The organism is Variovorax sp. FG153 (assembly GCF_057809595.1).
Genome location: NZ_JBMDKG010000004.1, coordinates 112,492 through 222,959, shown reverse-complemented (window position 1 = coordinate 222,959; position 110,468 = coordinate 112,492). Strand labels below are relative to the sequence as shown.

Sequence of the window (110,468 nt, the reverse complement as noted above, 5' to 3'; positions counted from 1 at the left end):
CCCTGACGCCCGAGACCGAGACCAGCACCCACTACTTCTTCCAGCAGGCGCACCGGCCCTCGCTCGGCGGCGAGCAGCTCACGCGCACGCTCTACGACAGCCTGATCGTGGCCTTCAACGAGGACCGCGACATGATCACCGCGCAGGCCCGCAACATCGAGCACGCGCCCTTGCTGCCGATGCTGCCGCTGGCCATGGATTCGGCGCTGGTGCAGTTCCGCCGGCTGGTGGCGCAGGCGCTCGAGGACGAGCGGCGCAACGATGCGTCCCCGCAGCGCGCGCAGCCCGAGCGTGCCGCGAGCTGCTGACACGCGCCGCCAGACAACACAAGAACCCACGAGGAGACAAGACCATGTTCAAGCTGCTTTCGATCGCCTGCACCGCGCTGGCCTTCGCCGTTCCCGCCGCCGCCCAGGAGGCCTACCCGTCGCGGCCGATCCGCATCGTCGTGCCCTATCCGGCCGGCGGCGCCACCGACTACGTGGCGCGCACCGTCGGCGAACGCCTGTCGAAGGCGCTGGGCCAGCCGGTGGTGGTCGACAACAAGGCGGGTGCGGCCGGTGCCATCGGTGCCGCCGAGGTGGCGCGTGCCAAGGCCGACGGCTACACGCTGCTGATGACGATCACCGACTCGCAGATCAACAACACCGCGCTCTACCGCACGCTGGCCTACGACCCGCGCAAGGACTTCGCGCCGATCACGCAGATCGTGCGCAGCCCGGCGCTGATCTCGACCCACCCGGGCTCGGGCCTGCGCAGCCTCGCCGACCTCAAGGCCAAGGCCGGCTCCGGCGGCGCCAAGCTCAGCTATGCCTCCTGGGGCATCGGCGGCCTGGGCCACCTGGCCGGCGAGAGCCTCAACCGCGGCCTGGGCGGCGGCATGGTGCACGTGCCGCAGCGCGGCGAGGGGCTGGTGGTCACCGACCTGCTGTCGGGCACGGTCGACATCGGCCTGTCGTCGGTGGCGAGCGCGATGCAGCACGTGCCGGGCGGCAAGATCGTGCCGCTGGCCGTGCTCGGGCGCCAGCGCTCGAGCACGCTGCCGCAGGTGCCGACGATGCACGAGCTGGGCTTCGACGACCCGCTCTACGACAGCAACGTCTGGATCGGCCTGCTGGCGCCCGCGGCCACGCCGAAGCCCATCGTGGAGCGGCTCGCGAAGGAGGTGCGCGAGGTGGTGGGCGCGCCCGAGGTCGGCCAGCAGTTCGTGGCCCGCGGCTTCGAGATCATGAACAGCACGCCCGAGCAGTTCGCCAGCGCCTACCGCGCCGAGTTCGACGTCATCACGCGGCGCATGCGCGAACTGAGCATCGAGGCGCAGTGAGCGCAGGGGCCGCCGCGGCGCTCACGTGGAGGCATCCCGGCTTCGCGACGGCCCGGGTCCGGGCGCGGGCGTGGCCGCCTGCTGCCGGAAGTCCCTGGGCGCGAGTCCCGTCCATTGCAGGAAGGCGCGCGAGAAGCTCTTCTCGTTGCGGAAGCCCGCCGCCAGCGCGACCTGCTTGATCGGCCGGTGGGTGCGCCGCAGCAGGTCGACCGCGAGCTCGTGCCGCACCTCGTTCTTGAGCGCCTGCAGCGAGCTGCCTTCCTCCTGCAACTGGCGGTGCAGGGTGCGGCTCGACACGTTGAGCAGCGTGGCCAGCGCCTCGGCGGTGGTGGTCTCGGCGGCGCGCGAGCGCAGCAGCTCGCGCACGCGCTGGCCCAGCAGCCGGTCGCGCCGGTACTGCAGGATCGTGAGCGGCAGCGCGCGCTTGAGCATGGTGCGCAGCGCGCGCTCGTCGCGCTGCAGCGGCAGCGCGAGGTAGCGCTCGTCGAAGGCGATGCTCGCGCGCGCCGCGTCGAAGCGCACCTCGGGCGTGAACATCGCCGCGTAGGCGTCGCGGTGCGCCGGCGCGGGAAAGGGAAAGCCGGCCTGCCGCAGCGAGATGCGCGAATCGATGGCCCAGCACATGTAGCCGTGCATGAAGCGCAGGCTGGTCACGAGGCAGAACTCGCGGAAGGCAGGGTCGAGCGGCCGGTTCTCGGCGATGCGCAGCGTGGCCACGCCGCCCGCCACCTCGAGCGCGAGGCCGATGTCCTCGGTCAGCAGCCGGTGGTGGCGGCACCAGCGCTTGATCGCCACGCCGAGGTCGGGCGAGGTCAGCGAGGCGCGGCACAGCATGCCGTAGCTGCCCCAGGGCAGGCGGCGCGAGAACCAGCCCAGCGCCTCGTCGTCGAGCTCCTGCATCGCATGGCCCGACAGCGCCTCGAACTGCGCCGCCGTCACGCGCGCGCCGGGCCGCGCGAGCTCGCGCGGCGTGATCTGTGCCGCCTTCAGCGCCTCGGACGGGTCCTGGCCGTAGCGCTCGTAGCCCTTGACGATGGCTCGCACGAAGGCCATCGGCGTGACGGCGCGGGCAGGTCGGAGGAAGGAGGGGGAGGACATGGCGAGGCGGTGCCGGCGTGGCGCAAATTGCAACCATTGTGGCGCCAATTGCGGCGCGACGAGGCGTAAGCTGCGACCTTTCCAGCGCGTCGTGGCGCGGGCAGCCCCACGCGCCGGCCCCCTTCAGAGGAGACAACACCCATGCACGATCCCGGCCTGAACTTCGACCTGGGCGAGACCATCGACTCGCTGCGCAGCGCGATCCAGGACTTCGCCGCGAATGAAATCGCGCCCCGCGCCGCCGACATCGACCGCGAGAACCTGTTCCCGCACGACCTCTGGAAGAAGCTCGGCGACCTCGGCCTGCACGGCATGACCGTGAAGGAGGAGTACGGCGGCACCGAGCTCGGCTACCTCGCCCACATCGTGGCGATGGAAGAGGTGTCGCGCGCCTCGGCCTCGGTCGGCCTGTCGTACGGCGCGCACTCGAACCTGTGCGTGAACCAGATCCACCGCAACGGCAGCGAGGCGCAGAAGAAGAAGTACCTGCCCAAGCTGGTGAGCGGCGAGCACGTGGGCGCGCTGGCCATGAGCGAGCCCAATGCCGGCTCCGACGTGGTGAGCATGAAGCTCAAGGCCGAGAAGAAGGACGGCTACTACGTGCTCAACGGCGGCAAGATGTGGATCACCAACGGCGGCGACGCCGACACGCTGGTGATCTACGGCAAGACCGAGCCCGAGATGGGCGCGCGCGGCATGACCGCCTTCATCGTCGAGAAGGGCTTCAAGGGCTTCTCGGCCGGCACCAAGCTCGACAAGCTCGGCATGCGCGGCTCCAACACCTTCCCGCTGTTCTTCGACAACTGCGAGGTGCCCGAGGAGAACGTGCTCGGCGGCGAGGGCCAGGGCGCGAAGGTGCTGATGAGCGGCCTCGACTACGAGCGCGCCGTGCTCTCGGGCGGCCCGCTGGGCATCATGGCGGCCTGTATGGATGCGGTGCTGCCCTTCATCCACGAGCGCAAGCAGTTCGGCCAGAGCATCGGCGAGTTCCAGCTCATGCAGGGCAAGATCGCCGACATGTACTCGACCTGGCAGGCCACGCGCGCCTACGTCTACGCCGTGGGCAAGGCCTGCGACCGCAACGACCATGCGCGCACCTTCCGCAAGGACGCGGCCGGCGCGATCCTCTATTCGGCCGAGAAGGCGACCTGGATGGCCGGCGAGGCGATCCAGGCGCTCGGCGGCGTGGGCTACACCAAGGAATTCCCGGTCGAGCGGCTGTGGCGCGACGCCAAGCTCTACGAAATCGGCGCGGGCACCAGCGAGATCCGGCGCATGCTGATCGGGCGCGAGCTGTTCGCCGAGACCGCATAGTTCGGTTTTTCTCCCTCCCCCTCTGGGGGAGGGCAGGGGTGGGGGCTTGCGGCGGTCGATGAGCCCCTCCCTGAACAGCCGCCGCAGGCCCCCATCCCGGCCTTCCCCCAGAGGGGGAAGGAGCAAGGCAAGGAGACAAGGACATCAACATGACTGCAGCACTGACCGAGAGCTACGGCAAGGGCGCCACCGACGTCCCCCTCATCGAACAGACCATCGGCGACTTCTTCGACGACATGGTCGAGCGGCAACCCGATCGCGAGGCGCTCGTGAGCCGCCACGAAGGCCTGCGCTTCAGCTACCGCGAGCTGCAGGCCGAGTCGGACCGGCTCGCCAGCGCGCTGCTGAAGCTGGGGCTCGCGCCGGGCGACCGCGTGGGCATCTGGTCGCACAACAACGCGCCGTGGGTGCTGATGCAGATCGCCACCGCCAAGGTCGGCCTGATCCTCGTCAACATCAATCCCGCCTACCGCACCGCCGAGCTCGAGTACGCGCTCAACAAGGTCGGCTGCAAGGCGCTGGTGACGATGGCGCAGTTCAAGACCAGCGACTACCTCGGCATGCTGCAGGAGCTCGGCCCGAAGCGGCTGCCGCAGCTGGCCCACACCTTCTGGATCGACAAGGCCGGCGAGGGCGCCGAGGTGCCCGGCATGCGGCGCTTCTCGGCGCTGCTGACCAGCGGCGACGCGGCCGACCCGAAGGTGGCCGCGGTGCAGAAGACGCTGAAGGCCACCGACCCGATCAACATCCAGTTCACCAGCGGCACCACGGGCTTTCCCAAGGGCGCGACGCTGACGCACCGCAACATCCTCAACAACGGCTTCTTCATCGGCGAGTGCATGAAGCTCGGGCCGGACGACCGGCTGTGCATCCCGGTGCCGCTCTACCACTGCTTCGGCATGGTGCTCGGCAACCTGGCCTGCCTCACGCACGGCTCGGCCATCGTCTATCCGAACGACGGCTTCGATCCGCTGACCGTGCTCGAGACGGTGCAGGCCGAGAAATGCACCGGCCTGCATGGCGTGCCCACGATGTTCATCGCCGAGCTCGACCATCCGCGCTTCAAGGAGTTCGACCTCTCGACCCTGCGCACCGGCATCATGGCCGGCTCGCCGTGCCCGATCGAGGTGATGAAGCGCGTGGTCAGCGAGATGCACCTGGAGCAGATCACCATCGCCTACGGCATGACCGAGACCAGCCCCGTGAGCTGCCAGAGCAGCACCGACACGCCGCTCGACCGCCGCGTGTCGACCGTGGGCACGGTGCAGCCGCACCTCGAGGTGAAGATCGTCGACCCCGAGACCGGCCGGACCATGCCGCCGGGCCAGTCGGGCGAGCTCTGCACGCGCGGCTATTCGGTGATGCACGGCTACTGGGACGACGAGCCCAAGACGCGCGAGGCCATCGATGCCGAGCACTGGATGCACACCGGCGACCTCGCGACCATGGACGCCGAGGGCTACGTCAACATCGTGGGCCGCATCAAGGACATGGTGATCCGCGGCGGCGAGAACATCTATCCGCGCGAGATCGAGGAGTTCCTCTACCGCCACCCCAAGGTGCAGGATGTGCAGGTGGTGGGCCTGCCCGACCGCAAGTACGGCGAGGAGCTCTGCGCCTGGATCATCGCCAAGCCCGGCCAGAGCGTCACCGAGGAAGAGGTGCGCGACTTCTGCAAGGGCCAGATCGCGCACTACAAGGTGCCGAAGTACATCCGCTTCGTGCCGGCCTTCCCGATGACCGTGACCGGCAAGATCCAGAAGTTCAAGATCCGCGACGAGATGAAGGCCGAGCTCGGCCTGGACGAAGCGCGGACTGCATGAATACGGGGTCCGGACGCAGAGGACGCGAAGGTTTCGCGAAGGACGCAAAAGGACAGCCAAATCTTTTGATTGAATTCTTTCGCGCCTTTTGCGAAACCTTCGCGTCCTCTGCGTCCTGCCCCCGAATTTGATTTCACCATGACCCAACTCGAAACCAAACTCAACGCCCGCTCGGCCGACTTCCAGGCCAATGCCGCCGCCATGCGCGCGCTGGTCGACGACCTGCAGTCGCAGTTCGCCAGGGTGGAGCTAGGCGGCGGCGAGGCCGCGCGCGCCAAGCACACGGCGCGCGGCAAGCTGCTGCCGCGCGAACGCGTGGCCGAGCTGCTCGATCCGGGCACGCCCTTCCTCGAGCTGTCGCCGCTGGCCGCGCACGGCATGTACAAGGGCGACGCGCCCGGCGCCGGCATCATCGCGGGCATCGGCCGGGTCAACGGCGTCGACTGCATGGTGGTGTGCAACGACGCCACCGTGAAGGGCGGCACCTACTACCCGATGACGGTGAAGAAGCACCTGCGCGCGCAGGAGATCGCCGAGCAGAATCGGCTGCCCTGCATCTACCTGGTCGACTCGGGCGGCGCCAACCTGCCGAACCAGGACGAGGTGTTCCCCGATCGCGAGCACTTCGGCCGCATCTTCTACAACCAGGCCAACATGAGCGCCCAGGGCATCGGCCAGATCGCCGTGGTCATGGGCTCGTGCACCGCGGGCGGCGCCTACGTGCCGGCGATGAGCGACGAATCGATCATCGTGAAGAACCAGGGCACCATCTTCCTGGGCGGCCCGCCGCTGGTGAAGGCGGCCACCGGCGAGGTGGTGACGGCCGAGGACCTGGGCGGCGGCGACGTGCACACGCGGCTGTCGGGCGTGGCCGACCATCTGGCGCAGAACGACCTGCATGCGCTGGCGCTCGCGCGCTCGGCGGTGGCCAACCTCAACGCGAAGGCGGCCGAGGGCCCGGCCAAGGCCGCGGTGCGCGAGCCCGCGTTCCCGCGCGAGGAGCTCTACGGCGTGATCCCCACCGACACGCGCAAGCCCTTCGACGTGCGCGAGATCATCGCGCGCGTGGTCGACGGCAGCGAGTTCCACGAGTTCAAGGCCCGCTTCGGCGCCACCCTGGTCTGCGGCTTCGCCGAGATCGAGGGCATGCCGGTGGGCATCGTCGCCAACAACGGCATCCTGTTCTCCGAATCGGCGCAGAAGGGCGCGCACTTCATCGAGCTGTGCTGCCAGCGCAAGACACCGCTGGTGTTCCTGCAGAACATCACCGGCTTCATGGTGGGCCGCAAGTACGAGAACGAGGGCATCGCGCGCCACGGCGCCAAGATGGTGACGGCCGTGGCCACCGCCAACGTGCCGAAGTTCACCATCATCATCGGCGGCAGCTTCGGCGCCGGCAACTACGGCATGTGCGGCCGGGCCTACAGCCCGCGCTTCCTCTGGATGTGGCCCAACGCGCGCATCAGCGTGATGGGCGGCGAGCAGGCCGCGAGCGTGCTCGCGACCGTGCGGCGCGACGGCATCGAGGCCAAGGGCGGCCAGTGGAGCGCCGACGAGGAAGAGGCCTTCAAGGCGCCGATCCGCCAGCAGTACGAGGACCAGGGCCATCCCTACTACGCCACCGCGCGGCTGTGGGACGACGGCATCATCGATCCGGCCGACACGCGCCGCGTGCTCGCGCTGGGCCTGGCGGCCGCGCGCAACGCGCCGATCCCCGAGCCGAAGTTCGGCATCTTCCGCATGTGAGGAGGAACGCGGCATGAGCGACTTCACCAAGCTGCAACTCACGATCGACGGCACCGTCGCGCGCATCTGGCTCGACCAGCCCGAGGCACGCAACGCCTTCGACGACGTGGTCATCGCCGAGCTGACGCGGGCCTTCACCGAGGCCGGCGCGGCGGCGCAGGTCAAGGCCATCGTGCTGGGCGCCAACGGCCCGGCCTTCTGCGCCGGCGCCAACCTCAACTGGATGCGCCGCATGGCCGACTACAGCCGCGACGAGAACATCGCCGACGCCGGCAAGCTCGCCGCCATGCTGCGCACCATCGCCGAGTGCCCGAAGCCGACCATCGCGCGCGTGCAGGGCGACGTCTACGCGGGTGGCATGGGGCTGGTCGCGGCCTGCGACATGGCCGTGAGCGTGGACAGCGCCTGGTACTGCCTGAGCGAGGTCAAGATCGGCCTGGTGCCCGCCACCATCAGCCCCTACGTGCTGCGCGCCATGGGCACGCGCGCCTCGCAGCGCTACTTCCTCACGGCCGAGCGCTTCGGCGCCGCCGAGGCGCACCGCATCGGCTTTGTGCACGAGGTGGTGGCGGCCGATGCGCTCGATGCCAAGGTCGACGAGCTGCTGAAGGCGCTGACCGGCGCGAGCCCGGCCGCCGTGCGCGCCTGCAAGCAGCTGGTGGCCGACGTGGCGGGCCGCGAGATCGACGATGCGCTGATCGCGAAGACGGTCGAGGGCATCGCCGACATCCGCGCCAGCGACGAGGGCCGCGAGGGCGTGCAGGCCTTCCTGCAGAAGCGCAAGCCGTCCTGGCTCGCGGGCGCGTCGTCCTGACCGGCTCCTTCATCCCATGACCGCGCTCGACATGCCCCAGCTGCTCGCCCTGGCCGCCGCCATCGGCTGGGCCAGCGGCGTGCGGCTGTACCTGGTGGTGTTGCTCACGGGCCTGGTCGGCTACCTCGGCTGGGTGCCGCTGCCGGGCGGGCTGCAGCTGCTCGCGCATCCAGTGGTGATCGCGGCCAGCGGCTTCATGGTGTTCGTCGAGTTCTTCGCCGACAAGATCCCGGGGCTCGATTCGCTCTGGGACGTGGTCCACACCGCGATCCGCATCCCCGCGGGCGCGGCGCTCGCGGCCAGCGTGTTCGGCGTCGACCATGGCGCGATGGCGCTGGTGGCGGCGCTGCTCGGCGGCGGCTTCGCGGCCACCGCGCATGCGGCCAAGGCCACCACGCGCGCGGCCATCAACACCTCGCCCGAACCGTTCTCGAACGTGGGCGCCTCGCTGGTCGAGGACACCATGGTGCCCGCGGGCCTGTGGCTGGCCGTGGCGCATCCCTTCGTCTTCCTCGTGCTGTTCGTGCTCGTGCTGGTCGCGAGCGTGTGGCTGATCCGCAAGAGCTGGCGCTTCCTCAGGGCGCTGTTCTCCCGCGTCGCCCGCATCTTCAGCGGCCGGCCCGATCCGGGCGTCGTGCCCGCGTTTCAACTGAAAAAGAATCCTCCGGGAGACTCGTCCAATGTTTAAGAAGATCCTGATTGCGAACCGTGGCGAGATCGCCTGCCGCGTCGCCGCCACCGCGCGCCGCATGGCGATCCGCACGGTCGCCGTGTACTCCGATGCCGACGCGCATGCCAACCACGTGCGCGCCTGCGACGAGTCTGTGCACCTGGGCGGCAGCGCGCCGAAGGACAGCTACCTGCGCTGGGAGAAGATCCTCGAGGCCGCCAAGGCCACGGGCGCCGAGGCGGTGCATCCGGGCTACGGCTTCCTCAGCGAGAACGAGGAGTTCGCGCAGGCCTGCGCCGACGCCGGCCTGGTCTTCATCGGCCCGCCGCCCTCGGCGATCAAGGCCATGGGCCTGAAGGCCGAGTCGAAGCAGCTGATGGAGAAGGCCGGCGTGCCGCTGGTGCCCGGCTACCACGGCCACGACCAGGACCCGGCGCTGCTGCAGCGCGAGGCCGACCGCATCGGCTACCCGGTGCTGATCAAGGCCAGCGCGGGCGGTGGCGGCAAGGGCATGCGCGCGGTCGACAAGGCGGCCGACTTCGAGGCCGCGCTGGCCTCGTGCAAGCGCGAGGCCATCAACAGCTTCGGCGACGACGCGGTGCTGATCGAGAAGTACGTGCAGCGCCCGCGCCACATCGAGATCCAGGTCTTCGGCGACAGCCACGGCAACTACGTCTACCTGTTCGAGCGCGACTGCTCGGTGCAACGGCGTCACCAGAAGGTACTCGAGGAAGCGCCCGCGCCCGGCATGACCGAGGCGATGCGCCAGCAGATGGGCGAGGCCGCGGTGGCCGCGGCGCGCGCCGTGGACTACGTGGGCGCGGGCACGGTGGAATTCATCGTGGAGCAGCGCGACGGCGGCGAGATGAACTTCTTCTTCATGGAGATGAACACCCGCCTGCAGGTCGAACACCCGGTGACCGAAGCCATCACCGGCCTCGACCTCGTCGAATGGCAACTGCGCGTCGCCGCGGGCGGCACGCTGCCCGCGCAGCAGTCCGAGCTGCGGATCCACGGCCATGCGATCGAGGCGCGCATCTGCGCCGAGAACCCCGACAACAACTTCCTGCCCGCCACCGGCACCCTGCGCATCTACCGCAAGCCGCAGGCCACGGCCTTCCAGCGCAGCCGCGTGCGCATCGACGACGGCGTGCGCGAGGGCGGCGAGATCTCGCCCTTCTACGACTCGATGATCGCCAAGCTGATCGTGCACGGCGCCACGCGCGACGAGGCGCTCGCGCGGCTCGACGCGGCACTGGCGCAGACCCACATCGTGGGCGTGGCGACCAACGTGCAGTTCCTGCGCGGCGTGCTGGCCACCGAGTCGTTCTCGAAGGCCAACCTCGACACCGCGCTGATCGAGCGCGAGCGCGCCGTGCTGTTCGACCGCGAGACCCTGGGCCTGCCGCTGGCGGCGGCCGCGGCCGTGGCGCGCACCGCGCTCGCCGCGGCGCCGGCCGGCAGCATCGACCCCTTCGCGCGCCGCGACGGCTGGCGCGCGCTCGGCGAGTACACGCGCCGCTTCGACTTCGAATTCCGCGGCGCCGAGCAGAGCGCGCTGCTGACCTACAAGCGCGACGGCAGCCTGTGGCTCGAGGCCGGCGGCGTGGTCGGTCCGCTGGTCGTCGGCCGCCTGCCCACGGGCGAGATCGAGCTCGAGTTCGCGGGCCAGCGCCAGACGCTCGACGTCTATCTCGACGATGCCACGGCCCATGTCTTCGCCGCGGACGGCGCGACCCGCATCACCGCCATCGACCGCCTCGCCCATGCCGGCGACACGCAGGCCGAGGGCGGTCGCCTCACGGCACCGATGCCGGGCAAGGTCGTGTCCTTCGCGGTCAAGGCCGGCGACAAGGTCAGTCGCGGCCAGCCGCTGGCGGTGATGGAGGCGATGAAGATGGAGCACACCATCGCCGCGCCGGCCGACGGCACGGTCGAGGAGCTGCTGTTCGCGCCGGGCGAGCAGGTGGCCGAGGGGGACGAGCTGCTGCGCATGGCCAAGACGGCCTGAATCCGCGGCCCCGGTCACGGGGCTTGCAAGCTGTTACCAGATGGCGGCGCCGGTTTTAACCCCGGCGCCGCCCACAGGCCGTATCACCGCGATGCCCACTTCTCTTGAAGGATTCTTCATGACGCATCGCCAGCCGCAGCCTTCCTCGTTCTCTCCCTTCCAGCGCCTCGGCGCCCGCCCCCGCATGCTGCTGCTCGCGCTGGCCGCGGCCCTGACGCTCGGCGCCTGCGAGCGGCGCGACGGGGCCTCGGAGGTCGATGCCGCCGTGGCCCGGCCCACGGGCAACTACGCGGCCGGCGGCGCGATGGAGTCCAGGCGCATGCGCATGGCCGAGCCGGCACCGCCCGCGCCCGCCGCGATGTCGCTCGACCAGCAGGCCGGGAAGCAGGCGGGCGAGAGCGCGCCGCTGCAGCGCTACCTCGCGATCCGCCAGGACCTCAACGTCGAGGTCGCGCCCGACCAGCTCGCCGAATCCTGGGGCAAGGTGCGCGACCTCTGCGGCACCCTGCGCTGCGAGCTGCTGTCGTCCTCGCTGCTGCGCGAGACGCCGCAGCAGGCCGGCAATGCCACGCTCGAGATGCGCGTGGAGCCGGCCGACGTCGAGAAGCTGCTGGCTGGCCTCGCGGGCGTGGCGAAGGTGGTGGCGCACAACACCACCAGCGAGGACAAGACCGCCGAGGTGATCGACGTCGAGGCGCGCATCAAGAACCGCACCGAGTTCCGCGACAGCCTGCGCGTCATGCTGCGCGACACCACCACCAAGCGCACCATGGCCGACCTGCTGCAGATCCAGCGCACGCTGGCCGACACCCAGGCCGAGCTCGATGCCTCGGCGACGCAGCGCAAGGTGCTGCAGCAGCAGACCAGCAAGCAGCACATCCAGATCCAGTTCACGACAGTGCGCGCGCTGGTCGGCGGCGGCGAGAGCTACAACCCGATGACGCAGGCCCTGCGCAACGCGGGCCGCGTGCTGGCCGAGAGCGTGGGCAGCCTGATCACTTTCGTGGCGGCGGTGCTGCCGTGGCTGCTGTTGCTGGTGCCCGTGCTGTGGGGCGTGCGCCGGCTGTGGCTGCGCCGGCGCCAGGCCAGGGCCGCCTGAGGCGGCGGCACCGGCGCGAGGGAAGCGAGGGTGCGTGGGCGGCCGTTCAGCCGACCACCACCTCGCTGATCTGCATCACCGGCGCGATGTCGGTGTAGTTCCTCACATCGCCGAGGATCTCCTTGGCATGCGGGCCGAAGGCACCCTGGAAGGCCTCGACGGAATCGCAGAACACGTGGCACATGCCGACGTAGGTGGGCTTGGCGCCGGGCGCGCCGCCGGCCAGGCCCTTGTCGATGGTGTAGGACTTGCAGGCATCGCCCATGCGCGCCTTCAGCAGGGGCATGTGCTTGTCGCGGTAGTAGTCGTGGTCGAAGCGGGCGCCTTCGGTGTAGGGGTACATCACACTGACTTTGATCATGGGTAGGGTCTCCGGATTGAACGATCGAGCATAGGAGATGGCGCATGGGCACACAAGGCGTGGGCTGTCGCCATCGGTACGACCCCTGGACCCACCGAGTGACGCAACCATGACACCCGAACTGCAAGCCCTGAAGGACAAGACCCTCGCGAGCATGGTCGACTACATGCGCAACGACGAGGAGGACCCGGACCACGATCCCGAATTCGATCCCGGCTACACGCAGGCCGAGGTCGACCGCTGCGCCGAGATCGTCGACGAGTACCTCGCGACGCTGACGGCGATCGACGAGGCCTCGGAGGCGAAGCGCGACGCCGCGATCCTCGCGGCCGTCGAGCGCGTGGTGCTGCAGCTCAACCGCCTCAACGAGGACAGCGAGGGCAGCCTGATCGAGACCGACCAGCGCGAGGACCTGTGCGAGCTGATCATCGCGGCCGCGAGCCATGCGGGCCTGGAGACCGAGGGCGAGGACATCACAGAGGAATGGCGCGAGTGGTGACGCGGGCCGCCTCGGCGACGGCGACGTTCGCCGTGCGCGCCTAAGATTCGCTCCATGCGAATCACCGTCTACCTCACCGACAACCGTCCCGACCCCTGGATCGAAGGCCTGAAGGCCGAACTGCCCGACGCCGAGATCGAAGCCTGGCGCCCCGGCGCGCCGCAGGCCGACCATGCGGTCGTGTGGGCGCCGCCGCAGCAGTTCATCGACGAGCAGCCCGCGCTGCGCGGCATCTTCAACATCGGCGCCGGCGTCGACGCGCTGCTCAAGCTCCGCATTCCAACCGGCACGCGCATCGTGCGGCTCGACGACGCGGGCATGTCGGTGCAGATGGCCGAGTACGTGTGCCACACGCTGATCCGCCACTTCCGCGAGTTCGATGCCTACGAGGCCGATGCGCGCGAAGGCAAGTGGAGCTACCGCCGGCCCAAGGCGCGCAGCGACTTCCCGGTCGGCATCATGGGCCTGGGCGTGCTCGGCGAACGGGTCGCGAAGGCGGTCGCGCAGTTCGAGTTCCCGGTGCTGGGCTGGAGCCGCTCGCCCAAGCAGATCGAGGGCGTGCGCGTGTTCAGCGGCGAGGCGCAGTTCGACGAGTTCCTGTCGTCCACGCGCGTGCTGGTCAACCTGCTGCCGCTGACCGAGGCCACGCGCGGCATCCTCAACCGCGAGACGCTCGGCAAGCTGCGGCCCGAGGGCTACCTGATCAGCATCGCGCGCGGCGCGCACCTGGTCGAGGACGACCTCATTCCATTGATCGACGGCGGCCAGCTCGCGGGCGCCACGCTCGACGTGTTCCAGGTCGAGCCGCTGCCGGCCGACCATGCCTTCTGGCGCCATCCAAGAATCGTCGTGACGCCGCACGGCTCGGCGCGCACGCTGCGCGAGGAGTCGATCGCGCAGATCGCCGGGAAGATCCGCGCGATGGAGCAGGGGCTGCCGATCGCGGGCGTGGTCGATCCGGTGCGCGGCTACTGAGCCAGCGCCCCCTTCCGTCGCCCGCCGGAATGCACCGCGGGCAGGGGAAACCCTGGGGCAATAATTTTTCACAAGCATGAAAATATTTTCATGACTGTGAAAACTGCCTTCCGGGTGATCGAGATCGTCGAGCTCTTCGCTCGCGAGAAGCAGCCGCTCGCGCTCTCGGAGATGGCGCGCCTGCTCGACATGCCGGTGTCGAGCTGCCTGGGCCTGATCCGCACGCTCGAGGAGCAGGGCTACATGTACGAGACCGGCCGGCGCCAGGGCTACTACCCGACCGGCCGGCTGCTCGCGATGGCGCAGGTCATCGCGGCGCACGACCCGGTGCTCGACCGCGTGAAGGCCACGCTCGAGGAGCTGCGCGACGCGGCGCGCGAGACGGTGGTGTTCGGCAAGTTCCGCGACGCCGGCCAGGTGGTCTACCTCGAGGTGCTGAGCGCGCCGCAGAGCATCCGCTACACGGCCGAGTCGGGCGAGACGCGCCCGGCCTACGCCAACTCCATCGGCCGCGCGCTGCTGTCCACGCTGGCGCCCGACGCGCGCCGCCTGCTGCTCGAGGGCATGGTGCTGGCGCCGCTGACCGAGGCCACGCTGACCACGGTCGAGGCGATCGAGGCCGAGCTGCAGCGCTCGGCCACGCGCGGCTGGTACGGCAACCTCGGCGAGAGCATTCCCGACCTGATCGGCCTGGCCTGGCCGCTGCGCATCGGCGGCGAGGCCTATGCGATCTCGGTCGCCGGCCCGCGCTACCGCATGGAAGCACGCATCGAGGAGATCGCCGCGATGCTGCGCTCGGCCTGCCTCGCGATCGAACCCAAGACGGAGAACCCCCGATGACGACCGCCGCCGCCCCCCGCTATTTCGTGCGCGAAGCCGAGATCGAGGGCTACCACCCCGCCAACCACACGGGCACGCTCAACAAGCGGCTGATCGGCCCCGAGACCGTGGGCGCGAAGCAGCTCGAGGTGCTGGTGGGCCACATCCAGAAGGGCAAGGGCGCGCTGCCGCATGCGCACCCGGGCATCGAGCAGGTCTGCTACCTGCTCGAAGGCCGCGCGGTGGCCGAGGTCGGCGGGCAGCGGCAGGAGCTGCACCCGGGCGACAGCTGTTTCTTTCCGGCCGACGCGATGCACACCTTCACGGTGGTGAGCGACGAGCCGGTGCGCGTGCTGGTGATCTACAGCCCGCCCTACGAGGAATCGCCGGAGCGCGTGATCCGGCCCTGACCACAACCACCCGGAGACAACCACCATGCAGACGAAGAACGCGACAGAACCGGTCGCGGTGGCGCAGCGCCGCCGTTTCATTGCCATCGGCGCCGCCGCCGGCCTCGTGGGCGCCGCGCCCTGGGCCTTCGCGCAGGACGGCTATCCGAAGCAGCCGATCAAGATGATCGTGCCCTTCGCGGCCGGCAGCGGCACCGATGCGGTGGCGCGCATCACGGCGCAGATGCTCGGCGAGGCGCTCAAGGGCTCGGTGATCGTCGACAACCGCGCGGGCGCCAACGGCGTGATCGCGGCCGAGCTCGTGGCCAAGGCGCCGCCCGACGGCTACACGCTGTTCATGACCACCAACACCACGCACTCGGCCAACCCGAGCCTGATGAAGTCGCTGCCCTACGACCCGGTGAAGGACTTCGCGCCCGTGAGCCGCATGGGCAACCTGCCGTTCATGCTGGTGGTCAACAACGAGCTGCCCGTGAAGAACGTGGCCGAGCTGCTGGCCTGGGGCCGCGCGCATCCGGGCAAGCTCAGCTACGCGAGCGGCAACAGCACCGGCATCGTGAGCGGCGCCACGCTCTCGCGCATGAGCGGCGTGCCGATGCTGCACGTGCCCTACAAGAGCACGCCGCCGGCCATCGCCGACCTGATCGGCGGGCAGGTGTCGATGATGGTGGTCGACCTCGCGGCCGGCCTGGCGACGGTGAAGGCCGGCAAGATGCGCGCGATCGCGGTCACCACGCAGGAGCGCACCCAGCTCTTTCCCGAGCTGCCGCCGCTGGCCGACACGCCCGAGCTCAAGGGCTTCGACATCACCTCGTGGAACGGCGTGTTCGCGCCGGCCGGCACGCCGCGCGACGTGGTGCAGAAGCTCAACAAGGTGCTCGCGGCGATGGCCAACGGCGCGGCCTTCCGCGAGCGCGTGAGCAAGCTGGGCTTCGATGCCTTCGGCAGCACGCCCGAGGAACTGGGCGCGTTCACGGTGGCGGAACTCGCGAAGTGGAAGAAGCTGATCCAGGCCGCGGGGATCCAGCCCGAATGAGCGAGTCGCCCGCCGCCACCGGCCCGCTGCAGGGCATCCGCATCCTCGACCTCACGGCGGTGGTGATGGGGCCCTATGCCACGCAGACCCTCGGCGACCTCGGCGCCGACGTGATCAAGGTCGAGCCGCCCGGCGGCGACAACCTGCGCGCCGTCGGCCCGATGCGCCATGCGGGCATGGGCGCGATGGCGCTGCACCTCAACCGCAACAAGCGCTCGATCGTGCTCGACCTCAAGCAGCCCGAGGGCCGCGAGGCCTGCCTGCGGCTCGCGGCCGGCTGCGACGCGCTGATCTACAACACGCGGCCGCAGGCGATGGCGCGGCTCGGCCTGGGCTACGAGGCGGTGGCCGCGGTCAACCCGAAGATCGTCTACCTCGGCGCCTTCGGCTATGGAGAAGACGGCCCCTATGCCGGCAAGCCCGCCTACGACGACCTGATCCAGGGCGCGGCCGGCGTGGCCTCGCTGTTCGCGCAGCAAAGCGGCGGCGAGCCGCGCTACGCGCCCGTGACCCTGGCCGACCGCGCGGTGGGCCTGCAGGCCGCGATCGCGTTGCTCGCGGCCGTGCTGCATGCGCAGCGCACGGGGCGCGGCCAGGCGGTCGAGGTGCCGATGTTCGAGGCGCTGTCGCAGTTCGTGATGGGCGACCACCTCGGCGGCCACAGCTTCGAGCCGCCGCTGGGCCCCACCGGCTACGCGCGCCTGCTGGCCGCGCACCGCAAGCCCTACGCCACGGCCGACGGCCACCTCGGCGTGCTGATCTACAACGACAAGCACTGGCAGGCCTTCTTCGCATTGATCGGCCGGCCCGAGCTGCGCGACTCGCCGATGTTCGGCACCCACACCGCGCGCGCCGCGAACATCGGCGCGGTCTATGCGTTCGTGGCCGAGGTGATGGCCACGCGCGGCAGCGAGGAATGGATCGCGCTGCTCGAGGCGGCCGACATCCCGGTCGCGCGGCTGCACAGCACCGAGAGCCTGCTCGACGATCCGCACCTGCGCGCCGTCGGCTTCTTCCCCGAGCTCGACCATCCGAGCGAGGGCCGCATCCGCACGCTCGCGCCGGTCGGCCGCTACGGCGCCACGCCGGCCTCGATCCGCCGCCCGGCGCCGCGCATCGGCGAGCAGAGCGTGGAGCTGCTGCGCGAGGCCGGCTATGCCGAGGACGCGATCGCCGGGCTGCTCGCGCGCGGCGTCACCCTGCAACCGGATCCCGCGAAGGACAGCGAATGAATTTCTCCCTCAATGACGACCAGCGCTCGCTGGTCGCGGCCATCGAACGGCTGTGCGAAGACTTCCCCGCCGAGTACTGGCGCGAGCACGACGACCGCGCCGAGTTTCCGCACGAGTTCCACCGCGCCGTGGCCGCGAGCGGCTGGCTCGGCATCGCCATGCCCGAGGCGCAGGGCGGCGCGGGCCTGGGCATCGTCGAGGCGGCGCTGATGATGCGCGCCATCAGCGCCTCGGGCGCGGGCATGTCGGGCGCGTCGTCGGTGCACATGAACATCTTCGGCCTCAACCCGGTGGTGGTGTTCGGCAGCGAGGCGCAGCGCCAGCGCTTCCTGCCGCCGCTGATCGCGGGCCGCGAGAAGGCCTGCTTCGCCGTGACCGAGCCCGACGCGGGGCTCGACACCACGCGGCTGAAGACGCAGGCGTTGCGCCAGGCCGACGGCGGCTACCGGCTGCACGGCCGCAAGATCTGGATCTCGACCGCGCAGGTGGCCGACCGCATGCTGATCCTCGCGCGCACCACGCCGCTCGAGCAGGTGAAGAAGCCCACGCAGGGCCTCACGCTGTTCTACACCGCGCTCGACCGCGGCAAGGTCGAGGTGCGCGAGATCCACAAGCTGGGCCGCGCGGCGGTCGACTCGAACATGCTGTTCATCGACGGGCTCGAGGTGCCGGAGGAGGACCGCATCGGCGAGGAGGGCCGGGGCTTCGAATACATCCTGCACGGGCTCAATCCCGAGCGCATCCTGATCGCGGCGGAAGCCATCGGCATCGGCCGCGCGGCGCTGCGCATCGCCTCGCAGTACGCGCAGGAGCGCGTGGTGTTCGGCCGGCCGATCGGCCAGAACCAGGGCGTGGCGCATCCGCTCGCGCGCGCCTGGGCCAACCTCGAGGCGGCCGACCTGATGATGCTCAAGGCCGCCACGCTCTACGACGCGGGCGAGCCCTGCGGCATCGAGGCCAATGCCGCCAAGTACCTCGCGGCCGAGGCCGCGCACGACGCCTGCCAGAACGCGGTGCTCACGCTCGGCGGCATGGGCTATGCGAAGGAATACCACGTCGAGCGGCTGCTGCGCGAGAGCTACATCCCGCGCATCGCGCCCGTGAGCCCGCAGATGATCCTGAACTTCATCGCCGAGAAGGCGCTCGGGCTGCCGAAGTCCTACTGAGCGTCAGTCGACGCGGATGTTCTTCGCCTTCACGATGCGGCTGTAGATCTCCGCGTCGCGCCGCAGCGCCGCGGCCATCTCGGCCTGCGTGAGTCCCAGCGGCTCGCTGTTGAGCTCGCGGATGCGCTTCGCGAGATCGGGGTCCTTGCTGGCCTCGATCATCACGGCGTTGAAGCGCTGCTGGATCGCCGCCGGCGTCGCGGCCGGCGCCCAAAGGCCGTGCCACGAGGTCATCGTGAGGCCCGGCACCACCTCGGCGAGCGTGGGCACCTCGGGCATGGACGGATGCCGGCTCGGGCCCGAATAGGCCAGCGCCTGCACGCGGCCGCTGCTGATCAGCGGATAGCCGGTGGCGATCGGCTCCATCACCGTGTCGACCTGGCCGCCGATCACGTCGGCCACCGGGCTCGCTCGGTAGGGCACGTGCAGCATGTCGGTGCCGGTCTCGTCCTTGAGCCATTCCACGATCAGGTGCGAGGGACTGCCCGCGCCGTAGGAGGCATGCGAGATCGAGCCCGGCTTCGCCTTCGCGGCGGCCAGCAGTTCCTTGATCGACTTCGCGGGCAGCTTCGGGCTCGCGATCAGCACCAGTCCCTGCCGCATCGTGGTGGCGACCGGCACCAGGTCCTTCTGCGGATCGAAGGGCAGCCTGGCGTAGATGTAGGGGTTGATCGTGAACGCGGTCGAGAGGTTGTAGAGGAAGGTGTAGCCGTCGGGCGGCGCCTTGGCCACGGTGTCGGAGGCGAGGTTGCCGGCCGTGCCCGGCTTGTTGTCGATCACCACCGGCACGCCGAGCTGCTTGCCCATGTAGTCGCCGTAGAGCCGCGCGAAGATGTCCGGCGGCGTGCCGGGCGCGAAGCCCACCACGATGCGGATCGGCTTGCCGGGCCAGGCCGTGCCCTGGGCCAGGGCGAGACTGCAGGCCAGGGCGAGGAAGAGGCCGGCCAGCCATTGGAATCGGGTGCGCATGTCTGTCTCCTGTCGCGGGAGGTTCCGCTCTTTTTTTATCGAACCGATCAATCGACCTGCGCGCCCGAGCGCTGCACCGCCTCGCCCCACTTGGCGATCTCGGTGCGCGCGAAGGCGTCGAGCTGGTCGGCATTCATCTCGGCCTGCTCGATGCCCTGCTGCGCGAGCTTCTCGCGCACCTCGGGCTGGGCCAGCACCTGGCGCGTGGCCTCGCGCAGCCGGTCGCGCTGCGCGGCGGGCATGCCGGCGGGCGCGTACAACATGAACCAGGCGACGAGGTCGAAGTCCTTCACGCCCTGTTCCATCAGCGTGGGCACCTCGGGCGCGGCGGCGCTGCGCTTCGCGCCCGAGGCGCCGATCGCGCGCAGCTTGCCCGCGCGCACCTGCGGCAGCACCGCGGCCGGGTGATAGAACATGAACTGCACGTTGCCGGCCATCAGCTCGGTCATGGCCTGCGCGCCGTCGCGGTAGGGCACGTGCATGAAGCTCTTGCCGAGCCGCACGTTGAGCAGCTCGCCGGCCAGGTGGCCCGAGGTGCCGTTGCCGGCCGAGGCGAAGTTCACGTTGCCGCTCGCGTTGCCCAGGTCGGCCACGCGCTTCCACGGCGAGCCGGCGGGCACCACCAGCAGCGTGGGCGTGGCGCCGATGAAGCCCAGCGGCACGAAGTCGCGCAGCGGCTGGTAGCTCAGCCGCTTGTAGAGCGAGGGGTTGATGGCGTGCGTGCCGACCGTGCCCAGCAGCAGGGTCTGGCCGTCGGCGCCGGCGCGCGCGACCTGCTCGCTGCCGATGGCGCCGCCCGCGCCGGGCTTGTTCTCGACGATCGCGCCGGTGCCGAGCTGGCGGCCCAGCGCGTCGGCCAGGATGCGGCCGACGATGTCGGTCGAGGTGCCGGCACCGAAGGGCACGACGATCTTCAGCGGCCGTGCCGCGCCCGGCGCCTGCGCGAGCGCCGCGCCCGTGGCCAGCAGCGCGCCGGCCAGCAGCAGGCGGCGCTTCATGCCGCGCTCCCGAAGCCGGCGGGCAGCTCGCCCTCGTACTGCAGCTCGCGCGTGGCCTGGTAGGACAGCGCGAAGCCGCTCGGCGTCTCGGCCTCCTCGGCCAGGTGCGCGATCAGTCCCGCGGTGCGCGCGAGGATCGGCACGCCGCGCAGCGAGGCCACCGGGAAGCCCACGCCCAGCAGCACGGCCGGGATCGCGGCCGAGACGTTCATGCGCAGTTCGCGGCCCACGATGGCGGGGATGGCGCGTTCGAGCGCCTGCGCGATCTGCACGTAGCGCAGGTCGGCGCTGGCCTCGGTCGCGACCTCGATCAGCCGGTCCACGCGCGGATCGTTGGCCTTGTGCAGCGGATGGCCGTAGCCGGGGATGGCCTGGCGGCCTTCCTTCAGTGCGCGGATGGTGTCGGCCGCCACGGCGTCGAGCGCCTCGCCCGCGTCGACGCGCGCCGCCACGCCGGCGAACAGCCGGCCCGCGGTCTCCGAGGCGCCGAGGATCACCGAGCCGCAGCCCAGGATGCCCGCGGCCACCGCGCCCTGCAGCGCATCGGGCGCGGCCGCGAAGGTCATGCGGCTGGCTTGCACGCTGGGCACCAGGCCGTGCTCGGCGATCGCCACCAGCGTGGCGTCGAGCACCGCGCTGCAGGCGGCATCGGGACGGCGGCCGGTGAGCAGCAGGAAGAAGTAGTCCGAGAACGAGACGCGGCCGATCAGGTCGCGGCAGAGGTCCTGGCCGCGCACGACGATGGTGTGTTCGTCCGAGGTGCAGATGGCGGTGCGCGGGACGGTGGATTTGCCGATTTTCATGGGAGGGTGTTCGCGGTGGCGGGTTGCAGATGGAAGTCGTAGTGCGCGGACCAGTACGGCTGCTCGAGCGCGCGGCCGTCGGGCGCGCGGCCCGGCGCATGGGCCTCGAAGTCGACGACGAGGCTGGGCCGCACGCCGAACACCGCGTCGGAGTCGATGTAGGGGCTGCCCGCGACGAACAGGTGCGTGGTCACCGGCACGTGGCCCTCGGCCGCCACCTTCATGTGGATGTGGCCGGGCCGGTTCGGATGGCGGCCCATGCCGTCGAGCATGCGGCCGACCGGGCCGTCGACCGGCACCGGGTAGTACGAGGGCTTGATCGACCAGAACCAGTAGCGGCCCTCGGCATCGGTGCGGATGCGCGCGCGCGCCGCCATGCCCGCGCCCTCGACCTGCATGTCGTAGACGCCTTCGCCGTCGCCCGACCAGATGTCGAGCAGCGCGTTCGCGAGCGGCTCGCCGCGCGTGTCGCTGACGCGGCCGCTGTAGAAGGCCGGTTCGCCGCGCACGCCCGGCGCGATGTCGGCGCCCAGCGGCAGCTCGGGCGCGCCATCCCAGTAGTAGGGGCCCTGCACGGTGGCCTCGGTGGTCTCGGTCGCGGGCAGCGCCTCGCCGTTCCTGCCGGCGCGCGCGGCGGCGCGCAGCTGGTCGAGCATCACCACCATCATCGACGCGCCCAGCGTGTCCGACAGCAGGATGAACTCCTGGCGCTTGTCGTCGCAGGCCTGGCCGACGGCGGTCAGGAACTCGATGCCGGCCATCCATTCGTCGGGCTGCAGGTCGACCTCGCGGATGAAGGCATGCAGGTGCTCGATCAGCGACTGCATGATGCGCGCGAAGCGCGGGTCGGCCGCGCCGTCCAGGCGCTGCAGCGCGGCCCGGGTCAGTTCGTCGGCGTTCGATGGGGTCATGGGGCTTGTCTCCGTTCTTTTCTTCTGGGGTGGGAATGCGTCAGCGCTGCCGCAGGCGCCGGCGTATGGGTTCGACGATCGCCGCGTTGTCGGCGCCCAGCACCGGCGGCGCCGTGACCTCGAGCGCGCGCGCGCCGTCGAAGCTCACGGGCGAGCGGATGGTGCGCCAGTCGCCGCCCTCGGGATGGGGCGCGCTGACCTCGAGCTGCAGGTGGCGCGCCTGCGGGTCCTCCATGGCCTCGCGCGTGTCGTACATGGGCGCATGCGGCACGTCCTCGGCCTCGAGCCGCGCGCACCAGTCGGCGCGCGTGCGCGCGCGGAACAGGCCGTCGAGCAGCGCGATCAGGTCGTTCTGGTGCGCGATGCGGCCCTCGCGCGTGGCGAAGCGGGCGTCCTGGAACAGCTCGGGCCGCTCGATCGCGTTGGCCAGGCCCTGCCAGAACTTCTCGGGCGAGGACATGTGCAGCGCGATCCACAGGCCGTCGGCGCACTCGAGCACGTACGACTGCGAGACGCTGGGCCGGCTGAACGGACCCATGATCTCGTTCTCGGAGAAGTAGTGCGTGAAGGCGTCGAGGTTGAAGTGGCACATGGCCTCGAGCATCGAGACCTCGACCTTGCGGCCCTGGCCGGTGCGCCCGCGCTCGACCAGCGCGCCGAGCACGCCGTAGGCCGCGTAGAAGCCGGTCATCGCGTCGGCCACGGCCGGGCCCACCACGCGCGGATTGGCCGGGTTCACCAGCAGCTTGAGGAAGGCGCTGGCCGCCTGCGCCACCGTGTCGTAGGCCGGGCGCGCCGCGGCCGGGCCGGTCTGGCCGAAGCCGCTGATGGCGCAGTAGATCAGCCGCGGATTGAGTTCGCGCAGCCGCGTCTCGCCCGCGCCCAGCCGCTCGGCCGCGCCGGGGCGGAAGTTCTGGATGTAGACGTCCGAGTCCTTCACCAGCTCATCGAACACCGCCGCGTCCTCGGCCAGCTTGGGGTTGAGCGTGACGCTGCGCTTGTTGCGGTTGTAGGTCTGGAAGTGCGGGCTGTAGAGCCCGCCGCGGAACGAACGGAACGGATCGCCGCTGCCGGGCTGCTCCACCTTGACCACCTCGGCGCCGAGGTCGGCCAGGAACATGCCGGCCGCCGGCCCGGTGATGAACGTGCCTTGCTCCAGCACCTTGATGCCGCTGAGGACCTTGTGCACTCGTGTGTCTCCTGCTGTCGTGTCGTGTCATGCCCTCGCGGGATGGGAGCGAACTCTATGCAGGCGGCCCGTTTTTTAACAATGATGGTTTTGCATGGATACCATCGACGGCATCGATCGTTCGACGCAACGGAAGGCCTCCATGGAACTGCGGCACCTGCGCTACTTCAGCGCCCTGGCCGGCTCGCTCAACTTCACGCGCGCGGCCGAGCGGCTGCACGTCACGCAGTCCACGCTGTCGCACCAGATCAAGCAGCTCGAGGAGGAGCTGGGCCGGCCGCTGTTCGACCGCATCGGCAAGCGCGTGGCGCTGACCGAGGCCGGCGAGGCCTTCCTGCACCACGCCACGCGCGCGCTGCAGGAGATCGACCGCGGCCTCGGCGCGCTGCGCGAGGACCCGCAGGAGGCGGCCGGCGAGCTGCGCATCGGCTCCACCCACACCTTCAACCTCGGCTTCATTCCCGACTGCATCGCGGGCTTCCAGCAGCGCTATCCGCGCGTGCGCGTGAGGGTCGACGAGCTCGCGGCCGACCTGATCGGCCAGCGGCTGCAGCAGGGCACGCTCGACCTCGGCATCGCCTACCGCCCGGCCCAGCCCGGGCCGCTGCAGTTCGAGCCGCTCTACAACGAGGAGATGGTGCTGGTGGTGGCGCACGGCCATCCGCTGGCGCGGCGCAAGCGGCTGCGCATGGTCGAGCTGCACCGGCTGCCGATGGCGCTCTTGCCCGCGAGCTTCGCCACGCGGCAGATGCTCGACGAGTGCTTCCGCTCCTGCGGCGCCGAGCCGCAGGTGGTGGCCGAGATCAACACGCTGGCGCCGATCATGGGCCTGGTGGCGAAGACGCGGCTCGCGGCCATCGTCTCGGCCAATGCGGTGCTGCCGAACTCGGGGCTCGCGACCGTGCGGCTCGAGAGCCCGACGCCGGTGCGCACGCCCGGCATGCTGTGGGCACCGAAGGCGCGCGAGGCGGCGCCCACGCGCGCCTTCGCGGCCATCGTGCGCAAGATGGCGTTCCGCACCAGCATGCTCGAGCGCAGCGACGGCTAGCCAACGACTGGCACCATTTGCAACCGCTGTGGCGCGCATTGCTACCTTCCGCGCCTTGTGTACCAGGCAGGCCGGGCCCATCTGCCGGACAATGGATTTTGCTTTTCCATCCTCCCGCGACACCAGAGACAAGCCATGAAACTCCCCACCCGCGTCCAGATCGTCGACGTCGGCCCGCGCGACGGGCTGCAGAACGAGAAGCAGCCGGTTTCGGCCGAGACCAAGATCGGCCTGGTGCACCGGCTGCAGGACGCCGGCCTCGAGGAGATCGAGGTCACCAGCTTCGTGAGCCCGAAGTGGGTGCCGCAGATGGCCGACAACGCCGAGGTGATGCACGGCATAAAGCGCAAGCCCGGCGTGCGCTACTCGGTGCTCACGCCCAACCTGAAGGGCTTCGAGGCCGCCATCGCCGCGCCGCGCGAGGAATGGCCCGACGAGATCGTGGTGTTCGGCGCCGCCAGCGAGGCCTTCAGCCAGAAGAACATCAACTGCTCGATTGCCGAGAGCATCGAGCGCTTCGCGCCCGTGGTGGCCGCGGCGCTCGACAAGGGCATCCGCGTGCGCGGCGCGATGTCGTGCACGGTCGGCTGCCCCTACGAAGGCGAGATCGCCCCGGCCAAGGTCGGCTACCTCGCGCAGCTGATGAAGGGCATCGGCGTGCAGCGCGTCGACGTGGCCGACACCATCGGCGTGGGCACGCCGCGCAAGGTGCAGGCGGCGATGGAGGCCACGCTGGCCCACTTCGGCGTCGACGCCATCTCCGGCCACTTCCACGACACCTACGGGCAGGCGCTGGTCAACACGCTGGCGGCGCTCGAGCTGGGCGTGTGGAACTTCCAGTCCTCCTCGGCCGGCCTCGGCGGCTGCCCCTATGCCAAGGGCGCGACCGGCAACGTGGCGACCGAGGACGTGGTCTACATGCTGCACGGCATGGGCATCGAGACCGGCATCGATCTCGACAAGCTGATCGACGCCGGCGTCTACATCAGCGAGGCGCTGGGTCGCGAGCCGAACTCGCGCGCCTCGAAGGCGATCCGCACCAAGCGCGCGGGCTGAGCGCCGTCAGCGCCCGAAGGCGCGCAGACCGAGCAACACCACCACCGCCACGGCCAGCAGCACCGTGGTGCATTGCCAGAACAGCACCGGCCGGCGCTCGATCAGCGCCGGGATTCGCGCGCGCAGGAACTCGGCGCCCGGTGACCGCAGGTCGTGCGCGAACTCCGACACCGCCTGCTGCCGCTTCGCGGGCTGCGGATGCAGCGCCTTCTGCAGCACCGCGTCGACCCAGGCCGGCAGCTCGGGCCGGAACTGGCGCAGCGGCACGTAGCGCAGGCGATGGGCATCGGCCGCGCTGCGGATGCGCGAAGCCTGCAGCCCGTAGGGCAGTTGCCCGCTCAGCATGCGGTAGGCGATCACGGCCAGCGAGAACAGGTCGGAGCGCGCCGTGCCGCCCTGGCCCGTGAAGTACTCGGGCGCGGTGTACTGCAGCGTGCCCTCGATCGCGAGCGCGCGCGGCTCGCCGCCGCCGTCGTCGAGCCCGGCCACGTGGGTGGCGCCCAGGTCGATCAGCTTGACCGTGCCCGCGCGGTCGATCATCGCGTTCTCGGGCCGCAGGTCCTGGTGCAGCATCTCCTTGCCGTGCATCGCCTGCAGGCCGCGCGCGAGCTGCGCGACGATGGCGCGCACGCTGTCGAGCGAGGGCCGCGGATGGTCGACCATCCACTGTGCGAGCGTCTGGCCCTCCACGTATTCCATCGCCACGAACAGGTGGCCGCGCGTGCGTTCCAGCGGCCAGGCCTTGAGCACGTGCGGGCTGTCGATGCGCCGCGCCACCCATTCCTCGAGCACGAAGCGGTCGAGGTAGGCGGCGTCCTCGCGCAGGTCCACCGAGGGCAGCTTCAGCACCGCGGGGCGGCCGCTGGCGTCGTCGGTGGCGAGGTAGAGATGGCTGCGCGAACTCAGGTGGATCTCGCGCACCAGCGTGAAGCCCTCGAAGCGGTCGCGCGGCGCCAGCGCTGGCGGCAGCGCGAGCCCTTCGCGCTCGAGCGGCCGCGCCGGCGCATCGGGCGCGGGCAGCTCGTCGATGCGCAGCAACTGCACGGTGGCATCGTCCTGGCCGCCGCGCGCGCGGGCGATCTGCACCAGGCGCAGTGCGGCCGCGTCGAGGTCGCCGGCGCAGCGCGCCAGTGCGTCGTTGACGGCGGCGGCATCGAGGTGCGCATGCGCGCCGTCGGTGGCCAGCAGGTAGACCTCGCCGGCCTCGGCCTCCCAGCAGCGGTAGTCGATCTCGACGTTGGGGCCCGCGCCCAGCGCGCGGCCCAGGTACGACTCCACCGACGAGACATGCACGCGGTGGTCGTCGGTGAGCTGCTCGAGCGCGCTCGCGTGCACGCGGTAGATGCGCGCATCGCCCACGTGCAGCAGGTGCAGCTCACGGCCCTTGAGGATCAGCGCGCTGAAGGTGCAGACGTAGCCGCTGTCCTTGTCGAAGCGCGCGTCGCTGCGCATGGTCTGCGCATGCAGCCAGGAATTGGTGGCGCCCAGCACGCGCTGCGCCGCGCGGCGCACCGACCAGGCGTCGGAGGTGGCGTAGTAGTCCTCGAGGAAGCCGCGCACGGCGGCCGCACTCGCGACCTGGCTCACGCGGCTCGAGCCGATGCCGTCGGCCAGCGCGAGCGCGATGCCCTTGGCGGCGCGCAGCGACCCCTCGGGCAGCATCGCGCCATGGAAGTCCTGGTTGACCGCCGACCCGACGCCGGCCAGCGAGTGCTGGCCCAGCGTGACGCGCGGCGGGCGCCCGGCGGCCATGGGCGCGCGATCAGCCCGCGACGCGCTTGGGCGCCGTCTTGTAGTGCGTGGCGTAGAGCGTGAGGCCGACGAAGCTCAGGCCGCCGACCAGGTTGCCGATCACCGTGGGCAGCTCGTTCCAGATCAGGTAGTCCATCAGCGTGAACTTGCCGCCGAGCATCAGGCCGGTGGGGAACAGGAACATGTTGACGATGGAATGCTCGAAGCCCATGTAGAAGAAGATCATCACCGGCATCCACATGCCGATCGCCTTGCCCGAGACGGTGGTCGACATCATGGCCGCGACCACGCCGGTCGACACCATCCAGTTGCACATCACGCCGCGGATGAACAGCGTCAGCATGCCGGCCGCGCCGTGCGCGGAATAGCCGACCGTGCGGCCCTCGCCGATGTGGCCGAGCCGCTCGCCGATGGCGTTGGGCGCCTCGCTGAAGCCGAAGGTGAAGATGATCGCCATGAACACCGCGACCGTGAGCGCGCCCGCGAAGTTGCCGACGAACACCAGGCCCCAGTTGCGCATCACGCCGCCCCAGGTGGCGCCGGGGCGCTTGTCGAGCACGGCGAGCGGCGCCAGCGTGAAGACGCCGGTCAGCAGGTCGAAGCCCAGCAGGTACAGCATGATGAAGCCGACCGGGAACAGCATCGCGCCGACCAGCGCATTGCCGGTGTTGACCGTGATGCTGACCGCGAAGGCCGCGGCCAGCGCGAGGATGGCGCCGGCCATGAACGAACGGATCAGCGTGTCGCGCGTGGACATGAGCAGCTTGGATTCGCCGGCATCGACCATCTTGGTGACGAACTCGGCGGGGGCTAGATAGGCCATGGGGATCCTTGGGGAGAAATGAAATGCCGGGGAAGAAGGGGGATGAGGCTCAGGCCAGCGCGACCAGCACGCGGCCCTCGTGCTCGCGCACCGCATGCGCGCGCACCGAGTGCTCGGGCGCCTCGAGGCATTCGCCGCTGCGCAGGTCGAAGTGGTTCTTGTAGAGCGGCGAGGCGACCACGACGCGGTCGCCGAGGCTGCCGACCAGCCCGCGCGAGAGCACGCTGGCGCCGGCCTTCGGGTCGACGTTGTCGATGGCGTAGAGCGTGGCCTCCCGGCCGACGCGGAAGATCGCCACGTGCACGCCCTCGACCAGCGCGCACACGCCGGTGTCGGGCAGGATGTCGGTGGCCGCGCACACGGCGGTCCAGTGCAGGTCTTGCTGGGTCATGGGGCTTCCTCTTTCGTTGTGCTTCAGGCCATCGAGACGTCGGCCGCCTCGCTGCGCTCCTCGGCGCGTGCCGGCCGCTTCTGGCCGCGCTCGCTCACGAACACGATGTGCTCGTCGGGCTTGTCGCTGTTGACGAAGGAGCGGAAGCGCTGGCGCGTGGCCGGGTCGTTGACGGCGGTCTTCCACTCGCACTGGTAGGTGTCGACCACGGCCTGCATCTGGGCCTCGAGCTCGGCGTGCAGGCCCAGCGTGTCCTGCAGCAGCACGCCCTTGAGGTAGTCGAGGCCGCCCTCGAGACTCTCGCGCCAGGTGCTGGTGCGCTGCAGCCGGTCGGCGGTGCGCACGTAGAACATCAGGAAGCGGTCGATCAGGCGGATCAGCTCGGCCTTCGACAGGTCGCTCGCGAGCAGCTCGGCATGGCGCGGCTTCATGCCGCCGTTGCCGCAGACGTAGAGGTTCCAGCCCTTGTCGGTGGCGATCACGCCCACGTCCTTGCCCTGCGCCTCGGCGCATTCGCGCGTGCAGCCCGAGACGCCGAACTTGATCTTGTGCGGCGCGCGCAGGCCCTTGTAGCGGTTCTCGAGCTCGACCGCGAGGCCCACGCTGTCGTCCACGCCGTAGCGGCACCAGGTCGAGCCGACGCAGCTCTTCACCGTGCGCAGCGACTTGCCGTAGGCATGGCCCGACTCGAAGCCGGCCGCGATCAGTTCCTCCCAGATCGCGGGCAACTGCTCGACGCGCGCGCCGAACATGTCCACGCGCGCGCCGCCGGTGATCTTGGTGTAGAGGCCGTACTTCTTCGCCACCTGGCCGACCGCGATCAGCCCGTCGGGCGTGACCTCGCCGCCCGGCATGCGCGGCACCACCGAATAGGTGCCGTCCTTCTGGATGTTGCCGAGGAAGTAGTCGTTGCTGTCCTGCAGCGCGGCCAGGTCCTTCTTGAGCACGAACTCGTTCCAGCACGAGGCGAAGATGCTCGCGGCCACGGGCTTGCAGATGTCGCAGCCCAGGCCCTTGCCGTGCCTGGCGAGCAGGTCGGCGAAGCTGCGGATCTCGCCCACGCGGATCAGGTGGTAGAGCTCCTGGCGCGAATAGGGGAAGTGCTCGCAGAGGTGGTTGTCGACGGCCATGCCGCGCCTGGCCATCTCCATCTTCATGACCTGCGTGACCAGCGGCACGCAGCCGCCGCAGGTGGCGCCGGCCTTGGTGCAGGCCTTCATCGCGGCCGGGGTGCAGGCGCCCTGGCCCACGGCCTCGCAGATCCGGCCCTTGCTGACGTCGTTGCACGAGCAGATCTGTGCGCTGTCGGGCAGGGCCTCGACGCCCAGGCCCGGCTTGGCCTTGCCGTCGCTCGAGGGCAGGATCAGGAATTCGGGGTCCTCGGGCAGCGCGATGCCGTTGAGCGCCATCTGCAGCAGGGTGCCGTATTCGGCGGCATCGCCCACCAGCACCGCGCCGAGCAGCAGCTTGCCGTCCTCGCTGACGACGATCTTCTTGTAGACCTTCTTGCGCTCGTCGATGAACTGGTAGGCGCGCGACTTCGGCGTCCTGCCGTGCGCATCGCCGATGCTCGCCACGTCCACGCCCATCAGCTTGAGCTTGGTGCTCATGTCGGCGCCGGTGAAGGCGGCTTCCTGCTCGCCCGCGATGTGGCGCGCCGCCACGCGCGCCATGTCGTAGCCGGGCGCGACCAGGCCGAAGGTCTGCTCGTTCCACGAGGCGCATTCGCCGATCGCGTAGACGTTGCGGTCGCTGGTGCGGCAGTGGTCGTCGACCGCCACGCCGCCGCGCGGACCCACGGCCAGCAGGCACTGGCGCGCGAGCTCGTCGCGCGGGCGGATGCCGGCCGAGAACACGATCATGTCGGTCTCGAGGTAGCTGCCGTCGGCGAACACCATGCGGTGGCGCGCGGCGGCGCCGTCGACGATCTCCACCGTGTTGCGGCCGGTGTGCACGTGCAGGCCCAGCGCCTCGATGCTCTCGCGCAGCGCGCGGCCGCCGCCTTCGTCGACCTGCACCGCCATCAGCCGCGGCGCGAACTCCACCACGTGGGTCTCGAGGCCCATGTCGCGCAGTGCCTTCGCGCATTCGAGGCCGAGCAGGCCGCCGCCCACCACCACGCCGCTGCGCGAGCGCGCGCCGCATTCCTTCATCGCCTCGAGGTCCTCGATGGTGCGGTAGACGAAGCAGTTGGGCCGGTCGCGCCCGGGTACCGCGGGCACGAAGGGGAAGGAGCCGGTGGCCAGCACCAGCTTGTCGTAGCCCACGACCTCGCCGTCGGCCGTGGTGACGGTGTTGTTGCGGCGCTCGACCGTCACCGCGCGCGCGGCCAGGCGCAGCGTGAAGCCGCTGCGCTCGAAGAAGCCGGGCTCGACCAGCGAGAGGTCTTCGGCCGTCTTGCCCGCGAAGAATTCGGACAGGTGCACCCGGTCGTAGGCCGGCCGGGGCTCCTCGCACAGGACGGTGACTTCCGCGCCGGGAATGCCGAGCGCATGGAGCTGCTCGAGGAACTTGTGGCCGACCATGCCGTGGCCGATGACTGCGATTTTCATGCTGAGGTCCTGCGGGGGCAGCCGGTCCTCGAGGGCGGGCCACCAAGGCTGTCGGGCGACAGCGGCAGGAGGCCTCCGCGACGGAACGGATGCGAGTAATCGGATGGACAAACGAATCCGGCGGCTCATCGCCATCGGCTCGTTCGAACCCCGCCGTCGTTAGCGGAGGCACTGCGGACCCACCCAGGCCGGGAGGTCCGCGACGAGGTTCAGCAATATCCATGCCGCCCCAAAAGACCGGCCGCGGCCCGCGCGTGCACCGGAATCGCACCCGAATCGGCGCGGCGGCGGTGCCGCGTTCTCCGCATTGGTGCGGTGCCGCAGGCTTTTTCGTATGCTCGGGAGCCTGCAACGCGGGGCACGCGCCCCCACGAACCTCCGAAGACCCAAGCCATGTGCGGCTCCGAACTCCATTCCCTTCCCGACGGTGTCCAGCGCGTTGCGCGCGTGCTCCAGGACGCCGGCCATCCGCATGCGCCGCGCATGCTCGACGACGCCTGCCGCACCGCGCAGCAGGCGGCCGACGCGCTCGGCATCGCGGTCGGCCAGATCGCCAAGAGCATCATCTTCCGGCGCAAGAGCGACGAGGTCGCGGTGCTGGTCATCACCTCGGGCGACCGGCGCGTCGACGAGAAGAAGGTCGATGCGATCGTCGGCAAGACCGGCCGCGCCGACGCCGACTTCGTGAAGGCGCGCACCGGCTTCACCATCGGCGGCGTGTCGCCCGTGGGCCATGTGACCAAGCCGGTGGTGCTGATCGACCGCGAGCTGTTCCGCTTCGAGGAGATCTGGGCCGCCGCGGGCCATCCGCACGCGGTGTTCCAGCTGCGCCCGCACGACCTCGAGACGCTCACGGGCGCACCGGTGGCCGACGTGGTGGTGGCCGCGGCGTGAACGTCGCCGAAGCGCAGGCCCTGGCCGACCGCGCCGCCGACCTGCGCGAGCGGGCCGAGCCGGTGCCCTCGCCCTGCAGCTCGGTGTGCCGCATGGACCGGCTCAGCGGCTTCTGCGAGGGCTGCCTGCGCACCATCCCCGAGATCGCGGGCTGGAGCCGCATGGAGGACGACGAGCGGCGGCAGGTCTGGCGCGCGATAGAGTGGCGGGCCCGGGCCGGCATCTGGCGGGCGCCGGCCATCGGAGACATCGACGCATGAAGCACATCGACTTCTACCTGGACTTCATCTCGCCCTATGCCTACCTCGCGTTCGAGCAGCTGCCGCAGGCGCTCGAGGGCCTGAGCTGCAGCGTGGACTACCGGCCGGTGCTGCTGGGCGCGGTGCTCAAGGCGCACGGCCAGCTCGGGCCGGCCGAGATTCCCGCCAAGCGCGGCTGGACCTACCGCCACGTGCTGTGGCTGGGCCACCAGCACGGCATCGAGATCGCGATGCCGGCCTCGCACCCCTACAACCCGCTCGCGCACCTGCGGCTTGCGCTCTCCACCTCCGACGACGGCCGCGTGAGCCGGCTGGTGGCCGAGACCGTTTTCCGCCACGTCTGGCGTGGCGGCCTCGAGGCGGCCGACCCCGCGCGGCTGGCCGCGCTCACCGCGCAATTGCAACCGCGTCGCGATGCCGGCAGCGACGAGAGCAAGGCCCTGCTCCAGCGCAACACCGCGGACGCGATCGCGCTCGGCGTGTTCGGCACGCCGGCCTATGCGGTCGACGGCCGGCTGTTCTGGGGCTTCGACGGCCTCGCGATGCTGCGCGCCTATCTCGCGGGCGATGCCTGGTTCGACGGCCCGCAATGGGCCGAGGCCGACCAGCGTCCGGCCCTGCTGCGCAGCAGCAAAAACTGAGCATCTTCAGCAGCCACGCTGCATTTCTTACAGGCTGAAACGGGCGTCAAGGGTTTCACCTTAATCCGTAAGCGCCCGTTCAGTTTCGCGAAAGGCTCGGGTCAGTCGCGCCTCCAAGAATGCCCCACGGTCCCGAATTCGGGCGCCGCATGAACGCATACACAGGAGACGATCAATGGCAGCCACACTAGATTCACGGGGAGTGCCGCATCCGGCCCCCCGGCCCATGTCGGCGGAGGAGAAGAAGGTCATCTTCGCTTCTTCGCTGGGAACCGTGTTCGAGTGGTACGACTTCTACCTCTACGGTTCGCTCGCGGCGATCATCGCGAAGCAGTTCTTCAGCGGCCTCGATGCGGGCGCGGCCTTCATCTTCGCGCTGCTGGCCTTCGCGGCCGGCTTCCTGGTGCGTCCGTTCGGCGCCATCGTGTTCGGCCGGCTCGGCGACATGATCGGGCGCAAGTACACCTTCCTGGTCACGATCCTGATCATGGGCCTGTCGACCTTCATCGTCGGCCTGCTGCCCAGCTACGCGACCATCGGCGTCGCGGCGCCGGTGATCCTGATCGCGCTGCGCATGCTGCAGGGCCTCGCGCTCGGCGGCGAGTACGGCGGTGCCGCCACCTACGTGGCCGAGCACGCGCCGCACGGCAAGCGCGGTGCCTACACCTCGTGGATCCAGACCACGGCCACGCTCGGCCTGTTCCTGAGCCTGATCGTGATCCTGGGCGTGCGCGAAGGCCTGGGCGAAGCGGTGTTCAACGACTGGGGCTGGCGCATTCCGTTCCTGGTCTCGATCCTGCTGCTGGGCATCTCGGTGTGGATTCGCCTGTCGCTGTCGGAATCGCCGGCGTTCCAGCGCATGAAGGCCGAGGGCAAGACCTCGAAGGCGCCGCTGGCCGAATCCTTCGGCCAGTGGAAGAACCTGAAGATCGTGATCCTGGCGCTGGTGGGCCTGACGGCCGGCCAGGCCGTGGTCTGGTACTCGGGCCAGTTCTACGCGCTCTTCTTCCTGACCGCGCAACTCAAGGTCGATGCGACCACCGCCAACCTGATGATCGCCGCCGCGCTGCTGCTGGGCACCCCGTTCTTCGTGGTCTTCGGCACGCTGTCGGACAAGATCGGCCGCAAGCCGATCATCATGGCCGGCTGCCTGCTGGCCGTGGTGACCTACTTCCCGGTCTTCAAGATGCTGACCGAGGCCGCCAACCCCGACCTCGCCAAGGCCCAGGCCACCGCCGGCGTGACCGTGACCGCCGACCCCGCGACCTGCTCGTTCCAGGGCAACCCGGTGGCGCGCGAGATCGACTTCCGCAGCTCCTGCGACATCGCCAAGCGCTACCTGGTGCAGAACTCCGTGAGCTACGAGAACGTGGCCGGCGCGCCGGGCTCGAAGGCCGTCGTGAAGATCGGCGACAAGACGGTGGAAGCACCGATCGGCAACGTCGTGAACCTCAAGTTCGACGAGGCCTCGGCCAAGGAGATCGCCGCCTTCAAGAAGGGCGTGGCCGAGGACCTGAAGATCGCGGGCTACCCGGCCAAGGCCGACCCCGCGAAGATGAACAAGGTGCTGACGGTGCTGCTGCTGTTCTGGCTGGTGCTGCTGGTGACCATGGTCTACGGGCCGATCGCCGCGATGCTGGTCGAGCTGTTCCCCACGCGCATCCGCTACACCTCGATGAGCCTGCCGTACCACATCGGCAACGGCTGGTTCGGCGGCCTGCTGCCGACCACCGCCTTCGCCATCGTGGCCTCGACCGGCAACATGTACAACGGCCTCTGGTACCCGATCATCATCGCGGCCATCACGCTGGTGATCGGCACGCTGTTCATCCGCGAGACCAAGGACGTGGACATCTACGCCCACGACTGAGCGCCGCGGCGCCATCGAACAGAGAGGAGGGCGCCGCGCGCCCTCCGTTCAACAAAGAGGCTTCATGCCGACCCTCGGCATGAGGCCTTTTTCTTGAACCCCGCATTACCCATCTCAGGAGACAGAACCCATGTGGAAAATCGCAGTCGGCTTCGCCATCTTCGCGGCCATCGCGCTGTACGTGATCTCGAAGGCCGGCGACAAGGTCGACATGTCGGGCGAGAAGCACGGCGTGACGCACGAAACGGCGCCTGCGGCGCCCGCGGCTGCGGCGAGCGCGCCGAAGTAAATCTCCGAAGCGCTGCCTAGCGCTTGAAGCGGCCGTCGCTCACGATCGAGAGGTCGACGTACTCGATCCCCGTGTGATCGGTCGGTGAGTAGGAGATGTCCAGCCCGCCGCCCGGGTCGTACTGGAAGGCATTGAGCGTGGCCAGCAGCCGCGCGCGCGTGGGCTTGGGCCCGGTGCGGCGCAGCGCCTCCACCAGCACCTTGGTCGCGACGAAGCCTTCGAGCAGCGCGGGCGACAGCTCCTCCTGCCCCTTGGCCTTGGCGAGCGCCAGGGCCTCCTTGATCAGCGGATTGCCGAACGAGCGCTCGTAGGGGAACACCTGCGTGACGATCACGCCGCGGCTCGCGCTGCCGAGGTCCTTGATGAAGCCCGAGGCCGCGTTGTTCGACAGCGTGACCACCTGCGCGGCCGAGCCCGCGGCGCGCAGCGCCTTCACGCCATCGGACACCGAGGTGCCCGAGCCGATCCACAGCACGGCCTGCGCATTGGCCTCGACCAGCTTCGGCACGATGGCCGCGAAGTCGGGCTTGTTGCGGTCGGCCAGCGCGATCACCACCGGCTTGAGGTTGGCCTTCTCGAAGCCGCGGTTCGCGCCCTCGAGCCCGTCCTTGCCGAAGGAGTCGTCGGCCTGCACCACCGCGATGCGCTGGATGCCCGTGGTCTGCAGGTGCACCACCGCCTTCTCGGCCTCGCGCTGGTAGGTGGAGCGCACGTTGAAGATGTTCTTCTGCACCGGCTTGTGCAGCGCCATCGCGCCGGTCGAGGGGCCGACCAGCGGCACGCCGTGCTTGTCGAGCAGCGGGATCACCGCGAGCGTATTGGGCGTGCCGCGGTTGAGCAGCAGCGCGACCACCTTCCTGTCCTCGATCAGGATGCGCGAGTTCTCGAGCGAGCGCTTGGCGTCGAGGCCGTCGTCCATGCGGATGACCTCGATCTGCTCGCCGTTGATGCCGCCCTGGGCATTCACCTGGTCGATGACCAGCTGCGAGCCCATGATCGTTTCCTTCACGCTGGCCGCCACCGGTCCCGACAGGTCGGCCGACTGGCCGATCACGATCTGGGCCGAGGCGCCGGTCGCCGCGAGTGCGAGCAGCAAGGCGGCGGCGCGCAGGCGCGGGTTGCTTTTCTTCTTCTTCATCGACAAAACCTTTCCCGTCGGGATTCGTGTACATGTCAGCAAATGCAATTATGTGTAGCCAGACGTGACATGCAATTCCTCGTGCAAACCCTGTCAAACCGTTGTTTGCAAAAGCAAAAAGCCGGGCACGCGGCCCGGCTTGGTCAAGGGGGAAGGGCGGCGCTTCAGCGCTTGAAGCGGCCCTCGCTGATGATCGCGAGGTCGGCGAAATCGATGCCGCTGTGGTCCTGCGGCGAGTAGCTGACCTCGAGGCCGCCGAGGTCGTAGTCGCGCAGGCCGTCGAGCGCGGCCACCACGCGGGCGCGCGTGGGCTTGGGGCCGGCGCGGCGCAGCGCCTCCACCAGCACCTTGGCCGAGGCGAAGCCCTCGAGCGCCGCGGGCGAGAGCTCGTTCTGGCCCTTGGCCTTCGCGAGCGCGATCGCCTCCTTCACCATCGGGTAGCTGATCGAGCGCTCGCTCGGGAACACCTGCGTGACCACCACGCCGCGGCTGGCCTCGCCGAGCTGCTTGATGAAGCCCGAGGAAGCGTTGTTCGACAGCGTGACCACCTGCGCCGCCGAGCCGGCCGCGCGCAGCGCCTTGATGCCGTCGACCACCGCGCTGCCCGAGCCGATCCACAGCACCGCCTGCGCATTGGCCTGGACGATGGCGGGCACGATGGCCGCGTAGTCGGGCTTGTCGCGGTCGGCCGGCACGGTGGCCGCGGGCTGCGCCTTGGCCTTGCCGAAGCCGGTCATCGCGCCCTCGAGCGCATCGGCGCCGAAGGAGTCGGTCACGTGCACGACCGCGATGCGCACCATGCCGATGGTCAGCAGGTGCTGCACCGCCTTCTCGGCCTCGCGCTGGTAGGTGGCGCGCACGTTGAACACGTTCCGCTGCACCGGCTTGTGCAGCACCATCGCGCCGGTGGAAGGCCCGATCAGCGCCACGCCGTGCTTGTCGAGCCAGGGAATGATGGCCTGCGAATGCGGCGTGCCGCGGCTCATGAAGAGCGCGAGCACCTTCCGGTCCTCGATCAGCGCGCGGCCGTTCTCGCCCGCGCGCTTGACGTCGAAGCCGTCGTCGAGCCGGACCACCTCGATCTTCTCGCCGTGCACGCCGCCCTGCGCATTGGCGGCATCGATCACGAGCTGCGCGCCGCCGATGGTCTCGTTGACGCTGGCGGCCACCGGGCCGGTCATGCCGGCGGTCTGGCCGATCAGGAGCTGCGCCTGCGCAGGCAGCAACAGCAGCGCGCCGAGCGCGATCAGGGCCGCGCGCAGGCGGCCGTGCTTCTTCGTCATGTGGTCGTCCCCCGTTGTCGATGGCGTCGCCACCGTTGCAAACCAACGCCTTATTTGTTTCCAAAAGTATTCCGAAGGCCATTCGGACAAACCCCTGCGACCGCACCGACCTTGTGACGCAGTGCACGGGAGCGTCATGGACCACTCCCTAGAATGTTTGCCCCACCCCCAAGGCACTCATGACACAGGGCTCCATCCGCATCCGTGGCGCACGCCAGCACAACCTCCAGAATCTCGACCTCGACATCCGCACCGGCGAGATGACCGTGGTCACCGGGCCCAGCGGCTCGGGCAAGTCGAGCCTCGTGTTCGACACCCTGTACGCCGAGGGCCAGCGGCGCTACGTCGAAACCTTCTCCGCCTACGCCCGCCAGTTCCTCGACCGCATGGACAAGCCGGCGGTCGACAAGGTCGAGGGCGTGCCGCCCGCGATCGCCATCGACCAGACCAACCCGGTGCGCTCCTCGCGCTCCACGGTCGGCACGATGACCGAGCTCAACGACCACCTGAAGCTGCTCTACGCACGCGCGGCCGACCTGTTCGACCGCGAGACCGCGCTGCCGGTGCGCCACGACTCGCCCGACAGCATCTATGCGCAGATCGTCGAGCGCGCGGCGGCCGCGGGCGATCCGCGGCTGGTCGTGACCTTCCCGGTCGAGCTGCCCGCGAGCACCACGGCCGACGAGGTCACGCAGTGGCTGTCGGCCAGCGGCTTCACGCGCGTGCAGTCCGAGCGCGAGGTGGCCACGCCCACCGGTCCGCGCAAGGTGCTCGACGTGGTGGCCGACCGCTTCCGCGCCTCGAGCGCCGAGCGCTCGCGCGTGGTGGAGGCGATCGAGGTCGCGCTCAAGCGCGGCAGCGGGCGCGTGACGGTGCATGCCACGGGCGCAGAGGAGAACGCGCCGACCGATGTATGGAAGTTCTCGACCGGCCTGCATTGCCCCGAGAGCGACATCCGCTACGGCGACCCGATCCCCTCGATGTTCTCGTTCAACTCGGCCGTGGGCGCCTGCGACACCTGCCGCGGCTTCGGCCGCGTGATCGGCGTCGACCTCGGCCTCGTGATCCCGAACGACAAGCTCACCCTGCGCGCGGGCGCGATCAAGACCATCCAGACCCCGGCCTGGAAGGAGGCGCAGGACGACCTCATGCGCCACGCCGAGGCCGCCGGCATTCCGCGCGACACGCCGTGGAACAAGCTCACCGCCGAGCAGAAGCACTGGGTGATCGAGGGCACGCCCAACTACAAGGAGGGCAACTGGAACAAGCAGTGGTACGGCATCCGCCGCTTCTTCGGCTACCTCGAGAGCAAGGCCTACAAGATGCACATCCGCGTGCTCTTGTCGAAGTACCGGAGCTACACGCCGTGCCCCACCTGCGCGGGCGCGCGGCTCAAGCTCGAAAGCCTGCTGTGGCGCATCGGCAGCAAGGAAGACGCCGACGCGGTGCTGCCGCCCGAAAAGCGCTTCATGCCGGTCGGCGTGAAGTGGACGCGCGCGCAGCTCGAGGCGCTGCCGGGCCTGTGCCTGCATGACCTGATGCTGCTGCCGATCGAGCGGCTGCGCCAGCTGTTCGACCGCATGACGGCCGGCGGCGCCGCCGCGGCCGGCGAGACGCAGCGCCCGAGCGCGGCCGGCGAGGCCCAGGCGCTCAAGCTGCTGTTCGAGGAGATCACGACCCGGCTGCGCTACCTGCACGACGTCGGCATCGGCTACCTCACGCTCGACCGCCAGAGCCGCACGCTCAGCGGCGGTGAGGTGCAGCGCATCAACCTCACGACCGCGCTCGGCACCTCGCTGGTCAACACGCTGTTCGTGCTCGACGAGCCCAGCATCGGGCTGCATCCGCGCGACATGAACCGCATCACCGAGGCCATGCTGCGGCTGCGCGACGCGGGCAACACGCTGGTGGTGGTCGAGCACGACCCGGCCGTGATGCTGGCGGCCGACCGCGTGATCGACATGGGCCCGGGCCCCGGCGCGCGCGGCGGCCAGATCGTGTTCGACGGCAGCACCGACGCGCTGCGCGACGCCGACACGCTGACCGGCCAGTACCTGGGCGGGCGCAAGAAGATCGGCATGGGCTTCAAGCGGCTGGTCAGCGAGAACACGCACCGGCTCATCCTCGAGGGCGTGCGCGAGCACAACCTCAAGGACATCAGCGTGGAGTTCCCGCTCGCGCGCCTGGTCTGCGTGACCGGCGTCAGCGGCTCCGGCAAGTCGACGCTGGTGCAGGACGTGCTCGCGCCCGCGCTGATGCGCCACTTCGGCAAGGCCACCGAGACGCCCGGCGCGCACGACCGCCTGCTCGGCGCCGACCACCTCGGCGACGTGGTGTTCGTCGACCAGTCGCCGATCGGCAAGACCGCGCGTTCCAACCCCGCGAGCTACGTCGGCGCCTGGGACGCGATCCGCGAGATCTTCGCCACCGCGCCGATCTCGCGCCAGCGCGGCTACACCGCGAGCAAGTTCAGCTTCAACTCGGGCGACGGCCGCTGCCCCACCTGCGGCGGCTCGGGCTTCGAGCACGTCGAGATGCAGTTCCTCTCGGACGTCTACCTGCGCTGCCCCGACTGCGACGGCAAGCGCTACCGGCCCGAGATCCTCGAGGTGCGGATCGAGCGCCACGGCAGGAGCTACAACGTGGCCGACATCCTCGAGCTGACCGTGGCCGAGGCCGCGGCGCTGTTCGATGCCGACCGCGATGTTCTGCGCGTCTTGCAGCCGATCTCCGACGTGGGCCTCGACTACGTGAAGCTGGGCCAGCCCGTGCCCACGCTGTCGGGCGGCGAGGCGCAGCGCCTCAAGCTTGCGGGCTTCCTGGCCGAGGCCGCCAAGGGCGCGACCTCGAGCAAGCAGGCGGTGGCGCGCAAGGGCACGCTGTTCCTGTTCGACGAGCCCACCACCGGCCTGCACTTCGACGACATCGCGCGGCTCATGCGCGCGCTGCGCAAGCTGCTCGACGCCGGCCATTCGCTGATCGTGATCGAGCACAACCTCGACGTGATCCGCGCCAGCGACTGGTGCATCGACCTCGGCCCCGAAGGCGGTGAGGGCGGTGGCCAGGTGGTGGCCGAGGGCACGCCCGAGCAGCTGCGCGAGAACCGCGCCTCGCTCACGGGCGCCGCGCTGGCCGACTACGAGCTCGCGATCGGCCCGGGTGCCTACAAGGTGGCCGAGCGCGCGGCGCGCCGCTACATCGCGCAGGCCAAGAAGGCGCCGGGCGCCGACGCGGTCGAGATCGTGAACGCGCGCGAGCACAACCTCAAGAACCTCAGCGTCGACATCCCGCGCGGCAAGTTCAGCGTGGTCACGGGCGTGAGCGGTTCGGGCAAGTCCACACTGGCCTTCGACATCCTGTTCAACGAGGGCCAGCGCCGCTATCTCGAATCGCTCAACGCCTATGCGCGCAGCATCGTGCAGCCCGCGGGCCGGCCCGAGGTCGATGCCGTCTACGGCATTCCGCCCACGGTGGCGATCGAGCAGCGCCTGTCGCGCGGCGGCCGCAAGAGCACGGTGGGCACCACCACCGAGGTCTGGCACTTCCTGCGCCTGCTGTTCGTGAAGCTCGGCGTGCAGCACTGCGTGAAGGACGGCGCGGCCGTGCAGCCGCAGACGCCCGACAGCATCGCGGCGCAGCTGATGCGCAACTTCAAGGGCCAGCACATCGGCCTGCTCGCGCCGCTGGTGAGCAACCGCAAGGGCGTCTACACCGAGCTGGCCGACTGGGCGCGGCCGCGCGGCTTCACGCATCTGCGCGTCGATGGCGACTTCCTGCCGACCGCGGGCTTCCCGCGCATCGACCGCTTCAAGGAACACAGCATCGAGCTGCCGGTGGCCAGCCTCGACGTGCTGCCCACGAACGAGAACCAGCTGCGCGAGGCGCTCACGAAGGCGCTCGAGCACGGCAAGGGCGTGGTGCACGTGCTCAGCGAGATGGACGGCCTGCGCGCCGCCATGATGGCCGGCGTGACGGCCGCGGGCATCGGCCGCGTGAGCGTGTTCTCGACCCTGCGTGCCTGCCCGGTCTGCAGCACCAGCTATGCCGAGCTCGACCCGCGCCTGTTCAGCTACAACAGCAAGCACGGCTGGTGCCCCGACTGCGTGGGCACCGGCGTCAAGCTCAGCAAGGAGCAGCGCAAGATCTTCGACGACTCGGTGATGGCCGACGACCAGAAGGGACGCGAGCAGACCTTCGCCGAGCCCGACGCCGAGGACGTGGGCGACGTGGCCTGCCCGACCTGCAAGGGCACGCGGCTCAACCCCACCGCGCGCGCGGTGCTGTTCGGCGGCGGCGCGGTCCATGCGCATGCCGGCACGCCGGGCTGGGGCGAGGGCGGCATCGGCATCACCGAGCTCGCGCGCATGAGCGTGACCGACATCCGCACCTGGTTCGAGAACCTCTCGCTCTCGGGCCGCGAGGCCGAGATCGCGCGCGACCTGGTGCCCGAGATCAAGAGCCGGCTCGAGTTCCTCGAGGAGGTGGGCCTGGGCTACCTCACGCTCGACCGCGGCGCGCCCACGCTGTCCGGCGGCGAGGCGCAGCGCATCCGGCTCGCGGCGCAGCTCGGCAGCAACCTGCAGGGCGTGTGCTACGTGCTCGACGAGCCAACCATCGGCCTGCATGCGCGCGACAACCGCATCCTGCTCGACGCGCTGCACAAGCTCGGCGACAAGGGCAACACGCTGGTGGTGGTGGAGCACGACGAGGACACGATCCGCCGCGCCGACCACATCATCGACATCGGCCCGAGCGCCGGCAAGCGCGGCGGCCGCCTGGTGGCGCAGGGCGCGGTGGCCGACATCGAGCAGGCGGCCGAGTCGCAGACCGGCCGCTACCTGCGCGACGCGATCAAGCACCCGCTGCAGGCGCGCCGGCTCATTCCCTCGCCCGACCCGAAGGCGCCCGACAACGGCCAGTGGCTCACGGTGCGCGGCGCCGACATGCACAACCTGCAGGACGTGACGGTCACCGTGCCGCTGCAGCGGCTGGTGGTGGTCACGGGCGTGAGCGGCTCGGGCAAGTCCACGCTCGCGCGCGACGTGCTGCTGGCCAACGTGCAGGCGGTGGTGCAGCAACGCAGCACCAAGGCCGGCCGCGACGCCGATGCCGCGGGCAAGCGCCCGGCCTGGGCCGGCTGCAAGGGCGTCGAGGGCTACCAGAGCGTGGACCGCGTGCTCGAGGTCGACCAGACCCCGATCGGCAAGACCCCGCGCAGCTGCCCCGCGACCTACATCGGCTTCTGGGACACCATCCGCAAGCTGTTCGCCGACACGCTCGAAGCCAAGGCGCGCGGCTACGGCCCGGCGCGCTTCAGCTTCAACACCGGCGAGGGCCGCTGCCCGGCCTGCGACGGCGCGGGCGTGCGCACCATCGAGATGAGCTTCCTGCCCGACGTGAAGGTGCCCTGCGAGGTCTGCCACGGCGCGCGCTTCAACCCCGAGACGCTGGCCGTGAGCTGGCGCGGCAAGAGCATCGGCGACGTGCTGCAGATGGAGGTGGACGAGGCGGTCGAGTTCTTCGCGAGCATGCCCAACATCAGCCATCCGCTGCAGCTGCTCAAGGACGTGGGGCTCGGCTACCTGACGCTGGGCCAGCCCTCTCCCACGCTGTCGGGCGGCGAGGCGCAGCGCATCAAGCTGGTGACCGAACTGAGCAAGGTGCGCGACGACATCACGCGCCGCGGCCAGAAGGCGCCGCACACGCTCTACGTGCTCGACGAGCCGACCGTGGGCCTGCACATGGCCGACGTCGAGAAGCTGATCCACGTGCTGCACCGGCTGGTGAACGGCGGCCACAGCGTGGTGGTGATCGAGCACGACCTCGACTTGATCGCCGAGGCCGACTGGATCGTCGACCTCGGTCCCGAGGGCGGCAACGGCGGCGGCCGCGTGGTGGCGGCTGCTGCGCCCGAGGAAGTGGTGCGGCTGGGCACGCACACGGGCGTGGCGCTGGCGCCGGTGCTGGCGCGCTGAGGTTTTCTTCGGCCGGCACCAACGCCGGACGGTAGCCCCGAACCGTCGGGCGCGGGGGCTTGCCCCTGCGCTCGACGCGGTCGGGGCCCCAGGCCTCGCCGCGGCCGCGCGTGCGGCGCAGAATGGCCTCGAACCCTTGGCGCAGGCGCACATCCTGGACCCGCCATGGTGGAACGGATCGGGTGCGGCGCCGGCCGGGGCTCGCAAGGAGCCATGCCATGACCCGCTTCATCGATGTCCACAGCCTGGTCCGCCTGGTCGATGAGACCGGCGTGCCGCAATTCCTCACTGCCCTGGCCGACGCGCTGCGCGACGACTTCCTGCGCTGGCGCGAGTTCGACAAGAAGGCCCGCGTGGCCAGCCATTCGCACCTCGGCGTGATCGAGCTGATGCCGGTGGCCGACGACGGCGCCTATGCCTTCAAGTACGTCAACGGCCATCCGCACAACACCCAGGTCGGCCTGCCCACCGTCATGGCCTTCGGCGTGCTCGCCGAGGTCGACACCGGCTACCCGGTGCTGCTCTCGGAACTCACGCTCACCACCGCGCTGCGCACCGCCGCCACCTCCGCCATGGCGGCACGCGCGCTCGCGCGGCCGGGCTCGCGCAGCCTCGCGCTGATCGGCAACGGCTCGCAGAGCGAGTTCCAGGCGCTGGCCTTCCATGCGCTGCTGGGCATCGAGGAGGTGCGCGTGTTCGACATCGACCCGCATGCCACCGACAAGCTGGTGCGCCATCTCTCGGCCTGCTCGCCGATGGCGATCGTGCGCGCGCATTCGGTGGCCGAGGCGGTGCGCGGCGCCGACATCGTGACCACCGTCACCGCCTACCAGGGCCATGCGACGGTGCTCGAGCCCGGGATGATCGAGCCCGGCATGCACATCAACGCGGTGGGCGGCGATTCGCCCGGCAAGACCGAGCTCGACCCCGAGGTGCTGCGCGGCGCGCGCGTGTTCGTGGAGTACGAGCCGCAGACCCGCGTCGAGGGCGAGATCCAGCAGCTGGCGGCCGACTTTCCGGTGCACGAGCTCTGGAAGGTGCTGCTCGGCGAGGTGCCGGGCCGCGAGCGGCCGGACCAGGTCACGGTGTTCGATTCGGTCGGCTTCGCGCTCGAGGACTACACCGCGCTGCGCTACATCCACCAGCTCGCCATCGAGCGCGGCGTGGGCCGGCAGATCGCGCTGGTGCCCGAGCTCGACGATCCCAAGGACCTGTTCGGGCTCACGGCCGCGGGCCGGCGCCGGGCCGTGCTGCGGCGTGCGGCATGATGAGCGGCTGTCCAGCCACGGCGCCCGCCGCCGACCCCGTTCCATGCTCACCATCTACAACGACCGGCACGCACTGCACCAGGGCAAAGTCGAGATGTTCCGCGGCGAGCTCGTGCCGTGCTTCGAGGTGCCGGCACGCGCCGACCACGTGAAGGCCGAGGTCGAGCGCCGCGCGCTCGGCCCGCTGCTCGCACCCGATGCGTTGCCCGACGCACTGCTCGCCAAGGTGCATGCGCCGCGCTACCTCGACTTCATCGCCGGCGCCTGGGACGAATGGGTGGCGCTCGATCCCGCCAATGCCGGGCGCGACGCGCTGCCCTCGTACTGGCCCACGCGCGGCATGCGCACCGACGTGCTGCCCGCGAGCTTTCCCGCGCGCCTGGGCCTCTTCGGCTTCGATGCCGGCACGCCGCTGACGGCCGGCAGCTGGGCCGCCGCGCGCCATGGCGCGGCCTGCGCCTTCACGGCCGCGCAGCGCGTGCTCGGCGGCGAGCGCGCCGCCTTCGCGCTGACCCGGCCGCCGGGCCACCATGCGGGCGCCGACTTCTTCGGCGGCTACTGCTTCCTCAACAACGCCGCCGTGGCCGCGCAGGCGCTGCGCGACGCGGGCGTCGAGCGCGTGGCCGTGCTCGACGTCGACTACCACCACGGTAACGGCACCCAGGCCATCTTCTATGCGCGCGACGACGTGCATTTCGCGAGCCTGCATGCCGATCCGGTCACCGACTATCCCTACTACCTCGGCCATGCCGACGAGCGCGGCGCCGGCGCGGGGCTGGGCTTCAACCACAACCTGCCGTTGCCGCGCGGCACCGACTTCACTGGCTGGCGCGCGGCGCTGAAAAGCGCGCTCGCGCGCATCGCCGAGGTCAAGGCCGGCGCGCTCGTGGTCTCGCTCGGCGTCGACACCTTCGAAGGCGATCCGATCTCGGGCTTCAGGCTGCGCGGCGACGACTACCTGCGCATGGGCGAGGAGCTCGCGCGCGCGGGCCTGCCGACGGTGTTCGTGTTCGAGGGCGGCTATGCGGTGGCCGAGGTGGGCGTCAACGCGGTCAACGTGCTCGCGGGCTTCGAGCAGGCCTGAATGTCCTTGCGGCCTTGAGGAAATCAGGGCTGCCCCGGTTGCCTGGTGCCGATCGGCGGGGCCCAATCGCGCTCTTTCAAATCCAGCCGGGACCCCGCCGCCATGCTCCGCCGCCACACCTTCCTCCGCGCCGCCGCGCTCGCCGCCTGCGGTTTCGCCGCGCCTCTGGCCGCCTTCGCGCAGCAGGCCTTTCCGGCCAAGCCGGTCAAGCTGGTGATCGCCTTCCCCGCGGGCGGCCCCACCGACATCACCATGCGCCAGCTCGCCGACAACGCAAGCCGCATCCTCGGCCAGCCCGTGATCGTCGACAACAAGCCCGGCGCCGGCGGCACCCTGCCCGCGCAGGCGCTGCAGACCTCGCAGGCCGACGGCTACACCATCGCCCAGATCCCGCTCGGCGTGTTCCGCCTCGGCTACACCACCAAGATCAACTGGGATCCGCTCAAGGACATCAACTACGTCATCAACGTGACCGGCTATGCCTTCGGCATCGTCGTGCCCGCGAACAGCCCGTTCAAGACCTGGGCCGACTTCGTCGCCTACGCCAAGGCCAATCCCGGCAAGCTGACCTACGGCTCCACCGGCACCCTGACCAGCCCGCACCTGACCACCGAGCTGGTCGCGCAGAAGGCCGGCATCGAGCTGCAGCACGTGCCCTACAAGGGCAGCGCCGACCTGATGCTCGCCGTGGTGAGCGGCCAGCTCATGGCGGCGGCCGACAGCACCGGCTTCGCGCCGCAGGTCGAGGCCGGCAAGCTGCGCGTGCTCAACACCTGGGGCGAGAAGCGCCTGGCCAAGTTTCCCGACGCGCCCACGCTCAAGGAGCTGGGCTACGACATCGTGCAGAACTCGCCCTTCGGCATCGGTGCCCCCAAGGGCACGCCGCCCGAGGTGGTGAAGAAGCTGCACGACGCCTTCAAGCAGGCGATGGAGGAGCCGAGCTACGTCGCCGCGCTGGGTCGCTACGACATGCTGCCCGACTACATGAGCTCGGCGCAGTACACGAAGTTTGCGCAGGACACGGTGGCGCGGGAGAAGGTGCTGATCGAGAAGCTGGGGTTGGCGAAGGAGAAGTGAGGCGGGCGCCCTGCTTCTTTGTCAAACATGTTTAAAAGCTAGAGTTTTTTAAACATGACAAGGCGGACATGCATAAGAATCGGCGGTTTCCTGTACATGTCCGGCCTTCCGAATGGCATTCGATCGCCTGCAACCCTTCAATGCGCTGCCCTTGCTGCCGCCTGCGATCGAGCTCGAAAGCAAGGCGGTGCTCAAGCAGGCGATCTCCGCCAACCGTGTCCTTGCCAACCTTCGAGGGCTTGCCGCGCAGATTCCGAACCAGGACGTCCTGATCAGCAGCATCGTCCTGCAGGAGGCCCGGCTTTCGTCCGAGATCGAGAACATCGTCACCACCAACGATGAGCTGTATCGCGCGGACGCCGATGCCGATGGCAAGGCCGATGCGCACACCAAGGAAGTCCTGCGCTATCGCGAGGCGCTGTACCTGGGGCTCGAGGCCCTGAAGACACGCCCGCTGGCCACCAACCTCTTCATCGAGATCGCGCAGCGGATCAAGCAGATCGAGTTCGGCGTGCGTGCCGTTCCCGGCACCGCGTTGAAGAACAACGTAGGCGAGGTGATCTACACGCCGCCGGTCGGCGAAGCCTTGATCCGGGAAAAGCTCGCGAACCTGGAGGGCTTCATCCACGGCGACGACGATTTCGACCCCTTGCTGAAGATGGCGGTGATGCACTACCAGTTCGAGGCCATCCATCCCTTCGCGGACGGCAACGGCCGAACGGGGCGCATCCTGAACCTGCTGTTCCTGGTCGACAAGGGATTGCTGGACAGCCCGGTGCTCTTCCTGTCGCGCTACTTCATTGCGAACCGGGCCGGCTACTACGACGGCCTGCGCCGGGTGACCGAATCGCGGGACTGGGAGAACTGGCTGCTCTTCATGCTGCGGGCGGTGGAGAGCACGGCCCAGCAGACCTTCGATCAGGTGATGCGCATCCGGGCGCTGATGGAGCGGGTCCGGGAGCGGGTGCAGCGGGAGGCGCCGAACGTCTACAGCAAGGACCTGGTCGAGGTGATCTTTCGTCACCCGTACACCAAGATCCAGTTCGTGGTCGACGCCGGCATCGCCAAGCGGCAGACGGCATCGGGTTATCTCCAGGTGCTGGCCAAGCTGGGCGTGCTGCGCGAAAGCCGCCACGGCCGCGAAAAGTACTACGTCAACGACGCGCTTTTCGACGAACTCGTGGCGTGAGACATGTCGATGCCATCGACATATCGCGAAAACGTGTCGATTTTTGATGGATTTTTAAACATGATCGGCATGGGCACGGCGCTCACTGCCTGATCGCAAACAACTCCCCCACCAGCCGCTCCCCCAGCGCCACGCGCACCGGCTCCCCCCCGAACACCAGCCGGAACACGATCGGCGCGATCAGGTGATCGATCACCTGTTCGGCCGTCGGCGTGGCCTCGCCGCGCGCGCGCGCCTGTTCGACCAGGGCCAGGGCCTCGCGGCGGCGGTTGCGCAGGCAGTCGGTGTCCTCGTCGCCGTTGGCCAGCGCGGCCGCGGCCTTCAAGAGCGAGGTGTTGCACGGCTTGGCCAGGTGCTCGATGAGTTCGCGCGCCCAGGCCTCGAGGTCGGCGCGCAGCGTGCCGGTGTCCGGCAGCGGGCGGTCGGGGTCGAGGCGGTGGGTGGCGGTCTCGGCCAGCAGGCCGGAAAGATCGCCCCAGCGGCGGTAGATGCTGGAGGCGCTGACGCCCGCGCGTTCGGCCACGGCCGGCACGGTGACGCGCTCCCGGCCCTGTTCGGCGACCAGTGCCTCGAGCGCGGCCCGCACCTGCGCCTGCACCTGCGCGCTGCGCCCGCCCGGGCGCCTGGCGGAAGAAGAAGGAACGGCGGGCGTGACGGCGGTGTTCATGGTGAATCGACTTTAACGCAAAGATATTTGCTTTAACAGCGGAGGAGGCCTAGAATCGCAAACGCAAAGATTTGTGCGTTAAGAGCCGTTTCGCGCCAAGGAGTTCACCGTGTCCCAATGCCCCGACCTCGCAAGCCGTCCCGGTACCGCCGCCGCCCCTGTCCGCGCGGCGCCGCGGCGCATGCCCGCGGCCCTGGCCTTCCCGCTGCTGGCGGCGGTGCTGTTCGCCTTCTTCTTCGCGGCGGCCGCACCCTCGCCGCTGTTCGTGGTGTTCCAGCACGCCTGGGGCTTCTCGTCCTCGATGCTGACGGTGGCGTTCGCGATCTACGCCATCGCGCTCCTGATCTCGCTGCTGGTGGCCGGCTCGCTGTCCGACCACATCGGCCGCCGCCCGGTGGTGCTCGCGGCGCTGGTGCTGCAGGCGGTGGCGATGGGGTTGTTCCTGCTGGCGGGCGATATCGGCGGGCTGATCCTCGCGCGCGTGGTGCAGGGCGTGGCGACCGGCATCGCGAGCGGCGCATTGAGCGCGGCCGTGGTCGAGGCGGCGCCGGCCGCGAAGAAGCGGCTGGGGGCGTTGATCACCAGCGTGTCGCCGCTCGCGGGGCTGGCGCTGGGCGCGCTGCTCACGGGCATGGCGGTGCGCTGGACTGGGCAGCCGGTGACGTGGGTGTTCGGCGTGCTGGCGCTGGTGTTCGCGTTCGGCGCGGCGCTGGTGCTGTGGATGCCCGAGACGGTGACGCCGCGTGCCGGCGCGCTGGCCTCGCTGGTGCCGCGGGTGTCGATACCGGTGCGGGCACGCGCCGAGTTCGCGCGCGGGCTGCCGGTGTTCGTCGCGGTGTGGGCGCTCGGCGGCTTGTTCCTGTCGCTCGCGCCTTCGCTGATGCACCACGTGTTCGGCATCGACAGCGGCGTGGTCAACGGCCTCACGATCGCGGTGCTGTCGGGCGTGGGTGCCGCGGCGCCCACGCTGCTGGGCCGCTTCGCGGCGCCGCGCCCGGCGATCCTCGGCATGGCCAGCCTGGCGCTCGGGCTGGTGCTGCTGCTGGCGGCGCTCGCCACGCGTTCGCTGGCGCTGTTCTTCGTCGGCACGGCGGTGGCCGGCATCGGCTTCGGCGGCGCCTTCTCGGCGCTGGTGCAGACGCTTGCGCCGCTGGCCCAGTCGCACGAGCGCGGCGAGCTGTTCGCGGCGATCTTCGTGGTGAGCTACCTGGCCTTCAGCCTGCCGGCGATGCTCGCGGGCTTCCTGGTCGCGCCGCTGGGCCTGCTGGCGACGGTCGAGGGCTACGCGGGCGTGCTGCTGCTGGTCGCGGCCGTGGGCACCTGGAACCAATGGGCGCCGCTGCGCCGGCGTGCCGCGCCCTAGTTCGGTCGCGCCGCGAGGATCGCTGCCACCGCCTCGCCGAAACCCGCGCCACGCTCGCCGCGCGTCACGTAGTGCGGCAGGAACTCGAGCTGCGGCACGAAGCGCGCGACGTTCGCCACGCCGATGCTGTGCGCGAAGCTGCGGAACATCAGCTGGTCGTTGGTCGAATCGCCCACGTAGGCCCAGCGCGCCATCTCGTCGTCGAGCCGGCGGCCCCAGAGTTCGCGCACGATCCAGCGCGCGCCCTCGAGCTTGTCGTTGCCGCCGTACCAGCCGTTGACGTGGATGCTGCTCACGGTGGCATGCATGCCCTCGCCGCGCATCAGCGCCACCACGCGCGCGATGGTGGCCTCGTCGAGCCGTGCGAACTCGCTGTGGTCGATCGCGATGTCGGTCTCGCGGCCCGGCGAGTCGGTGGCGCGGCCGGCGCCTGGAATTTCCGCCTCGATGCGCGCGAGCACCGCCTGCATGCGTCGGTAGTTGGCGGCACGCGTGGGCGCGTCCTGCTGGTAGCGCCTGGCGATGCCGCCGCCGGACAGCGGCAGCAGCGCCACCGCGCCGTTCTCGGCCACGATCGCATCGACCGACCAGGCGTTGACGAAGGGCTCGCTCCAGCCCACGGGCCGGCCGGTGATCGCCACCACGTGCAGCCCGGCCGCGCGCAGCGCGCCGAGCGCGGCGAGTGCATCGGCGGTGATCGCGCCCTCGGTGGTCAGCGTGTCGTCGATGTCGGTGAACAAGCCCGCGAGCGTGGCGCGCGCGGTGGCGGGCCATTGGCCCAGCGGCAGCAGGCGGTCGGGCGAGGCGGGGAGGGAAGAAGACGCGGTGAAGGAGGACATGGCGGACGGCACGGCAGGAGCGCGGATCGTACCGGTGGCCGCGCGCGCCGCGCTTTCGTGTAGCATCCCGCCCCCGCCGGCCGGTCGCGCAGACCGCCCCGGCGCGGCCCGCCCATGTCCCAGATCGTCGTCGACCGCCTCCTCAAGACCTACCGCATCGCCGAGCGCGACCCCGGCGTGCTCGGTGCCGTGCGCGGCCTGCTGCATCGCCGCCATCGCACGGTCGAGGCGCTCGCGGGCGTGTCCTTCGCGCTCGAGCGCGGCGAGCTGCTGGGCTTCATCGGTCCCAACGGCGCGGGCAAGTCCACCACCATCAAGATCCTCTCGGGCATCCTGCGGCCCGATGGCGGCAGCGTGCGCATCGACGGGCGCGATCCCTTCGCCGACCGCGAGCGCCACGTGGGCCGCATCGGCGTGGTGTTCGGCCAGCGCACCCAGCTGTGGTGGGACCTGCCGGTGGGCGAGGGCTTCGACCTGCTGCGCGACATCTACCGCGTCGACCGCGAGCGCTACCGCCGCACGCGCGACGAGCTGGTCGCGCTGCTGAGCCTCGAGCGCGTGCTCGACCAGCCGGTGCGCCAGCTCTCGCTGGGCCAGCGCATGCGCGCCGAGATTGCGGCCGCGCTGCTGCACGAACCCGAGATCCTGTTCCTCGACGAGCCCACCATCGGCCTCGACGCGCCCTCGAAGCTCGCGGTGCGCGACTTCGTGCGCCGCGCCAACCGCGAGCGCGGCACCACGGTGCTCCTGACCACGCACGACATGCACGACATCGAGGCGCTCGCGCGGCGCGTGATCGTGATCGGCCATGGCCGCGTGCTGGCCGACAGCCCGGTCGAGGCGCTGCGCGCGCAGGTGCTGGCCGAGCGCCGGCTGGTGGTCGATTTCGCGCAGGAAGCGCAATTGCCCGACGACCTCGGCACCCACTGGCCCGGCGTGCGCGTGAACGCGCGCGACGGCCGCACGCTGGTGCTCGACTTCGATCCCGCAGCCGTCTCCGCGCCGGCCTTGATCGCGCGCATCGCGGCCGAGCATGCGGTGGAGGACATCCGGCTCGAGGGGCTGGCGATCGAGGCCGTGATCGCGCGCTTCTATGCGATGCATGGAGCGGCCGACGCATGAAGGCCGGATGGCGCGAGGTCGCGCGCCCCTACACCGCGGCCTTCGCCTCGCGCTTTCTGCAGATGCTGCAGTACCGCACCGCCGCGCTCGCGGGCTTCGGCACGCAGTGCTGGTGGGGCGGCATCAAGGTGATGGTGTTCGCGGCCTTCTACGGCGGTGCCTCGGCCGCCGCGCAGGCGCCGATGACGCTCGAGCACGCCATCACCTACACCTGGCTTGCGCAGGGCCTGCTGGTGCTGATGCCCTGGCTGGTCGATCCCGAGGTGGCGCAGTCGGTGCGCACAGGTTCGGTGGCCTACGACCGGCTGCGGCCGGTCGATGCCTATGCGCTCTGGTATGCGCGCTGCGCGGGCTGGATCGCCGCGCGCCTGCTGCCGCGCGCGGCGCTGATGCTGGGCTTCGCCGCCGTCGCGTTGCCGCTGCTGGGGCTCGGCGCCTGGGCCTGGCAGCCGCCGGTGGGCGTGGCGGCCGCGCTGGCCTTCGCGCTGTCGATGGGGCTGGGCCTGGCGCTGTCGACCGCGATGGTGATGCTGCTCAACGTCGCGACCTTGTCGGCGCTCAACGAGCGCGGCATCAACGCGCTGTCGGCGCCGCTGGTGATCGTGCTGTCGGGCAACCTGCTGCCGCTCGCGCTGCTGCCCGATGCCTGGCAGACCGCGCTGCTGGTGCAGCCGCTGGCCGGGCTGATGGACATTCCCGCGCGCCTGTACTTCGGCCAGCTGCGTGGCGCCGACGCGCTGCTCGGGCTGGCGCTGCAATGCTTCTGGATCGCGCTGCTGGTGGTCACCGGCCGCTGGCTGCTGGTGCGCACCATGCGCCGGCTGCAGGTGCAGGGCGGGTGAGCGCGACATGAGCAGGTCACCGGGATCGATCGCGCTGTTCCTGCGGCTGGTGAAGGCCTCGGTCGGCGCGCAGGCGCGCTACCCGGCCTCGGCGCTGATGCTCACGGTGGGCCAGTTCCTCGTCACCGGCATCGAGGTGGTCGCGGTCTGGGCCATGTTCCACCGCTTCGGCGAGGTGCGCGGCTGCACCCTCGGCGAGGTCGCGCTGTTCTACGGCCTGGTCAACTGCATGTTCGCGCTGGCCGATGCCCTGGGCCGCGGCTTCGACGTGCTGGGTACCGAGTTCCTGCGCAGCGGCGCCTTCGACCGCCTGCTGCTGCGCCCGCGCCCGCTCGCGCTGCAGCTCATGGGCCACGACTTCCGCATCAGCCGCATGGGCCGGCTGCTGCAGGGGCTGGCGGTGATCGGCTTCGCGACCGCGCAGGCCGGCATCGCCTGGACGCCCGAGGCCGTGGCCGTCGCGCTGTTCGCGCTGGCCGGCGGCGTGGCGCTGTTCCTCGGCATCCTGGTGCTGCAGGGCACGCTGGCCTTCTGGACCGTCGAGAGCCTGGAGATCGCCAACGTGCTGACCTACGGCGGCGTGCAGGCGGCGCAGTACCCGCTCGCGCTCTACGCGCGCTGGTTCCGGCGCCTGCTTACCTTCGCGGTGCCGCTGGCTTGCGTGGCCTATTACCCCGCGCTGCTGATCCTCGGGCGGCCCGATCCGCTCGGCGCGCCGCACTGGGTGGGCTGGGCGTCGCCGCTGGCGGGCTTCGTGTTCCTCGCGCTGGCGTTCCGCGTCTGGGGGCTCGGCTTGAGGCACTACGCCTCGACGGGCAGTTGAATTCGGACTTCCGGACGCGAAGAACGCGAAGGTTTCGCGAAGGGCGCGAAGAAAACCTACTTGTTTCTCTTTGGCGTCCTTCGCGAAACCTTCGCGTCCTCTGCGTCCGGCTGCCCGCTTCCGCGTTATCCCGCGCTCTGCAGCGCCAGCCCCGCGTGTTCGCGCAGCGGGTGGAAATGGATCTTCGGGAAGCGTTCCTGCGCCAGCCGCACGTCGTACGGCGAGGTGCACAGGAAGGCCAGCGTGTCGGCCGCGTCCTTGGCCATGCGCTGCGGATAGGCGTTGACGAACTCGCGCAGCTCGGCCGGCGTGTCGGCCGTGATCCAGCGCGCGCCGGTGTACTGGCAGCCCTCGAGCCGCACGTCGGCGTCGTACTCGGCCTTCAGCCGGTGCTGCACCACTTCGAACTGCAGCTGGCCGACCGCGCCCAGCAGCATCGGGCCGCCGATCTCGGGACGGAACACCTGGATCGCGCCCTCCTCGCCGAGCTGCGCCAGGCCCTGCTGCAGCTGCTTGGTGCGCAGCGGGTTCTTGAGGATCACGGTCATGAACAGCTCGGGCGCGAAGAAGGGCAGGCCGGTGAACTGCAGGCTCGCGCCGTCGGTGATGGTGTCGCCGAGCTGCACGCCGCCATGGGTGGTGAAGCCCACGATGTCGCCCGCGTAGGCTTCCTCGACCGCCTCGCGGCGCTGGCTCATGAAGGTCACGACGCTGGTGGGGCGCAGTTCCTTGGCGGTGCGCTGCACCTTGAGCTTCATGCCCGGCGTGTACTTGCCCGAGGCCATGCGCACGAAGGCGATGCGGTCGCGGTGGTTGGCGTCCATGTTGGCCTGCACCTTGAAGACCACGCCCGCGAAGTCCTTGTCCTCGGGCTGGATCTCCTTCGTCACCGGCTGGCGGTTGACCAGCGTGGTGCTGGTGCGCGACTGCGGCGAGGGCGCGAGGTCGACCAGCGCGTCGAGCACTTCCATCACGCCGAAGTTGTTCACGCCCGAGCCGAAGAACACCGGCGTCTGCTTGCCCGCGAGGAAGGCCTCGCGGTCCCAGGTGGGCGAGGCGCCGGTGGCGAGCTCCATGCTCTCCATCGCGGTCTCGAAGTCGGCGCCGAAGCGCTTGGCGAGGGTGTCGCGCTCGCTCAAGGGGATGGTCTCGAAGTCCTGCGGCAGGCGTTCGCTGCCCGACTCGAACACCGTCATGGCCTGCGTGCGCAGGTTCATGATCCCGCGGAAGCTCTTGCCCTGGCCCACGGGCCAGGTCATCGGCACGCAGGGCATGCCGAGCTCGCGCTCCACCTCGTCGAGGATGTCGAGCGGCTCGCGCACCTCGCGGTCCATCTTGTTGACGAAGGTGATGATCGGCGTGTCGCGCTGGCGGCAGACCTCGATCAGGCGCCGCGTCTGCGCTTCCACGCCGTTGGCCGCGTCGATCACCATCAGCGCCGAGTCGACCGCCGTGAGCACGCGGTAGGTGTCTTCCGAGAAGTCCTTGTGGCCGGGCGTGTCGAGCAGGTTGATCACGTGGTCGCGGTACAGCATCTGCATCACCGACGAGGCCACCGAGATGCCGCGCTGCTTCTCGATCTCCATCCAGTCGGAGGTCGCATGGCGCGAGGCCTTGCGCGCCTTCACCGAGCCGGCGATCTGGATCGCGCCGGAGAACAGCAGCAGCTTCTCGGTCAGCGTGGTCTTGCCGGCGTCGGGGTGGGAAATGATCGCGAAGGTGCGGCGGCGGCGGGTTTCGGAGGCGAAAGACACGGTAGGGCCAGGTAGAAGGGGTCGGTCGGGCGAACCGGCGATTGTCGCAGGTCACCCCGCGGACCGCACCCCTGCCTTTCAGTTGTGCCCCTGGGGCAGCGACAGCGCGTCGTCGGCCGCGACGAAGCGCCGCGAGGCCTTCGGATCGCGAAACACCAGCGGCTGCGCCGGCGGCTCGCCCGCGTCGGCGCGGCGCACGGCCTCCAGCACCTCGCCGTGCGCGGGGCTCTTGGCGCACACCGGGTCGGCCGCCGCGGCGTCGTGCGCCAGCATGTAGGCTTGGCAGCGGCAGCCGCCGAGGTCGCGCTCCTTGTGCTCGCAGCTGCTGCAGGGTTCCTTCATCCAGCCGGTGCCGCGGTAGCGGTTGAAGCCTTCCGAGTCGCGCCAGGCGCTGCGCACGCTGGTCTCGCGCAGGTTCGGGAACGCGAGGCCCGGCAGCATGCGCGCCGTGTGGCAGGGCAGCGCGGTGCCGTCGGGCGCGACGGTCATGAACATGCTGCCCCAGCCGTTCACGCATTTCTTGGGCGCGGCCTCGTGGTAGTCGGGCGCCACGAAGAAGATCCGCATGCGGCCGTCGAGCTTGCGGCGCCAGGCCTCGGTGGCGGCCTCGGCCTTGCGCATCTGCTCGCGCGTGGGCAGCAGGTGGGCGCGGTTCTCGCGCGCCCAGGCGTAGTACTGGGTGTTGGCGAGCTCGAGGTACTCGGCGCCCATGGCCTCGGCCATCTCCACGATGCGGTCGATGTGGTCGATGTTGAGCCGGTGGATCACCACGTTGAGCACCATCGGCCAGCCGTTGGCCTTGATCAGGCCGGCCACCTTCCGCTTGAGGTCGAAGGTCTTCGTGTGCGAGAGGAAGTCGTTCATCTCGCGCGTGGAGTCCTGGAACGAGAGCTGCACGTGGTCCAGGCCCGCGGCCTTGAGCGCCGCCGCGCGCGCCTCGCTCAGGCCCACGCCCGAGGTCAGCAGGTTGGTGTAGTAGCCCAGGCGCCGGGCCTCGGCCACCAGCACCTCGAGGTCGTCGCGCAGCAGCGGCTCGCCGCCCGAGAAGCCGCACTGCACCGCGCCCAGTTCGCGTGCCTCGCGCAGCACGCGCAGCCAGTCCTCGGTGGGCAGCTCGTCGGCATGGCCGGCGAAATCGACCGGGTTGTAGCAGAAGGCGCAGTGCAGCGGGCAGCGGTAGGTGAGCTCGGCCAGCAGCCACAGCGGCGGACCCGGCAGCGCCGCCGTCGCGCTCACTTCAGCACCACCCAGCGCTGCGCGAGCGCGATCTCGAGGAAGGCCAGCACCTCCTTGCCGAGGCCAGTGGTGTCGAAGCATTCCTCGAGGTCGAGCACGATCGCGCGCACGTCGCTTTGGCCGTCGCAGCGCTTGAGGATCTCGCCCGCGCTCTGGTTGAGCTTGACCATGCCCTCGGGGTAGAGCAGCACGTGGCAGTCCTGCGCGGGCTCCCACTGCAGCCTAAAGCCCTCGGCGATGCCGGGCCGGCTGTCGAGCGTGGGCGCGCTCATGCGGCACCTCCCCCGGTGGCCGGCGTCACGCCGTAGGCCAGCGCCATCGCATCGTTCATGGCCCAGAGGATGTCGAGCTTGAACTGCAGGATGTCGAGCGCGCGCTCCTGCTGCGCGCGCGTGGCGAAGTGCTCGAGCGTGAGCGCCAGGCCCTGCTCGACGTCGCGCCGCGCCTGGCTCACGCGGTTGCGGAAGTAGGCGAGGCCGCCGGGCTCGATCCACGGATAGTGCTCGGGCCAGCCGGCCAGCCGCTGCTTGTGGATCTCGGGCGCGAACAGCTCGGTCAGCGAGGAGCACACGGCCTCCTGCCAGGGCGCGCGGCGTGCGAAGTTCACGTAGGCATCGACCGCGAAGCGCATCGCGGGCGTCACGTGGCGCAGGTCGACGATCTCCTCGCGCGCGAGGCCGGTTGCGACGCCGAGGCCGATCCAGGCCTCGATGCCGCCCGGGTCATCGCCGCTGCCGTCGTGGTCCACGATGCGCTGCACCCAGCCGCGCCGCACCTCGCGCTCGGGGCAGTTGGAGAGGATCGCCGCGTCCTTCACCGGAATCGCGATCTGGTAGTAGAAGCGGTTCGCGGCCCAGCCGCGCACCTGTGCGGGCGTGGCGCGGCCCTCGTTGAGCATGCGGTTGAACGGATGGTGGATGTGATAGGCCTTGCCCCTGGCGCGCAGCTGCGCCTCGAACTCGGCGTGGCTCCAGGCTGGCTCGCCGCTGGGCGTGCGCGGCGGCGCGAGGGAGATGTCGATGAGGGCGATGATGGGCTCCTGGGTGCTGCGTGCTCAGAGCACGATCTCCATGCCGTCGAAGGCGACCTCGATGCCGCGCCGGTCGAGCTCGGCGCGCTCGGGCGAGTCCTCGTCGAGGATCGGGTTGGTGTTGTTGATGTGGATCAGCACCTTGCGCGTGCGCGCGGGCAGGTCGGCCAGCCATTCGAGCATGCCGCCCGGTCCCGACTGCGGCAGGTGGCCGATGCTGCGGCCGGTCTTGCGGCTGAAGCCCAGCGCGATCATCTCGTCGTCGCGCCAGAAGGTGCCGTCGACCATCACGCAGTCGGCCGCGCGCATCGCGGCATCGACCTCGGGGCTGTGCGCGCCGAGGCCCGGCGCATAGAAGGCGCTGCGGCCGCTCGCGGTGTCGGTCAGCGTGAGGCCGATGTTGTCGCCGGGCACGGGATGCTCGCGGTGCGGCGAGTAGGGCGCGGCCTTGCCGACCAGCGCGAGCGCGCGCAGCGCCAGGCCGCTCACGCCCGGCACCTCGAAGCCGCGGCCGTCGAGCGGCAGCTCGTGGTGCGCGACGCCGCAGAAATGCGAGAGCACGCGCAGGATCGGGTTGCCCTGCGTGAGGTCTTCGTACACCGGCCCGGTGCACCACAGCGGCAGCGGCGCGCCGCGCTCGCGCAGCATGTAGAGGCCGGTCGAATGGTCGACCTGCCCGTCGACCAGCACCACGCCCGCGATGCCGGTGTCGCGCGGGCCGCGTCCGGGCTGCAGCGCGGGCGTGGCCTTGATCTGTTCGAGGATGTCGGGCGAGGCGTTGACCAGCACCCAGTCGTCGCCCGTGTCGCCCTTGGCGCAGATCGAGGACTGCGTGCGCGCGCGGGCGCGCACGGTGCCCGCGCGCAGGCCGGCGCAGTTCGCGCAATTGCAGTTCCACTGCGGAAAGCCGCCACCGGCGGCGGCGCCCAGGACGCGGATGTGCATGCGGTGCGGCGCCGCGCGGCGGCGCGAGAGAAGGGGGAGGGGAAAGCGAAACCGGCACGGACCGCCGAAGCGGGCCGTGCCGGAAAGGGCGTGGCGCTCAGCGCGCCGCCACGTACATCGTGATCTCGAAGCCGAAGCGGAAGTCGGTGGCTTGAGGGGTGGTCCAGGTCATGAAGTCTCCTTGAGGAATTCCATTCGCAGGCGAAGGCCGATGGGTGCCTTCGGAAGCGGCGAAAGCGCGCTCCGCGGACAGCATACCCAGTTTGAGGGGGGCGCGCAGCGTGGTTGCAGTACCCGTCGCGGCGTGGGCGCGGTCCGACGGCGTAGCATCGGCCGCATGCTGGAGGCACTTGGTTCTACAGGCGATGGCACGGGCCGGCTCGACGTGGGCGAGGGCCATCGGCTGCACTGGGAGACCACCGGTGCCGTCGAGGGTCGCGCCGCGCTCGTGCTGCATGGCGGGCCCGGTTCGGGCGGCTCGCCGGCGCTCGCGCGCGGCTTCGATCCACAGCGCTATCGCGTGGTCGCCTTCGACCAGCGCGGCGCGGGACGCAGCACGCCGCGCGGCGAGACGCGCCACAACCGCACCGAGTTGCTGATCGCCGACATCGAGGCACTGCGGCACCACCTGGGCATCGAGCGCTGGCTGGTGGTCGGCGGTTCGTGGGGCGCGACGCTGGCGCTGGCCTATGCGGCGCGCCATCCCGAAGCGGTCGACGGGCTGCTGCTGCGCGGACTGTTCGTGCCGAGCGCATCGGAGTTGCATTGGAGCTTCGAGGGCGCGCGCGCGACCCATGCCGAAGCAGGGTCGCGGCTGGCCGGCGCGGTCTCGCTGGCCGGGGGCGCGCCGTTGCTGCCCGCGTTGTGCCGCGTGTTCGCGGGCGACGACCTCGCAACGCAATCGCGCGCGACGCTCGCCTGGCTGGCCTGGGAGCATGCGCAGGGCGGCCAGTCCGGCGCCGCGCCCGAGCCGCAAGGCGATGCGCTGCAACGCGCGATCGATCGCTACAAGGTGATGGCGCACTACCTCGCACACCGCTGCTGGCTCGCGGACGGCGACGCGGTGAGGTGGGGCGCGCTCGACGCGCTGCGCGACCACCCGGTGCTGTTCCTGCACGGTGAACTCGACCGGACCTGTCGCCCGGCCGCCGCTCGAGCCGTACAGCGCCTGCTGCCCGCGAGCCGCTTCGAAACCGTGCCCGGCGCGGGCCACGATCCCTTCCATCCCGCGATGGCGCAGCGCATGGCGCGCGCGCTCGATGCCTTCGCGGCACGAGGCCGTTTCGACCCACCCGTTCAGAACGCCTCGGTCACCCCGTAGGCCCGCATCTGCGCCTCGACCTGCGCGACGTCCTGGCACAGCACGACGAGATCGTGCGCGCGGCCCTCGCGGTCCTTCACGTGCTTGCTCAGCAGCGCCTCGGGCCGGAAGCCCAGCGCCTGGAACACCGCGATCGCGCCGCGCTGGTCCACGGTCATCTGCGCCACCACCTTCTCGTGGCCCTGTTCCATCGCGAGCGCGCAGCCCTCCTGCGCGAGCTGCTGGCCCAGGCCGCTGCCGCGCAGGGCAGGCTCGACCAGCACGCGCAGCTCGGCCACATGGCGCGACCACGAATGCGGATCGCGGATCACCGCCGCGCAGCCCAGCACCTTGTCGTCGCGCACCGCGAGCACGCTGTCGATGTCGCCGCGCGCGATGGCGCGCACCCAGGCGTCCATCACCTTGGGCTGCGTGATGTCGCGCGGCAGGAACAGCAGGTCGTGCGTGGGCAGCGCCTGCGCGAAGGCCAGCACCGCGCCGGCATCGGCGGCGTCCATGCGGCGCAGCGCGATCTCGCCGTCGGCATGCGGCAGCGTGCGCGGATAGAGCCGGGTCGAACCCGGGTTCGTCGGGGTGTCTGCGGCATTCGTCATGTGGATCGCACTCCCAGCCATTCGTCGAGCTTCGGCCACAGCCGGCGCACCGCGTTCGGTCCCGCGGCCAGGCTCACATGGCCGCCCTTGAGCACCACTTCCTCCTTGTCCGCCGATCCGATGCCCGCGATCAGCGGCGCGCCCGCCTCATAGGGAACGATGTGGTCGTGCTGCGCGAGCGCATGCAGCACCGGCACCTCGATGTCGGCGAGGCGCACCGGCCGCCCGCCGATCGAGAGCTCGCCTTTCAGCAGCTTGTTGCCCCACATCAGTTCCTTCACGGTCTGGCGGAAGTACTCGCCCGCCAGCGGCAGCATCTCGGCGCCCCAGCGGTCGAACATGCGGTAGGACTTGACGAACTCGTCGTTCGCCATGTTGTCCCACAGCTGCACCAGGCCCGCGCCGCGGCCCGCGGGGCGCAGCATGTCGAAGGAGGCGAACAGCATCTCGGGCGGCACGTTTCCCACGCTGTCGACCAGCCGGTCGACGTCGAAGTAGCGCTGGTCGGACCAGGCATGGAACATCGTCATGCGGCTGAAGTCGATCGGCGTGGTGAACAGCGCGAGGTTCTTCAGCGGCCCGCCGGGATGCAGCGCGGCATAGAGCGTGGAGAGCACGCCGCCCATGCAGTAGCCGACGATGCTCACGTCCTCCTCGCCCGAGCGTTGCTGCACGCGGCGGATCGAGTCGGGAATGAAGTCGAGCACGTAGTCCTCGATGCGCAGCCGCTTCTCCTGCAGCCGCGGCGCGTTCCAGTCCATCATGTAGACGTCGTAGCCCTGCTTGAGCAGGTGCTCGACCATGCTCTGGCCCGGCGCGAGGTCGAGGATGTAGCCCTTGTTGGTGGTGGCCATCACGATCAGCACCGGCACGCGGTAGATCTCGTCGACCATCGGCCGGTAGTGGTAGAGGCTCAGCGTGCCGCGGCGGTGGATCTCGTCCTTGGGCGTGAGTCCGACCGCGGGCGTGGCGCTGGTCAGGAACTCCAGGCCCTTGATGTTGCGCTGGATGGTGCGCTCGATCTCGGCGCGCAGGTCGGGCAGCACCGGCAGCTCGGCGGCGGGCGTGCTCATGGGCGCGGGCGGCGGGTGCGGGCCGGGGCCTTCTTCGCGGGTGCTGGCGGCGCGGCCGCCATCGAGGGTGGCTGTTTCGTGCGCCGCGGTGCCGCGGGCCGCGGTTGCGGCGCCGTACCGCCCTCCTCGAGCTGTCGCGCGATCCGCGCCAGATGGTCGTCGATGTGCTGCAGCTGCTCGGACAGCGCCTGCAGGTCGGCGCGCGTGGGCAGGTTCAGCATCGTGAGCAGCCGCGCCATCAGGTCGGCCAGCGCCTTCTGCGCGCCCAGCGAGGCATTCATGCCGCCGTGCATGCCCTGCCGGAACGGATCGGAGGCCATGGCCTCGTTGGCGAACGCGTTGGTGCTCTTTTCCCATTGCGCGCTGAGCTCGCGCCAGATCGCCATGGGGTCGAGGGGAGAGGAGGACTGGGTCATGGCCGCACACCGAGGTTCGTCGTCGGAAGGCCGCGCCGTGCGCCGGCGCGGCGCCTGGGCCGCGCGCTACTTGCGCTGCAGCATCTTCGTGACCTCGTCGACGTTCGACTGGATGCGCTGGCGCACCACCTCGAAGGCATCGGCCTGCGACTTGGCCGCGAGATTGGCGAGTTCCTTGATGTCGTCGACCGCGCGCTGGAACGACTGGCGGCCGAGCGCGTCGAGCTTGGCGAGGCTTTCCTTGGGGTCCTTGCCGGGGATGTCCTTGGCGGCCGCCTGCCAGTCGGTGATCGCGCTCTTGATCATCTCGGTCTGGCGCTGCACCACGGTCTGCAGGCCCTGGAACGACTTCTCGTTGGCCTGCATCAGCGCCTGCAGGTCCTTGCGGCCGCTGTCGAGCAGCTTGCTCGCGCCGTCGGTCATGTTGAGGTTCTGCAGCCGCTCGGCCATGCCCTTGAGCGGGTTGAGCATGTCGGCCGCGCTCGGGGTCGCCTTTTTCGCGGCGCTTCCGCTGCTGCTGGCAGTGGTCTTCTTGGCGGCGGCTTTCTTGGCAGTGGCCATGGTGCGGAATCTCCTGAGGACGTTGGACAAGATGGTGGCGGGACCGGCCGCGCACGCGCGCGGTCCGCCGCCACGATACGCCGCGGCGACCCTGCCGCGGCGGTCGCGGCCGCGGATTTGCCTGGGGGATTTCCCGAAGGGATGGTGTGCGCCGCGGCGCCGGCGATCGATGCGGTGTCGCCGGGTAGCGGCAACGGCTTACATCGGCGGCGTGAAGCCGTCGCGCCCGGCCACCACGCGCAGCGCGGTCGGCGTGCCGTTGCGCTCCTGCGCATTGACCAGCACCTTGGCGCCCGGCACCAGCAGCGCCTCGGTGCCGGGGCGGAAGGTCACGACCGGCACGTCGCGCGGCACGATCACGGTCTTCTCGCCGCCCTTGTAGGTCAGGCGCAGCTGCTGTCCGCCGCGCACCGAGCGTGGCGCGGCCGCGAGGTCGGCCACGGTCGCGTTGGTCATGGTGCTCCGCGGCTGCAGGTCCCACGGATAGTGGCCCTCGCCGCTGCCGCGCGCGGCCTCGGGGAACACCAGCACCTCGAGCGCCTTCTGGGTGCCGTCGGGCTGCGGCATCGCGGCGGTGCCGACGAAGCTGCCCTTCCTGATGTCGGACAGCTTGATGCGGTAGACCTCCGACAGCGGCATGTCCGCGGGCCGCGCAAGGCTCACGACCTCGCCGTCGCGGTCCTTGACGACGAGCTTCTTCGCGTCGGCGTAGACCAGCGTGCCGCGCACGCGCACCACCGGTTGCGTGGCCGAAGCCTGCTGTGCGAGGGACAGGCCCGGCAAGGTGGCGAGGCCGAGCAGGGCCGCCGTGCAGAGCGCACGGCGCGCGGTGGGGGACGGGGGCGCGGACAGGCGGGATGAGGGCATCGGAGGGCTTTCGCTGAAAAGGAAAAGAAGGCAAGCCGCGTTGTACGCCCCGACTCTGAGCCCTGCATGACGCGGGGTGTTGGCGCGTGCTCGCGTTCCGTGATGTGGGAAGCCCCGGCCGTTGGCGCCCGTGTCCGGCACGTCTACAATCCGCCGCTTCCGAGGAGCGTTGCAGCGCCGCCAGGCGTGAGGCTCGGACCCATCGCAACCACGCTCATCCGCTGTTCTCGCGGTGAGTCTTTTCCCCCGATCGCAGTGGCCTCGTTCAAACACAGTTCTGGAGTTCACTTCACATGAGCGCTGTTCTCAAGCCCACCCCTGTTTCGTCCGCCGACCAGGCGATCGCCGACCTCTCGCTCGCCGCCTGGGGCCGCAAGGAAATCCGCATCGCCGAAACCGAGATGCCCGGCCTGATGGCCATCCGCGAGGAATTCGCCAAGAGCCAGCCGCTCAAGGGCGCGCGCATCACCGGCTCGCTGCACATGACGATCCAGACCGCGGTGCTGATCGAGACGCTGCAGGCCCTGGGCGCGCAGGTGCGCTGGGCCTCGTGCAACATCTTCTCGACGCAGGACCACGCGGCCGCCGCGATCGCCGCGTCGGGCACGCCGGTGTTCGCGATCAAGGGCGAGTCGCTCAAGGACTACTGGGACTACACCCACGCCATCTTCGATTTCGGTCCCAAGGACTCGAAGGGCGAAGGCCCCAACATGATCCTCGACGACGGCGGCGATGCCACGCTGCTGATGCACCTGGGCCAGCGCGCCGAGAAGGACCTGGGCGTGATCGCCAACCCGGGCAGCGAGGAGGAGCGCATTCTCTTCGCCGCGATCAAGGCCAAGCTGGCCGTGGACGCGACCTGGTACACGCGCAAGTCGGCCGAGATCATCGGCGTGACCGAAGAGACGACCACCGGGGTGCACCGCCTCAACGAGATGAGCGCCAAGGGCACGCTGCTGTTCCGCGCCATCAACGTCAACGACTCGGTCACCAAGAGCAAGTTCGACAACCTCTACGGTTGCCGCGAATCGCTGGTCGACGGCATCAAGCGCGCGACCGACGTGATGGTCGCCGGCAAGGTGGCCTGCGTGGCCGGCTACGGCGACGTGGGCAAGGGCTCGGCCCAGGCGCTGCGCGCGCTGTCGGCGCAGGTGTGGGTCACCGAGATCGACCCGATCAACGCGCTGCAGGCCGCGATGGAAGGCTACAAGGTCGTGACGATGGAGTACGCGGCCGACAAGGCCGACATCTTCGTGACGACCACCGGCAACAAGGACGTGATCCGCCACGAGCACATGGCCGCCATGAAGGACCAGGCCATCGTCTGCAACATCGGCCACTTCGACAACGAGATCGACGTCGCGTCGATCGAGAAGTACGAATGGGAAGAGATCAAGCCGCAGGTCGACCACATCACCTTCCCCGACGGCAAGAAGATCATCCTGCTGGCCAAGGGCCGCCTGGTGAACCTGGGCTGCGGCACGGGTCACCCGAGCTTCGTGATGTCCTCGTCGTTCGCGAACCAGACCATCGCGCAGATCGAGCTGTTCACCAAGCCCGACGCCTACCAGGCCGGCAAGGTCTACGTGCTGCCCAAGCACCTCGACGAGAAGGTCGCGCGCCTGCACCTGAAGAAGGTCGGCGCCATGCTCACCGAGCTGACCGACGCCCAGGCCGCCTACATCGGCGTGAGCAAGAACGGCCCCTACAAGCCGGACACCTACCGCTACTGATCGCCGCGCATGCGAGCCGACCAGTTGCTGGTGGAACGCGGCCTCGCCGCCTCGCGCTCGCAGGCCGTGCGGCTCATTGCCGGCGGCATGCGCTGGCGCGATGCGGGCTCGACCGATGCGTGGCGTTCGGTCGCGAAGAACCGCGACGAGGTGCCCGAGTCGGCCGAGCTCGAGCTCGACGACGCGGCCGAGGCGCGCTATGTCTCGCGCGGCGGGCTCAAGCTCGAAGGCGCGCTCGAGGCCAGCGGCGTCGATGCCGCCGGCAAGCTGTGCCTCGACGTGGGCCAGTCGACCGGCGGCTTCACCGACTGCCTGCTGCAGCGCGGCGCCGCCCGGGTGGTGGGCGTCGATGTCGGCCACGGGCAGCTGCATGCGAAGCTGCGCGAGGACGCGCGCGTGCTCGCCATCGAAGGCGTCAATGCGCGCGCTCTCTCGGCCGACGACCTGCGGGAAGAGGGCGAGGAGCCCTTCGCCGAGCGCTTCGACCTGATCGTCGGCGACCTGTCCTTCATCTCGCTCACGCTGGTGTTGCCGGCCGTGGTGCAGTTCCTCGCGGACGACGGGCAACTGCTGATGCTGGTCAAGCCGCAGTTCGAACTGCAGCCGGGCCAGGTCGGCAAGGGCGGCATCGTGCGCGACGCGGCGATGTACGAGATCGTCGAGAAGCGCCTGCGCGATGCCTGCGCCGCGCTCGAGCTGCGCGTGCTGCGCTGGTTCGACAGCCCGATCGCCGGCGGCGACGGCAACCGCGAGTTTTTCATTCACGCCGTGCGCGCGACGGGCGCGGGCGGTTCCTAAGGAGACGCAGGTGCGCCTTCCGCTGAGTTTCGAATTCTTCCCGACCAAGACGCCCGAAGGCGCGGTCAAGCTGCGCGCGGCGCGCCAGCAGCTCTATGCGCGCAAGCCCGAGTTCTGCTCGGTCACCTACGGTGCGGGCGGCTCCACCCACCAGGGCACCTTCGGCGCGGTGCAGGAGATCCTGTCCGAGGGCGTGGACGCGGCCAGCCATTTCTCGTGCATCGGCGCCACGCGCGAGACGGTGCGCGCGCAGCTCGCCGAGCTCAAGGCCATGGGCGTGAAGCGCCTGGTGGCGCTGCGCGGCGACCTGCCCAGCGGCTACGGCGCGGGCGGCGAGTTCCAGTACGCGAGCGACCTCGTGGCCTTCATCCGCGCGGAGACCGGCCGCGACTTCCACATCGAGGTGGCCTGCTATCCCGAGGTGCATCCGCAGGCGCGTTCGCCCGAGGCCGACCTGCAGGCCTTCGCGGCCAAGGTGAAGGCCGGCGCCGATTCGGCGATCACGCAGTACTTCTTCAGCGCCGACGCCTACTTCCGCTTCGTCGACGAGGCGCGCGCGCTCGGCATCGACACGCCGATCGTGCCCGGCATCATGCCGATCACCAGCTCGACGCAGCTGATGCGTTTCTCGGACGCCTGCGGCGCCGAGATCCCGCGCTGGATCCGGCTGCGGCTGCAGGCCTTCGGCGACGACACGGCCTCGATCAAGGCCTTCGGCCTCGATGTCGTGACCGACCTGTGCGCGCGGCTGCGCGAGGGCGGCGTGCCGGCGCTGCACTTCTACACGATGAACCAGTCGGCGGCCACGCTGGCTGTCCTGGAGCGCCTGGATTGAGAGGGGCGGCGCGGGCGCCTGGCTCGCTGCGCGGGGCGCTTCGCGCCGCGCTCGTGGCCTGCACCTGCGCGCTCGCTGGCTGCGCCATGCCGCCGGCGACCGAGGGCGGCGCGGCGCCGGACACCGTGGCGCAGGAGAGCCTGTCGCCGATCCCGCGCCAGATGACCGTGCCACCCGGCGCCGAGCCGCGTTCGAACGTGCCCTCGGTGCGCTACGACCTCGCGGTGACCGGCCCCGATGAACTTCCCGCCGACGGCCTGCCGGGCGACGAGCCGCGCGGGGAGGTGTTCGAGCGCGGCGGCGCCTCCTGGTACGGCATCCAGTTCCACCAGCGCCGTACCGCCAGCGGCGAGCGCTTCGACATGGGCGCCCTGACGGCCGCGCACAAGACCCTGCCCTTCAACACGCGCGTGTGCGTGCGCAGCCTCGTCAACGGCAAGGAAGTGCTGGTGCGCGTGAACGACCGCGGCCCCTACACCCAGGGCCGCGTGATCGACCTGAGCCGCGCCGCGGCCGACCGCATCGGGCTCGCGAGCCTGGGCATCAAGCAGGTGGCGCTGACCGTCATCGACCGCGAGGGCATGCGTTGCGACGGCGAGCTCGCGGAGCCGGGCGAGGCCGACGCGCCGTCGCTCGAGGTGGCGCCGGTGCGGCCGCCGCAGGCCCGGCCTGCGGCAACGCGCAAGGCGCCGGTACGCCGCGCGCCGGCACGGCGGCGCTGAGCGGATCAGCCCGCGGCGTCGATCGTGAAGCCCGCGTTGCGGTCCTGCCCCAGCTTCTGCACCAGCTGCGGCAGCGCCGCTTCGAGCAGCGGCTTGAGCGTGTAGGGTGGATTGATCAGGAACATGCCGCTGGCCGGCAGGCCCGGGCGGCGCGTTTCGCCGCTGGGCGCGGTCGTGATCTTGCTCGACTTGACCGTCAGCGTGACGTTGAGCGAGGACTTGCCGGCCTTGGTGGCCATGGTCTTGAGCCGGCGCGGCAGGTCGTGCGCCTCGGGCCGCGGAATGATCGGATACCAGACCGCGTAGGTGCCGGTGGCGAAGCGCTTGAGCGCCTCGGCCATGAAGTCGAGCACCCGGCCGTAGTCGGTCTTGAGCTCGTAGCTCGGGTCCATCAGCACCAGCGCGCGCCGCGAGGGCGGCGGCAGGAACTTGGTGGCGCTGCCGAAGCCGTCCTCGTGCAGCACGGCGATCTGGCGGCCGGCCTCGAGCTGCGCGATGTTGGCCGTGAGCGTGCGGCTGTCGGTGGGATGCAGCTCGAACAGCTTGAGCCGGTCGTGGTCGCGCAGCAGGTGCTGCACGATGAACGGCGAGCCCGGGTAGACGCGGGCGCCGCCCTTGGCATTGAAGTCGTGGATCACCTCGAGGTAGCGTGCGAGCGCGTCGGCCAGCGGGGCCTCGGCTTCCTGGGCGGCCTTCTTGGCGGGGGCGCCCGCCGCGGGAGTCGGCGCGGGCGTGGCCTTGGGGTCGGCGACCAGGCGCAGCACGCCCTCGGCGGCCTCGCCGCTGGTGCCCGCGTAATCGCCATCGAGCCGGTACAGGCCCGCGCCCGCGTGGGTGTCGACCACCGTCAGCGCGGTCTCCTTTTCGAGCATGTGATCGAGCGTGGCGATCAGCACCAGGTGCTTGAGCACGTCGGCGTGATTGCCGGCATGGAAGGCGTGGCGGTAGCTGAACATGAGAAGAAATACCTAAAAGGTGGAGGCATGCATCCGGCGGGATCGCTAGACTCGCGCGCCGGAAACATTAATTAACAAGAGGGACGCCAATGCGTGGAGCAGGGTGGAGATTCTGGGGCCTGTGCGTGGGTGCGGGCGTTTTGTCCATTTTGACGGGGTGTGCGTCGGTGACGCACGGCACCCAGCAGAGCGTGAAGATCGAGACGCTGACGGAGGCCGGAAAGACCGTCGAGGGTGCCAAATGCACGCTCACGAACGACCGCAACGGTATCGTGATGCGCTCGGGCGAAAGCGTCTCGGTGCGCCGTTCGGGCGCGCTGCTGAACATCGAATGCACGCAGCCGGGCCTGGCGCCGGCCACGGGGCAGGCGATTTCGCGCGTCAACACGGGCATGGTGGGCAACATCCTGATCGGCGGCGTGCTGGGCGCGGCCATCGATTCGGGCACCGGCGCCGGCTTCAACTACCCGAGCTGGATGCAGCTGGTGTTCGGCGAGGTGCGCAGCTTCGACCGCGGCGGCCAGACCGGCGACCAGGCGCTGGCGGGCACCCGCATCGGCGAGACCAGGCTGGCGGCGCCCTCCGTCGTGCCGCCGCCGCCCACGGCCATCGCGGTGACGCCACCGCCCCAGGTCGCGCCCGCACCCGCGCCTGCACCGACACCGCCGGTGGCCGCCGTGCCGCCACCGGCGCCACGCGCCGTCGGCGCGCGCGTTTCGATGGACGATCTCGGCGCGCTGCTTCCCGCCAAGCCATGAGGACTCGCGTTCTCTGCCTGGCGGCACTGCTGGCCGCCGGCCCCGCCGCGGCGCTCGAGCCCGACGTGCTGTTCGCCAAGGTGTCGGGCAGCGTCTGGGCCATCCGCACCTTCGACGCCCAGTCCCGGCCGCTCAGCGCCGGCAGCGCGGTCGTGATCGCGCCCGGCCGGCTCGTGACCAACTGCCATGTGCTGGCCAAGGCCAGCAGCTTCGTCGTGCGCCAGGAGAACGTGGCCTACGGCGCCACTCTCGAGTACCCCGATCCGCAGCGCGACCTGTGCCAGGTCAAGGTGGCGAACTTCACCGCGCCGCCGGTGGCGCTGGCGCCCGCGGGCAGCGCGCGCGTGGGCCAGCGCGTCTATGCCATCGGCAATCCGCGCGGCCTCGAGAACACGCTCAGCGACGGCATCCTGTCGGGCCTGCGCGGCGAAGAGGGCGAGCGCCTGCTGCAGACCACCGCGGCCATCGCACCGGGCTCGAGCGGCGGCGGGCTGTTCGACAGCGAAGGCCGACTGCTGGGTATCACGACCTTTGCCGCCAAGGACGGCGGCAGCCTGAATTTCGCGGTGCCGGCGGAATGGCTGGCCGAGCTGCCGGCGCGCGCGAAGACCGCGCTGGAAGCACGCACCAGCGGCGCCGACGGCAACGGCCGCGGCGCGCCCGCGGCCGGCCGTCCGGGGGCGCCACGGCTCGGCGAGGTGTTCGAATACGTGCTGATCGACGGCCTCACGGGCGTGCGGACGCCGGTGCGCTATCGGGTCGACCGGATCGAGGGCGAGAACGTCTATTTCAACCAGGGCGGGCGGGTCGAGAAGGCCGATGGCCAACTGGTGTCGGCGACCTCGCCGGCCGGCGGGCTGTTCGACGCCGCCTCGCCGCCCGGAGGCTGGACTCGTCCCGCGATGACGCCGGGCATGCGCTGGCGCAGCGAGTACACCTCGGCCTCCAGCGGGGAGAAGGCACGCTACGAGCTCGATGCCACGGTGATCGGCACGAGCCGCATGACCGTCGACGGCGAGGCGCTGAACGTGCAGCAGATCGCCTACGAGGGCTGGATGTTCGCGCTGGTGGGCACCGGACCCGCGCAGGCGCTGCCCTTCAAGGCGACGGCCTCCTACGCGCCCGACATGGGCCGGGTGGTCCGTTTCGAGGCCGAATACCGCCGCGCCTACCTCGGCATGACGCGCGAGACGCTGGAGCTGGTGCGGGTCTGGCGCTGAGCCCGGAGCGGGCGTTTCGGGGGCTTGAGGCCGCGGCGATCCGGAAAATTGCCCGCCAACCTCGATTCTTCGTATAATCGCGGGCTTCGCAGCGTTTTTGTGGCCCCGCGGCGAAGACATTTCACCACCTAAGAGATTCCCACCAGAGGAAAACCGACCGTGGAAAAGGGCCCGCCAAACCCTCTTACGAAAAGAGAAATCTCATGACCACGTTCAGCGCAAAACCCGCTGACGTGAAGCACGAGTGGTTTGTGATTGACGCGACCGACAAGGTCCTCGGACGGGTAGCCAGCGAAGTTGCCCTCCGTCTGCGCGGCAAGCACAAGGCCATTTATACGCCTCACGTCGATACCGGTGACTTCATCGTCATCATCAATGCAGCCCAGCTGCGCGTCACCGGCGCCAAGTCCATCGACAAGGTGTACTACCGTCACTCGGGCTACCCGGGCGGCATCACGGCGACGAACTTCCGCGACATGCAGTCGAAGCACCCCGGCCGCGCGCTGGAGAAGGCCGTCAAGGGCATGCTGCCCAAGGGCCCGCTCGGCTACGCCATGATCAAGAAACTCAAGGTGTACGGCGGTGCAGAGCATCCGCACACCGCCCAACAGCCCAAAGTGCTGGAACTGTAAGGAGCCTTGAGAATGATTGGTGAATGGAACAACGGCACCGGCCGTCGCAAATCCAGCGTCGCTCGCGTGTTCCTGAAGAAGGGCACCGGCAAGATCACGGTCAACGGCAAGGACATCCAAGCGTTCTTCGGCCGCGAAACCTCGATCATGATCGCCAAGCAGCCGCTGGCGCTGACGAACAACCTCGAAACCTTCGACGTCATGGTGAACGTGCACGGCGGCGGCGAATCGGGCCAGGCCGGCGCGACCCGCCACGGCATCACCCGTGCGCTGATCGACTACGACGCGGCCCTGAAGCCGGTGCTGAGCCAGGCTGGCTTCGTCACCCGCGACGCGCGCGAAGTCGAGCGTAAGAAGGTCGGTCTGCACTCCGCACGCCGCCGCAAGCAGTTCTCGAAGCGCTGATCTCCAGCCTTCGCCTGCCGAGAAAACCGCCTTCGGGCGGTTTTTTCATGGGGCCTGCTTCCCGGCCCGGCCTTGCCCTCGTGTGGCTGCGACCCCACTTGCATTGGGTGCACCGCCCGCGGTCCCGGCCCCGAGGCCCGCATTGCAGTAGCATTCCCTCCCTTGGCCGCATGTTCCGGCCCCCTCTCCAGGAGTATTCCCTCATGAGCGCCGTTGCCGAAAACATCCAGACCCAGATGCCCGAACCGATCGTCTTCACCGACAGTGCGGCCGCCAAGGTGGCCGACCTGATCGCCGAAGAAGGCAATCCCGACCTCAAGCTGCGCGTGTTCGTCCAGGGCGGCGGCTGCTCGGGCTTCCAGTACGGCTTCACCTTCGACGAGATCACCAACGAAGACGACACGACGATGACCAAGAACGGCGTGTCGTTGCTGATCGATGCCATGAGCTACCAGTACCTGGTCGGCGCCGAGATCGACTACAAGGAAGACCTGCAGGGCGCCCAGTTCGTGATCAAGAACCCGAACGCCACCAGCACCTGCGGCTGCGGCTCCAGCTTCTCGGCCTGATCCTACCGATGGTGCCTGCCCGCAGCGCACCGTCCCCCCACCAAGCCGCCTCCGGGCGGCTTTTTGCTTTGCGCCTCCATTCCCGCCCATGCCGCCCGACACCGCCGTAGCCAACACCGCCGTCGCCCCCGCCCGCAAGAGCCTGCTGTGGCTCGTGGCGGTGGGCTTCTTCATGCAGACGCTGGACGCCACCATCATCAACACGGCGCTGCCGGCGATGGCGGCCAGCCTCGGCGAGAGTCCGCTGCGCATGCAGTCGGTGGTGGTGGCCTATGCGCTGACCATGGCGATGCTGATTCCCGCCTCGGGCTGGATCGCCGACCGCTTCGGCACGCGGCGCGTGTTCTTCGCGGCCATCGTGCTGTTCGCGCTGGGCTCGGTGCTGTGCGCGCTCTCGCACGGGCTGGGGCAACTGGTGGCCGCGCGCGTGGTGCAGGGGCTCGGCGGCGCCCTGCTGCTGCCGGTGGGACGGCTGGCGCTGCTGCGCACCGTGCCGCGCGGCGAATTCCTGCAGGCGATGAGCTTCGTGGCGATTCCGGGCCTGATCGGCCCGCTGCTCGGGCCCACGCTGGGCGGCTGGCTGGTGCAGTACGCCTCGTGGCACTGGATCTTCCTGATCAACGTGCCGGTGGGCCTGGCCGGCTGCATCGCCACCCTGCGCTTCATGCCCGACCTGCGCGGCGCCGCGCTGCGGCGCTTCGACGCCGTGGGCTACGGCCTGCTGGCCTTCGGCATGGTGACGATCTCGCTCTCGCTCGACGGCGTGGCCGAGCTGGGCCTGCGCCAGGGCGGGGTGATGGTGGTGCTGGTCTTCGGCTTCGCGAGCGTGGTGGCCTACTGGCTGCGCGCGGCGCGCACGCCCGAGCCGCTGTTCGCGCCCTCGCTGTTCAAGGTGCCGACCCTGAGCATCGGCCTGCTCGGCAACCTGTTCTCGCGCCTGGGCAGCAGCTGCATGCCCTTCCTGGTGCCGCTGCTGCTGCAGGTGTCGATGGGCTATTCGCCGCTGCGCGCGGGCCTGATGATGCTGCCGGTGGCGCTGGCCGGCATGGCGATGAAGCGCTTCGCCACGCCGTTGATCACGCGCCACGGCTACCGCAAGGTGCTGGTGGTCAACACGGTGCTGGTGGGGCTCGCGATGGCCAGCTTCGGCCTCACGGCGCCAGGCCAGCCCTTCGCGCTGCATGTGCTGCAGCTGCTGTTCTTCGGCGCGGTCAATTCGCTGCAGTTCACCGCGATGAACACCATCACCCTCAAGGACCTCGACGGCAGCATGGCCAGCAGCGGCAACAGCCTGCTGTCGATGGTGCAGATGCTCGCGATGAGCATGGGCGTGGCCGCCGCGGGCGCGGTGCTCGCGGGCTACAACGGCGTGTTCGGCACCGACACCGCGGTGCGCACGCTCGATGCCTTCCAGGCGACCTTCGCCAGCATGGGCCTGATCACGGTGGCTTCGGCGCTCATCTTCTGGCATCTGCCGGCGGAGGTGCGGGCATCGCGGCCCGCGCAGCCCGAAGTCTCGGGCCAGGGCTGAGTCAGGCCGGGTAGATCGCGCCCAGCACGCGGGCGCCGCGGGCGCCGGTCACGCTGGCGAGGTTGCCGCTCTCGCGCCGCACCGTGGCGCGCGCCAGCCAGGCGAAGGCGGCCGCCTCCACCTGTTGCGGCGGCAGGCCGCGTTCGTTCGAGGCCACCACGGCGATGCCCGGCAGCAGGGCGCGCAGCCGCGACAGCAGGTGGCCGTTGAGCGCACCGCCGCCGCAGACGATCAGCAGCTTGCTCTCTTTTCCGTAGCGCAGCAGGTCGGCGGCGCAGGTGCTGGCGGTCAGCTCTGCGAGCGTGGCCTGCACGTCGACCGGCGCATCGGCCGCGCCGGTGCCCACGTGCGCGGCCAGCCATTCGGGATTGAACAGGTCGCGCCCGGTGCTCTTGGGCGGGGCCTTGGCGAAGAAGGGCTCGCCCTGCAGCCGCGCGAGCAGCTCGGGCAGCACCTGGCCGCTCGCGGCCCACTGGCCGTCGAGGTCGAAGGGCTGGCCGTGGTAGCGCTGGCACCAGTGGTCCATCAGCGCGTTGCCCGGGCCGCAGTCGAAGCCCAGCACCACCGCGCCCTCGGGTGCATCGCTGGCCGGCAGCAGGCTCAGGTTCGAGATGCCGCCGAGGTTCAGCACCGCGATCGGCTCGCCGGGTCCGGCGAACAGCGCCCGGTGGAAGGCCGGCACCAGCGGGGCGCCCTGGCCGCCGGCCGCGAGGTCGCGGCTTCGGAAGTCGGCCACCACGTCGATGCCGCAGAGCTCGGCCAGCAGCGAAGGGTTGTTGAGCTGCAGCGTGTAGCCGACCTCGTCGAATTCGCCGGGCCGGTGGCGCACGGTCTGGCCATGCACGCCGACGGCGCGCACCGCGCCGGGCTCGAGGCCGGCATCGGCCAGCAGTTGCCGGACCACGCCCGCGTAGACGCGAGCCAGCCCGTTGCCGGCGAGCGCCGCGCGATGCAGTTCGTTGTCGCCCGGGGTGTTGAGGGCCATCAGCTCGCCGCGCAGGCCGACCGGGAAGGTGGCGCTGGCGTAGCCGGTGACCGCGATCCCGCCGTCGGAGAAGTCGGCGAGCACGCCGTCCACGCCATCGAGCGAGGTGCCCGACATCAGTCCGATGTAGAGGTCGCCGGTGGCCATGGGGCTGGGGAAACCGCCGGAATGGCTCCGGCGCTTCATCTGTCTATCTGGAAGCGCGGCGCTCAGTCCGCGCTGGCCTGGACCACCGAGAACGCGGCGGCCAGCTCGGTGCGCGCGCCGACGGCGATGCGTTCGAAGGCCGGGCGCATCGCCGCGGTGATCGGGGCGCCGCCTTCCTGCGCGATCGAGGTCGGGTTCTGGTAGACGCCGTTGACCCGGAATTCGAAGTGCAGGTGCGGACCGGTGGCCCAGCCCGTGGAGCCCACAGCGCCGACGGTCTGGCCCTGGCTCACGCTCTGGCCGGCCTTGACGTCGATGCGGCTCAGGTGCGCATAGGCCGTCTGCTGGTTGTTGCGGTGGTTGATGATGACGATGTTGCCGTAGCCGTTCTGCGTGCCGGCGAAGTCGACCGTGCCGTCGCCGACCGTGCGCACGGCGGTTCCGGTGGGCGCCGCGTAGTCGATGCCGTTGTGCTGGCGCCAGCTGTTGAGGATCGGATGCATGCGCATCGCGAAGCCGCTCGACACGCGCGTGAATTCCACCGGCGTCGCCAGGTAGGCCTTGCGCAGGCTGTCGCCGTTCGGGCGGTAGTAGCTGCCCTTCTGGCCCGCGCCCGGCGGCTGGAACCACACGGCCTGGTGCACCTTGCCGTTGTTCTCGAACTCGGCCGAGAGCACGCGGCCGCTGCGCAGCGCCTGGCCGTCGGCCTCGAAGGTCTCGTAGACCACGGCGAAGCGGTCGCCCTTGCGCAGCTGGCGCACGTCGACGTCGCCCGCGAAGATGTCGGCCAGCTGGCTGGCGACGGCATCGGGGATGCGCGCCTCGTCGGTGGCGGCGAACAGCGAGCTGCGGATGGTGCCGCTGGCCAGGCGGGCGCCCGGCGTGAGGGTGTCGCGCTCGGTCAGGGCCACGAAGCCCACGGGCGTGCGTTCGACCACGAAGCGCTTGAAGCCGCCGTCGCCGTCGGGAATCCAGCGCGCGCTGAGCTTCTTGAGCTGGTTGTCCTGCGTGGCCTCGGCGGTCACGGTGCGGCCGGCGCGCGCGAACAGCGCGGTGCGGGCCTCGCCGCTGCCGCGCACGAAGGCGCTGGCGGCCGGATCGGAGATGCCCAGGCGCTTGAGCAGCGCCTCGGCGGTGTCGCTCGAGCGGGTGACGTCGGTGCGGAACAGCGTGAAGCTGAAATCCTCGAGCGACGTCGCCTGTTCGGCGAACGACAGGGGGGCGGAGGTGGCTTCGAGCACCTGGTGGACCGGGAGGTCCGAGGCATCGGGTCCGAGCGAAGCCACGGCGAGGGTTCCGGCGCTCAGCAGCGCCGCCGCGATGACCGCGGTGATCTGCTTGGGGTAGGTCCGGAACGTATAGGCCACGCGAGAAGCGAGAAGCTCCTCGGCGGCAAGAATGCCGTTGATCAAACTATGAATTCCAGCTCAGGTTTCTGCAGATCCGTCTGCAAAGCCCAGAGCGGTCAGGGCGGCGGGACGGTGCGGAAAAAGCGCCGCTTAGAATCCGGCGCTTGAAAAAGTCGGGCGAGTATAGCTTCCGCACTCCAAAAGTCAGCCAAAAAAAGCCCATGAACGCCGAATCTGTTACATCCGTGGCCCTTTCAAATAGTGTAGGACGCGCGCTCGAAATTTCCCTCCGCGGGGCTGACGAGCTGCTCCCCCAGGACGAGTGGGTGCGCAAGCTGCAGCGCTCCGAAGCCACCGGAACGCCGCTGCGCATCAAGCTGGGCCTGGATCCGACGGCGCCCGACATCCACATCGGCCACACGGTGGTGCTCAACAAGATGCGCCAGCTCCAGGACCTGGGGCACCGCGTGATCTTCCTGATCGGCGACTTCACCACCACCATCGGCGACCCCTCGGGCCGCAACAGCACGCGCCCGCCGCTCACGCGCGAGCAGATCGAGGCCAACGCCCAGACCTACTACAAGCAGGCCAGCCTGGTGCTCGATCCCGAGAAGACCGAGATCCGCTACAACTCCGAGTGGAGCGACCCGCTGGGCGCGCGCGGCATGATCCAGCTGGCCGCCAAGTACACGGTGGCCCGCATGATGGAGCGCGACGACTTCAACAAGCGCTTCAAGGCCGGCCAGTCGATCTCGGTGCACGAGTTCCTCTACCCGCTGATGCAGGGCTACGACTCGGTGGCGCTCAAGAGCGATCTCGAGCTCGGCGGCACCGACCAGAAGTTCAACCTGCTCGTGGGCCGGCACCTGCAGCAGGAATACGGCCAGGAACCGCAGTGCATACTCACTATGCCGCTGCTGGAAGGGCTCGATGGCGTCGAGAAGATGTCCAAGAGCAAGAACAACTACATCGGCATCAGCGAAGACGCCAACACCATGTACGCCAAGGTGCTGTCGATCTCCGACGACCTGATGTGGCGCTGGTACACCCTGCTGAGCTTCCGCTCGCTCGAGGAGATCGCCGCGCTCAAGGCCGAGATCGAGGCCGGGCGCAACCCGAAGGACGCCAAGGTCGCGCTCGCCAAGGAGATCACGGCGCGCTTCCACAGCCCGGCGGCGGCCGACACGGCCGAGCAGGACTTCATCAACCGCAGCAAGGGCGGCGTGCCCGACGAGATCGCCGAAGTGGCGCTGGCGGGCGCCCCGCTGGGCATCGGCCAACTGCTCAAGCAAGCCAACCTCGCGGCGTCGTCCGGCGAGGGCAACCGCCTGATCGATGGCGGCGGCGTGCGCATCGATGGCGCGGTGGTCAGCGACAAGGGTCTCAAGCTGCCGGCCGGCAGCTACGTGGTGCAGGTCGGCAAGCGCAAGTTCGCGCGCGTGACCTTGTCCTGAGCCGGGCGCTCCCAAAGAAAAAGGCCGGGTCGATCCCGGCCTTTTTTGCTCGAGGGGCGTGCCTCAGCGCACTTCGATCGTCACGCGCCGGTTGCGCGGCTCGTCGACCTCGTCGGCCGTCGGCACCGCCAGTTCGCGTTCGCCGCGGCCCGCGGCCTCGATGCGGTTGGCCGGGAAGCGGCGCTCGATGAAGAGCTGGGCCACTTCCTGCGCGCGGCGCAGCGAGAGCGCGTCGTTGTTCTGCAGCGTGCCCTTGGTGTCGGTGTGGCCGACCACGACGATGTCGCCGCCGGGGCGCGCCTGGGCGGCCGCCAGCGCCTCTTCCATGATCTTCTGCGAGGCGGTCGTCAGCGTGATGGTGCCGAGCTCGAAGTACACGGTGTAGCGCTGCGACGGCGGCGGGCGCATCTCGAACAGCGGCTTGTTCTCGGCCTGCACCTTGGCCGGATCGGCGGCGTCGACCACCGGCGCGCCCGAGGCGCCCTGCTTGGCCGTGGCGCGCTGGTAGGGCCGCGAGAGCACCTCCTCGCCGTCCTTGGCGCGCACCACCACCGCCGAGGCGGTGCCGTCGGCCTGCGGCAGCAGCACTACGCGGGTGGCGGGCGAGGAACAGGCCGCGAGCAGCGCAACCAGCAGCGCGGCACCGAGGAAGCGCAGGCGGGAGAAAAAGAGGGGGCTGGAACCGGAACGCATCATGGCTGGCCGTCGGTCTGGACGATGAAGTCGGTGCCGCGGATGCCGATGGTCGCCGTCTGCGTCTCGACGCGCACCGCGTCGGGGTTGGTCTTGCCGATCAGGCCGGTGATCATGCGCATCGAGCCGCGCAGCAGCGAAACCAGCAGCCCGCCTTCATGGGTGGTGGCATCGAAGTGGAACTGCTTGAGGTCGAGCCGCGAGGAGGGGCCGACCACCAGCGTGGTGTCGTCGCGCAGCACGACCGCGGCCGAGGAGTCGGGGCCGGTCACGATCCGGTCGACCGAGGCCAGGGCGTCGCCGGGCACGGCATTGCGCGCGGCGGCGGCGGCGCTCAGCAGCTTGACGTCGCCGCGCACCGACTTCACGAAGCCGGCCTGGCGCTCGGGGGCCGCCGTGGCGGGAGCGGCGGCGGGGGCCGCGGGCGTGGACGGGGCGGTCTGCGCCTGCGAAATCGCCGCGGCGCCGAGCAGCGCGCAGCCCAGCAGGGGCAGGAGGAATTTCTTGTGCATCATCGGGTTTTCCGCGAACTGTTTCGGGGCGGACACAATTATTAATGCGAAGGCGTTACACCTGGACACGAACATGATAATTCGGCGGCTAACTGCGGCCTTTTACCGTTTTTCCTGTCGCCTGTCGCCGTCATCACCCTGCGCGTTCGCATGAATCTCACACCCAAGACCTTGTTGCGGGCCTCCATCGCGGTGGCGCTGGTCACGATCGTGCTCAAGAGCCTCGCGGGCTACATCACCCATTCGATGGGCTTGATCTCGGACGCGATGGAGTCCTTCGTCAACCTGGCGAGCGCCACCTTCGCGCTGGCCATGGTGACGATCGCGGAGCGCCCGGCCGACGAGGGCCATCCCTATGGCCACCACAAGGCCGAGTACTTCTCCTCGGGCTTCGAGGGCATCCTGATCGTGGGCGCGGCCGTCGCCATCTTCTGGGTCTCGGTGCAGCGGCTGCTGGCGCCGCAGCCGCTCGAGCAGCTCGGCTGGGGCCTCGCGCTGTCGATCGTCAGCTCGGGCCTGAACGCCGGGCTCGCGTGGCTGCTGTTCCGCGCCGCCCAGGCCCGCCGCTCGATCGCGCTGGAGGCCGACGCGCGCCACCTGATGGCCGACGTCTGGACCTCGGCCGCGGTGCTGGTGGGCATCGTCGCGGTGCATTTCACCGGCTGGCTCTGGCTCGATCCGCTCCTGGCCATCGGCGTGGCGCTGAACATCGCGCGCGAGGGCGCCAGGCTGGTCTGGCGCTCCTCGCAGGGCCTGATGGACCAGGCGCTCGAGCCCGAGACCCAGGCACTGCTGCGCGCCACGCTCGAGCGTTTCGCCGCCGGCGTGCCCGAGGGCGACCGGCTGCGCTTCGACGACATCTTCACGCGCAGCGCTGGCCAGCGCCGCTTCGCCGACCTGCACATGCACGTGCCCGGCGACTGGACCCTGGAGCGCGCCGCCGCCCTGCGCGATGCGCTCGAGCAGGCCCTGATGGACGCCGTGCCCGGCCTGCGCGTGACCATCCAGCTGCTGCCGCTGGGCATGGAAGCCCGCGCCACCCGGCTTCCGTCAGACACCCTCGAGGAATCCCATCCATGAAAGCAGTGCTCCAGCGCGTGGCGCAGGCACGCGTCGACATCGCGGGCCGCACCGTCGGCGAGATCGGCGCCGGGCTGCTCGTGCTGCTGTGCGCCGAGCGCGGCGACACCGATGCCGCGGCCGACCGCATGCTCGCCAAGATGCTCAAGCTGCGCATCTTTTCCGACGCGGCCGGCAAGATGAACCGCAGCGTGCAGGACATCGGCGGCGGCCTGCTGGTGGTGAGCCAGTTCACGCTCGCGGCCGACGTGAGCGGCGGCAATCGCCCGAGCTTCACGCTCGCGGCGCCGCCCGACGAGGGCCGCCGGCTCTACGACCACTTCGTCGCCCAGGCGCGCGCCGCGCATCCCGTGGTGGCCACGGGCGAGTTCGGCGCCGACATGCAGGTGCACCTGCTCAACGACGGGCCGGTCACGATTCCGCTGCAGATGAGCTGAGGGCCGCGCGGGCCTCGTTCAGTCGCGCCGCAGCAGCGCTTCCCACGCCACCTTCGGGTGCTCGTAGCGGTCGATGGTCAGTTCCTCGAGCTGCGCGATGCGCCAGCCGCGCGCGAACAGCCGCTGCACGGTGGCGCGCTCGAAGAAGCGCTTCGGCGCGCCATCGACGAGGTAGAGGTTGTCCTCGTCCGAGCGACCCGGGCCGCGCCCGCCGTAGTGCCGGTCGTTGACCGAGTTGAGCCGGCACAGCAGCACGCCGCCGGGCCGCAGCGCCGCGTGGATGCGCGCGACCAGCTCCAGCGTCTGCTCCCATTCGAAGTAGTGCAGCGACAGGCTCGCGAGCACGACGCCGATGCGCTGCCCCTCGGCCAGCGGAAAGGGCGCGCGGAAATCCTGGTTGTGCACGCGCACGCCCGCCAGGCGCCGCTCGCGCGCCGCGTCCGCCGCCCGTGGCGACAACTCGATCGCCTCCACGCGCAGCCCCGCGGCCGCCAGCGTGGCGCTGTCGCGGCCGTCGCCGCAGCCCAGCTCGAGCACCGGGTCGGCGCCCGCGCATTCGGCCAGCAGCGGCAGCCAGGGCCTGAGCCACGGATCGGTATCGGCGCCGGTCATCGGTGCGCGTTCCCTCAGCGGTTGTAGGGATCGCGGATGCCCAGCCCCGCGAGGATCTCGATCTCGCGCGCCTCCATCGCCTCGGCGTCTGCCTCGCCGGTCTCGTGGTCCCAGCCCTGCGCATGCAGCGTGCCGTGCACCAGCAGGTGCGCGTAGTGCGCGGCCAGCGTCTTGCGCTGCTCCTTCGCTTCGCGCGCCACCACCGGCGCGCACAGCACCAGGTCGGCCATGACGAGCGGCGCCTGCGCATAGTCGAAGGTCAGCACGTTGGTCGCGTAGTCCTTGCCGCGGAACTCGCGGTTGAGCTGCTGGCCTTCGTCGGCATCGACGATGCGCACCGTGATCTCGGCGTCGGCGTCGAGCGCATGGCGGATCCAGCGCGTCACGCCGTGGCGCGGCAGCGCGGCGCGGTGCCGTTCCACGCCCTTGAAGCGGCCGAACTGCAGCGACAGGGCGAGTGCGTGGAGCGCCATCTCAGCGCCCGCCCGCGGCCGTGCGCTTGCGCTGGCCGTCGTAGGCGTCGACGATGCGCGCCACCAGCGGATGGCGCACCACGTCGGCGCTCGTGAAGTGCGTGATCGCGATGCCGTTCACGCGCCGCAGCACGCGCTCGGCGTCGATCAGGCCGCTCAACTGTTGCTTGGGCAGGTCGATCTGGCTCACGTCGCCCGTCACCACCGCCTTGGCGCCGAAGCCGATGCGCGTGAGGAACATCTTCATCTGCTCGGGCGTGGTGTTCTGCGCCTCGTCGAGGATCACGAAGGCGTTGTTGAGCGTGCGCCCGCGCATGAAGGCCAGCGGCGCGATCTCCAGCGCGTTGCGCTCGAAGGCCTTCTGCACCTTCTCGAAGCCCATCAGGTCGTAGAGCGCGTCGTACAGCGGCCGCAGGTAGGGGTCGACCTTCTGCGTCAGGTCGCCGGGCAGGAAGCCCAGCCGTTCGCCGGCCTCGACCGCCGGGCGCGTGAGCACGATGCGCTGCACCGCGCTGCGCTCGAGCGCATCGACCGCGCAGGCCACCGCGAGGTAGGTCTTGCCGGTGCCGGCCGGGCCGATGCCGAAGGTGATGTCGTGCTTGGCGATGTTGTCGAGGTAGATGGCCTGGGTGGGCGTGCGCGCGCGCAGGTCGGCGCGCCGGGTGGCGAGCGCGATCGCGCCGTCGCCGTCCTCGTCCATCGAGCCGTCGCCGGCCAGCGTGAGCTGCACCACCGCCGCGTCGATCGGTCGCTGGGCGATCTCGTAGAGCGCCTGCAGCACGTCCATCGCGCGCTGGGCGTTGACCTTGGGGCCGTCGATCTTGAACTGCTCGTGGCGATGCGCGATCTTCACCGAGAGCGCCTCCTCGATGCGGCGCAGGTGGGCGTCGAGCGGGCCGCACAGGTGACCCAGGCGCGTGTTGTTGGGCGGGGCGAAGGTGTGTCGCAGAATCACGCGGTTTCCATTTCCATCTTTATTGGTAGCCCATGCAAGACCGGCCCTGCTCCAGAAAATGCAACCCAAGGCGGGAAGCGCCGCAAGCGTCGGGGGGGCGCCAATGATAGGCAAACTCACCGGGATTCTTGCCGAACGCAATCCGCCGCAGGTCGTGATCGACTGCAACGGCGTCGGCTACGAGGTCGACGTGCCGATGAGCACCTTCTACAACCTGCCCAACGTGGGCGCCAGGATCTCGCTGCTCACGCACTTCATCGTGCGCGAGGACGCGCAGATCCTCTACGGCTTCGGCAGCGCCGAGGAGCGCGCGGCCTTCCGCCAGCTCATCAAGATCTCGGGCGTGGGCCCGCGCACCGCGCTGGGCGTGCTCTCGGGCATGAGCGTGGGCGAGCTCTCGCAGGCCGTCACCCTGCAGGAGGCCGGCCGGCTGGTGAAGGTGCCCGGCATCGGCAAGAAGATCGCCGAGCGCCTGCTGCTCGAGCTCAAGGGCAAGCTCGGCGCCGACATCGGCCTGCCCGCGCACGCGGCCTCCGATGCCCAGGCCGACATCCTGCAGGCGCTGGTGGCGCTGGGCTACAGCGACAAGGAAGCGGCCGCCGCGCTCAAGGCACTGCCGAAGGACGCGAGCGTGAGCGACGGCATCAAGCTGGCGCTGAAGGCGCTGGCGAAGTAAGGCCTAGGCGCGCAGCGCTGCCACCAGCGCGCCCAGCAGCGCGTGCGTCTCGACCAGGCTCGGCCCGTGCACCGGTTGCGGCCAGGCGCTGTGGATCGCGACCACGAGCCGTTCCTTCGGGTGGATGTAGAGCTGCTGCCCGAAGATGCCGAGCGCGGCGAACAGGCCGCCATCGAGTTCGGGCAGCGCCTGCGCGCCGCTCGGGAAAGTCCACCACTGGTAGCCGTATCCCATCGGCTCGTAGCCCTCGAGCGTGCCGGGCGCGAGCCGCTGCGCGGGGTCGGCGCGCGTGGCCTCGCCCAGCCAGTCCTCGGGCAGCACGCGCTGTCCGCCGGCCATGCCCCCGCCGAGGATGAACAGGCCGAAGCGGCCGAAGTCGCGCAGGGTCGCGTTGACGCCGCTGCCCGCGAAGGCCTGGCCGCCCGGCGCGTCGAGCTGCCAGTAGGCATCGGCCTCCATGCCGAAGGGCGCCCAGATCTTGCGCGACAGGTAGTCGCCGATCGGCTCGCGCAGCGCGCTGGCCAGGATCCTGCCGACCAGGTAGGTCTCGCCGGTGCTGTAGTTGAAGCGCGTGCCGGCCGGTGCCGCGCGCGGCAGCGTCGCCATGAAGGCCAGCACCGCGCCCGCGTCCTGGTCGAGTTGCGCGCGCAGCATGCGGCGGCGGTCGGAGGCCGGGTCGAGGTAGTCCTCGTTCCAGGCCACGCCCGAGCTCATCTGCAGCACCTGCCGCAGCGTCACGCCCTCGTAGGCCGAGCCGGCCAGCACGGGCACGTAGCGCACGACCGGCTCGTCCAGGCTCGCGATCAGGCCGTCGTGCAGCGCCGCGCCCACGAGCGTGGAGGCGATCGACTTCGCGACCGAGAACGACATCCAGCGCGTGGCCGCGTCGTTGCCCATCGCGTAGCGCTCGAGCACCACCTGGCCGTCCTTGATCGCCAGCAGGCCTGCCGTGCGGTTGCGCGCCATGAACGCGTCGATGCCGAACTGCCCGTCGCCAGCGCGGTAGCGCACGTCGACCGCGGGGCCCGCGGGCAATGGATGGACCTGCGCGCCGCGCTGGATCGTGCGCGTCGCATAGAGCCGGTCCATGTGGCGGTAGGTGGGCGCCTGCAACTCGGGCGCCAGCGTCATCAGGTCCTCGAGCCGGCCGATGGCCTCGGTGTCCGTCATGCGGCAGCTCCCTACTTTGCCGGCTTCGCCGGCCGGTTCAGCCCCAGCGTCGGCGTCTCGTCGAAGAAGTTCCAGGGCTTGAGCAGCGCATGCACCCACTCGGTGGGCATGATCGGCCATTCCTCGGCGCGCGCGACATGCGTGGTGCCGGTGGTGAGCCAGACCACGTTGTCGGTGTTCACGATCGCCTGGTCGTCGGCGGTGAACTGGCCCAGGCCGGTGTCCTTGTTCGAGCGGTTCGGGTACTTGCCTTCGGGGAACTGCTCCTCGGGGTCGTAGCGCGTCACCCAGAGCTGGCGATCCATGAAGCTCAGGCGGTGGTTGATCCACTCGTCCTGCGCGAAGTTGGCGCCCTTGGCGATCGGGTGCGTGCCGCCCGCGTAGGGAATGAGCTGGTACGAGACCGGGTTGCCGACCTTGTTGCTCTTCGACGGGTTGCTCAGCAGCCGGATCGTCGAGGGATCGAACTTCTGCGCCGCCTGCCGCTCGGTCGCCACCGTGCGCTGCACCGTCTGCATGGTGCTGGTGCGCGGGCCGCCGCGGGTGTTGGGCAGCACCACCGGGTCGACCTCGGTCAGCGAGTTGTTCTCGCCGTCCACGTCGAGGTCGAGCCGGAAGTTGTAGATGTGCTGGTGCGTGGTGCCGACGATGTGGTGGTCGAGCAAGGTGCCGTAGCGCGTGTCCTCGGCGGCGGTCGCGTCCTGCATGGTGCGCGACTTCACGCCCTTCACGGCCTCGATGCCGGTGGCGCCCGCGTTGATGCCGATGGTGCCGTTCTCGGCGAACACCCAGTCGAACAGGTAGTCGTAGTTGCCCACCGTGCTGATCCAGCGCACCACCAGTTCGCGCCGCTCGGTACTCACGTTGGGTTTGCCCATCTCCTGGTGCTTGAACTCGGGATCGGCATAGCGCTCGAAGACCGCGATCGCGCGCGGCACCTTCACGGGCGCGCCGGTGTAGTCGGCCAGCGTGGCGTCGAGCAGCACCGCGTTCTGCGGCGCGTCCTTCTCGGGCTCGATCGGCGAGGTCAGCGTGCCCATGCCGTACTCGCCCGAGTCGAGGTAGGCCTTGAAGTACCAGCCGGTGTCGGGGTCGCCGTAGGGCACGATCATTCCGCCCAGCGAGCCCTCGTACATCACCTTGCGCCTGGTGCCCTTGTCGTTGTAGGTCACAGTCGAGAGCACCAGGCCCACGCGCGAGTCGAGCCGCAGGTGGAAGTCCCAGTTGCGCCAGTGCAGCATGTTGCCGGCGATGGTGTAGTTCTTGCCCTCGGGTTCGGTGATCTCCAGCGGCTTGGGCGCGGGCGTGCCGGCGCGGTCGCGGCCGTCGTAGGGCGTGGGCTTGAGCGGCACCGGCACCAGGCCGCCGTCCTCGATCTTCAGCACCTTCTTCTGCTCGAGGTCGACCACCGCCACCAGGCCCTCGATCGGGTGCGCCCAGTAGTTGCCGTCGCCCACGTCGAGGTAGCTCACCACCTTGAGCAGGCGGTCCTCCTGGCGCAGCGAGTCCTTGCCGTCGAAGTAGCCCACGGTCAGCGGCGTGGCCACCACCTTCTTCACGTCGTCGATGCCACGCGTGGCGAGCGCCTTCGCATAGTCGGCGCTGGCCTCGATCGCGCTCTGCACGGTGGCGAAGTCGTCGAGCAGCACCATGCCGTGCGCGCCTTCCACCGGCTTCCACTCGAGCAGCCTGCGTGCCGCGAGGTCGATGCTGCCCTCGATCACCTTCTTGCCGTCGAGCGCGACGAAGCTCGCCTGCCGCGCGGCGCGCACCGGCTGGCCCGAGAGCGCGAAGGCCCAGACCTGGTCCTTGGGCGGGCGCTTCAGGGTGATCTCGGTGAAGCGCAGGCCGGGCTTGTAGTTGCCCGAGGCCTTGATCGTCTCGAGCGCGGCCTGGATCTCCTCGGCCGACAGCGGATTGAGCGGATTCGGCGTGCGCTCGACCACGAAGGTGCGGTCCAGGCTGGACTGGAACACCTGGTTGATGAAGTCGTGCGGCACCCAGGCCGCGCCCTTGCGCAGCACCACCGGCACGTCGAGCTGCAGCGGCTGTCCGTTGATCAGCGCGGTCTTCGAGCCGGGCTTGATGCGCACCAGCGTGCCGTTGCGCGCCACCGTGTAGACGTTGGCGAAGCTGTCGAAGCGCACGGTGGCGCCGAAATCCTCGACCGTCTTCTTGAGCGGCACCATGTGGGCCGCGCCGCCATGGGCCTGGGCGCCGCCGGTCGCGAGCGGGCCGAGGGCCAGCGCGAGCGCGGTGGCAAGAAGGGTGCGGGTGGTGCCGCGGACCGGCGTTCGATGGTGGCTGCTGCGCATGGCCTGCTTTTCCCTTTTCTTCGCGTGTTGTCTGAAACGACGACGAAGTTAAGGGCGCGGCCCATACGGCGGTTAGCCGGATTCGGCAAGCCAGCGCGCGCGCGTGGCGGAAGGCAGCTCGCCGAACAGCCGGCTGTAGTCGGCCGCGAAGCGCGACAGGTGCCAGAAGCCCCAGCGCGCCGCCACGTCGCCGATGCTGTCGCGCCGGTGCGTCTGCAGCTCGCGCCGCACCCGGTTCAGGCGCATCACGCGCAGGTAGGTCACGGGGCTCAGGTGCACCACGTCCTCGAAGGCGTACTGCAGCGCGCGGCGCGACACGCCGGTGGCCGCGCAGAGGTCGGGCACGCTGATGGCCTCGTCGGCATGGGCCCGCATGTACTCGCGCGCCAGCGCCACGATGTGGCGCCGCGCCACCGTGCCGGGCGGCAGCCGGGTTTCGAAGGCGTCGCAGCCGATGCAGTGCAGCACCGCGTCGGCCAGCGACAGCGACAGCATGTGGCGCGCCGCCGGCTGCTCGAGCTGCGCGAGGTTGCCGCGCGCCAGCGACAGCGCGGCGCCCAGCAGCTTCGACAGCTCGCTCTCGTCGAAGCCCGGCTGGCGCACCGGCGCCGGCTCGGGCAGGCGCAGCTCGAAGTCGGCGCCGAACAGCGTGGCCGCGAGCTCGGCCAGCGGCGCGGTGTCGATGCACACCGCCATCAGGTCCATGCCGGCGCCGGCCAGCAGTTCGAATTCGCGCTGCGGCGACAGCGCGATCAGGCGCCGGCCCTCGATCTCGTGGCCGCAGTACCAGCTGCCGCTGCCCGCGACCTCGGTGACGGCGAACGAGACCGTGCCCGGGCGGCCCTGGCCGTTCTGCAGCAGGGTCTGGTTCGCATGCTCGTGGAAGACCTGGACGAAGCCCAGGTGCAGGTCCTCGGACAGGCCCTCGAAGCGGCCGTTCGACAGCTGCTCGTAGTGCTGGTCCCAGTGGTCCAGGCTCGAGGCCTGTGCCTGGGCCTCGGCGTTCAGGTGGCGGGAGAAGTGAAGCTCGGTCATGGTCGGCGCGGACGCTGGCACGGCGGCCGTCGTCGAGCCGACGAGCAGGAACCGTGCCGATCAGCGCGCAGTCTGCAAGAAGCGCGGGCGCTTGACCATCTTGCTTACCCTCGGTCCGGCCGCCGCCTCATTCGGGCTGGAGCCCGATGTCCTTGACCAGCGCGCCCCAGTCGCGCAGGTCCTGGCGCAGGGTCGCCGCGAACTGCTCGGGCGTGTTCTGCGGCAGGTCGGTGAAGTTGAGCTCGCGCAGGCGCTGCACCACGGCCGGGTCCCGCAGCGCGCGGTTCACCGCCTCGTTGAGCTTCTTCACGATCGCCGGCGGCGTCTTCGCGGGCGCCAGCACGCCGTACCAGGCATAGGTGGTGAGCGGGTAGCCGGACTCGGTCATCGTCGGCACCTCGGGCAGCATCGGGATGCGCGAGGGGCCGCTGTTGGCCAGCGCCCGGAGCCGGCCGGCGCGCACCAGTTCCACCGTCGAGGACATGTCGGCGAAGGCCGCCTCGACCTGGCCGCCCATCAGGTCCTGCACGCAGGGGCCGCTGCCCTTGTAGGGCACGTGCTCGATCACCAGGCCGGCCTGCTTCTTGAGGCTTTCCATCGCCAGGTGGCCGCCCGAGCCGTTGCCCCAGGAGCAGTAGCTGAGCTTGTCGGGGCGTGCCTTGGCATAGGCGACGAAGTCGGCCAGCGTCTTCACCGGCAGGTCGTTGCGCACCAGCAGCAGGTTGCCGCCGCGGCCGATCTGCGCCACCGGCGCGAAGTCCTTCACCGGGTCGTAGGGCAGCTTGCGGTAGAGGCTGGGGTTCACCACCATCGCGGCGGCGTAGGTGAACAGCAGCCGGTAGCCGTCGGGCGCCGCGCGCGCCACCTGCTCGGTGCCGAGGATGCCGTTGGCGCCGGGCCGGTTGTCGACCACGAAGGGCTGCTTGAGCGACTTGCCCAGCGCGTCGGCGACCAGCCGCGCGATGGTGTCGGTGCCGCCCGCGGCGGCCGTGGGCACGACCAGCGTGACGGGCTTGTCGGGATAGGCCTCGGCGCCCTGCGCGGCGGCCGTGGCCAGCAGGCCGGCGAGGCCGGCAAGGAACAGGCCGGTGCGGAGAAGGGATGCGGTCATGGGTATGCGGGTCCTCGGGAAGTCATTGGATACCGAAGCGCGCCTGCGTGCCCTGCTCGAGCATGTCGGCGCTCACGCGGTAGAGGTTGCGCGACACGTAGCTGGGCACCTGGCGCGCGCGCTCGCGCAGCCATTCGGCCTTGAGCGCGCGCGCCTCGGCGAGCTCGGGCGCGTCGCCGCGCGCGGTGGCCAGCAGGTCGATCACGTGCAGCGCGAGCTGCCATTGCCCTTGCTGCGCGAGCGCGCGCGCCCGCGCGATCAGGCCGGCCTTGTCGGTGATGGCCTCGGCCACGGCCTGGCCGATGGCCTCGGGCGGCTCGGGATGCAGGCTGGTCGGGTTGCGGTCCCACCAGCCGTTCTCCGAGCGGTAGATGTCGCGCACGATGTAGGCCGGGTCGCCGTAGGTGGGCTTCATCCAGTCGACCGCGAACAGTTCGTCGGGGCAGCGGATGCGCGCCAGCAGCTCGCGCTCGTTGAGGCCCTCGTTCATCAGCCGCACCACCTCGGCGCGCAGCCAGCGCAGCGCGCGCGCCGTGTGGGTGAGCACGTGCCGCACCTGGTCCTCGCCCTCGAGCGTGGCGCCGAACTCGCGCACCGCCTTGCGCGCGCCGAGCGCGGCCAGCGCATCGAGCGTGTCGGCCCAGCGCACCGTGTCGCGCAGGGTGCGAAAGGGCGTGCCGATGTTGGGGATCGAGTCGATCAGCGCCGCGCCGCCGTAGAGCACGCGCTGCGCGGGGCTCCACAGCGCGATCGCGTCGTCGGTCTCCGAGGGCGCCCAGCGCAGCTCGACGGCGCGCTCGCCGTGACCGATGACCAGCCGCTCGTCGAAGGTCTCGGTCGGCGCATGCATCGACAGCCGCTGCGCGAAGAAGCCCGCGGGCCGGTTGAACTGGATCTCTGCCATGCGGTGCTGCAGTGCCTCGGTCTCGCGGTAGCGCGCGAGGCGCCGCGGCACGTTGCGGTGCGCGATCACGCGCGGCGGCGCGTCGCCGCGCCGCGCCGCATGGGCGAGCCACATCGGCACGCCGGCGTTGTAGCCCACATGGCCGTGGCTGTAGCACAGCGCATGCAGCGGCGCGTCGCTGAGTTCGCGCACCGCGTCGATCATGCCCTGCGTCACCGAGCCGCCCGGGCCGGCGTCGATCACCACCAGGCCGACATCGGTCTCGGCCACGAAGGACTGTCCCTGCCCGCGCAGGATGTGCAGGCCCGGCGCCACCGTCTCGGTGCCGCTGCCGACGATGAGGAAGGGTTTCTCCTGTTCCTGTGTGCTGCTCATGCGTCGTCTCCCAGTCGTTGAAGCGGCGGCAGCGCATAGCGGCCGTCGAGCATCTCCGCGCGCGGCACGTAGGCGCGCAGGCAGAGGTAGAAGGCGCCCGCGGGCGCGGGCAGCCAGTTCGCGCGCGCGGCCTCGTCCGCGGGCGCCGCATGCTGGATGCGCAGCGTGAGGCCGCCGTCGGCGTCGTGGCGCAGCGCCGGCGTGCGGTCGCCGATGGCGTAGCGGTCGATCGGGTTGTCGACCAGCATGCAGTCGCGGCTGTCGTACATGGTGAGCGACCAGAAGGCCTCGACCGGCGGCAGCTCGCCGGGCCCGAAGCGCAGCGTGTAGCCGTGGCTGCCGTGCAGCGCGCGGCCCGCGGCGTCGTGCCAGGCGAGCGGGTAGGTGGCCTCGCGGCTCTCGAGCATGCCGATGTACTTGAGCGCGACCAGCGCGCGCAGCCGGTGGTCGTCGCCGAAGCTGGCCTCCACCAGCGGCATCGACACCCAGCCGCTGGCGGCCGCGCGGCCGGCTTCCGTGGCGCGCAGCCGTGGCAGCACGCGGGCGATCGCATCCTGCAGCCGGTCGCGCTGCGTGTCGTCGAGCGCGCCGGCCTCGGGGTGCAGGCCGAGCGCGGCGTAGCGCGCGAGCCGATCGGCATCGCGCGCGGGCGGCGGGTTCTCGCGCAGCGCGCGCTGCACCTGCGCCGCGAAATGCGCGGCATCCGGCGCCGCCTTCGGGTCGCAGGCCGGGTCGAAGGCCATCGGCCGGGGCGCCGCGCCGGCCTGCCAGTCGGCCAGCGTGCGCACCACGAAGCCGTCCTGCAGCGCATGCACCGCGGGCAGGTCGTGCGGCCCGTCGACCAGGATGCGGCCGATGACCCAGAGCCAGCGCGTGGGCGCCTCGATGCGCGCGCCGGGCGCGTCGAAGGCGGCCGGCAGCTCGCCGCGCCAGCCCGGCGGCACGAGCACGAAGGAACGCGCCGCCGTGCCCGTGAGCCGCTGGCCGATGTGGGCGAAGGGGTTGGTATGGAAGTCGAGCAGGCCCAGCACGTAGTAGCGCCCCGCGGTGTCGGGGACGTCGATCACCAGCGGGCCCGCGCCGAGGTCGAGCCAGGCGTTGGTGTAGAGCGTGTCGTTGTTCGGCGTCACGACGCGGCTCTTGCCCGGCCCCAGCAGCTTGCGCGCATGGGTGAACACGTTGCACCAGCGTTGCGGCGCCGGTGCCTCGCCGGCGGTTTCGCAGCGTTGCGGCGAGGTGGCCGCACGCATGCGGCACATCTCGTACAGCGGCCAGGCGTAGACCACGGCCTCCTCGGCCAGGGTGTCGATGTCGGCGTCGATCGTTGCGGCCATGGCGTCAGTCCTCCCGCGGCTGCAGGGCCGGGATGCGCCAGGCGCGCACGCCTTCGCGCGGGTGGTACATGCGCAGGATCAGGTAGAAGCGCCCGGCCGGCGCGGGCAGCCAGTTGGCGGCATCGGCGGGCCGTGCATGGCCCAGCACCAGTTCCAGGCTGCCATCGGCACCGCGCGCGAGGCCCTGCGTGCGGTCGCCGATCGCATGGCGGCCGATCGCGTTGGGATAGAGGAAGCGGTCGCTGTCGTAGAGCGTCACCGACCAGAAGGCGTCGGCCGGCGGCATGTCGTCGGCCTCGAAGCGCATCGCGTAGCGGTGCCGGCCATCGAGCGGCTCCAGCTTCGCGTCGTGGTGCGAGGCGGCGTACACGGCCTCGCTGGTGGCCAGCGCGCCCAGGCCCAGGTAGGCGGTGCGCGCGCGGCCGAGGAACTCGCTGCCGTAGCGGCCGGTGGCGGGCGTCATGGCCCAGGCCTTGGGCCGGTGGTGCCGGCCCACCGCGCCGACCGCGCGCACGCCCTCGGCGAAGCCTTCGACCAGGCCCTCGCGCAGCGGCGCATCGAGCACGTCCCACGCGAAGCCCGCGTCGGGCCGCAGCCCGGCCTGGCCGAACCAGGCCACCAGCGCGCGGTCCTCGACGCGGCCCGGCGCCTCGGCGAGCGCCTGGCAGAGGTTGGCGAAGAAGCGCGGCGCGACCTGCGCGGCCGGCTCGCCGTTCTCGAACGCGGCCGCCATGGCATCGACCGGTTCGCCGACCCAGCGTTCGATCGCCGCCGGGCGGCCGCGCGGCACCGTGCCGGGCGCGGGCGCGAGCCGGATCTCGGACTGCAGCGCGCGCGCCGCGGGCCAGTCGGCCTCGTCGCCGACCAGGATGCGGCCGATCAGCCACACCAGGTCGGTCGGGCAGCGCACCACGCGGTGCGCGGCCAGCGCCTCGGGCACCGTGCCGCCCGGGCCCACGAGCACCACGGTCTCGCCCGCGGGATCGCAGTTGCGCGGCCCGAGGTTCTCGAAGTTCTCGGTGTAGGCGTCGTACAGCGGCAGCACGAAATAGCGCCCCGGATGGCGCGCGGCCGCGGGCACGCTCAGCAGCATCGGGCCGTCGGCCAGGTGGATCCAGGCGATGGTGTAGAGCAGGTCGTTGGCCGGCGTCACCACGTCGCGGTCCTCGTGGGTCGAGGGGCGCGGCGCATGGTGCAGCGTGTTGATCGGCGCGCGCACGTCCGAGCCGGCCGAGGTGCCGATGCGGCGTTCGGCGCGCGGCGCGGTCTGCAGCGCGCAGGTGCGATAGGTCTCGGTCAGCGGATAGCCGTAGACGAAGGCGGCGAGGCCGATCGAGCGCGCGAGCGCCTGGCGCGCGGCGTCGACGGTGGCCTGGGAGGCGGGAGCATTCATGGGGACGAAACCTCTTGGCTGGTGGCGATGAAGGAAGGGGAAAGAAATCAATCGAGCTTCACGCCCGTGGCCTGCGTGAGCCGCAGCGTCACGGGCAGGAAGGCGCGGTAGGCGGCGCTGGCCTCGGCCGGCAGGTTGCCCACGGGCTCGGCGCCGAGTTCCTCGATGCGGCGCGCGACCTCGGGCTGGTGCACCACGGCGGCGACCTCGCGCCCGAGCCGCTCGACCACCGCGTCGGGCGTCTTCGCGGGCGCCATCAGCGAGGTCGGCCCGGTCAGCGCGTAGACCTCGTCGGCGAAGCCCTGCTCGGCGAAGGTCGGCACCTCGGGCAGCGCCTTGGCGCGGCGCGGCCCGGCGACCGCGAGCGCGCGCAGCTTGCCGGCCGCGATGTAGGGCTGCAGCGTGGCGATCGAGCCCACGGTCAGCTGGATCACGCCGCCGATCAGGTCGATCGCCATCGGGCTCTCGCCCTTGTAGGGCACGTGCAGCGTGCGCAGGCCGTAGGCGCGGTCCATGTAGACCTGGATCTGGTGCGGCTGCGTGCCCGGGCCCCAGGAGCCCATCGCGTACTTGCCGGGCGCGGCCTTCAGCACCGCGATCAGGCCGGCGACATCCTTGGCCGGCACCGAGGGATGCACCGCGAGCACGGTGCGCGTGGTGGCGATGTCCGAGACCATGCGCAGGTCGGTGCGCGGGTCGTAGGGCAGCTTGCCGTAGAGCACGATGTTGGCCGTGACCGGGCCCGGCACCGTCAGCAGCAGCGTGTGGCCGTCGGGCGCGCTCTTGGCGACGTAGTCGGTGCCGATGATCCCGCCCGCGCCGCTGCGGTTCTCGACCACCACGGGCTGGCCCAGCCGCTTCGACAGGCCCTCGGCGATCAGCCGCGCGAGGATGTCGGAGGAGCCGCCGGCCTGGTACTGCACGACGATGCGCAGCGGCTTCGACGGGAATTCGGCGCGGGCGCCGGCGGCCGCGAAGGCCGCGAGCGCGCACAGCAGCAGGCGTCGTTTCGAAAGCGTCATGCGATGCCTCCTTCCGCCGGCGACGGGTCGCGGCCCACGATCAGCGCATCGACCGCCACGCAGCCGCCCTCGGCCTGCGGCCGCGCGATCAGCGGATTGATCTCGGCGCTCGCCAGCGAGTCGCCGGCACGCAGCGCGAAGTCGGCGAGCGCGCACAGCGCATCGGCGATCGACGCGAGGTCGACCGGCGCCTTGCCGCGCGCGCCGTCGAGGATCGCGAAGGCGCGCAGCTCGCGCACCATCGCCAGCGTGTCCTCGCGCGTGACCGGCAGCACGCGCAGCGCCACGTCGCGCAGGGTCTCGACGTGGATGCCGCCGAGGCCGAACATCAGCACCGGCCCGAACACCGGGTCGCGGTGCACGCCCGCGATGCATTCGACGCCGCCGCTCGCCATGCGCGCCACCAGCGCGCCCTCGAGCCGCGCCTCGGGCCGCGCGCTCAGCGCATGGTCGCGCGTGCGCTCGAAGGCCGCGCGCGCCTGCGCCGCGCCGCGCAGGCCGAGCGCCACGCCGCCGACGTCCGACTTGTGCGGGATGTCCGCGCTCACGATCTTCAGCGCCACCGCACCGCCGAAGGCTTCGGCGGCCGCCGCGGCCTCGTCGGCGCTGTGCGCCACGCGGTGCGCGACCACCGGCACGCCGGCCGCGGCGAGCAGCGCGAGCGCCGCGGGCTCGGCCATCGCGCCGGGCGCGAACGCGATCGGATCGCCGGCCGGGCGCGTGTCGGTGGCATGCGGCGCATCCGTCTTCAATCCCGCGAGCGCGGCGATGGTGCGGATGCCGTCCGACGGATCGGCGAACACCAGGCAGCGCAGGCCTTCGAGCTCGGCGCGGCGCTCGGGCGAGAGCAGCGTGCTGATCGCGAGCAGCGTGTCGGGATAGGCCGCGCGCAGCGACGCCACCAGCGCGCGCAGCGTGGGCCAGAACGCATCCGACGCGCCCGCGGCCGCGAGGAAGCCCATCCACGAGGCGAAGCCGCGGTCGTCGAGCATCAGGCGCGCGCTGCGCTCGAGCAGGCTCATGTCGTTGGTCACCTGGCCCGTGATGTCGACCGGGTTGCGCGGCGCCGCGAACGGCACCCACTCGCGCAGCGTGGCCTGCGCGGCCTCGCCGAGCGGCTGCACGTCGAGGCCCTGCGCCGAGGCGTCGTCGGCCATCAGCGCGCCCACGCCGCCCGACAGCGTGAACAGCCCGATCGAGCGGTCGCGCGGCCGGCCGGCCACGGCGGCGCTGTGCGCCAGGTCGAAGAACTCGCCGAGGCTGCGCGCGCGCAGCACGCCGTAGCGGCGGAACACCGCGTCGTACACCGCGTCGTCGCCCGCGAGCGCCGCGGTGTGCGAGGCCGCCGCCTGCGCGCCCAGCGCGGTGCGGCCGACCTTGACCATCACCACCGGCTTGCCCGCGGCCTGCGCGAGCGCCAGCGCGGCGCGCAGCCGGGGGCCGTCGCGGCAGCCTTCCATGTAGCCCATGATCACGTCGGTGGCCGGGTCCTGCGCGAGCCAGGCCAGGCAGTCGGCGAACTGCAGGTCGGCCTCGTTGCCGGTGGTGGCCCACAGCGACAGGCCGACGCCGCGCTCGCGCGCCATCGCGTAGGCATAGGCACCGAAGGCGCCCGACTGGCTCACCAGCCCGATGCGCCCCGGCGCCACGCGGCCCACGCCGGGCGCGGGCGAGAAGGTGGCGTAGACCTTGTGCGCGATGTTCATGAAGCCCAGGCAGTTGGGCCCGATGAGCCGCAGGCCGGCCGCGCGGGCCTTGGCGCCGAGCCGCGCCTGCGCGGCCGTGCCTTCGGCGCCGGTCTCGGCGAAGCCCGAGGAGAACAGCACCACGCCCTTGACCTTCGCTTCGATCGCGTCGTCGAGCGCCGCATCGACCAGCGCGGCCGGCACCGAGAGGATCGCGAGGTCCACCGGCTCGCCGATGGCGCGCAGGCTGGGCCAGGCCCGCAGCTCCTGGATGCGTTCGGCGTTCGGGTTGACCGGGTAGAGCGCGCCGTCGAAGCCGAAGCGGCGCTGGTAGTCGACCGGGATGCCGCCGATCTTCTGCGGGTTGGAGGAGGCGCCGACCACCGCGATGGAACGCGGCGCGAACAGGGCCGACAGGGATTCGGTCTGGGAGCTGAAGAAATCCATGGAAGAGGCGACGAGGGGTTTCAGAAGTTGTGGCGGATGCCGGTCGCGAGCACGCGCACGCCGTTGCCACTGTCGGGCGCGACCGCGACCGTGGCGAGCGTGGCCGAGGCGCCATGCCGGTTGAGCAGCCGCAGCCAGCGCGCGTAGAGCACGGTGCGCTTGCTCAGGTAGTAGTCGTAGCCCAGGGTCCAGGCCAGCTGCGAACGCTCGCTCGCGTCCACCTTGCGCTGCATGGCCTCGAACATCAGGTTCGAGGCCGGCGTGATGTTGTAGGTGAGGCCGAGGCTCGCGAGCTTCGCGCTCGGCACGCCGGGCAGGCTCGAGCTGTTGCGCACGTAGTTGGCGTAGAGCTGCAGCCCGATCGCCTCCCAGTCGTAGGCCGCGCTCAGCGCCTGGTAGGTGCTGGTGCTCGGCTCGGCCACGGGCGCGGCGGCCGAACCAGAGCGCGCGCGCTGGAAGGCATAGCCCACGTAGTAGGGCTTGCGCGCCCAGCTCAGGCTGCCGCCGTAGAGCGTGCCGCTGTCGTGGCTCGCGGCGCTGGCCTCGCCGGGGGCATAGGCGAGGTCGGCGTAGAAGCCGGCGATGGCCGGCGTGCGGTAGCGCACCATGTTGCTGGCGCGCGCCGCGAAGGGCAGCAGGCCGGGCTGCGCGTCGGTGGCGGCCACCAGGTTGATCGGCGAGAACACCGAGTTCACGCCATAGGGATCGGCCTTGAACAGCGTATAGAACATCGGCGTGTACATGCGGCCCGCGTCGATCTGGCCCCAGGGCGTCGACAGGCCGACGAAGGACTGGCGCGTGAACGCGATCTCGGGACCGGCCAGCGTGCCCTTGCCGGTGTCGGGCGCGAAGCCGGCCTCGAGCGTGAAGTGGGCGTCGAAGCCGCCGCCCAGGTCCTCCGCGCCGCGAAAGCCGAGGCGCGACGCGGTCTGGCCGCCGTCCTCGAGCCGCGTCGAGGAGCTCGGGCCCGACTTCGCGTGGGCCAGGTAGAGGTCGGCGGTGCCGAAGATCGTCACGCTGCCCTGGGCGAGCGCGAGCGAGGAGGAGGCCGCGAGCGCGAGGCCCGCGGCGGCTGTCTTCTTCATGTCGTCTTGTCTCCGGTGAGGCTCGCCGCCCGTCGAGGGCGGCTGCCGCTTGTGTGCTTGTCGGTGTCCGGTGCTTACGATAGAAACGACCGCCCCCCGAATCTGTCAATGCGTTGACAGATTCCCGAACATCGCCGCAGGGAGAACCCGCTGACCCGACCGCGCAAGACCGCCGAACGAGATGCCGAGGAGAACGCCGCGCTGCTCGAGCGCGCGCTGCGCTGGAACGAGCTGTTCTCGCGCTGGCCCGACGCGCGCCGCGCCGAGCTCATGAAGTCGGCGCGCCTGGAGCGCTACGGCCGCCGCACGCAGGTGCTCGCGCACGACCGCCATCGGCGCGAGCTGCTGGTGGTGGTGTCGGGCTGCCTCGAGATCAGCAGCATGAGCCCGAACGGCCGCAAGTACGTGAACGCGCTGCTCGGCCCGGGCCAGGTGGCGCCGCTGGTGCGGCTGCTCGACGAGGTGCCGCTGGCCTACGACTACCACGCGCACGAGGATTCGGTGATCGTGCACCTGCCGAGCGACGCGGTGCTGGCCGTGCTCGATGCCGAGCCGCTGCTGTGGCGCGACGTGGCGCGGCTGGGCCTGCAGCGCCAGCGCCTGAGCATCGTGCTGCTGCAGAACCAGATGCTCAACTCGATCCACGGCCGGGTGGCCGCGGCGCTGATGAACCTGGTCCACTTCTACAACGGCCAGGGCGAGGACGGCGCGCCGCCGCTGGTGCGGCTGTCGCAGACCGACCTCGCGGCCATGCTCGGGCTGTCGCGCCAGACCGTCAACAAGGAGCTGGGCCGGCTGGTGGAGGAGGGTGCGATCGACATGCGCTACAAGCGCATCCGCATCGTCGACGCCGAGCGGCTCGCGCGCATCGCGGCCGGGACCTGAATCAGGGGTGGATCTTCTCGCCCCTGGCGAGCATCTCGACGAACTGCGCGATGCGCCGCGCGCGGGTCTCGGGCTTCTTCGCGCTCTGGGTGCGGAACAGCACCGCGAAGCGGTTGCGCGCATCGAGCGCGGCGAAGAACTTCGCGGCCTTCCTGTTGGCGTCGAGCGCGGCCCGCAGGTCGGGCGGCACGGTTGCCACGCTCGAGGCCTCGTAGGCGGCCTCCCAGCGGCCGTCGGCCTTGGCGCGTTCCACCTCGGCCAGGCCGCCGGGCTGCATGCGGCCTTCCTCGATCAGCCGCAGCGCCTTGGCGCGGTTGATCTGCGACCAGGTGCTGCGCTTCGTGCGCGGCGTGTAGCGCTGCAGGAAATGCGTGTCGCTCTCGCTCTTGCGCTGGCCGTCGATCCAGCCATGGCACAGTGCGAGATCGAGCGCCTGCGCGGTATCGACCGAGGCGATGCCGCTGGCCTTCTTCGCGAGCCGCAGCCAGACGCCGGCATGGCTCGCGTGGTGGCGCTCGTACCAGCGCGCGAGCGCGGCGGCGTCGGCGCATTCGACCGGCGTGTCGTCGACGATGCGCTCGGCCGCGGCGGCCGCCTTCTTCGCCGGGGCCTTCTTCGCCGCCGTCACGGCACCCACCAGTAGCGCAGCGCGTGGAAGAAGATCGGCGCCGCGAAGATCACCGAGTCGAGCCGGTCGAGCATGCCGCCGTGGCCCTCGATCATCGAACCCCAGTCCTTCACGCCGCGGTCGCGCTTGATGGCCGACATCACGAGGCCGCCGAAGAAGCCCATCAGGCAGATGGTCAGCGACATCAGCGCGGCCTGCCAGGGGTTGAAGGGCGTGGCCCACGACAGCGCGGCGCCGAGCGCGGTGGCGCTCGCGATGCCGCCGATCAGGCCCTCCCAGGTCTTCGAGGGCGAGAGCTCGGGCGCCACCTTGCGCTTGCCGAACAGCTTGCCCCAGATGTACTGCAGCACGTCGCTGCCCTGCACCACGATCACGAGGAAGGCGATCAAGAGCAGGTTGCGGCCCTCGAAGCCCGGGATCTGCAGGGTGAGCAGCGCCGGCACGTGGCTGATGCAGAACACGCAGACCATCAGGCCCCACTGGATCTTCGAGGTGCGCTCGAGGAAGCGCCGCGTGTCGCCGCCCACGGCCGCGAGGATCGGCAGCACCAGGAAGGCATAGACCGGGATGAAGATCGAATAGAGGCCGTACCAGTCGATCCAGACCAGGAAGTACTGCACCGGCAGGCCGATGTAGAAGGCGGCCGCGATCGCGTGGTGGTCGCCGCGCCGGGTGTAGGCCAGGCTGATGAACTCGCGCAGCGCGTAGAACGAGATCAGGTAGAACAGCACGATCACGCCGCCCTTGCCGAAGGCGAAGGCCAGGCCGATCGCGGCCACCATCACCCACCAGGCATTGACGCGCGCATTGAGGTTGTCGATCACCGAATGCGGTTGGCCGTGCGCCACGCGCCACTTGAGCACGGCGCCGATGCCCGAGGCCAGCAGCAGCACGCCGAGCACGCCGCCGAACAACTGCAGGGTGGTCTGCGCGAAGGGCGAGAGCTCGATCATGCGGCGCTCCCGGAGGCCGCCTTGGGCTTGTCGTCGAGGCGGTCGTATTCGGGCCGCAGGTCGAGCATGGCGGTGCGCGCACGCGCCAGGAAGCTCAGCTTGTCTTCGCCCTCGGCCAGCACGAGCGGCGTGCCGAAGCGCACCGTGCAGGCCAGCGGGATCGGCACCAGCGTGCCCTTGGGCAGCACGCGCTTGAGGTTCTCGATCCACACCGGCACCAGCCGCACGTTGGGGCAGGCGCGCGCGAGATGGAACAGCCCGCTCTTGAGCGGCAGCAGGATCTCGTCGCCGGTGTTGCGCGTGCCTTCGGGGAACATGATCAGCGAGTCGCCGGCCTCGAGCGCGGCCTTCATCTGCTCGACCGGGTTGTCGCCCTGGCCCGAGCCGTCGCGCCGGATCATCAGCGCGTTGAACACGTCGGCGCCGATGAACTGGCGCAGCTTCGAGGCCATCCAGTAGTCCAGCCCCGCCACCGGCCGCGTGAGCGCGCGCAGGTCGGGGGGCAGCGTGGCCCACAGCAGCACGAAGTCGCCATGGCTGGTGTGGTTGGCGAAGTAGAGCGTCTGCTCGGCCTTGGGGCTGGTGCCCGACCAGATGGCGCGCACGCCGGTCAGGAGGCCCGCGGCGCCGATGATCAGCTTGCCCGCGACCACGGCGAGCGCGCGGCGCACGATGCCGGACGAAGGTTCGGGGGAGGGAGCGTCGTTCAAGTGAGGTCCTGTGTCATGAGGGCGAGCAGGAACATCGCGCTCTGGCAGGCGACCACGATGGCGTGGCGCTGCAGCAGTTGGCGGGTGCCCTGCGCGCGGTCGGCCAGCGGCCGCGCGGCGGAAGAAGCGTCATTGGCGCGCAGCCCGAGCCGCGCCAGCGCCTGGTCGAGCGCCTCGAGCGTGGCGATGGTGCCGCGCGCGAGGTCGTCGAACAGTGCCTGGTCGAGTCGCAGCCGGAACGCGAAGTAGCGCTCGAGCACGCCGAGGATGGCGACGGCGCCGAAGGCCATGCTCGGCGTGGTGGGCAGCGAGCGCAAGGTGAGCGCGAGCACGAGTGCCGCGATCGCGCTGAGCGCGAAACCCCAGAGGGCCAGCACGCCGGCCGCGCGCAGCAGGCCGGCGAGCGCGGCGCAGGTGGCGCGGTCGGTGTCATTCATGGGGCGCTGCTCCGGTGGTGACGGTGGGAGCGCCGAGCGGCGCGAGCGCGGCGAACCAGGCCGGCCGCAGCACGATCTGCGGCCGCGCGCGGCGCACCGCGGCCTCGGCCTGCGCCAGGCCGCCCGTGGCGCCGAGCCAGGCGATGGTGGCGGCCGCGCTGCGCGAGAAGCCGAGCGCGCAGCAGACCCAGACCGGGCCGCCGCGCGCGGCGCGCCGCTGGCCCTCGATCGCCGCGGCCGCGCGCCGCAGCCGCTGCGAGGGCGGCACCACGAGGTCGAGCAGCGGCACGCAGCGCGCACCGGTGTTGCCGCCCGGCACCTGCAGCTCGGCGCACAGGCTCACCAGCCGCGGCCGGCCCGCGGCCTGCCATTCGGCCGGCGTGGGCAGGCGGCCGAGCCAGAGCCCGGGCACCACCTCGGCCGCGGGCGGCAGGCCGCGCGTCCACAGCCGCGCGTTGAGCGCCGCGCCGAGCCGGTAGGGCGCGAGCAGCCAGCGCGCGGCCCAGCCCATGCGGCCCTGGCCGTCCATCTGGAAGCCGCGCGCGCCGAAGCCCGCGTAGTTGAGCGCCACCAGCGCCAGCGAGGCCGCGGGCCAGGCCAGCCACAGCGCCCAGCCGCCGCCCCACAGCGCGAGCGCGAGGCAGGCCAGCGCGCCCAGCGCATAGCAGGCCGCGAGCTTCCAGCGTTGCGGATCGCGCGCGAGCCGCCAGGCGCGCGGCATCGAGACCGTGCGCCGCAGCGGCCACAGCCAGATGCAGAAAAGGCCCAGCAGCGCGCCGGTCGGGATGTCGATGAAATGGTGTTGCCAGGTGGTCAGCACCGAGGCGCAGATCGCGAAGGCCCACAGGTGCAGCACGGCGCGCGCCCAGCGCGGCCGGATGAACTGCCGATACCAGTCCCACAGGATCACCGCCAGCGCGATGTGCAGCGAGGGCGCCTGGTTGTAGGGCTGGTCGAAGCCGCGCAGCGCCGCGAACAGGAAGGCCGGCGGGCCCTCGACCGCGGGCTGGCCGAAGCTGAAGTGCAGCGGCCAGATCACGAAGCAGCTGCAGGCGATCAGCGTGGCGCTGACCAGCCGCGCGCCGTGGCGGTCGAGCGTGTGGCGGTCGCGCGCGAGGAACAGCGACAGCGCGTAGAAGACGTTGATGGTCCAGTAGGGAAAGATGGTCCAGGGCCAGAACGGCACCTGGCGTTCCCACGCGAAGGCCATCGAGGGCACCTGCGCGCGCGTGGTGGCCCACCAGTTGGCGAGGCCGTAGGTCAGGTAGAACAGCGGCCCCAGCACCGCCAGCCAGCCGGCGGCGCGCTTCCAGGGTCTCGCCGCGAACCAGGCGCGCATGGCGTCGCTCAGTGCTCGGTGCGCCGGGCCAGCGAGACGGTGAAGATGCCCCACTCGTCGCTGCGCTGGTCGATCTTGCGGAAGCCCGCCTCCTCCACCAGCTGGTCCATCTCGACCTGCGTGCGGCGGCGCATCACCCAGGCCTCGCCCTGGCGGTGGCTGGTGAGCGCGCGCGCGATCATCTCGAGCTGCGGATGCCAGGGCTGGCCGGTGTAGACCAGGTAGCCGCCGTCCTCCACCGCGTCGCCCACGCCCGCGAGCGAGCGCCGCACCATCTCGTTGTCGGGGAACAGCTCGTACAGCCCCGACACCACCGCCAGCGTGGGCCGCGGCGTGACGCTCGCGAGGCTCATGCGGTCGAAGGCGTCGGCCTGCACGAACTGGGCGACGTCCTCCAGGCCCTTCTCGGTGATCAGCGCGCGGCCGTCGCGCACGTTGATCTCGCTGTAGTCGCGCAGCAGGACCGAGCTGGCCTTGACCGGGCTCGCGAGCACCGCGTCGAGCACGTAGCGGCCATGGCCGGCCGCGATGTCCATCAGCCGCACCTCGCGGTGCATCTCGGCCAGCCGCTCCATCGCGATGCGCAGCAGCTCCTCGACGTGGATCTTGCGCTGCCGGATGCCGCGCCAGCCGATGGCATCGAGGTAGTTGCGGTCGATGGCGCGGCCCATGGCGCCCTTGCCCTGCGCGACGTTGCGGTAGACGTAGTCGAGCGTGCTGCCCGAGTCGAAGCCGGTGTCGTGGCCCAGCTTCACGCCCTCGGACAGGCGGCCGCCGAAGCGCAGCCCGGCGCGCGTGAGCGACCAGTAGAGGCCGCGCGGCGACAGCGCGGGCAGCGGCGCGGCCAGCGCGCGCGATTCCTCGGCGGTCTCGCCCTCGAGGTGGGCGCCGCGGCGGTCGACAGGCGCGGGCGCCTCGTCGAACAGGCGCAGCACGAATTCGCGGATGGCCTGCACCGCGGGTGCGCGGTCCTTCTCGCCCAGCGTGTCGTGGAAGAAGCCCGGCAGCACCGTCTTGGTCTTGACCGCGCTGCCCAGCCGTTCGAAGAACTGGTGCTGCGGCTTGTGGTGCACCACCCAGTCGGCGCCCGAGATCAGCAGCTGCACCGGCAGCGTGATCGCGTTGGCGTCGGCCACCACGCGCTCGGCCGCCTCGTACAGGCCCAGCAGGATGTTGACCGCGATCGGCCGCGTGATCAGCGGGTCGCTCTCGTAGCTCGCGATGCGCGCGGGGTCGTGCGTGAGGAACCTGGCCTTGACGTAGCTGTTGACGAAGAACAGGCCGCGCAGCTTGTGCATCAGCGCCAGGCCCGGCCGCGCGAAGGGCACGTAGAGCTTGACCTTGAAGGCCGGCGAGGCCAGCGTGAGGCCGCGCACCTTGGGCGCGTAGTCGTGGGCCCAGGTCGCGGCCAGCACCGCGCCCACGCTCTGCGCGATCACGTGGATGTCGTGCTCGGCCACGCCGTGCGCGCCGACGATGTGCTGCACGAAGGTCTGCACGTCGCGCACCGAGGTGCCGAAGCTGGGGCTGTAGCCGCGCTGGCCCGGCGAGCGGCCGTGGCCGCGCGCGTCCCAGGCGAAGAAGTCGAAGTCGGGCAGGTCGAGCTCGTCGACCAGGTGCGCCATGCGCGCGCCGTGCTCGTGGCCGCGGTGGAACAGCACGATGGCGCCGCGCCGCGCGGGGCCGGTGGCCGGCCAGTGGCGGTAGAACAGCGACTCGCCGTCGTGGGTGCGGAACTGGCGTTCCGCGAGCGGTCGCCGGGTGATGGAAGACGGCGAGGCGCCGGTGTCGAAATCGGTGGTGTTGTCGTTCATTGAATCCCTGTTGTTTCTTTTAGCGTGGCGGCGGTCGCGCCTTCGGCTTCGGCGAGCGCGCGGCGCACGCGGTTGACCACGGTCCAGGCCACGAGCAGCGCCACCAGCGGCATCAGCCAGGCGGTCCAGCCCGGCAGCGGGCCGCCGAGCGCCACGTAGAGGCCGAGCGCGCCGAACACGAAGGCACGGTCGCTCTTGCCGAGCGGGCCATCGTAGCGGCGCGAGGCACCGACCGTGGGGCCGAGCGCGCCGGCGAATTCGCTGAGCCCGGCCAGCACGATCACGGTGCCGACCCAGAACGGGCTGAAGGGCTGCACCAGCACGAAGGGCAGGTACAGCGCGGCGTCGGAGACCACGTCGGTGAGTTCGTTGAGGAAGGCGCCAAGCCGGCTTTGCTGGTGGTGCTCGCGCGCCAGCATGCCGTCGATGGCATTGAAGGCCATGCGCACGAACATCCAGGCCGGGATCAGCCCGAAGGCCGCGAGCGAGGGCGCGGCCAGGTAGAGCCACAGCCCGAGGGCCAGCGAGACCGCGCAGGCGCTCAGCGTGACCTGGTTGGCGGTGACGCCCCGTGCATGCAGGCCGACCACGAGCGGCCGAAGCAGGGCCTGGAAACGCGGCTTCAGTTCGTAGATCGACACCGTCGTGATCCCCTCTTCATTCTGGTCGGGGCATTCTGCCAGCGCAGGCGAGCGCTCCTGTAGGCGCAGGTCCCGCCTGCAAAAGCCCGCGAAAACCCGCGAAAGGCCCTCGTGGCGCCGTGGCCGCGGGCCGTCCGCGGCGGCGGGGCAGCCACTAAACTCGCCGCACCCCCCGCGCCCATGACCATCCAGACCGACGACTTCGCCCCCGCCCCGCAACGCGTGGTGTCCGCCGCGCCCGCCTCGCCCAACGAGGAGGCGATCGAGCGGGCCCTGCGCCCCAAGCTGCTCGACGAGTACGTCGGCCAGGCCAAGGTGCGCGAGCAGCTCGAGATCTTCATCGGCGCCGCGCGCAAGCGCCGCGAGGCGCTCGACCACGTGCTGCTGTTCGGCCCGCCGGGCCTGGGCAAGACCACGCTGTCGCACATCGTCGCGGCCGAGCTCGGCGTGAACCTGCGCCAGACCTCGGGCCCGGTTCTCGAGAAGCCCAAGGACCTGGCGGCGCTCTTGACCAACCTCGAGCCCAACGACGTGCTGTTCATCGACGAGATCCACCGGCTGAGCCCGGTCGTCGAGGAAATCCTCTACCCGGCGCTCGAGGACTACCAGATCGACATCATGATCGGCGAGGGCCCGGCCGCGCGCAGCATCAAGCTCGACCTGCAGCCCTTCACGCTGGTGGGCGCCACCACGCGCGCGGGCATGCTCACCAATCCGCTGCGCGACCGCTTCGGCATCGTCGCGCGGCTGGAGTTCTACACGCCCGAGGAGCTCGCCCTGATCGTGCGCCGCAGCGCCGGCCTGCTCAAGGTCGAGACCGACGAGGCCGGCGGCTTCGAGATCGCGCGCCGCTCGCGCGGCACGCCGCGCATCGCCAACCGGCTGCTGCGCCGCGTGCGCGACTATGCCGAGGTCAAGGGCGACGGCCGCATCACCGAGGAGATCGCGCACAAGGCGCTGGCCATGCTCGACGTCGACCCGCAGGGCTTCGACCTGATGGACCGCAAGCTGCTCGAGGCCGTGGTGCACCGCTTCGACGGCGGCCCGGTGGGGCTCGACAACGTCGCGGCCAGCATCGGCGAGGAGCGCGACACCATCGAGGACGTGATCGAGCCCTACCTGATCCAGCAGGGCTACCTGCAGCGCACGCCGCGCGGGCGCATCGCCACCCTGGCCGCCTACCGCCACCTCGGCGTGGCGCCGCCCTCGGGCCGCGCCGAGGGCCAGGACCTTTTCGGAACTTGAGAGACTTTTCAGCATGCACACCCATGACCTGAGCGCGTGGCAGCACGAGCACCACTTCGGCACCGACAACGAACGCGCGGAGCGCAGCACCCGGCTCGTGATGTGGATCACCGCCGCGATGATGGCGGTCGAGATCGGCGCCGGCTGGTGGTTCAACTCGATGGCGCTGCTGGCCGACGGCTGGCACATGAGCTCGCACGCGCTGGCCATCGGCCTCAGCGCCTTCGCCTATGCGGCCGCGCGGCGCTATGCGCGCGACCCGCGCTTCGCCTTCGGCACCTGGAAGATCGAGGTGCTCGGCGGCTTCGCGAGCGCGCTGATGCTGCTGGGCGTGGCGGCGCTGATGGTGGTGGGCTCGCTCGAGCGGCTGTGGTCGCCGGCGGCGATCCACTATCCCGAGGCGATCTCGGTGGCGGTGCTCGGGCTGCTGGTCAACCTGGTCTGCGCGCGGCTGCTGGGCGGGGCGCATCACCACCATGGGCATGACCACGGGCATGCGCACGACCATGATCATCACCACGCGCACGGCGAGCATGGCCACGACCTGAACCTGCGCTCGGCCTACATCCATGTGGTGGCCGATGCCGCCACCTCGGTGCTCGCGATCGCGGCGCTGCTCGGCGGCTGGTTCTACGGCTGGGCCTGGCTCGATCCCGCGATGGGCATCGTGGGCGCCGTGCTGGTCGCGGTCTGGGCCAAGAACCTGCTGAAGGAAACCGGCCGCGTGCTGCTTGACCGCGAGATGGACCACCCGGTGGCCGAGGAGATCCGCGAAGGCATCGAGACCGGCCTGGCCGATTCGCTCACGCGCGTGGCCGACCTGCACGTGTGGCGCGTGGGCCGCGAGGCCTATGCCTGCGCGCTCACGGTGGTGACCCATTCGGCCACGCTCACGGCCGACCAGGTGCGGGCCTGCTTCTCGATGCACGAGGAGATCCGGCACTCGACGGTCGAGATCCAGCGCTGCCACGACTGACGCGACCGCCGGCGCACGGCGTCAGCCCGGCGGCCGCGCGTGCCGCACGATCAGCGTCTGCGCCACGTAGTAGGTCGCGAGCACCCACAGCTGCGCCAGCGGCAGCGGCGCCACGAAGCGGTTGGTCGCGAGCAGCGAGTCGCTCAGCATGAAGAAGCAGGCGCCCGCCGCCACCCAGCCCGCGGCGGCGTCGCGCAGCACGAAGGCCCGGCCCAGCGCCTGGGCCGCCATGCAGGCGATCACCAGCACGTAGAGCGCGACCGGGATGCGCAGCGCGGCCGGCAATCCGCCCTGCCACAGGAAGGCGTACATCGCCGCGCCGATCGCCAGCGTGACCGCCAGCGCCGCCGGCCGCGGGAAGAAGCCCACGCCGAGGCGGAACACGCCGATGTAGGCCAGGTGCGCGAGCAGGAAGCACACGAGGCCGGGCACGAACAGCGAGGCCGGGCCCATCAGCAGCACGTCGCCCGCGAGCGAGCCGACCAGGCCCGCGACCAGCAGCGCGTCGAAGCGCGTCATGCCGCCGGGCCGCGCCAGCGCGCGCCGCGCGGCGATGAAGACCGCGATCGCGAGCGCCAGCGGCTTGGTCGCGTGGTGCAGCCAGGGCAGGCCGAGCGCGGCGCTTGCGGTGGCCAGCGCGGCGGCTTCCACCAGCAGCGCCTCGGCGATCGAGAGCCGCCCCTGCAGCACGCCGCCGATGGCCCACAGCGCTGCGGTGAGCGCGGCCAGCCACACGCTCGAGCGCGAGAGCGGCATGCCGTCGGAGAACCACAGGAACACCGCCACGGCCGCGAGCAGCAGCAGGAACTGCACGCCCGCGAACCACTGCGCGCCGCGGCCCACTTCGGGCTCGTAGCGCCGCACCTGCGCGATGTCGAAGGCCGGCTTGGGAAAGCGCGCCGCCACGTCGGCCGGCCGCCAGCCCGGCGGCTTGAGCCACACGCGCAGCTTGTCGGCCCAGCTGCGCGCATGCCATGAATCCCTGGCCAGGCCCCAGTAGACCTCGGCGTTGGCCCACAGCGGGTCCCAGCTCGCGAGCGGGCTGCGCGTGCCGTAGACGCAGCGCTCGTCCTCTTCCTTGAAGCTGCCGAACAGCCGGTCCCACACGATCAGGATGCCGCCGTAGTTGCGGTCGAGGTAGCGGTCGTTGACCGCGTGGTGCACCCGGTGGTTCGAGGGCGAGCAGAACCAGCGGTCGAACCAGCCTAGCTTGCCGACCTGCTCGGTGTGGACCCAGAACTGGTAGAGCAGGTCGACCAGCGAGACCACGGCGAACACCAGCGGCGGCACGCCCGTGGCCGCCATCGGCAGGTAGAAGATCCAGCCCAGCAGCGCGCCGCTCGAGGTCTGGCGCAGCGCGGTCGAGAGGTTGTAGTGCTGGCTCTGGTGGTGCACCACGTGCGCGGCCCACAGCACGGCCGACTCGTGGCCCATGCGGTGCAGCCAGTAGTAGCAGAAGTCGTAGAACACCAGCGCCAGCAGCCAGCCGTACCAGGTGGTCCAGAAGTCGGTGTCGGGGAACAGCGCCACGGCCGAGTACACCGCCGTGTAGATGCCGATGCGCAGCAGGCCGGTGAGCACCGCGCTGATCTGGCTCAGCATGCCCAGGCCGATGCTGTTGACCGCGTCGGCGAGGCGGTAGGTGTCCTGCCCCGTGCCGCGGCGCGCGCGCACGCGGCCGACCGCGAACTCGATCGCGATCAGCAGGAAGAAGACGGGGGTCGCGAGGACGATGATCTGGCCGGGGCGCATCGCGCGATTGTGGGCCGCGCCTGCGTGGGGACGTCATCGGGATGTCACGCACTTGCCATGGCCGGGTCATGCGGGACCGCCAATCTATCGGTCCATGCAACGCGACGATGCTTTTCTGCGCGCATGGCGCGACACTGCGGTCCAGCCCCCCGAGGCGGAGGACGAGGACGTTTCGCGTCCGGTTCAGCGTTTCAGGACGCTGTGGATCTCCGACCTGCACCTCGGAACGCCAGGCTGCCAGGCGCGGGCGTTGCTGGACTTCCTCAAGCACACCGAGTGCGAGACCCTGTTTCTCGTCGGCGACATCATCGACGGCTGGCAGCTCAAGCGGCACTGGTACTGGCCGCAGGCGCACAACGACGTGATCCAGAAGCTGCTGCGCAAGGCGCGCAAGGGCACGCGCGTGATCTTCATCCCGGGCAACCACGACGAGTTCGCGCGCAAGTACCTCAATCACAACTTCGGCGGCATCGACGTGGCCGAGGAATGGATCCACGAGACCGCCGACGGCCGCAAGCTCTGGATCATCCACGGCGACCTGTTCGACGGCGTGATCCAGTGCGCCAAGTGGCTGGCCTACGTGGGCGACTCGCTCTACGAATTCACGCTCAAGCTCAACCGCCACCTCAACTCGCTGCGCGCGCGCCTGGGGCTGCCGTACTGGTCGCTGTCGAAGTACCTCAAGGGCAAGGTCAAGCGCGCCGTGAGCTACGTCGGCGACTTCGAGAACGCCGTGGCGCGCGAGGCCCGCAACCGCGGCGCGCAGGGCGTGGTCTGCGGCCACATCCACCATGCCGAGATGCGCGACATCGACGGCATCCTCTACTGCAACGACGGCGACTGGGTCGAGAGCCTCACGGCGCTGGCCGAGCATGCCGATGGACAGCTCGAGATCATCGAATGGTCGGCGCACATGCCGGTGCCGTCGAAGGTCGCGCCGGCGCGCGAGGCCGTGGCGGCCTGAGACCCGTCCCGTTCAGGGATAGGCGGCTTCGCACAGCGCCAGCACCTCGCCGCGCAACCAGCGGTGCGAGGCATCCTGGTCGAGCCGCGGATGCCAGATCGCCGAGACGTTGAAGGGCGGTGTCGGCACGGGCAGCTCGAAATGCCGCAGGCCCAGGGCCGCGGCATGGCCGGGCGTGAACGGATTGCCGAGGCAGGAGTGCGGGACGACGGCCAGCAGGTCGGACTGCCGCGCGACCTGCATCGCGTGGGTGTAGGCCGGCACCACCATCGCCACCTGCCGCGACAGGCCGCGCGCGGCCAGCGCGTCGTCGACCGGATGGTCCATCTCGCCGGCGCGCGAGGCCACCACGTGGCCGCAGGCCGCATAGCGTTCGGCGGCGATCTCCGTCTCGTCGAGCAGCGGATGGCCGCTGCGGCACACGCCCACGTAGCGGTCGCGGAACAGCCGGCGCGTGCGCAGTTCGGGCGCCGTGGTTTTCACCGTGCCGAGCTCCAGGTCGATTCCGCCCTCGCGCAGCGGCCGGGCGTCCCAGTCGGGCTTGGGCGCGAAGCGAAGCCGCACCCGCGGCGCGGCCTGCCGGATCCGCGCCAGCAAGGGCGCGGCGAGCAGGTCGATGAAGCCCTCGCCGGCGCGCAGCGTGAAGCACTGGTCGAGCGTGGCGATCTGCAGCGCATGGTCGGCCGGGGCCAGCGCGGCCTGTGCCTCGCGCGCCAGCGCCGGGATGCGTTCGCGCAGCTGCATCGCGTAGGGCGTGAGCACGAGGCCGCGGCCGGCCTGCAGCAACAGCCGGTCGCCCGTGGCCTCGCGCAGGCGCGTGAGCGTGCGGCTCATGGCGGACACGCTGAGCTCGAGCCGCCGCGCGGCGCCGGTCACGCTGCCCTCGGTCAGCAGGGCATCGAGGGCGGGCAGCAGGTTGAGGTCGACGCGGGGCATGGCGCCAGCATAGGGCAGGAGCGGCCATGCGTGGCGTCTGGCGCAATCATTGGTTGCAGTCCAGGCGTCTGGTGCAAATGACAGGGCGTTCCCAGAATTCGAGGCATCGCAGCCAACAAGGAGCACGCCTCATGTCCCACCCACCACACAGCATCCTCGTCGTCGGCGCCTCGCGCGGCCTCGGTCATGCCATCGCGGCCGAATTCCTCAAGAAGGACTGGAAGGTCATGGGCACGGTCCGCGGAACGGCCCGCACCCTGCTGCACGATCTGGCCGACGCGCATCCCGGCCGCGTCGAGATCGAGTCGCTCGACATCACGGACCCCGGGCAGATCCAGGCCCTGCGCGAGCGGCTGGCCGGCGGCCGGTTCGACATCCTGTTCGTCAATGCCGGCACCACCAATCCCGATCCGACCCAGACCATCGGCGAGGTCTCGACCGAGGACTTCGTGAACCTCATGGTCGCCAATG

105 protein-coding genes and 1 riboswitch (2 of these 106 only partly in view) are annotated in these 110,468 nt (G+C 70.5%); of the genes, 52 read left to right on the top strand and 53 right to left on the bottom strand.

Going from position 1 to position 110,468, the window contains the following annotated elements; translation table 11 throughout:
* Both ACODT0_RS07670 and ACODT0_RS07665 read left to right on the top strand, forming a co-directional pair.
* On the top strand, window positions 1-308 hold the end of the coding sequence (locus tag ACODT0_RS07670; RefSeq protein ID WP_489040989.1) for an aromatic ring-hydroxylating dioxygenase subunit alpha. 763 nt of this gene lie to the left of the window's left edge; only the last 308 of its 1,071 coding nucleotides appear in the window; its start codon lies off the left edge, out of view; its stop codon occupies window positions 306-308.
* 44 nt (window positions 309-352) lie between these two features.
* Window positions 353-1,324: a tripartite tricarboxylate transporter substrate-binding protein gene (locus ACODT0_RS07665; protein ID WP_489040988.1), complete on the top strand. Its 972-nt coding sequence runs from the start codon at window positions 353-355 to the stop codon at window positions 1,322-1,324.
* Between the two features lie 21 nt (window positions 1,325-1,345).
* On the opposite strand, the gene ACODT0_RS07660 is transcribed toward ACODT0_RS07665, so the two are convergent.
* Entirely contained in the window at window positions 1,346-2,422 is a 1,077-nt protein-coding gene (locus ACODT0_RS07660) for an AraC family transcriptional regulator (protein WP_489040987.1), read from the bottom strand.
* Window positions 2,423-2,563: 141 nt separating this feature from the next.
* Here ACODT0_RS07660 and ACODT0_RS07655 point away from each other — a divergent pair, with 141 nt between their 5' ends.
* From ACODT0_RS07655 to ACODT0_RS07625, 7 genes are all read left to right on the top strand, one after another.
* Complete coding sequence (locus tag ACODT0_RS07655; protein ID WP_057590699.1) at window positions 2,564-3,736, top strand: isovaleryl-CoA dehydrogenase; 1,173 nt, start codon at window positions 2,564-2,566, stop codon at window positions 3,734-3,736.
* 149 nt (window positions 3,737-3,885) lie between these two features.
* Entirely contained in the window at window positions 3,886-5,559 is a 1,674-nt protein-coding gene (locus ACODT0_RS07650; protein ID WP_057590700.1) for an AMP-binding protein, read from the top strand.
* 138 nt (window positions 5,560-5,697) lie between these two features.
* Entirely contained in the window at window positions 5,698-7,305 is a 1,608-nt protein-coding gene (locus ACODT0_RS07645; protein WP_261211650.1) for a carboxyl transferase domain-containing protein, read from the top strand.
* Between the two features lie 13 nt (window positions 7,306-7,318).
* Complete coding sequence (locus tag ACODT0_RS07640) at window positions 7,319-8,119, top strand: enoyl-CoA hydratase/isomerase family protein (RefSeq protein WP_413762237.1); 801 nt, start codon at window positions 7,319-7,321, stop codon at window positions 8,117-8,119.
* A 16-nt stretch (window positions 8,120-8,135) separates the two neighbouring features.
* Window positions 8,136-8,807 (top strand): DUF4126 domain-containing protein, encoded by a 672-nt coding sequence (locus ACODT0_RS07635; RefSeq protein WP_208510927.1) that lies wholly within the window; start codon window positions 8,136-8,138, stop codon window positions 8,805-8,807.
* Window positions 8,800-10,800 carry an acetyl/propionyl/methylcrotonyl-CoA carboxylase subunit alpha gene (locus ACODT0_RS07630; RefSeq protein WP_489040986.1) on the top strand — a complete coding sequence of 667 codons (2,001 nt, stop codon included), beginning with the start codon at window positions 8,800-8,802 and terminating at the stop codon, window positions 10,798-10,800. Before ACODT0_RS07635 ends, ACODT0_RS07630 begins: the two co-directional genes overlap by 8 nt.
* 118 nt (window positions 10,801-10,918) lie before the next feature.
* Complete coding sequence (locus tag ACODT0_RS07625) at window positions 10,919-11,899, top strand: DUF4349 domain-containing protein (protein WP_489040985.1); 981 nt, start codon at window positions 10,919-10,921, stop codon at window positions 11,897-11,899.
* Between the two features lie 46 nt (window positions 11,900-11,945).
* Here the strand turns inward: ACODT0_RS07625 and ACODT0_RS07620 are convergent, their stop codons facing one another.
* Window positions 11,946-12,260, bottom strand: a complete 315-nt coding sequence (locus ACODT0_RS07620) for an EthD family reductase (RefSeq protein WP_057590706.1) — start codon at window positions 12,258-12,260, stop codon at window positions 11,946-11,948.
* 109 nt (window positions 12,261-12,369) lie between these two features.
* On the opposite strand from ACODT0_RS07620, the gene ACODT0_RS07615 reads away from it, so the two are divergent.
* The 7 genes from ACODT0_RS07615 to ACODT0_RS07585 all read left to right on the top strand — a co-directional run bounded on the left by ACODT0_RS07615 (window position 12,370) and on the right by ACODT0_RS07585 (window position 18,397).
* Entirely contained in the window at window positions 12,370-12,759 is a 390-nt protein-coding gene (locus ACODT0_RS07615; RefSeq protein ID WP_057590707.1) for a hypothetical protein, read from the top strand.
* A 54-nt stretch (window positions 12,760-12,813) separates the two neighbouring features.
* The gene (locus ACODT0_RS07610; protein WP_479670920.1) at window positions 12,814-13,734 is read left to right on the top strand and encodes a 2-hydroxyacid dehydrogenase; all 921 of its coding nucleotides are present in this window, start codon (window positions 12,814-12,816) and stop codon (window positions 13,732-13,734) included.
* A gap of 90 nt (window positions 13,735-13,824) precedes the next feature.
* On the top strand, window positions 13,825-14,574 hold the full coding sequence (locus tag ACODT0_RS07605; protein ID WP_057590709.1) for an IclR family transcriptional regulator: 750 nt from the start codon (window positions 13,825-13,827) through the stop codon (window positions 14,572-14,574).
* Window positions 14,571-14,963 carry a cupin domain-containing protein gene (locus ACODT0_RS07600; protein WP_057590710.1) on the top strand — a complete coding sequence of 131 codons (393 nt, stop codon included), beginning with the start codon at window positions 14,571-14,573 and terminating at the stop codon, window positions 14,961-14,963. Before ACODT0_RS07605 ends, ACODT0_RS07600 begins: the two co-directional genes overlap by 4 nt.
* A gap of 25 nt (window positions 14,964-14,988) precedes the next feature.
* On the top strand, window positions 14,989-15,999 hold the full coding sequence (locus tag ACODT0_RS07595) for a Bug family tripartite tricarboxylate transporter substrate binding protein (RefSeq protein WP_057590711.1): 1,011 nt from the start codon (window positions 14,989-14,991) through the stop codon (window positions 15,997-15,999).
* Window positions 15,996-17,231, top strand: a complete 1,236-nt coding sequence (locus ACODT0_RS07590; RefSeq protein WP_431510542.1) for a CaiB/BaiF CoA transferase family protein — start codon at window positions 15,996-15,998, stop codon at window positions 17,229-17,231. Before ACODT0_RS07595 ends, ACODT0_RS07590 begins: the two co-directional genes overlap by 4 nt.
* Complete coding sequence (locus ACODT0_RS07585; protein WP_489040984.1) at window positions 17,228-18,397, top strand: acyl-CoA dehydrogenase family protein; 1,170 nt, start codon at window positions 17,228-17,230, stop codon at window positions 18,395-18,397. The genes ACODT0_RS07590 and ACODT0_RS07585 overlap by 4 nt, the downstream gene beginning before the upstream one ends.
* 3 nt (window positions 18,398-18,400) lie before the next feature.
* On the opposite strand, the gene ACODT0_RS07580 is transcribed toward ACODT0_RS07585, so the two are convergent.
* Genes ACODT0_RS07580 through ACODT0_RS07560 form a run of 5 tightly spaced genes read right to left on the bottom strand, consistent with a single transcriptional unit; the run spans window position 18,401 to window position 23,267 of the window.
* Window positions 18,401-19,366 carry a Bug family tripartite tricarboxylate transporter substrate binding protein gene (locus ACODT0_RS07580; protein ID WP_489040983.1) on the bottom strand — a complete coding sequence of 322 codons (966 nt, stop codon included), beginning with the start codon at window positions 19,364-19,366 and terminating at the stop codon, window positions 18,401-18,403.
* 47 nt (window positions 19,367-19,413) lie between these two features.
* Window positions 19,414-20,364 (bottom strand): Bug family tripartite tricarboxylate transporter substrate binding protein, encoded by a 951-nt coding sequence (locus ACODT0_RS07575; protein WP_057590714.1) that lies wholly within the window; start codon window positions 20,362-20,364, stop codon window positions 19,414-19,416.
* The gene (locus ACODT0_RS07570) at window positions 20,361-21,167 is read right to left on the bottom strand and encodes a citryl-CoA lyase (protein ID WP_489040982.1); all 807 of its coding nucleotides are present in this window, start codon (window positions 21,165-21,167) and stop codon (window positions 20,361-20,363) included. Before ACODT0_RS07570 ends, ACODT0_RS07575 begins: the two co-directional genes overlap by 4 nt.
* Window positions 21,164-22,078, bottom strand: a complete 915-nt coding sequence (locus tag ACODT0_RS07565) for a dioxygenase family protein (RefSeq protein ID WP_057590716.1) — start codon at window positions 22,076-22,078, stop codon at window positions 21,164-21,166. Before ACODT0_RS07565 ends, ACODT0_RS07570 begins: the two co-directional genes overlap by 4 nt.
* Window positions 22,079-22,118: 40 nt before the next feature.
* Window positions 22,119-23,267: a CaiB/BaiF CoA transferase family protein gene (locus ACODT0_RS07560; protein ID WP_489040981.1), complete on the bottom strand. Its 1,149-nt coding sequence runs from the start codon at window positions 23,265-23,267 to the stop codon at window positions 22,119-22,121.
* A 142-nt stretch (window positions 23,268-23,409) separates the two neighbouring features.
* Here ACODT0_RS07560 and ACODT0_RS07555 point away from each other — a divergent pair, with 142 nt between their 5' ends.
* Both ACODT0_RS07555 and ACODT0_RS07550 read left to right on the top strand, forming a co-directional pair.
* Window positions 23,410-24,315 (top strand): LysR substrate-binding domain-containing protein, encoded by a 906-nt coding sequence (locus ACODT0_RS07555; protein WP_057590789.1) that lies wholly within the window; start codon window positions 23,410-23,412, stop codon window positions 24,313-24,315.
* Between the two features lie 135 nt (window positions 24,316-24,450).
* The gene (locus ACODT0_RS07550) at window positions 24,451-25,371 is read left to right on the top strand and encodes a hydroxymethylglutaryl-CoA lyase (RefSeq protein WP_057590718.1); all 921 of its coding nucleotides are present in this window, start codon (window positions 24,451-24,453) and stop codon (window positions 25,369-25,371) included.
* A gap of 6 nt (window positions 25,372-25,377) precedes the next feature.
* Here ACODT0_RS07550 and ACODT0_RS07545 read toward each other — a convergent pair whose 3' ends face one another.
* The 4 genes from ACODT0_RS07545 to nirB are packed head-to-tail and all read right to left on the bottom strand — an operon-like array spanning window position 25,378 to window position 30,889.
* A complete protein-coding gene (locus ACODT0_RS07545; RefSeq protein WP_489040980.1) occupies window positions 25,378-27,123 on the bottom strand; it encodes a bifunctional protein-serine/threonine kinase/phosphatase in 1,746 nt (581 codons plus the stop codon).
* A 10-nt stretch (window positions 27,124-27,133) separates the two neighbouring features.
* Entirely contained in the window at window positions 27,134-27,946 is an 813-nt protein-coding gene (locus ACODT0_RS07540; protein ID WP_057590720.1) for a formate/nitrite transporter family protein, read from the bottom strand.
* Between the two features lie 49 nt (window positions 27,947-27,995).
* Window positions 27,996-28,337 (bottom strand): nitrite reductase small subunit NirD, encoded by a 342-nt coding sequence (nirD, locus tag ACODT0_RS07535; protein WP_057590721.1) that lies wholly within the window; start codon window positions 28,335-28,337, stop codon window positions 27,996-27,998.
* Window positions 28,338-28,360: 23 nt separating this feature from the next.
* The gene (nirB, locus tag ACODT0_RS07530) at window positions 28,361-30,889 is read right to left on the bottom strand and encodes a nitrite reductase large subunit NirB (RefSeq protein ID WP_489040979.1); all 2,529 of its coding nucleotides are present in this window, start codon (window positions 30,887-30,889) and stop codon (window positions 28,361-28,363) included.
* 393 nt (window positions 30,890-31,282) lie between these two features.
* On the opposite strand from nirB, the gene ACODT0_RS07525 reads away from it, so the two are divergent.
* From ACODT0_RS07525 to ACODT0_RS07505, 5 genes are all read left to right on the top strand, one after another.
* Window positions 31,283-31,783 carry a YbaK/EbsC family protein gene (locus ACODT0_RS07525; protein ID WP_057590723.1) on the top strand — a complete coding sequence of 167 codons (501 nt, stop codon included), beginning with the start codon at window positions 31,283-31,285 and terminating at the stop codon, window positions 31,781-31,783.
* Window positions 31,780-32,043, top strand: a complete 264-nt coding sequence (locus ACODT0_RS07520; protein WP_057590724.1) for a DUF1289 domain-containing protein — start codon at window positions 31,780-31,782, stop codon at window positions 32,041-32,043. The genes ACODT0_RS07525 and ACODT0_RS07520 overlap by 4 nt, the downstream gene beginning before the upstream one ends.
* Window positions 32,040-32,684 carry a 2-hydroxychromene-2-carboxylate isomerase gene (locus ACODT0_RS07515; protein WP_479670911.1) on the top strand — a complete coding sequence of 215 codons (645 nt, stop codon included), beginning with the start codon at window positions 32,040-32,042 and terminating at the stop codon, window positions 32,682-32,684. Before ACODT0_RS07520 ends, ACODT0_RS07515 begins: the two co-directional genes overlap by 4 nt.
* Window positions 32,685-32,859: 175 nt before the next feature.
* The gene (locus ACODT0_RS07510) at window positions 32,860-34,554 is read left to right on the top strand and encodes an MFS transporter (protein ID WP_422095831.1); all 1,695 of its coding nucleotides are present in this window, start codon (window positions 32,860-32,862) and stop codon (window positions 34,552-34,554) included.
* Window positions 34,555-34,684: 130 nt separating this feature from the next.
* Window positions 34,685-34,843, top strand: coding sequence for a hypothetical protein (locus ACODT0_RS07505; RefSeq protein ID WP_296727529.1), 159 nt, complete (start codon window positions 34,685-34,687; stop codon window positions 34,841-34,843).
* Window positions 34,844-34,859: 16 nt separating this feature from the next.
* Here the strand turns inward: ACODT0_RS07505 and ACODT0_RS07500 are convergent, their stop codons facing one another.
* A complete protein-coding gene (locus tag ACODT0_RS07500; RefSeq protein WP_413762251.1) occupies window positions 34,860-35,981 on the bottom strand; it encodes an ABC transporter substrate-binding protein in 1,122 nt (373 codons plus the stop codon).
* A gap of 164 nt (window positions 35,982-36,145) precedes the next feature.
* Window positions 36,146-37,264, bottom strand: coding sequence for an ABC transporter substrate-binding protein (locus ACODT0_RS07495; RefSeq protein ID WP_489040978.1), 1,119 nt, complete (start codon window positions 37,262-37,264; stop codon window positions 36,146-36,148).
* A 179-nt stretch (window positions 37,265-37,443) separates the two neighbouring features.
* On the opposite strand from ACODT0_RS07495, the gene uvrA reads away from it, so the two are divergent.
* The 5 genes from uvrA to ACODT0_RS07470 all read left to right on the top strand — a co-directional run bounded on the left by uvrA (window position 37,444) and on the right by ACODT0_RS07470 (window position 47,857).
* Window positions 37,444-43,239, top strand: a complete 5,796-nt coding sequence (uvrA, locus tag ACODT0_RS07490) for an excinuclease ABC subunit UvrA (RefSeq protein ID WP_489040977.1) — start codon at window positions 37,444-37,446, stop codon at window positions 43,237-43,239.
* A 218-nt stretch (window positions 43,240-43,457) separates the two neighbouring features.
* Window positions 43,458-44,507: an ornithine cyclodeaminase gene (gene ocd / locus ACODT0_RS07485; protein WP_489040976.1), complete on the top strand. Its 1,050-nt coding sequence runs from the start codon at window positions 43,458-43,460 to the stop codon at window positions 44,505-44,507.
* Between the two features lie 43 nt (window positions 44,508-44,550).
* The gene (locus tag ACODT0_RS07480) at window positions 44,551-45,591 is read left to right on the top strand and encodes a histone deacetylase family protein (RefSeq protein WP_489040975.1); all 1,041 of its coding nucleotides are present in this window, start codon (window positions 44,551-44,553) and stop codon (window positions 45,589-45,591) included.
* Between the two features lie 102 nt (window positions 45,592-45,693).
* Complete coding sequence (locus ACODT0_RS07475) at window positions 45,694-46,668, top strand: tripartite tricarboxylate transporter substrate binding protein (protein ID WP_057590734.1); 975 nt, start codon at window positions 45,694-45,696, stop codon at window positions 46,666-46,668.
* A 112-nt stretch (window positions 46,669-46,780) separates the two neighbouring features.
* Window positions 46,781-47,857 carry a Fic family protein gene (locus ACODT0_RS07470; RefSeq protein WP_489040974.1) on the top strand — a complete coding sequence of 359 codons (1,077 nt, stop codon included), beginning with the start codon at window positions 46,781-46,783 and terminating at the stop codon, window positions 47,855-47,857.
* A gap of 82 nt (window positions 47,858-47,939) precedes the next feature.
* On the opposite strand, the gene ACODT0_RS07465 is transcribed toward ACODT0_RS07470, so the two are convergent.
* Entirely contained in the window at window positions 47,940-48,524 is a 585-nt protein-coding gene (locus tag ACODT0_RS07465) for a TetR/AcrR family transcriptional regulator (protein ID WP_489040973.1), read from the bottom strand.
* 109 nt (window positions 48,525-48,633) lie between these two features.
* Here ACODT0_RS07465 and ACODT0_RS07460 point away from each other — a divergent pair, with 109 nt between their 5' ends.
* Complete coding sequence (locus ACODT0_RS07460; protein ID WP_057590737.1) at window positions 48,634-49,887, top strand: MFS transporter; 1,254 nt, start codon at window positions 48,634-48,636, stop codon at window positions 49,885-49,887.
* On the opposite strand, the gene ACODT0_RS07455 is transcribed toward ACODT0_RS07460, so the two are convergent.
* Window positions 49,884-50,726, bottom strand: coding sequence for an HAD-IIB family hydrolase (locus ACODT0_RS07455; RefSeq protein ID WP_489040972.1), 843 nt, complete (start codon window positions 50,724-50,726; stop codon window positions 49,884-49,886). The genes ACODT0_RS07460 and ACODT0_RS07455 overlap by 4 nt on opposite strands.
* Window positions 50,727-50,840: 114 nt before the next feature.
* On the opposite strand from ACODT0_RS07455, the gene ACODT0_RS07450 reads away from it, so the two are divergent.
* The 3 genes from ACODT0_RS07450 to ACODT0_RS07440 are packed head-to-tail and all read left to right on the top strand — an operon-like array spanning window position 50,841 to window position 53,513.
* The gene (locus ACODT0_RS07450; protein ID WP_209543818.1) at window positions 50,841-51,848 is read left to right on the top strand and encodes an ABC transporter ATP-binding protein; all 1,008 of its coding nucleotides are present in this window, start codon (window positions 50,841-50,843) and stop codon (window positions 51,846-51,848) included.
* Window positions 51,845-52,690: an ABC transporter permease gene (locus ACODT0_RS07445; protein WP_489040971.1), complete on the top strand. Its 846-nt coding sequence runs from the start codon at window positions 51,845-51,847 to the stop codon at window positions 52,688-52,690. Before ACODT0_RS07450 ends, ACODT0_RS07445 begins: the two co-directional genes overlap by 4 nt.
* Window positions 52,691-52,697: 7 nt before the next feature.
* Complete coding sequence (locus tag ACODT0_RS07440) at window positions 52,698-53,513, top strand: ABC transporter permease (RefSeq protein ID WP_489040970.1); 816 nt, start codon at window positions 52,698-52,700, stop codon at window positions 53,511-53,513.
* Window positions 53,514-53,638: 125 nt separating this feature from the next.
* Here ACODT0_RS07440 and ACODT0_RS07435 read toward each other — a convergent pair whose 3' ends face one another.
* The 6 genes from ACODT0_RS07435 to pqqA form a co-directional block, all read right to left on the bottom strand.
* Window positions 53,639-55,267, bottom strand: coding sequence for a peptide chain release factor 3 (locus ACODT0_RS07435; RefSeq protein ID WP_261211605.1), 1,629 nt, complete (start codon window positions 55,265-55,267; stop codon window positions 53,639-53,641).
* A gap of 78 nt (window positions 55,268-55,345) precedes the next feature.
* A complete protein-coding gene (gene pqqE, locus ACODT0_RS07430; RefSeq protein ID WP_489040969.1) occupies window positions 55,346-56,503 on the bottom strand; it encodes a pyrroloquinoline quinone biosynthesis protein PqqE in 1,158 nt (385 codons plus the stop codon).
* Window positions 56,500-56,775, bottom strand: a complete 276-nt coding sequence (gene pqqD, locus ACODT0_RS07425) for a pyrroloquinoline quinone biosynthesis peptide chaperone PqqD (protein ID WP_057590745.1) — start codon at window positions 56,773-56,775, stop codon at window positions 56,500-56,502. Before pqqD ends, pqqE begins: the two co-directional genes overlap by 4 nt.
* Entirely contained in the window at window positions 56,772-57,518 is a 747-nt protein-coding gene (gene pqqC / locus ACODT0_RS07420) for a pyrroloquinoline-quinone synthase PqqC (RefSeq protein WP_422098177.1), read from the bottom strand. Before pqqC ends, pqqD begins: the two co-directional genes overlap by 4 nt.
* Before the next feature lie 39 nt (window positions 57,519-57,557).
* Window positions 57,558-58,478, bottom strand: a complete 921-nt coding sequence (pqqB, locus tag ACODT0_RS07415; protein WP_489040968.1) for a pyrroloquinoline quinone biosynthesis protein PqqB — start codon at window positions 58,476-58,478, stop codon at window positions 57,558-57,560.
* A gap of 97 nt (window positions 58,479-58,575) precedes the next feature.
* Window positions 58,576-58,650, bottom strand: coding sequence for a pyrroloquinoline quinone precursor peptide PqqA (gene pqqA, locus ACODT0_RS07410; protein WP_172705269.1), 75 nt, complete (start codon window positions 58,648-58,650; stop codon window positions 58,576-58,578).
* Window positions 58,651-58,815: 165 nt separating this feature from the next.
* Here pqqA and ACODT0_RS07405 point away from each other — a divergent pair, with 165 nt between their 5' ends.
* A complete protein-coding gene (locus ACODT0_RS07405) occupies window positions 58,816-59,799 on the top strand; it encodes an alpha/beta fold hydrolase (RefSeq protein ID WP_489040967.1) in 984 nt (327 codons plus the stop codon).
* Here the strand turns inward: ACODT0_RS07405 and ACODT0_RS07400 are convergent.
* The 5 genes from ACODT0_RS07400 to ACODT0_RS07380 form a co-directional block, all read right to left on the bottom strand.
* Window positions 59,775-60,392: a GNAT family N-acetyltransferase gene (locus tag ACODT0_RS07400; protein WP_422095845.1), complete on the bottom strand. Its 618-nt coding sequence runs from the start codon at window positions 60,390-60,392 to the stop codon at window positions 59,775-59,777. The two genes, ACODT0_RS07405 and ACODT0_RS07400, sit on opposite strands and share 25 nt — an antisense overlap.
* Complete coding sequence (locus ACODT0_RS07395; RefSeq protein ID WP_489040966.1) at window positions 60,389-61,465, bottom strand: alpha/beta fold hydrolase; 1,077 nt, start codon at window positions 61,463-61,465, stop codon at window positions 60,389-60,391. The genes ACODT0_RS07400 and ACODT0_RS07395 overlap by 4 nt, the downstream gene beginning before the upstream one ends.
* On the bottom strand, window positions 61,462-61,881 hold the full coding sequence (locus ACODT0_RS07390) for a hypothetical protein (protein ID WP_057590751.1): 420 nt from the start codon (window positions 61,879-61,881) through the stop codon (window positions 61,462-61,464). The genes ACODT0_RS07395 and ACODT0_RS07390 overlap by 4 nt, the downstream gene beginning before the upstream one ends.
* Window positions 61,882-61,947: 66 nt before the next feature.
* Window positions 61,948-62,442: a TIGR01841 family phasin gene (gene phaP / locus ACODT0_RS07385; RefSeq protein ID WP_057590752.1), complete on the bottom strand. Its 495-nt coding sequence runs from the start codon at window positions 62,440-62,442 to the stop codon at window positions 61,948-61,950.
* A gap of 198 nt (window positions 62,443-62,640) precedes the next feature.
* On the bottom strand, window positions 62,641-63,309 hold the full coding sequence (locus ACODT0_RS07380; protein WP_261211591.1) for a hypothetical protein: 669 nt from the start codon (window positions 63,307-63,309) through the stop codon (window positions 62,641-62,643).
* A gap of 155 nt (window positions 63,310-63,464) precedes the next feature.
* A riboswitch (S-adenosyl-L-homocysteine riboswitch) is annotated at window positions 63,465-63,532 on the top strand.
* 70 nt (window positions 63,533-63,602) lie between these two features.
* Between ACODT0_RS07380 and ahcY the strand changes: the two genes are divergently transcribed.
* From ahcY to ACODT0_RS07360, 4 genes are all read left to right on the top strand, one after another.
* Window positions 63,603-65,042 (top strand): adenosylhomocysteinase, encoded by a 1,440-nt coding sequence (gene ahcY, locus ACODT0_RS07375; RefSeq protein ID WP_489040965.1) that lies wholly within the window; start codon window positions 63,603-63,605, stop codon window positions 65,040-65,042.
* A gap of 9 nt (window positions 65,043-65,051) precedes the next feature.
* Window positions 65,052-65,840, top strand: a complete 789-nt coding sequence (locus ACODT0_RS07370) for a TlyA family RNA methyltransferase (RefSeq protein WP_489040964.1) — start codon at window positions 65,052-65,054, stop codon at window positions 65,838-65,840.
* 10 nt (window positions 65,841-65,850) lie between these two features.
* Window positions 65,851-66,675 carry a methylenetetrahydrofolate reductase [NAD(P)H] gene (gene metF / locus ACODT0_RS07365; protein ID WP_057590756.1) on the top strand — a complete coding sequence of 275 codons (825 nt, stop codon included), beginning with the start codon at window positions 65,851-65,853 and terminating at the stop codon, window positions 66,673-66,675.
* 86 nt (window positions 66,676-66,761) lie between these two features.
* Window positions 66,762-67,397 (top strand): septal ring lytic transglycosylase RlpA family protein, encoded by a 636-nt coding sequence (locus ACODT0_RS07360; RefSeq protein WP_261211588.1) that lies wholly within the window; start codon window positions 66,762-66,764, stop codon window positions 67,395-67,397.
* A 5-nt stretch (window positions 67,398-67,402) separates the two neighbouring features.
* On the opposite strand, the gene ACODT0_RS07355 is transcribed toward ACODT0_RS07360, so the two are convergent.
* Window positions 67,403-68,353, bottom strand: coding sequence for a 23S rRNA (adenine(2030)-N(6))-methyltransferase RlmJ (locus ACODT0_RS07355; RefSeq protein WP_489040963.1), 951 nt, complete (start codon window positions 68,351-68,353; stop codon window positions 67,403-67,405).
* Window positions 68,354-68,520: 167 nt separating this feature from the next.
* Here ACODT0_RS07355 and ACODT0_RS07350 point away from each other — a divergent pair, with 167 nt between their 5' ends.
* The 6 genes from ACODT0_RS07350 to mdtD all read left to right on the top strand — a co-directional run bounded on the left by ACODT0_RS07350 (window position 68,521) and on the right by mdtD (window position 73,468).
* On the top strand, window positions 68,521-69,111 hold the full coding sequence (locus tag ACODT0_RS07350; RefSeq protein WP_489040962.1) for a hypothetical protein: 591 nt from the start codon (window positions 68,521-68,523) through the stop codon (window positions 69,109-69,111).
* Complete coding sequence (locus tag ACODT0_RS07345; RefSeq protein ID WP_261211584.1) at window positions 69,108-70,331, top strand: S1C family serine protease; 1,224 nt, start codon at window positions 69,108-69,110, stop codon at window positions 70,329-70,331. Before ACODT0_RS07350 ends, ACODT0_RS07345 begins: the two co-directional genes overlap by 4 nt.
* A 203-nt stretch (window positions 70,332-70,534) precedes the next feature.
* Entirely contained in the window at window positions 70,535-70,963 is a 429-nt protein-coding gene (rplM, locus tag ACODT0_RS07340) for a 50S ribosomal protein L13 (protein WP_057590758.1), read from the top strand.
* Window positions 70,964-70,975: 12 nt separating this feature from the next.
* A complete protein-coding gene (gene rpsI / locus ACODT0_RS07335) occupies window positions 70,976-71,368 on the top strand; it encodes a 30S ribosomal protein S9 (RefSeq protein ID WP_057590759.1) in 393 nt (130 codons plus the stop codon).
* A gap of 203 nt (window positions 71,369-71,571) precedes the next feature.
* The gene (erpA, locus tag ACODT0_RS07330; protein ID WP_007827949.1) at window positions 71,572-71,937 is read left to right on the top strand and encodes an iron-sulfur cluster insertion protein ErpA; all 366 of its coding nucleotides are present in this window, start codon (window positions 71,572-71,574) and stop codon (window positions 71,935-71,937) included.
* Window positions 71,938-72,025: 88 nt separating this feature from the next.
* A complete protein-coding gene (gene mdtD, locus ACODT0_RS07325; protein WP_296727629.1) occupies window positions 72,026-73,468 on the top strand; it encodes a multidrug transporter subunit MdtD in 1,443 nt (480 codons plus the stop codon).
* A gap of 1 nt (window position 73,469) precedes the next feature.
* On the opposite strand, the gene ACODT0_RS07320 is transcribed toward mdtD, so the two are convergent.
* On the bottom strand, window positions 73,470-74,600 hold the full coding sequence (locus ACODT0_RS07320; RefSeq protein ID WP_261211576.1) for an anhydro-N-acetylmuramic acid kinase: 1,131 nt from the start codon (window positions 74,598-74,600) through the stop codon (window positions 73,470-73,472).
* Between the two features lie 62 nt (window positions 74,601-74,662).
* The gene (locus tag ACODT0_RS07315; protein WP_057590762.1) at window positions 74,663-76,012 is read right to left on the bottom strand and encodes a M23 family metallopeptidase; all 1,350 of its coding nucleotides are present in this window, start codon (window positions 76,010-76,012) and stop codon (window positions 74,663-74,665) included.
* Window positions 76,013-76,170: 158 nt separating this feature from the next.
* Between ACODT0_RS07315 and tyrS the strand changes: the two genes are divergently transcribed.
* A complete protein-coding gene (gene tyrS / locus ACODT0_RS07310) occupies window positions 76,171-77,403 on the top strand; it encodes a tyrosine--tRNA ligase (protein WP_057590763.1) in 1,233 nt (410 codons plus the stop codon).
* A gap of 63 nt (window positions 77,404-77,466) precedes the next feature.
* On the opposite strand, the gene ACODT0_RS07305 is transcribed toward tyrS, so the two are convergent.
* The gene (locus ACODT0_RS07305; RefSeq protein ID WP_261211574.1) at window positions 77,467-78,099 is read right to left on the bottom strand and encodes an OmpA family protein; all 633 of its coding nucleotides are present in this window, start codon (window positions 78,097-78,099) and stop codon (window positions 77,467-77,469) included.
* Window positions 78,096-78,611, bottom strand: a complete 516-nt coding sequence (locus ACODT0_RS07300; protein WP_261211573.1) for a FecR family protein — start codon at window positions 78,609-78,611, stop codon at window positions 78,096-78,098. The genes ACODT0_RS07305 and ACODT0_RS07300 overlap by 4 nt, the downstream gene beginning before the upstream one ends.
* Before the next feature lie 147 nt (window positions 78,612-78,758).
* Between ACODT0_RS07300 and ACODT0_RS07295 the strand changes: the two genes are divergently transcribed.
* Window positions 78,759-79,688 carry a cation diffusion facilitator family transporter gene (locus tag ACODT0_RS07295; protein WP_296727648.1) on the top strand — a complete coding sequence of 310 codons (930 nt, stop codon included), beginning with the start codon at window positions 78,759-78,761 and terminating at the stop codon, window positions 79,686-79,688.
* Window positions 79,685-80,125, top strand: a complete 441-nt coding sequence (dtd, locus tag ACODT0_RS07290; RefSeq protein ID WP_261211572.1) for a D-aminoacyl-tRNA deacylase — start codon at window positions 79,685-79,687, stop codon at window positions 80,123-80,125. Before ACODT0_RS07295 ends, dtd begins: the two co-directional genes overlap by 4 nt.
* Window positions 80,126-80,143: 18 nt before the next feature.
* Here dtd and ACODT0_RS07285 read toward each other — a convergent pair whose 3' ends face one another.
* Genes ACODT0_RS07285 through ACODT0_RS07275 form a run of 3 tightly spaced genes read right to left on the bottom strand, consistent with a single transcriptional unit; the run spans window position 80,144 to window position 82,165 of the window.
* Window positions 80,144-80,737: a class I SAM-dependent methyltransferase gene (locus tag ACODT0_RS07285; RefSeq protein ID WP_261211571.1), complete on the bottom strand. Its 594-nt coding sequence runs from the start codon at window positions 80,735-80,737 to the stop codon at window positions 80,144-80,146.
* 14 nt (window positions 80,738-80,751) lie between these two features.
* Window positions 80,752-81,210 carry an rRNA maturation RNase YbeY gene (ybeY, locus tag ACODT0_RS07280; RefSeq protein WP_057590767.1) on the bottom strand — a complete coding sequence of 153 codons (459 nt, stop codon included), beginning with the start codon at window positions 81,208-81,210 and terminating at the stop codon, window positions 80,752-80,754.
* Between the two features lies 1 nt (window position 81,211).
* Window positions 81,212-82,165, bottom strand: a complete 954-nt coding sequence (locus tag ACODT0_RS07275; RefSeq protein ID WP_296727656.1) for a PhoH family protein — start codon at window positions 82,163-82,165, stop codon at window positions 81,212-81,214.
* A gap of 103 nt (window positions 82,166-82,268) precedes the next feature.
* Between ACODT0_RS07275 and ruvA the strand changes: the two genes are divergently transcribed.
* A complete protein-coding gene (ruvA, locus tag ACODT0_RS07270) occupies window positions 82,269-82,841 on the top strand; it encodes a Holliday junction branch migration protein RuvA (RefSeq protein ID WP_057590769.1) in 573 nt (190 codons plus the stop codon).
* Window positions 82,842-82,844: 3 nt separating this feature from the next.
* Here the strand turns inward: ruvA and ACODT0_RS07265 are convergent, their stop codons facing one another.
* The 10 genes from ACODT0_RS07265 to ACODT0_RS07220 all read right to left on the bottom strand — a co-directional run bounded on the left by ACODT0_RS07265 (window position 82,845) and on the right by ACODT0_RS07220 (window position 96,717).
* Window positions 82,845-84,011 carry a serine hydrolase domain-containing protein gene (locus ACODT0_RS07265; RefSeq protein ID WP_413762277.1) on the bottom strand — a complete coding sequence of 389 codons (1,167 nt, stop codon included), beginning with the start codon at window positions 84,009-84,011 and terminating at the stop codon, window positions 82,845-82,847.
* Between the two features lie 11 nt (window positions 84,012-84,022).
* Window positions 84,023-86,326, bottom strand: coding sequence for a primary-amine oxidase (gene tynA, locus ACODT0_RS07260; protein WP_489040961.1), 2,304 nt, complete (start codon window positions 86,324-86,326; stop codon window positions 84,023-84,025).
* A 72-nt stretch (window positions 86,327-86,398) separates the two neighbouring features.
* Window positions 86,399-87,361, bottom strand: a complete 963-nt coding sequence (locus tag ACODT0_RS07255) for a helix-turn-helix domain-containing protein (protein ID WP_057590771.1) — start codon at window positions 87,359-87,361, stop codon at window positions 86,399-86,401.
* 127 nt (window positions 87,362-87,488) lie between these two features.
* Window positions 87,489-88,472, bottom strand: a complete 984-nt coding sequence (locus ACODT0_RS07250) for a Bug family tripartite tricarboxylate transporter substrate binding protein (RefSeq protein ID WP_489040960.1) — start codon at window positions 88,470-88,472, stop codon at window positions 87,489-87,491.
* A 22-nt stretch (window positions 88,473-88,494) separates the two neighbouring features.
* The gene (locus ACODT0_RS07245; RefSeq protein ID WP_489040959.1) at window positions 88,495-89,751 is read right to left on the bottom strand and encodes an alkyl sulfatase dimerization domain-containing protein; all 1,257 of its coding nucleotides are present in this window, start codon (window positions 89,749-89,751) and stop codon (window positions 88,495-88,497) included.
* The gene (locus tag ACODT0_RS07240) at window positions 89,748-91,085 is read right to left on the bottom strand and encodes a DUF1254 domain-containing protein (protein ID WP_489040958.1); all 1,338 of its coding nucleotides are present in this window, start codon (window positions 91,083-91,085) and stop codon (window positions 89,748-89,750) included. Before ACODT0_RS07240 ends, ACODT0_RS07245 begins: the two co-directional genes overlap by 4 nt.
* A gap of 4 nt (window positions 91,086-91,089) precedes the next feature.
* On the bottom strand, window positions 91,090-92,478 hold the full coding sequence (locus ACODT0_RS07235) for a DUF1254 domain-containing protein (protein WP_489040957.1): 1,389 nt from the start codon (window positions 92,476-92,478) through the stop codon (window positions 91,090-91,092).
* 47 nt (window positions 92,479-92,525) lie between these two features.
* The gene (locus ACODT0_RS07230) at window positions 92,526-93,500 is read right to left on the bottom strand and encodes a Bug family tripartite tricarboxylate transporter substrate binding protein (protein ID WP_489040956.1); all 975 of its coding nucleotides are present in this window, start codon (window positions 93,498-93,500) and stop codon (window positions 92,526-92,528) included.
* A complete protein-coding gene (locus tag ACODT0_RS07225) occupies window positions 93,497-95,632 on the bottom strand; it encodes an acetate--CoA ligase family protein (protein WP_489040955.1) in 2,136 nt (711 codons plus the stop codon). The genes ACODT0_RS07230 and ACODT0_RS07225 overlap by 4 nt, the downstream gene beginning before the upstream one ends.
* A gap of 20 nt (window positions 95,633-95,652) precedes the next feature.
* Window positions 95,653-96,717, bottom strand: a complete 1,065-nt coding sequence (locus tag ACODT0_RS07220; protein WP_489040954.1) for a porin — start codon at window positions 96,715-96,717, stop codon at window positions 95,653-95,655.
* A 270-nt stretch (window positions 96,718-96,987) separates the two neighbouring features.
* Here ACODT0_RS07220 and ACODT0_RS07215 point away from each other — a divergent pair, with 270 nt between their 5' ends.
* Window positions 96,988-97,602 carry a Crp/Fnr family transcriptional regulator gene (locus ACODT0_RS07215; RefSeq protein ID WP_261211554.1) on the top strand — a complete coding sequence of 205 codons (615 nt, stop codon included), beginning with the start codon at window positions 96,988-96,990 and terminating at the stop codon, window positions 97,600-97,602.
* Between the two features lies 1 nt (window position 97,603).
* Here ACODT0_RS07215 and ACODT0_RS07210 read toward each other — a convergent pair whose 3' ends face one another.
* Genes ACODT0_RS07210 through ACODT0_RS07180 form a run of 7 tightly spaced genes read right to left on the bottom strand, consistent with a single transcriptional unit; the run spans window position 97,604 to window position 104,124 of the window.
* A complete protein-coding gene (locus tag ACODT0_RS07210) occupies window positions 97,604-98,230 on the bottom strand; it encodes a YdeI/OmpD-associated family protein (RefSeq protein WP_489040953.1) in 627 nt (208 codons plus the stop codon).
* A complete protein-coding gene (locus ACODT0_RS07205; RefSeq protein WP_057590780.1) occupies window positions 98,227-99,183 on the bottom strand; it encodes a phosphatidate cytidylyltransferase in 957 nt (318 codons plus the stop codon). The genes ACODT0_RS07210 and ACODT0_RS07205 overlap by 4 nt, the downstream gene beginning before the upstream one ends.
* Complete coding sequence (locus ACODT0_RS07200; protein ID WP_489040952.1) at window positions 99,180-99,893, bottom strand: lysophospholipid acyltransferase family protein; 714 nt, start codon at window positions 99,891-99,893, stop codon at window positions 99,180-99,182. The genes ACODT0_RS07205 and ACODT0_RS07200 overlap by 4 nt, the downstream gene beginning before the upstream one ends.
* Window positions 99,890-100,330 (bottom strand): hypothetical protein, encoded by a 441-nt coding sequence (locus ACODT0_RS07195; protein ID WP_057590781.1) that lies wholly within the window; start codon window positions 100,328-100,330, stop codon window positions 99,890-99,892. Before ACODT0_RS07195 ends, ACODT0_RS07200 begins: the two co-directional genes overlap by 4 nt.
* Window positions 100,323-101,669 (bottom strand): phosphatase PAP2/dual specificity phosphatase family protein, encoded by a 1,347-nt coding sequence (locus ACODT0_RS07190; RefSeq protein ID WP_489040951.1) that lies wholly within the window; start codon window positions 101,667-101,669, stop codon window positions 100,323-100,325. The genes ACODT0_RS07195 and ACODT0_RS07190 overlap by 8 nt, the downstream gene beginning before the upstream one ends.
* A gap of 8 nt (window positions 101,670-101,677) precedes the next feature.
* Window positions 101,678-103,483: a bifunctional alpha/beta hydrolase/class I SAM-dependent methyltransferase gene (locus tag ACODT0_RS07185; RefSeq protein WP_489040950.1), complete on the bottom strand. Its 1,806-nt coding sequence runs from the start codon at window positions 103,481-103,483 to the stop codon at window positions 101,678-101,680.
* Window positions 103,480-104,124, bottom strand: a complete 645-nt coding sequence (locus ACODT0_RS07180) for a CDP-alcohol phosphatidyltransferase family protein (RefSeq protein ID WP_057590784.1) — start codon at window positions 104,122-104,124, stop codon at window positions 103,480-103,482. The genes ACODT0_RS07185 and ACODT0_RS07180 overlap by 4 nt, the downstream gene beginning before the upstream one ends.
* A 180-nt stretch (window positions 104,125-104,304) precedes the next feature.
* Between ACODT0_RS07180 and ruvB the strand changes: the two genes are divergently transcribed.
* Together ruvB and dmeF are read left to right on the top strand one after the other, a co-directional pair.
* A complete protein-coding gene (gene ruvB / locus ACODT0_RS07175; protein WP_057590785.1) occupies window positions 104,305-105,369 on the top strand; it encodes a Holliday junction branch migration DNA helicase RuvB in 1,065 nt (354 codons plus the stop codon).
* Window positions 105,370-105,382: 13 nt separating this feature from the next.
* Window positions 105,383-106,345, top strand: coding sequence for a CDF family Co(II)/Ni(II) efflux transporter DmeF (gene dmeF / locus ACODT0_RS07170; RefSeq protein ID WP_057590786.1), 963 nt, complete (start codon window positions 105,383-105,385; stop codon window positions 106,343-106,345).
* Between the two features lie 21 nt (window positions 106,346-106,366).
* On the opposite strand, the gene ACODT0_RS07165 is transcribed toward dmeF, so the two are convergent.
* Window positions 106,367-108,097, bottom strand: coding sequence for a lysoplasmalogenase family protein (locus ACODT0_RS07165; protein WP_489040949.1), 1,731 nt, complete (start codon window positions 108,095-108,097; stop codon window positions 106,367-106,369).
* A 94-nt stretch (window positions 108,098-108,191) separates the two neighbouring features.
* On the opposite strand from ACODT0_RS07165, the gene ACODT0_RS07160 reads away from it, so the two are divergent.
* Complete coding sequence (locus ACODT0_RS07160; protein WP_057596912.1) at window positions 108,192-109,061, top strand: UDP-2,3-diacylglucosamine diphosphatase; 870 nt, start codon at window positions 108,192-108,194, stop codon at window positions 109,059-109,061.
* Window positions 109,062-109,073: 12 nt separating this feature from the next.
* On the opposite strand, the gene ACODT0_RS07155 is transcribed toward ACODT0_RS07160, so the two are convergent.
* Entirely contained in the window at window positions 109,074-109,997 is a 924-nt protein-coding gene (locus tag ACODT0_RS07155; protein ID WP_422095870.1) for a LysR family transcriptional regulator, read from the bottom strand.
* A 131-nt stretch (window positions 109,998-110,128) separates the two neighbouring features.
* On the opposite strand from ACODT0_RS07155, the gene ACODT0_RS07150 reads away from it, so the two are divergent.
* Window positions 110,129-110,468, top strand: partial view of an SDR family NAD(P)-dependent oxidoreductase gene (locus tag ACODT0_RS07150; protein ID WP_057596914.1) — the start only. Its footprint extends 362 nt past the window's final position; only the first 340 of its 702 coding nucleotides appear in the window; it begins with the start codon at window positions 110,129-110,131; its stop codon lies off the right edge, out of view.

Bases quoted from the DNA above. Each gene is read 5' to 3' on its own strand.
- ACODT0_RS07220 (WP_489040954.1), bottom strand. From the start codon at position 96,717: ATGAAGAAGACAGCCGCCGCGGGCCTCGCGCTCGCGGCCTCCTCCTCG.
- ACODT0_RS07390 (WP_057590751.1), bottom strand. From the start codon at position 61,881: ATGACCCAGTCCTCCTCTCCCCTCGACCCCATGGCGATCTGGCGCGAG.
- mdtD (WP_296727629.1), top strand. From the start codon at position 72,026: ATGCCGCCCGACACCGCCGTAGCCAACACCGCCGTCGCCCCCGCCCGC.
- ybeY (WP_057590767.1), bottom strand. From the start codon at position 81,210: ATGGCGCTCCACGCACTCGCCCTGTCGCTGCAGTTCGGCCGCTTCAAG.
- ACODT0_RS07540 (WP_057590720.1), bottom strand. From the start codon at position 27,946: ATGGCCTATCTAGCCCCCGCCGAGTTCGTCACCAAGATGGTCGATGCC.
- ACODT0_RS07545 (WP_489040980.1), bottom strand. From the start codon at position 27,123: ATGGCCGCCGGGCGCCCGCCGCGCGTCACGCTGGGCCAGCACTCGCTG.
- ACODT0_RS07230 (WP_489040956.1), bottom strand. From the start codon at position 93,500: ATGACGCTTTCGAAACGACGCCTGCTGCTGTGCGCGCTCGCGGCCTTC.
- uvrA (WP_489040977.1), top strand. From the start codon at position 37,444: ATGACACAGGGCTCCATCCGCATCCGTGGCGCACGCCAGCACAACCTC.
- ACODT0_RS07245 (WP_489040959.1), bottom strand. From the start codon at position 89,751: ATGAGCAGCACACAGGAACAGGAGAAACCCTTCCTCATCGTCGGCAGC.
- ACODT0_RS07645 (WP_261211650.1), top strand. From the start codon at position 5,698: ATGACCCAACTCGAAACCAAACTCAACGCCCGCTCGGCCGACTTCCAG.
- ACODT0_RS07370 (WP_489040964.1), top strand. From the start codon at position 65,052: ATGCGAGCCGACCAGTTGCTGGTGGAACGCGGCCTCGCCGCCTCGCGC.
- ACODT0_RS07455 (WP_489040972.1), bottom strand. From the start codon at position 50,726: ATGTCCTCCTTCACCGCGTCTTCTTCCCTCCCCGCCTCGCCCGACCGC.
- ACODT0_RS07160 (WP_057596912.1), top strand. From the start codon at position 108,192: ATGCAACGCGACGATGCTTTTCTGCGCGCATGGCGCGACACTGCGGTC.
- ACODT0_RS07505 (WP_296727529.1), top strand. From the start codon at position 34,685: ATGTGGAAAATCGCAGTCGGCTTCGCCATCTTCGCGGCCATCGCGCTG.
- phaP (WP_057590752.1), bottom strand. From the start codon at position 62,442: ATGGCCACTGCCAAGAAAGCCGCCGCCAAGAAGACCACTGCCAGCAGC.
- ACODT0_RS07665 (WP_489040988.1), top strand. From the start codon at position 353: ATGTTCAAGCTGCTTTCGATCGCCTGCACCGCGCTGGCCTTCGCCGTT.
- ACODT0_RS07240 (WP_489040958.1), bottom strand. From the start codon at position 91,085: ATGGCCGCAACGATCGACGCCGACATCGACACCCTGGCCGAGGAGGCC.
- ACODT0_RS07625 (WP_489040985.1), top strand. From the start codon at position 10,919: ATGACGCATCGCCAGCCGCAGCCTTCCTCGTTCTCTCCCTTCCAGCGC.
- ACODT0_RS07265 (WP_413762277.1), bottom strand. From the start codon at position 84,011: ATGACGGACACCGAGGCCATCGGCCGGCTCGAGGACCTGATGACGCTG.
- ACODT0_RS07595 (WP_057590711.1), top strand. From the start codon at position 14,989: ATGCAGACGAAGAACGCGACAGAACCGGTCGCGGTGGCGCAGCGCCGC.
- ocd (WP_489040976.1), top strand. From the start codon at position 43,458: ATGACCCGCTTCATCGATGTCCACAGCCTGGTCCGCCTGGTCGATGAG.
- ACODT0_RS07585 (WP_489040984.1), top strand. From the start codon at position 17,228: ATGAATTTCTCCCTCAATGACGACCAGCGCTCGCTGGTCGCGGCCATC.
- tyrS (WP_057590763.1), top strand. From the start codon at position 76,171: ATGAACGCCGAATCTGTTACATCCGTGGCCCTTTCAAATAGTGTAGGA.
- ACODT0_RS07300 (WP_261211573.1), bottom strand. From the start codon at position 78,611: ATGATGCACAAGAAATTCCTCCTGCCCCTGCTGGGCTGCGCGCTGCTC.
- ACODT0_RS07600 (WP_057590710.1), top strand. From the start codon at position 14,571: ATGACGACCGCCGCCGCCCCCCGCTATTTCGTGCGCGAAGCCGAGATC.
- ACODT0_RS07605 (WP_057590709.1), top strand. From the start codon at position 13,825: ATGACTGTGAAAACTGCCTTCCGGGTGATCGAGATCGTCGAGCTCTTC.
- ACODT0_RS07320 (WP_261211576.1), bottom strand. From the start codon at position 74,600: ATGGCCACCGGCGACCTCTACATCGGACTGATGTCGGGCACCTCGCTC.
- ACODT0_RS07360 (WP_261211588.1), top strand. From the start codon at position 66,762: ATGCCGCCGGCGACCGAGGGCGGCGCGGCGCCGGACACCGTGGCGCAG.
- ACODT0_RS07225 (WP_489040955.1), bottom strand. From the start codon at position 95,632: ATGGATTTCTTCAGCTCCCAGACCGAATCCCTGTCGGCCCTGTTCGCG.
- ACODT0_RS07305 (WP_261211574.1), bottom strand. From the start codon at position 78,099: ATGATGCGTTCCGGTTCCAGCCCCCTCTTTTTCTCCCGCCTGCGCTTC.
- ACODT0_RS07185 (WP_489040950.1), bottom strand. From the start codon at position 103,483: ATGAACGACAACACCACCGATTTCGACACCGGCGCCTCGCCGTCTTCC.
- pqqB (WP_489040968.1), bottom strand. From the start codon at position 58,478: ATGCACATCCGCGTCCTGGGCGCCGCCGCCGGTGGCGGCTTTCCGCAG.
- ACODT0_RS07475 (WP_057590734.1), top strand. From the start codon at position 45,694: ATGCTCCGCCGCCACACCTTCCTCCGCGCCGCCGCGCTCGCCGCCTGC.
- ACODT0_RS07285 (WP_261211571.1), bottom strand. From the start codon at position 80,737: ATGACCGGCGCCGATACCGATCCGTGGCTCAGGCCCTGGCTGCCGCTG.
- ACODT0_RS07565 (WP_057590716.1), bottom strand. From the start codon at position 22,078: ATGACCCCATCGAACGCCGACGAACTGACCCGGGCCGCGCTGCAGCGC.
- ACODT0_RS07615 (WP_057590707.1), top strand. From the start codon at position 12,370: ATGACACCCGAACTGCAAGCCCTGAAGGACAAGACCCTCGCGAGCATG.
- ACODT0_RS07380 (WP_261211591.1), bottom strand. From the start codon at position 63,309: ATGCCCTCATCCCGCCTGTCCGCGCCCCCGTCCCCCACCGCGCGCCGT.
- ACODT0_RS07165 (WP_489040949.1), bottom strand. From the start codon at position 108,097: ATGCGCCCCGGCCAGATCATCGTCCTCGCGACCCCCGTCTTCTTCCTG.
- nirD (WP_057590721.1), bottom strand. From the start codon at position 28,337: ATGACCCAGCAAGACCTGCACTGGACCGCCGTGTGCGCGGCCACCGAC.
- ruvB (WP_057590785.1), top strand. From the start codon at position 104,305: ATGACCATCCAGACCGACGACTTCGCCCCCGCCCCGCAACGCGTGGTG.
- ahcY (WP_489040965.1), top strand. From the start codon at position 63,603: ATGAGCGCTGTTCTCAAGCCCACCCCTGTTTCGTCCGCCGACCAGGCG.
- ACODT0_RS07255 (WP_057590771.1), bottom strand. From the start codon at position 87,361: ATGACCGAGCTTCACTTCTCCCGCCACCTGAACGCCGAGGCCCAGGCA.
- ACODT0_RS07355 (WP_489040963.1), bottom strand. From the start codon at position 68,353: ATGTTCAGCTACCGCCACGCCTTCCATGCCGGCAATCACGCCGACGTG.
- ACODT0_RS07570 (WP_489040982.1), bottom strand. From the start codon at position 21,167: ATGAAAATCGGCAAATCCACCGTCCCGCGCACCGCCATCTGCACCTCG.
- rpsI (WP_057590759.1), top strand. From the start codon at position 70,976: ATGATTGGTGAATGGAACAACGGCACCGGCCGTCGCAAATCCAGCGTC.
- ACODT0_RS07445 (WP_489040971.1), top strand. From the start codon at position 51,845: ATGAAGGCCGGATGGCGCGAGGTCGCGCGCCCCTACACCGCGGCCTTC.
- ACODT0_RS07655 (WP_057590699.1), top strand. From the start codon at position 2,564: ATGCACGATCCCGGCCTGAACTTCGACCTGGGCGAGACCATCGACTCG.
- ACODT0_RS07155 (WP_422095870.1), bottom strand. From the start codon at position 109,997: ATGCCCCGCGTCGACCTCAACCTGCTGCCCGCCCTCGATGCCCTGCTG.
- ACODT0_RS07580 (WP_489040983.1), bottom strand. From the start codon at position 19,366: ATGCGCACCCGATTCCAATGGCTGGCCGGCCTCTTCCTCGCCCTGGCC.
- ACODT0_RS07395 (WP_489040966.1), bottom strand. From the start codon at position 61,465: ATGAGCACGCCCGCCGCCGAGCTGCCGGTGCTGCCCGACCTGCGCGCC.
- ACODT0_RS07555 (WP_057590789.1), top strand. From the start codon at position 23,410: ATGGAACTGCGGCACCTGCGCTACTTCAGCGCCCTGGCCGGCTCGCTC.
- ACODT0_RS07510 (WP_422095831.1), top strand. From the start codon at position 32,860: ATGGCAGCCACACTAGATTCACGGGGAGTGCCGCATCCGGCCCCCCGG.
- ACODT0_RS07295 (WP_296727648.1), top strand. From the start codon at position 78,759: ATGAATCTCACACCCAAGACCTTGTTGCGGGCCTCCATCGCGGTGGCG.
- ACODT0_RS07470 (WP_489040974.1), top strand. From the start codon at position 46,781: ATGGCATTCGATCGCCTGCAACCCTTCAATGCGCTGCCCTTGCTGCCG.
- ACODT0_RS07660 (WP_489040987.1), bottom strand. From the start codon at position 2,422: ATGTCCTCCCCCTCCTTCCTCCGACCTGCCCGCGCCGTCACGCCGATG.
- dtd (WP_261211572.1), top strand. From the start codon at position 79,685: ATGAAAGCAGTGCTCCAGCGCGTGGCGCAGGCACGCGTCGACATCGCG.
- ACODT0_RS07650 (WP_057590700.1), top strand. From the start codon at position 3,886: ATGACTGCAGCACTGACCGAGAGCTACGGCAAGGGCGCCACCGACGTC.
- pqqD (WP_057590745.1), bottom strand. From the start codon at position 56,775: ATGAGCGCGCCCACGCTCGACAGCCGGCCCGGCATCGCCGAGGGCTTT.
- ACODT0_RS07345 (WP_261211584.1), top strand. From the start codon at position 69,108: ATGAGGACTCGCGTTCTCTGCCTGGCGGCACTGCTGGCCGCCGGCCCC.
- ACODT0_RS07515 (WP_479670911.1), top strand. From the start codon at position 32,040: ATGAAGCACATCGACTTCTACCTGGACTTCATCTCGCCCTATGCCTAC.
- dmeF (WP_057590786.1), top strand. From the start codon at position 105,383: ATGCACACCCATGACCTGAGCGCGTGGCAGCACGAGCACCACTTCGGC.
- ACODT0_RS07495 (WP_489040978.1), bottom strand. From the start codon at position 37,264: ATGACGAAGAAGCACGGCCGCCTGCGCGCGGCCCTGATCGCGCTCGGC.
- ACODT0_RS07465 (WP_489040973.1), bottom strand. From the start codon at position 48,524: ATGAACACCGCCGTCACGCCCGCCGTTCCTTCTTCTTCCGCCAGGCGC.
- ACODT0_RS07215 (WP_261211554.1), top strand. From the start codon at position 96,988: ATGAAGTCGGCGCGCCTGGAGCGCTACGGCCGCCGCACGCAGGTGCTC.
- ACODT0_RS07525 (WP_057590723.1), top strand. From the start codon at position 31,283: ATGTGCGGCTCCGAACTCCATTCCCTTCCCGACGGTGTCCAGCGCGTT.
- ACODT0_RS07500 (WP_413762251.1), bottom strand. From the start codon at position 35,981: ATGAAGAAGAAGAAAAGCAACCCGCGCCTGCGCGCCGCCGCCTTGCTG.
- ACODT0_RS07440 (WP_489040970.1), top strand. From the start codon at position 52,698: ATGAGCAGGTCACCGGGATCGATCGCGCTGTTCCTGCGGCTGGTGAAG.
- ACODT0_RS07630 (WP_489040986.1), top strand. From the start codon at position 8,800: ATGTTTAAGAAGATCCTGATTGCGAACCGTGGCGAGATCGCCTGCCGC.
- ACODT0_RS07575 (WP_057590714.1), bottom strand. From the start codon at position 20,364: ATGAAGCGCCGCCTGCTGCTGGCCGGCGCGCTGCTGGCCACGGGCGCG.
- ACODT0_RS07610 (WP_479670920.1), top strand. From the start codon at position 12,814: ATGCGAATCACCGTCTACCTCACCGACAACCGTCCCGACCCCTGGATC.
- nirB (WP_489040979.1), bottom strand. From the start codon at position 30,889: ATGAAAATCGCAGTCATCGGCCACGGCATGGTCGGCCACAAGTTCCTC.
- ACODT0_RS07190 (WP_489040951.1), bottom strand. From the start codon at position 101,669: ATGCGCGCCTGGTTCGCGGCGAGACCCTGGAAGCGCGCCGCCGGCTGG.
- ACODT0_RS07640 (WP_413762237.1), top strand. From the start codon at position 7,319: ATGAGCGACTTCACCAAGCTGCAACTCACGATCGACGGCACCGTCGCG.
- ACODT0_RS07235 (WP_489040957.1), bottom strand. From the start codon at position 92,478: ATGAATGCTCCCGCCTCCCAGGCCACCGTCGACGCCGCGCGCCAGGCG.
- ACODT0_RS07635 (WP_208510927.1), top strand. From the start codon at position 8,136: ATGACCGCGCTCGACATGCCCCAGCTGCTCGCCCTGGCCGCCGCCATC.
- ACODT0_RS07400 (WP_422095845.1), bottom strand. From the start codon at position 60,392: ATGACGAATGCCGCAGACACCCCGACGAACCCGGGTTCGACCCGGCTC.
- ACODT0_RS07205 (WP_057590780.1), bottom strand. From the start codon at position 99,183: ATGATCGAGCTCTCGCCCTTCGCGCAGACCACCCTGCAGTTGTTCGGC.
- ACODT0_RS07590 (WP_431510542.1), top strand. From the start codon at position 15,996: ATGAGCGAGTCGCCCGCCGCCACCGGCCCGCTGCAGGGCATCCGCATC.
- ACODT0_RS07620 (WP_057590706.1), bottom strand. From the start codon at position 12,260: ATGATCAAAGTCAGTGTGATGTACCCCTACACCGAAGGCGCCCGCTTC.
- ACODT0_RS07195 (WP_057590781.1), bottom strand. From the start codon at position 100,330: ATGAATGACACCGACCGCGCCACCTGCGCCGCGCTCGCCGGCCTGCTG.
- ACODT0_RS07450 (WP_209543818.1), top strand. From the start codon at position 50,841: ATGTCCCAGATCGTCGTCGACCGCCTCCTCAAGACCTACCGCATCGCC.
- erpA (WP_007827949.1), top strand. From the start codon at position 71,572: ATGAGCGCCGTTGCCGAAAACATCCAGACCCAGATGCCCGAACCGATC.
- ruvA (WP_057590769.1), top strand. From the start codon at position 82,269: ATGATAGGCAAACTCACCGGGATTCTTGCCGAACGCAATCCGCCGCAG.
- rplM (WP_057590758.1), top strand. From the start codon at position 70,535: ATGACCACGTTCAGCGCAAAACCCGCTGACGTGAAGCACGAGTGGTTT.
- ACODT0_RS07550 (WP_057590718.1), top strand. From the start codon at position 24,451: ATGAAACTCCCCACCCGCGTCCAGATCGTCGACGTCGGCCCGCGCGAC.
- tynA (WP_489040961.1), bottom strand. From the start codon at position 86,326: ATGCGCAGCAGCCACCATCGAACGCCGGTCCGCGGCACCACCCGCACC.
- ACODT0_RS07480 (WP_489040975.1), top strand. From the start codon at position 44,551: ATGCTCACCATCTACAACGACCGGCACGCACTGCACCAGGGCAAAGTC.
- ACODT0_RS07250 (WP_489040960.1), bottom strand. From the start codon at position 88,472: ATGACCGCATCCCTTCTCCGCACCGGCCTGTTCCTTGCCGGCCTCGCC.
- ACODT0_RS07405 (WP_489040967.1), top strand. From the start codon at position 58,816: ATGCTGGAGGCACTTGGTTCTACAGGCGATGGCACGGGCCGGCTCGAC.